Genomic DNA, 114,234 nt, shown 5'->3' with positions numbered 1-114,234 from the left:
TGTTTGGAGCCTGGAGCCTCTGGGATGAACCCAGATCCTGAAGCAGGCGGTTCATTTCCCCACTTCCCAGCATCAGCATTTTGGTCAGGGTGACGGTGTTGTACGCTGCAGCCACCTGGCGGTAATCAAAGCGGGTGGGGTTTGAGGGGTTGGGCATGCCGTTCTCGTCGATGTGCAGCTCCTGACGGTTGAAGGCGTCAATGGTGATGGGGTTGGGTCCAGTCGCCATCACCTGATCGAAATACAGCTCAGGGTTGGTGACGTATTTCTTGAGGTCATCCACAGTCATCCCGATGGCGGCCTGCAGCATGGTGTTCAGGAGGTCCCGTTTCAGGTCATTGATCGCGTCAATGAGGAACTGGGGCACCAGGGCATCCAGAATCTTCTCAATGACCTCCCAGGTGATGCCCACAAAGTCCGGCACACCTGACATGGAAAGCAGGTGCTCTTGCACGTAGGTCTGGGCCAGTTGCTGGGCACGGGCGGTGTCCACACCATTGGGATTGAAGACCAGGGCTTTGGCAAGTTGCTGGCTCAGTTCAGGCCAGGCACGCAGGCCCAGATCGATGTCGTCCACCCAGTATTCCTTGTAGGTCACGATGGGGCCATTGGCAACCCTGAAGGCCGCTTTCTCCAGCTGAATCGCCGCTGCCTCGCCATAAAGGAGGGTGGCACTGCAGGAGAAATCCAGAGCCCTGCAATTTTCTGCCGCACGAACTTTCTCGTCAGACCTCCGATCAAAATCTCGCAGGGCAGCGTAGTAACTGTCGATGTCCCGTTGCAGGCCTGCTCGCATGTTGGAATAGATGTAGGGCACAGAAGCCGTGGTGCCCCCGCCTCCCATGAGCTGGTTCAGCAGCACAGAACCTGGAGTGGCGTTCACCATGTTCTGGTAAATGAACTCCCTGACCCCCTGATCAATGGAAAAACTGTTCTCGGTGACCGGCTGACCATAGATGTCTGTGATGTTCGGGGTTCTCTTGCCAATGTAGCCCTCAAGCACCACATGCCTGACTGCATTTGGACCAATGGAGAAGGGGCCTCCGGTGTAATTGTTCACGAAGGTGTGCCCGAACAGGTCCCCTGCCGAGTGGGTCAGGAAACCCACCGTGAAAGCCCGCACAGGCAGACGGTTTCCGCCCTGCTCTGCATTGCTGCGGTCCCACAGGTACTGCAACCAGCTGTTGGTCCCCCCAGGAGGCTCTGGTTTGTGGGGGAGGCTCTCGTCCGGGTGAATGACCTGCTGTCCGGTCAGGATGTCAGGATAGGCATCCGGCCCGAGCACCCCTGCCCGGAACTGCTGGGGGTAAGAGCGAATGGCCTGCAGAATCTCAGGGTCCACCTGATAATTGCTGCAGTTCTGGGTGATCTCATGGGTCACGAAATTCGTTCTGCAGATGGTGACCTGACCATCTGGAATGGCGTCTTTCATGACCTCCTCTGCGAGGTAGACGTGGGTGTTGGGTTTCCATGCATAAGCACTGCTGAGACCCAGGAAGACCATCAGGGACACCACATGCATTCTTGATCTGGCTCTGGGTTTCTGGGTGGTTGGCGTTCTGAAATCGCGTTGAATCATATTTCACTCCATGACACGAACACCTCTGGAAAAGGTGATCCAGAGGAAAATCAACCGATGTGCTGAAGATGGGCCTGATCTTCATTGTATCGTGCACAATTTTTTTGGAGTCAGGAGGATTGCTGGTCAGAAAGTAGGGGAGATGCCTCTGGCGAGAGACGAGAAAAGTAAAAAGTTCAGGGTTTGAGTGAGCGATGGTTAAGGACACAAAAAACGAGGCAGAGATGTTTCTGCCTCGTGCACCTGCTGGTTCTTACACTTCCAGCGCGTGTTTGTTCACATCATTCTCCAACGGCACTCCCGCTGGATATTTTCCATTGAAGCAGGCAAGGCACAGGCCAGGGCCGCTCACAGCGCTCTTGATGCCATCCTCCGAGATGAAGGCCAGGGTGTCGGCCCCGATCATCTGGCGGATTTCTTCCACAGTGTGGGTGCTGGCCACCAGTTCCTTGCGTGCTGCGGTGTCGATGCCGTAGTAGCAGGGGTGGGTGATGGGTGGACTGGACACCCGGAAGTGCACTTCGGTGGCTCCAGCGTCGCGCAGGAGTTGCACAATCTGGCGGCTGGTGGTGCCACGCACGATGCTGTCATCAATCAGGACCACACGTTTGCCTTTGACGGCAGCGGTGGGGGAGAGCTTCATTTTGACCTTCAGTTCACGGGCTTCCTGGGTGGGCGCAATGAAGCTGCGTCCAGCGTAAGGGTTCTTGTAAAGTCCGTAGTCAAAAGGAATGCCACTCTCACGGGAGTACCCGATGGCTGCACCAATGCCAGAGTCTGGCACAGGAACCACAATGTCAGCCTCGACAGGTTGCTCTTTGGCCAGTTCCTGACCCATGCGGATGCGGGCCTCGTGGGTGCTCACACCATCCACACTGGCGTCTGCACGGGCGAAGTAAATCCACTCGAAGGCGCAGGGGGTGGGCACAGAGGGAATGACTTCCAGGGAGTGCAGACCGTTCTCATCGGCCCACACCAGTTCTCCGGGCTTCACGTCACGGATGAAGGTGGCGTTGACAGCGTACAGGGCAACGGTTTCACTGGCGAACACGTAGGCACCGTCTTCACGCTGCCCGATGCAGAGGGGACGCACCCCGTTGGGGTCACGCAGACCGATCAGCATCTTGCGGTTCATGATCACCACGGCGAACCCGCCACGCATTTCCTGCATGACGCGAGCGGTGGCATCCACCAGGTCTAAATTGGCGTACTTGGCAATCCGGTTGATCATGACCTCGGTGTCGTTGGTGGTCTGGAAGATCACCCCTTCATTGAGCATCAGTTGCCGGATTTCGCGGGCATTCACGAAGTTGCCGTTGTGGGCAATCCCCAGAATCCCCTTGTTGGAACGCACGGTGAGGGGCTGTGCGTTGAAGCGCAGATTTGAGCCAGTGGTGGAGTACCGGACGTGACCAATCGCAATGTTGGCCCCATCGAGGTTCATCTTCTGGAGGCGGGTCTCATCGAAGACCTGTGTGACCAGCCCGAGGTCCTTTTCAACCAGGAAGTCCTCTCCGTTGGAGACGCACATCCCGGCGGCCTCTTGCCCACGGTGTTGCAGGGCAAACATGCCCAGGTAAGAAAGCCACGCGACATTCAGCGGTCTGGGGGAGTAAATGCCGAAAACGCCGCATTCCTCTCTGGGTTTATCGAAATCATCGAATAGCATGGTGTCACCTGAAGTGTACCCCCGTCCCCCTGTCCGTTTTCTTATCGGGGGTTGTAAGGGGATTTTAAAGGGGGAGGGTGGGGGTGGGTGCTGCTGAGATCTGGTTTCCCAAAACCTTGTAGGGGCGAGGCGTGCCTCGCCCTCTCTTCAGGGGTTTAACCGAGAACTGCTCTGATGGGTTCTTCAAACGCCTTGGTCAGCGTCGGGATGTCCAGCGACAGGTGCTGCCCTTGTTTGGACAGACTGATTGCCAGTTTATCACCGCCCACAAAGCCAATGCGGGTGAAGGGAACATTCAGGTCCTTAAGGAGTTTCTCAGCTGCTTCCTCTTTGCCGACAGGGACAGCGGTGATGATGCGGCTCTGGGCTTCTCCGAACAGGATCGCGTCGGACCTCAGGTCGCTGTCGATCTGGATGGTGGCCCCAACCTGTCCAGCAATGACCATTTCTGCCAGAGCAATGGCCAGTCCACCTTCAGAGGTGTCGTGGGCGGTGCGGGTCAGGTCACTGCGGATCAGTTCGATGATGCCCTGCTGAACGCGTTTTTCCAGATCAAGGTTTAGCACAGGCACCTGTCCAGCTTCCAGACCGTGAATGGTTTCCAGGTACTGGCTGGCTCCAATTTCGTCGGTGAGGTTGCCGAGCAGGTAGACGCTCTGGGCCTGGCTCTGGAACTTCATGGTGGCGTTCTTGGTCACGTCTGGCAGCACACCGACCAGCCCGATGGTGGGGGTGGGGTGGATGGCGACAGTGCGGCCTTCCTCGTTGTACTGGTTGTACAGACTGACGTTGCCGCCGGTCACGGGGGTGTTCAGAGCGCGGCAGGCGTCTGCAATGCCCTTGGTGGCCTGAACCAGCTGGAAATACACCTCAGGACGGTGGGGGTTCCCGAAGTTCAGGTTGTCGGTGATCGCCAGGGGGGTTGCGCCCACGCAGGCCACGTTGCGGGCGGCTTCTGCCACGGCACTTGCAGCTCCGACATAAGGATCAAGGTACACAAAGCGGGGGTTGCAGTCGCTGGAGGCGGCCACACCCTTGGAGGTGCCTTTGATGCGCAGCACGGCAGCATCGGCAGCACCAGGGACCACCACGGTGTTGGTCATGACCTGATGGTCGTAACGCTCGAAGATGGCCCGCTTGGAAGCAATGCTGGGGTGAGACAGCAGGGTCAGGAGCACTTCCTCGAGGTTCTCAGGTACAGCAACGCCTGAGAGGTCTTTTTCGCGCTTGGCCTTGATCTCTTCGGATTCGACCCCTTCACGGGTGTATGTGGGGGCCTCGTTGAGCAGGTCCACGGGCAGGTCGCACACCACTTCACCGTGCCAGTACAGGCGGTAGGTGTCGTGTTCGGCCACTTCCCCGATTTCCACCACGTCCAGTTCCCACTTGGAAAGCAGGTCAAAGAGTTCTTGCTCTTTGCCAGGAACGGGAACGAGCACCATGCGTTCCTGGGACTCGGAAAGCACCAGTTCCATGGGAACCATGCCCTCTTCACGGGTGGGAACCTTGTCGAGGTAGATGTTCACGCCGAGTTTGGCCCGGTAGGCCATTTCACAGGTGGAGGAGACCAGACCCGCTGCACCCATGTCCTGCACGCCTGCCACCAGACCCGCATGAATGGCCTCGATGGTGGCTTCCAGGAGCAGTTTCTCCATGAAGGGATCGCCCACCTGTACGGCAGGACGGTCTTCACTGGAAGCGTCAGACAGGTCGGCGGAAGCGAAAACGGCTCCACCCAGACCATCGCGTCCGGTCTTGGACCCGACATAGATGATCTTGTTGCCCACGGCGCCCATGGTGCCCTTGGCGAGGTCCTCGTGCTTCATCAGGCCGAGGGCCATCACGTTGACCAGGGGGTTTTCCTGATAGGAGGGGTGGAAGGTCACTTCGCCCCCCACGGTGGGCACACCAATGGCATTGCCGTAGTGGGAGATCCCCTCAACAACCCCGTGCACCAGGAACTGGGTGCGCTTGCTGTTCAGGTCACCGAAACGCAGGGAGTCCAGCACCGCGAAAGGACGGGCTCCCATGGCGAAGATGTCGCGCAGAATGCCGCCCACACCGGTTGCAGCACCCTGAACGGGTTCCACAGCGGAGGGGTGGTTGTGGGATTCCATCTTGAAGGCCACAGCGTAACCCTCACCGATGTCCACAACACCAGCGTTCTCGCCGGGGCCTTGCAGCACCTGGGGACCGGTGGTGGGGAAAACTTTGAAGAGGGGACGGCTGTTTTTGTAGCCGCAGTGCTCGGACCACATGGCTCCCACGATGGCGGCTTCCAGTGCGTTCACCGGGCGCTTCGTGCGGGATTCCAGGTTGTCAAATTCTTCAACGGTCAGGCCAAAAGTGGCGGCCTGATCGCGCAGGTCTTTCACGAGGGTCATTTCACACCTCCTGCAACGTGCTCCAGCAGGCTTTCAAAGACGGCCAGACCGTCGGTGCTGCCCAGCAGTTTCTCCACGGAGCGTTCGGGGTGAGGCATCATGCCCAGCACGTTGCGCTTCTCGTTCAGGATGCCTGCAATGTTGTTAACGGCCCCGTTGGGGTTGCCTTCCAGCACTTCGTTGCCCTCAGGGGTCACGTAACGGAAAGCCACCAGACCTTCCCCTTCCAGGCGGCTCAGGGTTTCTGCATCGGCGTAGTAGCTGCCTTCGTTGTGGGCGATGGGGATCTTGATGATCTGGCCCTTCTGGTACTGGTTCGTGAAGGGGGAGTTGGTGGTCTCGACGCGCAGGTGCACGTCGTGGCAAAGGAAGTGCAGGCTGTTGTTGCGGCCCAGCGCACCGGGCAAGAGGCCTGCTTCGGTCAGGATCTGGAAGCCGTTGCAGATGCCGATCACGGGCACCCCTTTTTCGGCCAGACGCTTGACTTCCTTCATGACAGGACTGTGGGCCGCAATGGCCCCACTGCGCAGGTGGTCCCCGTAAGAGAAGCCACCGGGCACCAGAATCGCGTCAAAGCCCTCAAGGTGGGTCTCGGTGTGCCAGACGGGAACGGCCTGCTGTCCAATCACGGTTCCTGCAGCATGAACGGCGTCCATGTCGCAGTTGGAACCGGGGAATTGAATCACTGCAGTCTTCATCTTCAGTGAACCTGCTCGGCCTGCTCGACCTGCTCGAGATCCCAGTGCACGCTCTCCATCACAGGGTTGGAGAGGATGTTTTCGGCGATGTCTTTCAGTTCGGTCTCGATCTTCGAACGTTCCCCTTCAAAGGTCAGTTCGATGTATTTGCCCACGCGGGCATTCAGAACGCTGGCGTAACCCTGGTTGTGCAGGGAACGCTCCACGGTGCGACCCTGGGGGTCGAGGATGGATTTTTTCAGGGTGACGTAAACTTTCGCGAGGTACTTCATTGGGCCTCCACACGGCGCAGCATTTCGAGGTAAGCTTCTTCCACATTGCCAAGGTCGCGACGGAAACGGTCTTTGTCCATTTTCTCGTTGGTCCTGGCATCCCAGAAACGGCAGGTGTCCGGTGAGATCTCATCTGCCAGCACGATTTCGCCACTTGAGAGTTTCCCGAACTCCAGCTTGAAGTCGATCAGCTTGATGCCGCGCTTCAGGAAGAAGTCTTTCAGGAATTGATTGACCTTCAGGGCGTAATCCTTGATGGTGCTCAGGTCATCGAGCGTGGCCCAGCCCAGTGCAACAGCGGTGTCCGTGTTGATCAGGGGGTCACCCAGTGCATCCGACTTGTAGTAGTACTCCACAATCGGCTGAGAGAGCAGGGTGCCTTCATCGATGCCCAGTCTCTTGGAGAAGCTTCCGGCTGCAACGTTGCGCACCACGACCTCAACAGGCACGATGGTGACGGCTTTGACGAGTTGCTCCCGGTCGGAAAGTTTTTCCACGAAGTGGGTGGGCACCCCGTGGTCGGCAATCTGGGGAAACAGAATGGCGGTGATGGCGTTGTTGACCACACCCTTCTGCCCGATGGTGCCGCGTTTCTGTGCGTTGAAAGCGGTTGCGTCATCTTTGTACTCGACAACAAAGAGATCCTTGTCCTCGGTGGCGTAGACGCGCTTGGCTTTCCCTTCGTACCTCATGTCCAGTTTCTGCATGGCTCTCCTCACGACAAAGCGAGGCACTCACGTGTGCCTCGCAATCACTCTATTTGTGTGATGTGCCGGAAATGTAATGCCTCAGGCGCGGGGTAGTCTTCACCCCTTTGGTGTATGCCAGTCGGGGGCGCTTGAGACTCACTGACTCAGATTAACATGTCCGACCCTTCTGTTGGCAAGAGGGGTATGAACAACCTGATTCAGACGCCCACCAGAGTTGCAAGACCCCTGAAAGCAGCATAAATCAGCTTGCCCAGAGGGTTCCCGAGCACGTAATAGTTCAGCATCAGGGCGATCAGCAGCAGAAAGGTGTTGTTGTAGGAGTACATCGCCTGCCTCCACTGGAACTGCATGTTTCTGGGAAGCAGGTTCAGCAGAATGTGGCTGCCGTCCAGGGGAGGAATGGGAATGGCATTGAAGATGGCCAGACTGACATTCATGTAAGCAATCATGGTCAGCGCCTGCACCAGAGTCTGCATGAATTCCCCACCCACACCAGAGCTGAGCACAATGCGCAGCAGAATCAGGCAGATCAGGGCCAGGATCAGGTTCATGATGATCCCGGCACTCGACACAAACAGATCACCCCATTTGTGTTTGTAACGGCTGGGGTTGGTGATGACCGGTTTCGCCCAGCCAAAGCCCACCAGCAGAATCAGCAGAAATCCGAAAGGATCAATGTGTTTCGCCGGGTTGAGGGTGAGGCGACCATCAAAACGCGGGGTTTGGTCCCCTTCCAGAACGGCTGCGTAGGCATGCCCCCACTCGTGAATGATAAACGACATCATGATGGCAGCCACCACCAGGATGAAAGCCACATATTCGCCCTGGGCGAGCAAAGATAGAATTCCGCCAGTAAACATGGCTTGTATTCTACAGGGGCCAGAGATGAAGATTGGTAATTTGCATCTGTCCCTGGAACCTGACTGGATTGGGTTTCACAAAGGCAGCAGGTTGACCCATCCCCTCAGCAGACCATAGACAGGAGCAGCAAGCTGGTTGGTGGCCCCAAAATAAACAAAAAGAAAAAACATCAGGTAGGTGAAAAGCACCCCGAGACGCCACATGCGGATCAGAAACTGCCTGAACCTTCCCCGGGTCACGGACAGCAGGGCACGTCCACCATCGAGTTCTGGAAGGGGCATCAGGAAAATGATGGCATGCACCACCAGGCCCAGACTGGCCAGAGCAAGCCCGTGTCCTGCAGGGTCCAGTGCGGGGGCAAGCACCTGTTGAAGCCGGATCAACAACAGCAAAAACAGGGCCACCAGAAGCAGAACCACAGGACCGGACAGCCAGATCCAGATTTCATGGCGGTGTTTTTCGTGGTGCTCTCCAAGAGGGATGCCACGTGGGGTACACAGACCCAGAAGCAGATACAGCACCAGTGAAAACAGATTCAGATGGATGAAAGGATCAAAAGTCAGAAATGCTTTTGGGGTGTGGTTTCCCAGTTTCACGGCAAGCCTGGCCTGAACATAATTGTGGGTGACCAGTCCCAGGCAGATGCCCAGAACCAGCATCACAAATTGCAGGGCGTCTGTGGCAAGGAGGCTCAGGGGACCGAACATGCCTCTTCACTATACCGATTTGGTTTCAGAACGGCCTCCGTTGCATGAAAACAGACCACCCTCTGGAGGGAGGGCAGTCCGTTGACGTTGTGATTTACTGCTGGGTGTCTTCAAAGGTGGAAAGGGTGACATCCACATTGATGGTCTTGCCATCGCGCAGCACGCCCAATTGAACTTTGTCCCCATTTTGTTTGCTGAAGAGTTCATTGGCAATGTCCAGACTGGATTCCACTTTCTTGCCATTGACGGTGGTGATCACGTCCCCCCCGAGCACAATGGTGGGCACCTGAGGTATCCCAGTTCTGAAGGATCTGGTTCCTGCCTTGATGCCAGCTTTGTCGGCTGGAGATCCTTTGGTGACTTCCTGCACCAGCACACCCTGTTTGGGCAGCTTGTACTGGTCGATCAGGTCCTGGCGGAGCTGGTTGAGGGGGTATCCGGCCAGTGGCAGACCACTGATGCCAATGCGCGGTCCACTGACAGTTTTTCCAGCTTTCAGCTGAGGAAGGATGTTTTTTGCCACATTGATGGGAATGGCAAAACCAATCCCGGCGTTCTGGCCTCCAGATGGAGAAAGGATCTGGGTGTTGATGCCGATCACCTCACCACTGGAGTTCAGCAGCGGTCCTCCCGAGTTGCCAGGGTTGATGGCCGCATCGGTCTGGATGGCTTTCTGGGGAATTCCTCGCTGACCGGTGGGAATCACGCGCCCCACGTTGGAGATGATTCCTTCGGTCACGGTGAAGTCCAGATCAAAGGGGGCCCCCATCGCAATGGCTTTCTGGCCCACCGCGAGGTTGTCACTGTTGCCCAGTTTCATTGGAACAGCAAGGTTCTGGTCCAGGTTGTCGACCTTGAGCAGTGCCAGATCGTAATCAGGGGCCTTGCCCACCACAGTGGCGTCATACTCTTTGTCACTGCGGTGCAGTCGGACGCGAATCTTTGAAGAGTCTGCCACCACGTGGTAATTGGTCAGGATGTAACCGTCTTTGTCGAGCAGGAAACCACTGCCCACCCCACTTTGCTCGGGCTCATTGTTCTGATTGCGGGGCTGTGGGGTCTGCTGGGGGTTGCCAAAGAAGTATTCAAAGGGGTCCATGTTGCCGCCAAAGGGACTGCCAGACAGGGCGTTTTCCTCAGGCTGTGCGTACACCCCGACATAAACCACACCGTCCTGGTAGTTCTTGACGATGTCCATGGTGTTCTGTTCGTTCTGCAGTCTGGCCTGACCCTCATTCAGGCTGATCTGGGGAGCACTTTGCGCCTGGACGGTGCTGGTGGGCAGGTTGTCGCGCAGCAGGGTAGAGCCCAGAACCAGACCTGTGACCAGAGAAAGAATCGCAATGTTTCGTTTCACACGTGCCTCCTTGGTGATGCTTCTGCTCTCATGATGAGGGATAAAATTAATGCCTTCTTGAAGACAGGATGAAAATTTTGAGTGCGATTGACGCAGATCATACCTTCTGAAGGGACTCAACTCCCGGATGAGAGCATTTTCAGCTCTGGAAATAAGAAATTTGGCTTACGTCCCAACACAAATGTGGGGGTTATGATGGCCCAATGCGCACCGCCCCACCCCTCCTTGCCCCCAGTGCTGTGATCATTGCCGTGGCTGCCACCCTCGGCCACTTCTTTACGGACGCTTTCACAACCTTGCTGGGTCCGCTTGGGCCTGACCTGCAGAAGATCTTTGGCCTGACCCTCACCCAGGTGGCCTTTCTTTCCAGCGTGATGTCCCTGACCAGCAGTGTGCTGCAACCCGTGCTGGGCGTTGCCACAGAACGCTTTGACCGCAGATTGATGCTGGCTTTGGGGCCCACCCTGGCAGGGGTGGGCCTGTGCCTGATGCCTTACATGCCTTCCTTTGCCCTTCTTGTGGCTCTTGTGGCGATTTCTGGCATTGGCAGTGGGATTTTGCATCCTTCTGGTTCAGCTTACGTGTCCGATTACAGCCCCTCACATCAGCGGGGCCTCTGGGCAAGTCTTTTCAGTGCAGGAGGAACCGCAGGAATGGCCCTCGGGCCTGTGCTGGTGGTGGTGCTTGGGCTGCAGGGACTTCCTTACATGATTCCGGTGATCCTGTTGATTGGGATTGGGATTTACTTCAGTGTGCCTTCCATCCACACCCAGAAAAAGAAAGCCACCGTAAAGGAATACTTAAGTGTGTTTAAAGGCCCGGTGCAGAAACTCTGGGGAATGGCTGTGCTGCGCTCCCTCACTTCCATCGGGTACAACGGTCTGCTGCCATTCCTGCTGGCCAGCAGGGGCTTTGGCAAAAACGAGGTGGCACTGTCCCTGGGCGTGTATGCCATTGCCAGTGCCATTGGAGGCATTGTGGGTGGGCGGCTTTCTGACAAATACGGGCGTGTGAAGGTCCTGCGCAGCAGTCTGCTGGGCCTGATTCCCCTCTACATTCTGCTCTTTTACAGCACGCCTGCTGACCTGTGGTATTACCCCCTTACCTTCATTGTGGGAGGCCTGACCAATGCCACCATTCCGGTGGGTGTGGTTGCAGCACAGGAATATGCCCCGAACCATGTCGCTCTGGCAAGCAGCATCATGATGGGCTTCTCCTGGGGGGTTTCAGGACTCCTGTTCACCGGTATTGGTGGAATCGCAGATCACTTTGGCATCATGCCTGCCCTGTGGGTCAGTGTGTTCATGCTGATTCCCTCAATGTTTCTGGTGTACAACCTTCCTGAACCCATGAAACTCGCCCAGAAGGGGTAAAAGTCGAGATGATGGCGGGCTTCAAGGGCGAACCATCGGTTCGCCCCTACTTTACTGGGCACTCGCTTCTGAGATCACCCGCACCAGTTCCTCTTCAATGCCGCGTTTCTGCCAGGTGGTTGAAACGAATGCTTCGGCAGGCTGGGACACCGCAAAACCAATCACCTGACCTCCTGCAGAGGCAACACTGCCCGCAACCTCTGGAATTTTTCTCAGGTCATCGGCACGTTCACTCAATTGTTTCAGGACACGCAAAACGCTGTCGCTGGGGCAGTTTTTCAGTTTGCTCACTCGAACTCTGGCAGGCAGTGGCATTTTGACCTCCTCGCAATTTCTCGCGAATACCATACAATATTCGCGTGGTTTTCCTCGCTTACCTGTTCACTGTGATCTTTTCCCTGCTGGCCCTGGCCACGCTTCCGCTCAGCCTTGCAGCCTTTGCCAGCCTGAATCCCGGAGCACCCAATCTGGTGCTTCTGCTCGAAGTGGTGGAGGGGCAGGTGGCGAGGTATGTGGGACTGGCGGCCTTCGGGGCATTCACCCGGGGCATGATTTATGTGATGGCTGGCGTGCTCCTCACGGCACTGGCCGCATGGATCAAGCCACGCCGCTGAAAGACTGCAAAACCAGAGTGCTGTGCAGCAGTGCTGGGTCTGTGTGGTTTGAAGGCACAGCACATAGATCGGGGTGCTAAAACCCCTCATCTTTTTGCGTATGATGGTAGACAGTGCGTTTGAAAGCGGTCCACCATGACCTGACTTTCGCAAGGCCTGCTTTTTTCAGGCCAGGACGTTGTCTGGCAAGTCCAAAGGTGCTCTCAGGCATTAAAAGACATGGGACGGTCTTTCAGGCGCTGGAGCGTTTCAAGGGGGAACGAGTTGAGGTTTTCAGAAGACATCGGAATTGACCTGGGTACAGCCACCTTCCTGATTTACACCAAATCCAGGGGGCTCGTGCTGCAGGAACCCAGTGTGATCGCAATGGCCCGCGACACCAAAGAAGTGATGGCCGTCGGTGAAGAGGCTTACCGCATGCTGGGCCGCACGCCCGGCAACATTGTGGCTGTGCGTCCCATCAAAGACGGCGTGATTGCCGATGACGCCCTCACCGAAAAAATGATTTCCATGTTCTTGCGCAAGGTGAATGGTGGGCGCAAGTTTCTCAATATTTTCAGCCCGCAACTGATGGTCGGGATTCCCTCGGGAGTCACCGAGGTGGAAAAACGTGCGGTGCTGCGTGCGGCCCACAACTCCGGGGCGAGGCGTGCCTACCTGATTGAAGAACCTCTGGCTGCGGCCATTGGTGCAGGTCTGCAGATCGCAGAACCCATCGGCAACATGGTGGTGGACATCGGGGGTGGATCTTCCGATGTTGCTGTGATCTCGCTCGGGGGCATCGTGGTCTCTGAATCCCTGCGGGTGGCCGGAAACGAATTTGACGAGTCCATCATGCGTTATGTGCGCCGCAAGGAAAACCTGATGATCGGGGACCGCACTGCGGAAGCCATCAAGGTGAAAATCGGAGCGGCAATGGTGGTCAACAAGTCCGATGTGCTCACCGCAGAAGTGCGCGGACGTGACCTGATCAATGGCCTTCCCAAAACCATCAAGCTGAACACCGAAGACATCGTGGAAGCCCTGCAAGAACCCATCGTGAAAATCGTGGAGGGCGTGAAGCGTGTGCTGGAAAACACCCCTCCCGAACTGGTCTCGGACATCATTGACCGTGGCATTGTGATCACGGGTGGGGGAGGGCTCCTGCGCAACTTTGATGAACTGCTGCGTCAGGCCACCGGTATCCCTGTGGCTGTGGCCGAGAATGCCACCCAGTGTGTGGCCATCGGGACCGGACAGGCCCTGGAGATGATCCCGGTGCTCAGGCACGCTCTGGTTTCCAGCGACACCTACCTCAAGCGTTGATTCATGTGAACGTCCGGGGTGCCCTGCACCCCACTTTTTGTGCCCCAATTCCTTTTTTGCGAGGTTCTGATGAAGACCATTCAAGACATCCTGCTGGCCTTACCCCACCGTTATCCCTTTTTGCTGATTGATCGGGTGCTGGAATTCGGCAACGGTAAGGTCCATGCCCTGAAGAACGTGACCATCAACGAGCCCTTTTTCAATGGTCACTTTCCCCAGTACCCGGTGATGCCCGGAGTGCTGCTCATCGAGGCGATGGCCCAGGCCGGGGTGTTCCTGCTGGAAGAGGGACGTGAACCTGGACAGATTGCTTTTCTGGCAGGAGTGGATGAAGCCCGCTTCAAACGTCAGGTCATCCCAGGGGATCAGTTGCACATCCATGCAGAACTGGAGTTTTTCAGGCGCGGCATCGGCAAGATGAAAGCCGAAATTCGCGTGGACAATGAACTGGCTGCCAGCGCGATCATCACTTTTGCACTGGCCAGGTAAGGTGTGCTGGTTCCCTGGCAGCAGCCCCTCCGCATTCTCCCGTTGATCCTGGCCCTGGGTTTCAGTGAACTGGTGCGCTCCGGGTTCTTCATTGCTTACTATCCCCATGCTGCATCGCAGATGGGTCTGAGCACCGCTCAGCTTGGACTGGTGATCTCGGCGCACTATCTTGTCGATGCAGCTGCCAAGGTTTTTGTGCTGAAGTATTACGGCAAATTCGGTACCGGGAAAATGCTTGTCCTGGCCGGGATTCTGGGTTTTCTGAACATTCTTTTCTTGCCCACGCTGGGGATGCTGGGAGGCATCCTGCTGACGGCCGTCTGGGGGCTGCTGGTGGCTCCCATGTGGCCCCTGGTGATGACCACCAGCAGCCTGCAAGCAAAAGAGGGGCAGGAAAATCTGGCGGCCAATTGCGGCAACATGATGATTGGTATGGGAACAGCCCTGGGCATGCTCGGGGGCGGATTTCTGGTTCAGACCCATCCCTCCTGGCTTGTTCCTTCCCTTCTGGTGACCCAGGGGCTTTTTCTGCTCAGTGCCCTGCTCAACTGGAACCTGAAAACCGCTGCCCTGGACAAAGTGATTCGGGAACGCTCTTACCTGCGCAGGGTCACCACCAACACCCTGAAGTTCTGGACAAAAGCAGAACCAGCAGATGCTTTTCCTTATGGGGCACTTCGCCAGCTGATTCCAGCTGCCTTCATTCAGATGCTGATCCCAGCCCTCTTTTCCAGCGTCTGGCAGAAATTTGTCGATCTGGCAGGCATCAAAAGCTGGTCTCCTGTCTTGCTTCTGGGGCTGATTGTTGCTGCGGTGGTGATGTTTGTCGCCGGAATGTACGGCACGGCATATGCCACGCGCCACAAGGCCAGACTGATCACAGCGATGGTGGTGGGGCTCGCCCTGATGTGTGGGGCTTTCATTGCGCTGCCGCTGCTCATTCAGCATGCCTACATCTGGTTGCTGGTCGCGGTGGTTGCACTGGCTGCAGGTTACGGGACCTACCTCTCCAGCTGGAATGGTGTGGTGATCGAACTGCTCCCTGCAGATTACCGTGCAGTGGGCTGGTCTGTTTTGATGACTTTTGAAGCCCTGGGATTTGCAGTGGGTCCTGCCCTTGGAGGTCTGGCCTGGGCCATCTTGCCGGGTTCTGGCACCTTTTTCCTGGCTGCCCTTTTTCTGGGCCTGACCATGGTGTACTATCGCGTCGTGCTCAATGGACGCGCCCTGTCTCAATCCCGCTCCCGAGGTCCACATGCCGGATGAACGCCAGGACCGTCGCCTTCAGACCCTCATTGCTCTGGTGCCAGTGGTCATACCCCTGTATCTGGCTGCCTTTTCGGGACTGAAGCACCTCTCAGGTCTGGACCGCTCCCTGCGCTGGATTCTGGGGGTGTTCTGGGGCACGCAGATCATCGCAGCCCTGTTCACCCCGATTCCCTGGCTTTCCGCCATTCTGGCTGCAGTGCGTGCCCTGTGGATCACAGCCTTCTTTGTTTCGGGGTACACCCTCAAAGGCAGCCGCTATCTGAAGCCCCTGCTGATCGGTGAGGCGATCACCCTGCTGATTGCCTTCATCACCACCTGGCTCAGACATCCCCAGGACCCGCTGAACTTCCGTCTGGAACACCCCATCTATTACTCGGTGTCGCTGGGAATTGTGGCGATGCTGGCCATTCTGATTGTGCTCAGCATGCGCCGGATGCTGTGGTTGCGCCTCGGCATGCTGGTTTTTCTGGGGGCTGCCCTGATGGCCACCGGAAGCCGGGGAGCCATCATTGCCACCCTGGCAGGCATCCTGGTGATGGGACTGCGCAACCTCAAAGGCCGTGCCCTGAGGTGGACAGAAATCACCGGGATTGGGGTAGGCCTGGTGATTTTCATGTTGCCCTTCACGCGTTACAGCAATGTGCTTCAGCGGGTGGACTTTGCCAGTGGCCGTGAGGACATCTGGCGGGACGCCTGGACCACCTTCCTCGGCCACTTCATGGGCGGAGTGGGACCCTATCAGCTGGGACCTTACATCCAGAAGAGCCTGATGGAACACTGGACCAGCAAATGTGCCCTTTTCCCGCCAGTGGAGCCTTTTGGACCCTGTCCCGACTGGATGCAGCCCTTGTGGAGCGCAGGATTCATTGCCCACAATCTGGTTTTGCACGCACTGGGCGAGACGGGTTTCATCGGGACCCTGGGCATCCTCATGCTGACTGCTTATACTGCATATGCCAGCTGGAAAAGCAAAGACAGCCTGCTGGCAGGTCTGTGTGCTGCCTACCTGACCCTCAGTCTGGTGGACCTGCCCACAGGTGTTCCGGGTCCCCATTTCGGAGAAGTGTACCACTTTGCCATGGGAATTGCGGTCAGCAAGATGCAGGAGCGTTTTCGCAAAGACAGGGAGGAACCACAAGCACCAGTAACATGAGCATTCTGCTACAGTGGTTTCATTTGTCTCTGCTGTTCACAAAGAGACCCTATGTATACTAGCTAGATGGAAGGAATGAGGACCCCGTCACACCACCAATGAAGATCAGTGTCATCGTACCCGCCTACAACGAAGAGAAATTGCTGGGAAATCTACTGACGGCTCTCAAACAACAAACACAGGAGCCGGATGAAGTCATCATTGTAGACAACAACAGCACAGACCACACTGCTGCCATTGCCCGCAGTTACGGGGTGAGTGTGGTGCGTTGTGTCCGCGCTGGGGTGGGCAGTGCCAGACAGGCCGGGCTGGAAGCTGCCACCGGAGACGTGGTTCTCACCACAGATGCAGATTGCCTTCCCCAGAGCACATGGGTAAAACACATGGCAGATGCCCTGCAGGAGGCCATCGCTGTGTACGGACCGCTGAGGTTCTATGGGGTTCCTGAAGCGGACGCCTGGTTCAGTGAGTACGGCTATAAAGCATTTTTGCAGCTTTCTCGCATGGCAGGACGCCCCAATCTTGCAGGAAGCAACATGGGATTTCACCGCAAGCCCGCTCTTGAAGTGGGAGGGTATCCCCTCAGTTACACCCGTGAAGATGTGATTCTGGGGTACAAACTGATGCGGCGAGGCAGTGTCAGATATGTTCCCGAGGCCCTGATGCACACCTCAGGGCGGCGTCTCCAGGATGGGTGGTCCAGGCTGCTCTTCAAGAACTTCAGTGATCTCTTCAACAAGAACCCCAAAGCTTACAGGTAGGTACCCCAAACATGCGTCTCAGGAAATACATCTATGCAGAGATTCTGCCCCCACTCATGCTGGGGATCGTGCTGTACACCGCAGTGATCCTGTTCGGTTACTTTTTTGTGGGGTCCCAGTACCTCGATGGCGTTCCACTGATCAAAATCTTCATCTGGCTGGGCATGCAGGTTCCGGACAGTTTTGTGAAGGTGGCCCCGATGGCCGTGGTGCTGATGACCGTGCTGGCGTTTGGCCGCATGAACACCGAACGGGAAATCATTGCGATGCAAAGCGGTGGCATCTCTTTTGCATGGATTTCAAAACCGGTGGTCCTGGTGGCCACCCTCGTGTCCCTCACCAGTCTGGTGGTCAGTGAGTATGTGGCTCCCAGGGCCAACCTGGAGGCCCGCACCATGTGGTATGAGGACCTTCCTTCCACCCCACAGGGCCTGAGTCGCCTGAAAGGCACCACCCTGGCCCTGGGCAACGGACTGGAAGTGTATTTTGCAGATTACAACTCTGCCACCGACACCATGCTGGATCTGCGTCTGGTCTCCTGGGCAGGCAAGGAAGCCCGGGTGTACTTCGCAGAGAGCGGCAGGTTTGATGGGTTCAACCTCTCTTTGAAGGGTTTTGAAGGCTATGCTGTGGACTTTCCTGCCATCCAGCAACTGCAGGATGTGACGCCTGAACAGCTTGCCCAGAGGGTCGGTGATGTCTTCAGCAGCAACATTCCAGAGCAAAAAGATGCACTCCTGACCATCAAGACTGGCATTTCCCGCAATGAGACCATTGCCCGTTTCGCAGATGGATTTGCTGCCGAAACCACCTCGATCAGTGACCTGTGGAACACCGCCTATGGTGCCCATGTTCCAGGAGACAGAGGCAAGGTCATCACGGCTGCCGATCGTTATGCTGCACGCATGGAACTGCACGGAAAGCTGGCCATTCCCTTTGCCAACCTTGTGCTGGCCCTCATCAGCATGCCACTGGCCATCCGGTACGGCAGGGGCACCGGAGTGTCCCTAGGGGTTTCCGTTCTGATCGTGGTAGTGTACTACCTAACGTTACTGCTCGGGCGGGCATTTGCCAGTGCTGGTTTGATTCCCCCTGAGATTGGCCTGTGGTTTGCAAATGTCTTTTTTACCCTCGTAGGCTGGCGCCTGATCAGGAGAGTCTCGTGAAACGGAAGCAACCTGTACTGCTCACTTCATTGTTTTTTCTGGCCGCATGGATTGGCGTTCCCATGCTCCTCAAACGCACATTCAACCACCATGTGCTCAGAGAAGGAGACAGTGCAGTTCCAGAAGTGGCCCTCACTTTTGATGATGGACCTGACCCAGAAACCACCCCCCGGGTGCTGGACATCCTGCGCGAAAGGGGAATCAAGGCCACCTTTTTCATGCTGGGCAGCCAGATGGAAAAGCACCCTGAACTGGCCCGCAGGGTGCTGGAAGAAGGGCATGAAGTTGGGCTTCACGGCCACCACCATGTGAACCACCTGATGCTTTCGCCCTGGCAGGTGAAAGCAGATCTGAAGAGATCCATGCAGGTGTATGAACGTGTGCTGGGCATCAAACCCCACATTTTCAGACCTCCCCATGGCGTTTACGGCTGGGGCACCATCTGGGCCGAAAAAGAACTGGGTCTCAAACCCGTCCACTGGACCATTGCTGCCGGAGAATGGTTGCAGCAGGTCAGCAGTGAACAGGTCCGTGAACGCATCCTCACTGAACTGGATTTTGGTGCGGTGGTGCTGTTGCACGATGCCCGTTGGGGTTCCGAAAAAGTCATTGAGATGCTGCCTGCTCTTTTGCAGGACCTCAAAACCTTCGGTTACAGCTGCAAGCCGCTCTCTGGCCTGCAAGGGCTGCGCACCGGAACCATCAAGAGCACCTGGGAAAGGCTGCTGGCGTGGTATGACCGCATGTATGACCGCAATCACGGCATCGATGCCCTGACCCGTCCTGCACATGGTCTGTACCGGATCGGTCTGGCCCCTTTCCCTGGAGAGAGCATCATGCTGTCAAGTGGCGAGATCGTGGAAAACAACTCCATACAGGGTGAACTTCACCTGCACAACCGCCGCATGGTGAAAGTGGCCCGCCACAATAAATTCTCCGCCCTGAAGATGGTGCGCCGCTCCATGCAGGATCTGGCCAGAGAGATTGACGGCAACCCCAAATACCGCAACATCCAGGTGTTTTTTGGCCTGAGCCTGATGGACAAGATCGGTGAGGAACTCGGTTTCCAGTATGCCGATCTGCCCCGGAGCAAAGGCAACCCCTTTCTGTACTTCGGGTTCAACCTGATCCGCTTTGTGTACACCGGGCAGTGGAAAAACAACACCGCACGCCTGATTTACATTGACCGGGACACCCTGCTTGAACGGTACGGCAAGAAAACCAAAAAACGCGAACAGCAAACCGTTTAAGCATGGACTACACCCCACTGGCAGACCTTTACCAGCAGCAATACGCTGGTTATTACGACGACATCCACCATTACGCCAGAATGGCCGACCGCATCCATGGAAAGGTGCTGGAACTTGGGGCGGGAGGTGGCCGGGTGACCATTCCCCTGGCCCGCAGAGGCCATGCTGTCACGGCTCTGGAACTCAGTTCAGGAATGCTGGATTATGCCCGCTTTTACGCCCAGCAAGAAGGGGTGGAGGTCCAGTGGGTGCAGGGAGACATGCGGGACTTTGACCTGTCAGACACCTTTGACCTGATCATTGCTCCCTTCAATGCCCTGATGCACCTTTATACCCCAAAGGACCAGAAAAAAGCCCTGGATTCGATTGTGAAGCACCTTGCGCCGGGGGGCACCCTGGCTTTTGATGTGTATGTGCCCAATTTTGGGTTGCAGGGTGTCCTGAGGCATGAAGGAGAGACCTTCATCACCCCGGAATTCCGTCGGGACGTCTTCGTGATGCAGCGCATTGACCCTGTCAAACAACTGGCGACCACCCAGTATTTTGTGGACACCACCGATCAGGCAGGCACCCTCAGGAGAGAGCACCACAGCCTGATTCAGCGTTACTACACCCGTTATGAACTGGAATGGATGTTGCTCTCGGTGGGTCTTCAAGCCCAGTTCTCCGGGTCTTTTTCGGGAGATCCTTTTACTGCAGAGAGCCATGTGATGGTGGTGCAGGCGTCAAGGATTTGAGCCAGTCCAGTGCGTGCTGTCTGGAGCGAAGCTGTGCACCACGCTCTGGAGGGAACCAGTCCAGCACAGGCTGAATGTTCCTGAGGTCTCCTGTGAGCACCTTATGGTCCTGATCTATCAGATGAAGGAGGCCGGAGATTTCGATGGGACCAGCCCAGCCCACAGGCAGGGGTTCATCCAGCCAGATCACATCAACTTCTGCACCATCGGCAGGGTTCATGAGGGCAGGAATGCAGCCATAGTTGCAGGGGGCAGGGCGGGCATCTTCCCGATAAAAAACCACTTGCCCCCCTTCAAACCGGAAACGCTTTCGGGTCCCTTTTTCCCACTCCACCAGGGCCACAACTTCAGGGTGCATTTTCACCAGGGACTCCAGGATCGGTGGGCTGGTCTGTGCCCGGACCTGCAGGAGCATCACCGGGTTCGCTGGGCTCTGCCCCTCCGGGTCCAGCAGGATTCTCCTCCCCAGGACCAGGGTTTGTGGGTTGCTCCTCGGATGGCGGTTCCCCGGTTGCCGGTGGATCTGTCGGTGGATCTCCAGGGGGAGTGGACGGTGTGCCTGCACCTTCCTCTCCTTTGTCTTTTGGCACATCGGGACCAGATGCAGGTTTTTCAGGCTCTTCCACTTTCGGAGGCGTGTATTCGTATTGTCTGATGATTTTCTTCTGGTACAGCAGCACCACACGGTGTGGCCGGGCAGGGTCCACCGTCTGTTTGAAGGTGACCTCAGGCAGTTTCTCATCGATGTAGATGCTCTCCCGGCCAAGTTCCCTGTCCTGCTGGTACCAGATGACCCCCACAAAGCCTTCCCCTGAAGGAATGGAGACTTTCAGGCTCAGGGTCTTGTCCTGAAGGATGAGCCCTTCGCTTTTGGGAACCACCGGAAGTTCCACAGACACAGGATCAGGAATCACTGGAAAGGAAATAAACGTGCAGCTTGTGAGCAGAACACCTGTCACCATCATCAGCATCCATCGCATGTCAGACCCCTGTGCTGACCACAGCACCCAGCAGGGCCACCGGAGCCGTCTCTGCCCGGAGAATCCGTTTGCCAAGGGTGACAGGTGTGAAATTTTTCTGTTTCAAAAGCTCGACCTCGCTGGCACTGAAGCCCCCTTCAGGACCAGTCGCGAACCACACCTGACCGTCCCAGGACAGCTTTGAAAGCACCGTGTCCTGGGTGCCAGGATGGGCCACAAAACCCAGAGGCACAGAGGGCAATTGTTTCAGTGAGATGGGTGCAAGCACTTCTGGCACCACAGCCCGTCTGGACTGCTTGCTGGCCTCCTCAGCGATGCGGCGCAGGCGCACCAGTTTGTTGTCGCCCAGATCGGGCACATCGGCGTACTGGGTTTTGATCAATTGAAAACGGCTCACCCCAAGTTCTGTGCAGGCCCGGACCACATCGGCAAGCTTGTCTCCTTTCAGGAGGGCCAGGGCCAGGGTGACGGGTTGTGGCAACTCCAGATCGTTCTGGAACCTTTCCAGCACGATCATGGTGACGGTGAAGGCATCCAGATCTTCAATGCGGGCACGGGCTTCCCAGCCTGTTCCATCAAAGAGGTGAATTTCATCTCCTGCTTTCAGCCTGAGGACCCGCATGTGCTGGACTTCAGGACCGTCCATTTCGATGGTGTCCGTAAGGGCTTCCACCCTGAATCGCTTCTCAAAGACTTTCATGATGGACTTCTGGCCAGGATGAGTGCCCATTCTCCCTCGGTCTCACTGCTGACCAGGGTGAAACCTTCGCGTTCCAGTGCGTTTTCAACAAGGTGCATGCGGTCCACCAGGATGCCGGTCATGATCAGGTCACCTCCGGGCACCAGGGCTTCCAGATACTCACCCATCAGGGCATCATGCAGTTCCGCGAAAAGGTTGCAGACCAGCACATCCCACGGTCCCTGATCCAGCACATCCGAAAGGACCCCCTGGTAAAAGGGCACATTCAGGCCGTTGATCTGGGCGTTCTCCCGGGCAATCGGAACGGTGATGGGGTCGAGGTCCACGCCACTGGCATGGGCGCCGAGTTTGCCTGCCACCAGGGCCAGCAATCCTGTGCCTGCACCCACATCGAGCACCTTCTTTCCAGGGAGATCCAGACGCTGCAGGGCGTCCATGGCGAACTGGGTGGTGGTGTGGTGCCCGGTTCCAAAAGCCATGCCAGGGTCAATGATCAGGGGGATGCTGTCCACTGGAGCTTCACCCTGCAACCAGGTGGGAACCACAGTGATGCGTCCCACGGTCACTGGCTTCAGGTCGGCTTTCCATTTTTCGAGCCAGTCGGTGTCATCTGCAACCACCCATTCACCCGTGAGAGGAACTTCCACCCGGGTCTCAAAATAAGCTTGAACGGTTCCGTTCACTTCCTGCATTCCGGTGCAACCAGCGTCCCACAGGGCCGGAAGCTGGGCATCGAGGTCATCCAAAGTGCCTTGAATCTGGTAAATCAGCATGGACAACATTCTATAGGAGGTTTTGCTTAGAAAGTTTGCGGGGAGTTGAGGACACCGTTGAAATGGGACATGGGTCTGGAGGTGGACAGACAATGCTCGTCATCAGCTGTCAGCAAAAGAGGAGAATCAAGCTCAAAGCTCAAGGTGCCTGCTTGATCAGCGGGTAGAAACAACACAGACCCAGACGCCACTCTGGGTGTATTTTTTTGCTTTTTCCTTCGGATACTCTTCCAAGGTATATTTAAGCATAGATTTTGTGGAATGGCAAATTTATTTTCTTTGAACTCAATTTAGTCCCTGTATAGATCAAAAAGTCATACGTTCTGCAAAGGAAAAAAGTGTGCGATATATGTGATGTTTCGATAAAATTTGCTGTTTCAGAAAAAATTTGTTGACAAGATTACGGAAGCCTCCCTATACTGCAGGCGTAGACAGAAGTCTGCATAATATCGCACCAGGGGGTTGGTACATGCATTTTTTCGCAAAACAAAGCCGGGGATTGCTGCATAAAGTTGCTGGGTCTGCCATCATCAGTCTCAGTGTGGGTCTGCTCGCAGGAGCCCAGGCAGAAGACGTGAAAGTGGGTGTGCTCCACTCCCTCACCGGAACCATGGCGATCAGTGAGATCACCGTGAAGAACGCCACCCTGCTTGCCATTGAGGAGATCAACAAAAAGGGCGGCGTGATGGGCAAGAAGATTGCTTCCGTTATCGAAGACGGGGCCAGTGAGCCTGCCACCTTCGCACAGAAGGCCCAGAAGCTGATTGAGCAGGACAAGGTCTCCACCGTGTTCGGGGGCTGGACCAGTGCCTCCCGCAAGGCCATGCTTCCAGTGTTTGAGCGCCTCGACAACCTGCTGTGGTACCCCGTACAGTTCGAGGGCAACGAGTGCAGCCCCAACATCATGTACTCCGGTGCACAGCCCAACCAGCAGATTCTGCCTGCCTTCGACTGGGCCGTGGAAAAAGGGTACAAGAAGTACTTCCTGGTCGGCTCTGACTATGTGTTCCCCAGAACCGCCAACCTGATTGTCAAAAAGCACATCGAGAATGACAAACTCACCCTGACCGGTGAAGAATACGTGCCCCTCGGCGGAACGGACTTCTCCAGCGTGATCAACAAGATCAAGGCGGGCGGACCGGCCATCATCTTCAACACCATCAACGGGGATTCCAACGTGGCCTTCTTCAAGCAACTCGCCGCTGCAGGACTCACCGCCAAGGACTACCCTGTGATGAGTTTCTCCATCGCAGAGCAGGAAGCCAAGGCCATCGGTCCGAAGCTGCTCGAAGGCAGTTACGCTGCCTGGAATTACTTCATGAGCCTCCCCAATGCCAGCAACAAGGCCTTCATCAAGGCTTACGCTGCCAAGTACGGCAAGGACCAGCTCATCACCGATCCCATGATTCACGGTTACGTGGACGTGTACGTCTGGAAAGCTGCTGTAGAAAAAGCCAGGAGCTTTGAGCCCGACAAGGTCCGCAAAGCTGCGGTGACCCTCAAAGAAATCAACACCCCCATGGGCAAGATCAAGTTCGATGCGAACCAGAGCCTCTACCAGACCGCCTACGTGGGCCAGCTCAAAGCAGACGGTCAGTTCAAGATCCTCTGGGACAGCAAGAAGAACCTGAAACCCGAGCCTTACGACGCACTGGCCTTCCCTGGCAAGACCTGCAAACCCTGACTTTCAAGGGGCCTTGCCCCTCAGGTTTTCACCCGTCCAGGTGCCTGCAAAGCACCGGGCGGGTAAAACGCTAGAAGCCCCTGACCTTCTAAGGAGTTCTTATGGGAGACACCGCACTTTTTCTGGGACAGCTTTTCAATGGGGTGAGCGTCGGCTCGATCCTGTTGATTGCGGCCCTCGGTCTGGCGCTCAGTTTCGGGCTGATGCGCGTGATCAACATGGCACACGGCGAATTCATCATGATCGGTGGATACCTCGCTTTTCTGGCCCACCAGATCATCCCCAGTGGAGCCTCCCTCTGGCTTGCCCTGCCTCTGGCTTTTGTGGGGACTTTCCTGCTGGGAGCACTTCTGGAAAGCACCCTGATTCGCAGGCTTTACGGCAGACCCCTGGACACCTTGCTGGCCACCTGGGGGCTCAGCCTCATTCTGCAACAGGCAGCACGCCAGATCTTTGGCCCAACCGGTGTGGAAGTGACCGCCCCTGCATGGCTGAGTGGGGCGATCAACTTTTCCGGTGCCCTTTCTGGCCTGACCATCCCCCACGTGCGGATTTTTGTGATTGTGCTGGCCCTGCTGATTCTGGGTGGCCTGCTGCTCCTCATCAACAAAACCAGACTGGGCATGCTGGTGCGGGCCGTCAACCAGAACCGTGAAGTGGCCTCCACCCTGGGGGTCAACACCCGCCTGATTGACATGACCGTGTTCGCCATTGGCGCAGGCCTCGCCGGGCTGGGGGGAGCCGCACTGGCCCTGATTTCACCAGTGACCCCCACCGTTGGGCAGAGTTACATTGTGGACGCCTTCCTGGTGGTGATTCTGGGCGGTCTGGGCAGTCTGGCGGGAACCACCATCGCCTCATTCGTGGTGGGCCTGTTCTCTGCAGGGCTGCAGACCTTCACCAGTGTCTCTTTTGCCAAGGTGCTGCTGCTTGCTGGGGTGGTGGCCTTCCTGCAATGGAAACCCAAAGGCATTGTGGTGATGAAATCCCGTGCCCTGGAGGAGGCGTAACATGAAAAAGTTCACTTTGCCCTTCATGGCTGCACTGTTTCTGGTGCTGGCTGCCGCTCCAGCGATACTGGATGGCTACAATCTTTCTCTGCTTGGACGGTTTCTCGCCCTGGCCCTGGTCACCCTCGGTCTGGTGTGGTGCTGGGGAAAAGGCGGAGTGCTTTCTCTGGGCCAGGGGGTGTTCTTTGGACTGGGTGGATACGCCATCGCCATGCACCTGAAACTAATGGGCCTCCCTGCAGGTGAAATCCCCGATTTCATGATGTGGAACGGCATGAGTGACCTGCCTGCATGGTGGGCTCCTTTCAAGAGCCCTATCTTTGCAGTGGCGATGGTTTTTGTGATTCCAGGCATTGCCAGTTTCATCATGGCAAACCTGCTGTTCAGAAGGCGCATCACGGGCGTCTACGTGTCCCTGATCACCCAGGCGGTGGCCCTGGCGTTTGCCACCCTCCTGACCAGTCAGCAAGGGGTGACGGGTGGGTTCAACGGTCTGACCAACTTCACCACCCTGTTCGGGGCAAACTACGGCACCCCTGAAATGCAGAAAACCCTTTACTGGGTGACGGTTGGCTTTGTGGCCCTGACTTTTGTGGTGGGCATCCTGCTGGAACGCACCTATTTTGGCAAAACCCTGCTCGCCATTCGTGACGGTGAGAACCGCTCCCGTTACCTCGGGTATGACCCTGTGCCTTACAAAGTGTTCGCTTTCACCCTGGCCGGGATTCTGGCAGGTGTGGCAGGCGCCCTCTTCACCCTGCATGTGGGCGTGATCAGTCCAGCCATGGTGGGTGTGGTGCCCAGCATCGAGATGGTGGTCTGGGCCGCCATCGGAGGGCGGGAAAGCCTGATGGGAGCCATCCTGGGAACGGTCCTGATCAACTTCGCCAAGGACCGCATCTCCACCGCACTGCCCGATGCCTGGCTTTACATCATGGGGGTGCTCTTCATGCTGGTGGTGCTGTTCCCACCCCAGAGCTGGAAGCTGCCCAGACTTTTTAAAGCCAGCAAAAAACCCACCTTCAAGGAGGTTCACGGTGACTGAGGCACTGCTGGAAATCAAAGGGGTCACCGTCTCTTTTGACGGCTTTGTGGCCCTGAACAACGTGAATTTCTCGGTGAAACCCGGAGAAGTGCGCATCCTGATGGGTCCCAACGGTGCAGGCAAAAGCACCCTGATGGACACCGTGATCGGCAAGGTGCGGGCAGACCAGGGACAGATTTTCTTTCAGGGGAAAGACATCTCCAGAACGCCGGAGTACCGCATCACCGGACTGGGGATCTGCCGCAAATTTCAGACCCCGGGTGTGCTGGAGAACCTCACTGTGAAAGAGAACCTGGAACTCTCTGCCAGAAAGAGCAAAGGGTTCTGGGGCAGCCTGAAAACCCGCCTGTCGAAAGAAGAAACAGACCGGGTTTCAGAAGTGCTGAAAAAAGTGCGGCTGCAAGAAAAAGCAGTCATGCAGGCCCGCCACCTCGCCCACGGTGAAAAACAGTGGCTGGAGATTGGCATGGTGCTTGCAGCCAACCCACCCCTGATCATGCTGGACGAACCCACTGCAGGCATGACCGTACAGGAAACCGCCCTGACCGCTGCACTGATCCAGGAACTCGCAAAAGAGCACACCATCATCGTGATTGACCACGACATGACCTTCATTGAACTCTTGCAGGCCGATGTGAGCGTGCTGCACATGGGCAAAATGCTCTGTGAGGGAACCCTGAACACTGTTCGAAACAACGAGGAAGTGCAGTCCGTGTACCTGGGCCGCCACAAGGAGGAAGCCCATGCTTAAAGTCGAAGGCCTGAATGCCAGTTACGGCGAATCCCGCGTGCTCTGGAACGTCAACCTGGAGGTGAAACCCGGTGAGGGTGTGGCGCTTCTGGGCCGCAACGGGGTGGGAAAGACCACCATGCTCCGGGTGCTGGCCGGACTGCATGGGGTGCAGGATGGGAAACTCCTGTTTGATGGATCGGACATCACCCGCCACGCCCCACACAAACGGGCCAGAGGCGGCCTGGCTTATGTGCCCCAGGGAAGGGGCATCCTGCCCCACCTGACCGTCGAGGAAAACCTCCTGATGGGCCTCAATGCCACCCAGGAAAAGGGCATCCCTGATTTCATCTATGACCTGTTCCCGGTCTTGAAAGAGATGCTGCACCGCAAAGGAGGCAACCTCTCCGGGGGGCAGCAGCAACAACTGGCCATTGGCCGTGCCCTCACCATGCGCCCCAAAATGCTCCTGCTCGATGAACCCACCGAGGGCATTCAGCCCAACGTGGTGCAGCAGATTGGGGAAGCCCTCAAGGTCGTGCGCAACGAACTGAAGGTTTCTGTGCTTCTGGTTGAGCAGTATCTGGATTTTGCCTGGAACTTTGCCGAACGCTATTACGTGCTGCAACGTGGGGTGATCACCCACACTGGAGAAACCCACACCGACGATGTGGACACCGTCAGCAGGTTCATCACGGTTTGAGGCCTGATCCAGCGTTTCTGGACAGATGTGCAAAAAAACGGTGACACCCTGAAGATTGAAGTGAAATCTTTAGGGTGTTTATCTGATATTTATGCAACTTGTTCACAAAAATCCGAACAAACTGTAAGATCTAAAACAGAAGTGTGGAAAACGAGCCCCAAAAGGAGCAGAGTGTGCGACTGACTGAACGCGAAACCGAAAAACTCCTGATTCACCTGGCGGCAGAGCTGGCCCGCAAGCGGCAATCCAGAGGCCTGAAACTCAATTACCCCGAAGCCAGTGCCATCATCACCGCCGAAATTCTGGAATGGATTCGGGATGGTCGCACCGTGGCCGAGATCATGTCTCTGGGCACCACCGTACTGACCCGCGAGGATGTCATGGAAGGCATCCCAGAAATGTTGCATGAAATCCAGGTGGAAGGAACTTTCCCGGATGGCACAAAGCTGGTGACGGTGCATGATCCGATTCGCTGACCCCAACCGATTCGCTCCTCCCCTGCAAGGAGAGGCCGGGCCGAGAGCCAAGGGCCAAGAGCATACAGTGCAAAGGCTTTGGCAAAGTCTGTCATCCATACAGCTGCAGCAAAAGCATTTTCTGGCCCTCGGCTCTCGGCAGCACCGGAGGTGCATCAATGATTCCAGGTGAATCCTTACTGCAAGACGGTGAAATTGAATTGAACGCTGGCAAGTCCATCACCACCCTGAAGGTGTCCCACACTGGTGACCGTCCGGTGCAGGTGGGCAGCCACACACACTTTTTTGAGGTGAACCGTGCCCTGAGGTTTGATCGGGCAGAGGCTTATGGCAAACGTCTGAACCTGCCTGCGGGAACGGCAGTGCGTTTTGAGCCGGGCATCAGCACTGAGGTCGAACTCATTCCTTATGGTGGAAAACGTGTGGTGCACAGCATGAATGGGCTGGTGGCTGGACCTCTGGACGAGAAACAGACAGAAGCGCTCGTGATGCTTGAGGAGTGGCAATGAAACTGAAACGCTCAGATTACGCGCGTCTGTATGGACCCACCAGAGGGGACCGCATCCGTCTGGCAGACACCGAACTGCTTCTCCAGATTGAGGAGGATTACACCACTTACGGGGAAGAAGTGGTCTTTGGTGGAGGCAAGGTCATCCGGGATGGGCTGGGACAGGGCCAGAACACCCGCGCTTCGGGCAGCCCTGATCTGGTGATCACCAATGCCATCTTGCTGGACTGGTGGGGCATCGTGAAGGCCGATGTGGGGGTCCGGGAGGGTCGGATCGTGGCCATCGGCAAGGCTGGAAACCCCGACATTCAGGATGGCGTCACGCCCGGGCTGGAGATCGGTCCGGGCACGGAAATCATTGCCGGAGAGCGCAAGATTCTGACAGCCGGGGGCATTGACACCCACATTCACTTCATTGCCCCGCAGCAAGCCTGGGAAGCCCTGTATTCAGGCGTGACCACCATGATTGGTGGAGGAACTGGGCCTGCAGAGGGCACCAAGGCCACCACCTGCACGCCTGGTCAGTGGAACCTCCACCGCATGCTGGAAAGCCTTGAGGCTTTCCCACTGAATTTCGGTCTGCTGGGCAAGGGGAACGCGAGCCTTCCTGAAGCCCTGGAAGAACAGGTTTTGGCTGGAGCCATTGGTCTGAAACTTCATGAGGACTGGGGAACCACCCCTTCTGCCATTGACACCTGCCTGAGCGTGGCAGAGAAATACGACGTGCAGGTGGCGATCCACACCGATACCCTCAATGAGAGTGGGTATGTCGAGGACACCCTGAAGGCCTTCAAGGACCGGGTCATCCACACCTACCACTCTGAAGGGGCAGGGGGAGGTCATGCTCCAGACATCTTAAAGGTGCTTGCTTTTGACAACGTGCTTCCAAGCAGCACCAATCCCACCATGCCTTACACCATCAATACGCTTGAAGAACACCTCGACATGCTGATGGTCTGTCACCACCTCTCCCCGCAGGTCCCGGAAGATGTGGCTTTCGCAGAATCCCGCATCCGGCCTGAGACCATGGGAGCAGAGGATGTGCTGCACGACCTCGGGGCGATCAGCATGATGTCCAGTGACTCCCAGGCCATGGGTCGTGTGGGAGAGGTGATCCTGCGCACCTGGCAGACCGCCCACAAGATGAAACTGGAGCGGGGCGCGCTGGAGGGAGACGGTGATGCCGACAATGCCCGCATCAAGCGGTACGTCTCCAAATACACCATCAACCCTGCTCTGGCCCACGGGATTGCAGACCATGTGGGCAGCATTGAGGTGGGCAAACTTGCCGATCTGGTGCTCTGGAATCCTGCCTTTTTTGGCATCAAGCCCGAACTGGTCATCAAAGGGGGTTTCATTGCTGCGTCTTTGATGGGAGATCCCAATGCCAGCATCCCCACCCCTGAACCGGTGCGTTACCGTCCGATGTTCGGGGCTTTTGGAAAGGCCACCTCAAAAACCAGTGTGCATTTCGTGTCTCAGGTTTCGCTGGACCAGGGGAACCTGCCTGAACTGTCCCGCACCTGCCTCCCGGTCAAGGGTTGCCGCTCGGTGAAGAAGTCTGACCTGAAGCACAATGGTCTGCTTCCCAACATCATGGTGAACCCTGAAACCTACGAGGTGACCATTGACGGTGAACGCATTCACTCGGAAGCAGCAAAAGAACTGCCGATGGCCCAGCGGTACTTCCTCTTCTGAACCCAGAGAACGGAGCCCAAGTTGTTCAACCTGAAAACCACTCCTCAGATCAGGGAACTGCCCCCGCAGGACACCACTGGCCTGCAGATGACAGAGATCCCCATGACCTGCTGGGACCGCCAGAAAGTCCGGCGCAGGCTGAAAGCACCAGATGGTGTGGAGTTGCTGCTGGCCCTGCCCACCGGGACGGTGCTTCAACCTGGAACTGTGCTGGACATTCAGAAGGGCCGGGCGTATCAGGTGGTGGCTGCCCTGGAAGAGGTGCTGGTGTACCAGCCTGAGAACCTGACAGAGGCAATGAAATTTGCCCACTTCATCGGGAACCAGCACAGAGACATCGATTTTACGCCAGAGGGCATTCTGGTGCTCTCTGATGTGGGGCTGGAAGCCCGCTTGAAGAAACTGGGCTTTCAGGTTTTTGCAGACCACAGACCTTACAGTGCCCGTCCGATCAGTGAGTACGCCCATGGCTGATGGGAGGGAGCAGGCCCTGAAAACCCGTCTGTTGTTGCAGCAGATGTTTGATTCCCAGTTCCCACTGGGAGGATTTGCCCACTCAGGAGGGCTGGAGGCTTACACGGCAGATCCCCTGAGCCCCGAGCGACTTGTGCGCCTGCTGGGGAACCACATCCGTCTGGGAGCGCTCAGGCTGGAAACCAGTGCGATGGTTCTGGTTTATCAGGGCACGGACCCTGAAGAACTTGCTCTGGAACTGACCGCCTGGAAATCCACCCCCACCACCCTGCATGCCAGCACGGCCCTGGGGAAGCGTCTGGTCAAACTGGCCCGACGGTTGTGGAAGGTGGACCTGCCTGTACTTTCTGAGCAACATTTCGCCCTCCAGTGTGCCCTGCTTGGGCAACACCTGCAGCTTCCCCTTGAAGACCTGTGTCTGGCCTACAGTCAGGCCCAGATCACCAGCATGCTCTCGGCCTGCACGCGCTGCATGCCCCTGAGCCCTGAACAGGCCCAGGAAATCCTGCTTGATTTGCAGGACACCCTGCTCACCGAAATCCCCAGACGCATCCAGCAGCCTGAACTTTGCAGTGCCATGCCTGCGCTGGATCTGCGCTCACATCAACAGGCGTTTTTATACACGAGGCTGTTTCAGTCATGAGGAAGTGCAAAGAGAAGCTGCCTTGCAGTTGGATGAGGAACAACAACCCCTTCGTCAAGGGGTCGCTTGCAAGTGAAACGAGCAACAGGGGATCTTGCCTCTCGGCTCTTGAGGAGAACACATGACCGTCAAAATTGGAGTGGGAGGCCCCGTCGGCAGTGGCAAAACGGCCCTGCTGGAAAAACTCTGCAAGAAAATGCGCGACGAATACAGCATTGCGGTGATCACCAACGACATCTACTGCCATGAGGATGCGGAGATTCTGGCCCGTGCCCAGGCGCTTCCGCTGCACCGCATCAAGGGGGTGCAGACCGGAGGGTGTCCGCACACCGCCATCCGCGAAGACCCCAGCATCAACCAGGAGGCGGTGGATGAAATGCTGGAGGCCCTTCCGGACCTGGACATCCTGTTCATTGAGTCTGGAGGGGACAACCTCGCATCTTCCTTCAGCCCGGAACTGGTGGATGTGTTCATTTTTGTGCTGGATGTCAGTGGGGGAGAGAAGGTGCCCCGAAAAGGCGGACCTGGCATTGTGCGTTCAGACCTGCTGGTGATCAACAAGATTGATCTTGCGCCTCTGGTGGGGGCCAGTCTGGAAGTGATGGAGCGGGACACCCTGGTGCAGCGCGGGAGCCGCCCCCATGTCTTCACCAGCCTGAAAAACGAAGAGGGCCTGAACCGGGTGATCCAGTGGATCAAGCAGGATGTGCTCTTTGAAGACTCCACCTTCTCGCTGGAGGAACCCTGATGCTCACCCTGATGGTGCTCGGGATCTTGCTGGGCATGAAACATGCCCTGGAACCCGACCATCTGGTGGCGGTCAGCACCATGCTGCACAAAGAAAGGAGGTTGACCCCTGCCCTGAGGGTGGGGGCAACCTGGGGTCTGGGGCACACCACCACACTGGCCCTGGGGGTGCTGTTCCTGTTCCTGCTGAAGGTCCCACTTCAGGAAGACCGCCTGATCTATTTTGAAGCGCCGGTGGCCCTGATGTTGCTCCTGCTGGGTATAAAGGCCATTTATGACCTTTTTACGGCCGGTCGGGAGATCTATTTTCACGCCCATGATGGCCTGACCCATGCGCACACCTTCCGGCTTTTTGACCCGGAGCAAAGGCATTTTCGCAGCTATTTCATTGGACTGGTTCACGGTCTGGCTGGGAGTGGAGCCATGATGCTGCTGCTGGCAGGTGAATTCCCCTCAATCTGGGAAGCCCTGATCTACACGGTGCTGTTTGGGGTTGGGAGTGTGGTGGGCATGACCCTGGTGTCTTGTGGAATTGCACTGCCCTTCATTGCCAGCCAGCAGAAACCCCGTCTGTACCAGGGACTCACCCTCCTTTCAGCCTGTGCCAGCCTGTTTCTGGGAGGCCAGATCGTGTGGGAGATTGTGCATGCATAGTGTGCTCCGGCTGGAGTTCGCCCTGCATCGGGGCCGGACCCTTTTGAAGCAGCAGTATGCTTCCGGGGCCATGAAGGTGATTCGCCCTTTTGAGGTGGGAGAATACGCCCTGCTGCAGATTGCCAGTGTGACACCGGGCATTCACAACGGGGACCATTATGAACTTGTGGTGCAGGTGCGGGGGGGGGCGAAAGTCATCCTGCTCAACCAGTCGGCCACCAAGCTGCATGGGAAGCGTGCTGGAAAGGCTGTGCATGACATTGAACTTCATGTGGAGCCTGACGCCCATCTGGAGTATTATCCGGGCCTGACCATCCCGTTTGCAGATGCCTGTTACCAGCAGCAGACCCAGGTTCGGCTCTCAGCAGGGGCCAGATTTGGGGTGCTGGAAAGCTGGAGTGCGGGTCGGCTGGAAAGGGGGGAGAAGTGGGCTTTTCAGGGGCTGTCCAGCAAGATTCATGTTCAACTGGAGAATCGGCCCCTGTTCCGGGATGCTTTCGAGCTCTCAGAAAGCCCTCTGGAGGGCCTGACCGACCAGCACACCCTGTGGGCCAGTGGATTCTGGCATGGCCTTCCTGCCCTTCCTGCAGCATTCCAGAACGGGCCTCAGCTGTCAGGCTGGGGGAGCACAAAAGCTGGAAGCCAGTATTTCAGGTTGCTCTCTTCAGACACCCTGGAATTTCAGCGTGAGATGACGGCTTACATACAGCAACGCTGGCACACCATTTCAGGGATGCAGGTGCCCTGGAGCCGGTATGCCAGCGGGGTTTTTCTCTGAGGTGCAGTTCAGATTTTCTGCCAGGGCAGGGACTTCATGTATTTCTGCAGGCTGACGGGATCATTCTGGGCGGCGAGGGCCAGCAGGGCAGGGGTGGGGCGGGCTTCCACCATGTAGCGGCTCCCATCGGGCTCGACCTTGCCGATCCGCAGAACGCTGCCAATTCTGGGTTTGAGCTTCTCGGGGTCCATGTACTGCACTTTTGCACCAATCACAATGGCCTGCGGGGGCAGTTCACGGGTCAGTTCGCTGGTGAAGGGTTTTCCGGTGTGGCTGTGGAATTCGATGGCAAACCGGGTGTAACGCCCGGAGCTGCCTGCACCTTCAAAGAGCACCGTTTCGAGCTGGTAGCCGTTTCTGAGGTGGGCATTCAGGCCAGGAATGGGCAGGTGGTCCAGCTGAGGAGCAGGTGCAGTCTGTGCAGGACGGGCTGGAAGAACGGGCTGGTTCAGGATCTCTTTGAGGGTTTGCAGGAACGGGGTGCGGGTTCGGGTGGGCGCAGTGGGGTTCATCATGGTTCTCTCCTTCCGCGCTCTCGCACTTTCCGTAATACGTATGACGCGGTTCTAGAACGCATTATGGGGCTTTGCAAATGCATGGCGTGTGCCCATTCCCACTTGACAAAAGCAAGATATTCACTTCGGACTGGCCTACTCCCCATGCTTAGAGGTTCTGTGCATCTGGCGTATCGGCAGGACCCGGTACAATGTCAAGGACACTTGACATTCCCGCAAAAATCCCTAAGATGAGTTCAAGCCAGAACGAGGTGAGGCCACACATGGAACGGGACAAACGCATCAAGGAAACCATGCAGAAAGGCGCCCGGGCCGCCATCGTGATTGCTGTGCTGGCCATGGCAGCACTCTTTCTGGCCGAGCACCTGCAATCTTCCAGCATCCTCAAAGGCTTTGGGATCGGACTCATGGTGGTTCTCCCTGTCTCCCTGATCCTCATGACTTACCGGGGCTACCAGAGCATGGACGAGTACGGCAAAACCATGACCCTGAAAGCTGTGGCGGTGGGTTTCATGGTGGTCATGGGCCTCAGCATGATCTATTTTCCGCTGGAGGCCGCCTTCAAACTGCCCCCGTTGCCCTTGTGGGTCATCTGGGTGGTGGGCTCCACCTCTTACGGCATTGCCATGGGTGTGCAGTCCAGAACGGGGGCAGAATGAACCGTGACCAGCGCGTCAAGAAAGTCTTCCGTTCCCTGACCGTGTCAGGATTCATTCTTGCAGGACTCACCATCTTGATTTCACTCTTGCAGGAGAACTGGGCCAGCGAACCGGACACCCGCGATTTCCTGTGGGGCGTGACCGTGGGCATCCGCACGGCTTTTCCCTTCATGCTGTTTTTTCTGGTGTACCGGGGATACCTGACCATGGATGAGTATGGTCGCCTGAAAATGCTCAAGGCCGCTGCACTGGCTTTCGTGGCCGTCATGGCTTTCAGCATGGCCTACTACCCGCTGCAGGCCGCCGGGAAGATTCCTGTGCTGCCTGTCTGGATCAACTGGGTCCTCGGATTTCTGACCTTCAGCGTCAGCATGGGGGTGCAGTCCAGAACATGAAAAACCGCATCAAGGTTCTGAGGGCCGAACGCAACCTCACCCAGGCCGACCTTGCGCTGATGCTGGACACCTCCAGACAGACCATCAACGCGCTCGAAACCGGCAAATACGATCCCAGCCTGCCTCTGGCCTTCAAGATTGCCCGGGCCTTCAACCTCACCATTGAAGACATCTTCCAGTACGAAGAATGACCCCTCACCGGGGCAGTCGGGATGTCCGCACCTGCTCCAGAACCACCATCAGCACCAGGGCGAGCGTGAAGGTGCTGAGTTGAACCATCTCAGGCAGGTGGGAGGCCACCCAGCCCAGAACTGGCATCAGCAGGGCAAACCCCAGGCGGAACGTTTGCAGCCCGATGCTCAGCCAGATGCGAAAAAACACATCTGACAGCAGATACACACAAAGGCCCCAGGCAAGCAGCCACTCTGGGGGAAAGCCCTCCTGTTCAGAAGGGTGGACCATGAAGCCCTGAATGCTGGAAGCCAGCAGCACAATCCCCACAATCATCCCCAGATGGGCGTAACCGTACCCAGCGAGGGCCATCTTGCTGCGGTTCTGGGTCTGGGCATGCTCCAGGGCCCGCTCTGCCGCCTGGGATTCTCCAGCAAAATAACTCCACCACAGGGCAGAGGTCAGCACCAGACCCATCAGGGCCTTCATGATCAGGGGCATGACCAGGGGCTCTTCGGTGGTGGTGGTCCCGATGGCCACCACGGCCTCACCCAGGGCAATGATCATCACCAGACCGTGACGCTCCACAAAATGCCTGGGTTGCACCCGAAACCCTCGGGTGCGGGTGAGCAGGGGAGACAGGAACTGGATGCTGAACGCTCCACCCAGCAAAATCCAGTCCATCTGTCCGCTGGTGAATCCGGCACCCAGGGCCAGCACAGCGGCCAGCAGATGATAGGGGGCCATCCTCAGGCTGGCCATGATCGGGGCCTTGCTGTCAGCACGGGTGAAGAGCACCGTGTGCACCAGCACCACCAGCATGAACCCCACCCCGAACAGCATCCCACCCTCGGTGAACACATGGGGCACCGACACCCCGATCATCAGAAAACCTGCCATGCCCAGCAGAATCCACAGTCGGTGGGCTGGATGTGAAGTGCTGACATGATTGGTCAGCCAGGCGTAACCCCCATACATCCACCAGGTGATCCCCAGAACCAGCATGCCCTTCATGACATCCAGGGGGCCGTGCGCGTGTTCCACCATGTGGGTCACCTGCGTGACAATGAACACGAACACCAGATCAAAGTACAGCTCCAGTGTGGAAACCTTCTCGGTTTCCGGAGGTTGGGCCGGAGGGGGGGTGGGCTCAGCAGACACCTTTCAGCTTCCACTGTCTGCAAGGACGGTGAAGCAGCAATTCTGACAGAGTTCAGCCCCAGGTCCCCTCACCTGCGTCATGTGGCCCACCCGTGCCCTGATGCCTGCTGTATAAAATGGGCGACATGGTTCTCATTCCTGGCACAGTCCGGCCCGATTATGCTGGTGGAGGCATTCTCAATTTGATCAGCAGCATTCAAAGCCATTTTGGACTCAAGAGCAAACATGATCCTCTGCACGCCCCCATTCCTTTTCAGAAAAAAGCAGTGCTCTTGATTGTGGATGGTCTGGGTTTTGAGCAACTCGAACGCCACCGCCAGCAGGGAGATCTGGGTGCAGCAGACCATTTTCAAGAGGTTCGCAGGCTGACCAGCGTGTTTCCCAGCACCACCATGGCAGCCCTCACCACCCTGCACATGGGGGCTCCACCCGCAGAAACCGGATGGCTCTCCGGGTGCCTGTGGCTGCAGGAACTCGGGACCATCGTCAACCTGATCCGCAACAAGGATGAATTCACCCGGCAAGGGGTGGATCTGGGGTTCATGCGAAAGACCCGTTCCATTTACAGCAGGCTGGATGAGGCAAGGGTTCGCAGCACCATCATCTTCCCAGAAGCTTTTGAGGGGTCTTTTTTGAGCAACTGGCACCATGAAGGCTCACACCAACAGGGCTATGCCTTCACGCCGAGCACCATTCCAACCCTGGTGCAGAATGCGCTGCAGCACTCTGATTATGTGGTGATCTACTACCCCCATTACGATGACATGTGCCACAGGTACGGCCCTGAAAGCCAGGAGGCCCGGGATGAGGCAAGGCTTCTGAACACCATCCTGGGGGGTGTGATGCATCGTCTCCCTCCTCACACCACATTGATGCTCACTGCAGACCACGGCCACAAAACCATTTCCGGGAACATCTGGCTGGATGGGCATCTGGACCTCCATCCCCACCTCCTGAGGCCCGTGTCAGGAGACAAGGTGTCACGGTACGTGGATGTGAAACCTGGCCATGAAGCGGAGGTGCAGGCTTACCTCTCCAGATGGGCGGATGTGGTTTCCAGCCATCAGCTCTGGGAAGAGGGTTATTTCGGGGGAGACCCCGCAGATCTCCAGTTCCTGACCCGCACAGGCACCCTGATGGCCCATGCCAGAGACGATATGGAATTGAACTGGTCCTACCACCCCGAGGTTCTCCAGATCAAGGGCTGGAAAGGGAACCACGGTGGACTCTCCAGCACAGAAATGTGGGTGCCCCTCGGCATTTTCAACAGTTGACCTCAGACCCTGAACGCCTCCAGAATGTCCTGCACCACGACCAGATCCTTGATGTCTTCTCCGAGATACTCGGTGATGCTTGCACCCTGAATGTGAAAATCAGTTTTGATCCTGTGAATGAGGTCCAACAGATCCTGCAGGAGCAGACCCTCTGGAGCAGGCCAGCCAATGGAGGAAATCTGTGAAGGGTCCAGCACATCCAGATCCACATGCACATAAAGGTGCTCAAACCCTTTCTGGTGGGCCGCTTCCAGCAGCATGCCAGGATCTGCTCTCAGGGTCTTTGCATCGAGCAACGTGATGTCCTGCTCCCGAATGTACGCCTCTTCTGCTGTATCAAGCTCCCTGACCCCTGCCAGCACCACCTGCTCTGGCCTCAGAAAAGAGGGGGTGAGGGCCAGAAATTCAGGATCACCCTCGCCCAGCAGGGTCCTCAGCACCATCCCATGAAAAGTGTGGCTGTAAGAGGTCTCAGGGGTGTTCAGGTCGGCATGACCATCCAGCCAGACCACCAGCAGGTTTCCCCTGCACAGTTCATTGAGGTGGGAAATCAGGGCCCACTCAATGGCACAGTCCCCTCCCAGTGTGATGTACTGCTGCAGGTTTCTGCCCTTCAGTTGCCGTTGTGCTTCCAGAAAGTGCTGGATCAGGGTGCGTCTGCCCCAGATGTTCTGCTCCACCTGTGTGGCCTGTGTGGAAACGGTTAGCAGGGGTTCTGCACCAAAAGTTGAGGCCAGCAACTGTGCACCAGAGTGGAGCTCCGTTCTGCCATCTGAGCCCTGCCACTGCGGAAAGGAAAGAAGAGAGAAATCCATGCTCCAGCATAAAAAAACAGCAGGCAGGTCGCAACGGCCATGTGGCTGATCTGGATTTTTTGCTTGACAGGGGCAGGAAAATGTGGATTCCTGAAAGCAGGAGATGCCCATGATTGAACCTGCCACCCTGCTCATTTTTATCGTGTCCGCACTGGCCTTGCTCGCCATTCCTGGCCCCTCGGTGCTGTACATCGTTGCCCGCAGTGTGCAACAGGGCAGACAGGCCGGACTGGTCTCTGCACTCGGGGTCGGGGTGGGCAGTCTGGTTCACATTTTTGCTGCTGCAGCAGGGCTTTCTGCATTGCTGCTGTCCTCAGCTCTGGCTTTCACCGTGGTGAAGGTGCTTGGAGCGGCCTACCTGGTGTATCTGGGCATCCGCACCATGCTGGAAAGGGCAAACCCCCAGGACGACACCCAGGTGCCCCCTCAGGCCCTGGCAAAAGTCTTCACCCAGGGGATCATTGTGAACGCCCTGAACCCCAAAACAGCCCTGTTTTTCCTGGCGTTCCTGCCCCAGTTCGTGCATCCGCAGGCTGGGCCGGTCCTGATCCAGATCCTGCTGCTCGGAGCGGTTTTCGTGGTTCTGGGAGTCCTGAGTGACAGCATGTACGCCCTGCTCGGAGGATGGCTGGCCAGACGCCTCAGGCAAAACCAGACCTTCATGCGCCGCCAGAAGTACCTGACCGGAGGGGTGTATCTGGCCCTTGGAGCAGTCACGGTGGGCATTCGGGAAAGCCACTGATAACTCAGGCTTTTCAGATTTTGCAGATTATTGTCTTTTCTTTACACGTTTCCGAATGTTCTGGCCTAAAATAAGCATCAAACGTTCATATGTCATGTGCCCCATTTGTCATGCTCAGAGGATGGTAAAAATATGCAAACTTTGCTCGCAGCTTTGAAATTGCCCTTCCAGATCACGAAACAAGCCAAAGTGCTTTTTCAGACCCCGATACAGCAGTATGGGCTGGTGTTGATGGTCACCGTATTGATCCAGCTGGCTTTGGCCTGGCTGTCACCAGATTTCAAATGGCAGGAAGGGGTGCAGGGCTGGCTGGGTGCTGCTTTGAGCCTCTACCTCACCACCCTGACTCTGGGCTGGATCGGGCTGCGCGTCTCCTGGGTGGACCTGTTGAAGTTTTCCCTGGCCAGTGGGTTGGTGTTCAGTGTGTTGATTCAGGGGCTTTTGATCCTGTCTGATCCCACCAATCCTGAGCTGTCCTTCCTGATCTGGCTGTTCTCACTGGGAAGTCTGGGGGCAATCATCTGGGTCATGTGTGTGTATTGCAAAGGCATCAGCAGTTTTTATGGAGGCAGCCCATGGGGTGTATTCTGGATGACCGTTCTGGCAGGTCTGATGTCCTCAGGTCTGTTGTTTGTGATTTCGCTCCTGACTGGCTGGTGATTTCAGTCCTCAAACCAGAGAGCACCTGTTGTTTGACAGGTGCTGATACATCTTTTGCTGATTGCTGAAAGCTGATGGCTGACCCCTCATTACAGCCTCGGGTCGATGCCCTCACTTTCCAGTGCCAGCACGCCCAGAATGCACTCGTGGATCTTCCAGAGGGGTTGATGGGTCACGAATCGGTTGAGGGCTTCAAGGCCGAGATGGAATTCACGGGTGGCCCGTTCACGTTTGGCTCCCAGTGCACGGCCCCGCAGGCGGTCCAGATGTCGGGTGTATTCGGGTCCGTAGATGATGCGGAGGTATTCACGGCCCCGGATTTTCAGGCTGGGCTGGGTTCTGCGCTCCGGGATGAACTGCATGGTTTTGACCACCATGCCTTCTTTGCCACTTGCCGTGAGTTTCTCCCACCACGCGGTGGCCTGCTGAATGCTTGTTTCATCTTGCAGGTCCACCACCTGATAAGGGGTCGGAGCCAGCAGGGCGTCAAAAGTGCTGAGGCGTTCCAGGGTTTGCATGTGCCACAGGTGGGTTTTGTCTGTGTGCACCTGCCCTTCGGTGGCAAGCAGGTGGAAAGGGGCAAACTTCAGGTCTTCGATGGACTCCACGGTCTGACAATATGTCCGGTATGCTGCCACATAATCGTTCAGGTTTTCCAGACGTTCACGGGTCTGCTGCAGCAGTTCTGCGGCTCCAGGGTGTTTTTCCAGCGCCTGAACGGCAGTGCCCAGGGCATGGGTGGCTGCGGTCCCAGTGGCAGCATACTGTTCTTTCAGGAGGGAAGTGGCCTTGAAAGACCAGGGGAGAAGTTCCCCGTCCAGGCACACCCAGTCGGTCTGGAATTCCTCCCAGAAGCCTGCACGGTCCAGGGCACCGCGCAGGCGCTCCAGAAAGGCCTGCTCCAGGGTTTGATCGTTGAAGAAGGCCCGACCTGTGCGGGAGTACACCACCCCCAGGCGTTCTTCTGCCGTGCCAAATCGGGTGCGGGCCACTGCAGGGTTTTTGCACACCACCGCCACAGCCCTTGAGCCCATGTGTTTCTCCTCGCAGATCACCTGGGTCAGACCTTGCTTCTGGTAGTACCGGAAGGCGTCTTCAGGATGCTCCAGCAGGTCTGGACGTTCACTGGTGTGGCTTGGAGACACAGTGGGGGGCAGGAAGATCAGCCATCTGGGGTCCAGGGCAAAGCGGCTTGCAGTTTCCAGTGCAGCGATGTTGTTGGCCTCGTGAATGCGGATGGTGCCCACAGCCGTCTCAATGAACTTTTCGCGGGCAAAATCCTGCCAGCGCAGGGTGTGGTCTGCCACGTGCTGGGCATTCAGCACGGTTTTGAGTTTTTTGCCTGGTTCGTAATGCTCCATTTTCGCAGGGATGCTGGTCAGGGTGAGTTCAGGGTACCTGAGAGCGGTCAGTTTGCCACCGAACACACATCCGGTGTCCAGGTCGATGGTGTTGTTGACCCACTGCGCCTCACGCACCGGAACGTGACCGTAAATGACTTTGGCCTTGCCCCGGTAGTTCTTGGCCCAGTCCAGACGGATGGGCAAACCTTCCTCGTCGGTCTCTCCGGTGGTGTCTCCATACAGGCAGAACTCCCGCACCCTTGCGGACGCACGACCCTGGTACCGTTCGATCAGGCCTGCGTGGGCCACCACCACATTGCCCTGGTCCAGCATGTAATGGCTCACCATGTTTTCCAGAAATTTCAGCACTTCCTGCCTGAATTCGGGTGTGGTGTCCTGCAACTGTTCTGCTGTGCGCTCCAGACCGTGGGTCATCTGGACCCGTTTGCCAGAAAGATACTTTTTCAGCTTTTCATCGTGGTTTCCCGGAACACAGAGTGCAGTTCTGTCTTTGACCATGTTCATGACCAGACGCAACACCCTCACACTGTCTGGCCCACGGTCCACCAGGTCGCCCACAAAGACAGCGGTTCTGCCCTCCGGATGGTGGGCATGCAGGTCTTCCGTCAGCTGATAACCCAGTTCCACCAGGAGTTCCCGAAGCTCCTCAAAACAGCCGTGCACGTCTCCAATGAAGTCAAAGGGTCCCGTGAGGTGCTTCAGGTTGTTGTACAGGGGCTTGCGTTCAATGACCAGACCTTCGAGGTCTTCGGGTTTCAGCACATGCACCTGACGGAAGCCCTCACGGTCCAGTGAGCGGATGCTGCTCCTGAGCTGGTACGCGTGCTTGCGAATGACAGAAACTGGGAAGTGCCGGTCAGGGCGCTGATGGTGGCGTTCCATCAGGGTCACTTCTGGGATGTCCAGCACCAGGGCCACGGTCAGCACGTCTGTTTCCTTTGCCGTCCTGAGGATCTGTGCCCGGGCATCTTTCTGCAGGCTGGTGGCATCAATGACGGTCAGCTTTCCTGCCGTCAGGCGCTTTTTTGCCACATGGTGCAGCAGCTCAAAAGCTTCTCTGGTGATCTCCAGATCGTTCTCGTCGTCTGTCAGGAGGGCACGGAAATAATCGCTGGAGAGGACCTCTGTGGGTTTGAAGTGCTGTCGGGCAAAGGTGCTCTTGCCACTGCTGGACGCCCCGATCAGGGCCACCAGGCACAGTTCTGGAATCTCGATCTTCATGCCGTTCTCCTGACCATGCGGGTGAAAATGGCCATCTGGGTGGGAGAGCCATGCACTTCATGCACGTCGCCCACCGTTCTGAATTCGGTGGTGTAACCGTAAGTCTCAGCCACCCTGCCTGCCCACGCCTGGAATTCTGCACGGGTCCACTCAAAACGGTGGTCCCGGTGCCTGAGTCCGGTCATGTCCTCAAAGAGCACGTTGTACTCCACGTTGGGCGTGGTGACCACCACCGTCTGGGGTTTCATGTGCCCGAACACGCTGCGCTCCATGGCCTGAATGCGGTCCGGGTCGAGGTGCTCAATGACCTCCACCAGGGCTGCAGCATCAAATCCAGTCAGGCGGTCATCCAGATAGGTCACAGAGGAATGCAGGAATTCAACGGGTTTCCCCTCAAATTTCTCTTTTGCCAGTTCCAGAGGCCGGATGGAGGCATCCACCGCCACAATCCGCTGAAAACGGTGTTTGACCAGGTGCCTGAGCAGGTTCCCCTCACCACATCCCAGGTCCAGCACGGTTTTTGCCCCGGATGCCACCAGGGCTTCAGAAACGGCCGTCAGGCGCTGCTGGTTCAGGGAGATGCGCTTTTCTTTCTGCTCCGGGGTTTCTGCACCCCCTTCTTCCTCTTCTTCTTCGGTCTCGAAACGCTGCTCGGCCTTGCGAATCAGGTTCTGGCGGTACTTCAGGTAGCGCTTGAGGATCAGTTCCCGCTCTGGATGCTGCTCCAGCCAGCCCTCACCATTTCGCAGCAGTTTCTCGATCTCTGCCACATCAATGAAATAGTGCTTGGCATTGTCCAGAACAGGGAGCAGCACATAGAAATGCCGCAGCAGGTCCTGAAGCCTGGCCTGCACTTTGAAGGTCACATGAAAATAAGGCCCCACGCCCCACGCTGGAAAATGTTCATCCAGAGGAAGCTGCTTCACCTCCAGGCTGTACCCCAGAGGTTCAAAGACCCTGCGGATCAGTTCCTCCCCTGTGTTGCACTTCAGCACTGGGATTTCGATCTCAAAAGACAGGGGTTGTGCAGCCAGATCGGGTCTGCTCTGGCTTTTGCCGTTCATGGCAGTGCGGAAAGCATCTCCCAGAGCCACACTCAGAAAACTGTTGGCGGTGTAGGGTCGATCATTCACATAAGGTTCAAGTGGCCTGCTGGCATCCCCTGAACGCAGACGGGACAGGTACACCGGATCGATGTTGACCATCAGGCAGGCGGTGGCTGTGTGTTCAGAGACCTCAGGGTAGAACACCGTGCTGCTCCCGAAAGGCAGGGAGAAATCCTGCACTTTTTCGGGATGCTTGTGCAGCAGGTACCCCAGATCGCTGGCATTTTCATGGTTCAAACGCAATAAAAACAACATACGAAGCCTATTGTCTCACAGGCTTCGCATGAGGGTATGGGCAAAAACACCTGTCTGGAGCACACCCGCGGTCAGCAACATCTTGTATCGCGAAGATTCAATGGTCGCGAAGGTTCAATTCTTCTGGCAGGCTTCCCTTTTCCACCGTCCGTCTTGTCACGAGAGATTCTCTATGTGAGTCACCGATTTCTGGCCGGGGGTGTGTCCAGCAGGCACGTCCTCACCATACTCCTGAAGGGGAGGTGACATTCAAGCCCCTGAAAAATGTCCCGAAGCTGTTCAGCAGCTCAGGGCCTGTTCTGGACCGGAGCGGTCCGGGCTGTAGAGGGTGCAGGCATGACGCCCTTTCGATTTGCTGTCATACATGGCCTGATCGGCATGGGCCAGGAGCTCCTTGGCGGTGCTCCCGTGGTGGGGATACAGGCTGACCCCGATGCTTGCTGAGGCATGCAAAGCCGTCCCGGTCAAATCAAACCGTTCAGAGAGGCTGGAGATCAGCTTCTCGGCCAGGGTGAGGGCAGACTGATCATCAGTGATGCCTTCCGCAATCACGGCGAATTCATCTCCACTGATGCGGGCCAGCAAATCGGTGCGGCGCAGGTTCTGGGAGAGGCGGCCAGAAATCTGCTGCAAGAGCTCGTCTCCGGCCTGGTGCCCGTAGCGGTCATTCACCTGCTTGAAGTGGTCGAGGTCAATGAACATCAGGGCAAACCCGGTGTGTTTCTCACTGGCATGCTGCAGGGTCTGCTCCAGACGGTGCTGAAACATGCGTCGATTGCTCAGTCCGGTGAGCGTATCAATGAACGCATAACGGGCGGTGGACTCTGCCTGAATGCGGGCCTTAAGTTGCCGTTCCAGAAAGGTGGTGAGGCCATACAATCCCAGAATCTCCACCATGCTGGTGATGTAATGAAGTTTGAGGATCTTGAAGGCCTGAAGTTCAAAGGCAGACAGGGTGTCCAACTGAGGCAGGTAATGCCCCAGGGTCAGTACGAGGGTGGCCAGAAACACCGACAGGCACACAACAGTTCCCCTGAGCACACCCAGGAAGGAAAATGCAGCGATGTAGGCTGCTGGAACAAACAGCACGTATTCCAGCGGATCATAGGTCTTCGGGTGGTCATACAGACCCACAAACACCGTGGAGAGCATGGCAAAGTTGATCACCACCCCCACCACCACTTCAAAGAAGGGCAGGGTTCTGGGCCTCAGGGCAAGCAGCACAGTGACAGCCGTGAGCACCGCAAATGTTCCATTCACAATCCAGTGGATCAGGGGAATGGCATTCAGCACAAAAAGCGAAAACACCCACCCGATCACGTTGATGAAACCCATCACCAGCAGATAGACCGGACGCCGGGAGGCGTTCTGTCTGGCAGTGAAATCGCTGGGGGTGAGATCCGAAAACATGGCCACTTCCTTGGAGGCAGAAAGAGGGGCTGGAGATCATCCAGAAAAGGAATTCTGCTTCTGCTTCAGCATATCGCTGGAGGCATGTCGTGAATCTGACAGAGGGCAGAAGGCAGAAGGCGGAAGGCGGAAGGCGGAAGGCGGAAGGCGGAAGGCGGAAGGCGGAAGGCGGAAGGCGGAAGGGTGCGTGTGCCCGTTTGCTGATTGCTGATCGCTCTGTCCCACTCACTTGCATGCTTTTGCGCTCACCCTGACCTGCACCGCAAGCCCTGATGCAATCGGTTGTGGAAAGGATTACAATAGCAGTTTGTGAGAACCTTTCCAGTCAACATTGGTGGCGTCAGTCGGGAACTTCCCATTGTGGAACTGAAGCCAGGCCTGAGTGTCGCCCTGTTCAACATGCTCGGGGACACCGAGGTGACCGAGGCCGCAGGGATTGCCCTGGCCAGAAAGCTCCCTGCAGAAGTGGACATTCTGGTGACCCCGGAGGTGAAAGCCCTGACCCTGGCCCATGTGGTGAGCCGGGAGTGCGGTAAGCCTTACGTGGTGGTGCGCAAAACCCAGAAGCCGTACATGATCAATCCCGTGGTGCGTGAAGTGCTGTCCATCACCACAGGCAAACCCCAGACCCTGGTCCTCGATGGCCTGGATGTGGAGCACCTGAAAGGCAAGAAAATTGCCATTGTGGATGATGTGGTCTCCACTGGGGGCACCCTCAAGAGCCTCTCGAAGATCATTGAAGAGGTGGGTGGGGAAGTGATCGCTGTGCTGACCGTCTTCACAGAGGGTGATGAGCGGGACGATGTGATCGCGCTGGGTCACCTGCCCCTTTTCAAGGCAGAATAAGCAACACAAGATTCAGAATCCTCTCCCGCTTACAATTGCTCTTCCTCGGAAATGAGCCAGAACTGAAGTTTTGCAAGAGGAATTTTTCACAGGTCCTGTCAAAAGGACCTGTGCGTTTTTTGTTGTCTTCAGTGAGGTTTCAGGCCCATTTTCATGAAAACATCAAGATCACTTTAGAATTTCTGAACCTTTCGCCCAGATTCACAATGGGATCGGTTCCAGATTTGACAGCGTTGAAAGTTAAAACTATCATCAAGATAAGTTAGACAACTGACTTGGCCCCTTTCCCCTCCCTGCACAATCGATTCCCAACGAAAGCACCTGGCAGGGTGTATTCAGCCTTTTACTTCAGGAGGACCTTATGAAAAGAACCAGTACATCCACATGCAGCGCACGCTGGGTTCCAGGAACCTCCAACCGGCTTTACGTGGAGACCCCCGAAGGTCGAAGCGTGGTGAGCCTGGAGCGTTTCGAGCAGGTCTGCGGCAGGCAGGCCACCCATGACCTCTACTTGCGCGGCGCCATCACTGTCGAACTTCCAGAGAACCTGCTTCGCAACCTCGTTGCATAAAACAGGAGCTTCTGCAGACCAGCCTGACATGGTGTCAGGCTGGTTTTTGTTTGCTGCCCCTTCACTGTAAGCAAAACGATTTACCTGCAATCTGACACAGGTAGAATGAGACCGTGACCCTTTTTGAACCTGCCCCTCCACTTGCAGAACGCCTGAGACCGACCACCCTGGATGAGGTGTACGGGCAGAAGCACCTGCTCGCTCCGGGGAAACCCCTCAGGCGCATGCTGGAAGGGGGATTCCTGAGCTCCCTGATCCTGTGGGGTCCTCCCGGGGTGGGGAAAACCACGCTGGCCCGCATGATCTCCAAAACCGCAAAAGCCCACTTCATCCAGCTGTCTGCAGTGACTGCAGGCATCAAAGACGTGCGTGAAGCCGTCGAGGTGGCCCAGAGGAACCGCACCAAAGGGGAGAGGACCGTCCTCTTTCTGGATGAAATTCACCGTTTCAACAAGGCGCAGCAGGATGCCCTGTTGCCCCATGTGGAAAGTGGCCTTTTGACCCTGATCGGGGCCACCACCGAGAATCCCAGTTTTGAGGTGAATCCTGCACTGCGTTCCAGGGCACGGACCCTGGTCCTCAAATCCCTCACCGATGAGGACATCTCTGGGTTGCTGGACCGTGCCCTGACCGATTCCAAAGGGCTGCCCGGAGTGGAACTGACCCAGGAAGGCAGGGAACTGCTGGTTCAGCTTGCAGATGGAGACGCCAGACGTGCTCTGGGGGCACTGGAAGTGGCTTCCAACATTGCCAGTCCCATCACCCCGGAGGCCGTCAAGGAAGCTTTCGGAACCCATGTGCCCAGCATGGACAAACAGGGCGAGGATTTCTACAACCTGATTTCTGCCCTGCACAAGAGCGTGAGGGCCTCCCACGTGGATGGTGCCCTGTACTGGCTTGCCCGCATGGTGGCGGGTGGGGCAGACCCCATCTACATTGCACGCCGCATTGTGCGCATGGCCGCTGAAGACATCGGGCTTGCAGATCCCAATGCCCTGAAACTCGCCATGAGTGCCCAGCAGGCCATGCACCTGCTGGGGAGTCCAGAAGGAGAACTGGCCCTGGCCCAGGTGGTGGTGTATCTGGCCCTGGCCCCCAAATCCAACAGCGTGTACAGCGCCTGGGGTGAGGTCCTGCGCATGGCCGAGGAGGAAAGGCAGCATCCCATCCCTCTGCACCTGCGCAATGCCATCACGGGTCTGATGAAATCCCAGGGATATGGAAAAGGCTACGCTTACTACTTCGATGACCCGGAAGGGTCTTTTGCGCAGACTTACCTGCCGGATGAACTGCTGGGCACAGAATTCTATCAGCCGACCGGAGAAGGATGGGAGTCCAGGGTGAGGGAACGCTGGTCTGCCCTGAAACAGAAGCACCACAAAGAAAAACCCTGAGTCTGACTCAGGGTTTCTGGTTTTCTGCAGGTCAGTGGGTGTTGTTCTGTGGCTCGTTGAACTGCACTTTCTTGCCTTTTCCCTTGCGGGTGCGGATGTTGAGCAGTTCCACCAGCACAGCAAAGCCCATCGCAAAGTAGATGTAGCCCTTGGGCACATGGAACCCGAGGCCTTCTGCGACCAGGGTCATCCCGATCAACAGCAGGAAAGAGAGGGCCAGCATCTTCACGGTGGGGTGGCGGTTCACGAAGGCACTGATGGGACCGGCCGCGAACAGCATGATGATCACTGTGACCACCACCGAGGTGACCATCACCCAGATGTTGTCCACCATGCCCACTGCAGTGATCACACTGTCCAGCGAAAACACGATGTCCACCAGCAGGATCTGCCCGATCACTGCACTGAAATTGGGTGGAGCTTTGGTGACCCCCTCATGGTCTTCCCCTTCCAGCTTCTCGTGAATTTCACGGGTGGCCTTGTACAGCAGAAAGAGGCCCCCGACAATCAGGATCAGGTCCCGACCACTGATTTCCTGTCCGAACACCGAGAAAAGTGGTGCAGTCAGGCGAATGATCCAGGCCAGGGACAGCAGCAGCAGCAGGCGGGTTCCCATCGCCAGCAGCAGACCGACGGTTCTGGCCTTTGCCTGTTGTTCTGCAGGAAGCTTGCCACTGAGGATCGAGATGAAAATGATGTTGTCGATCCCCAGCACAATCTCCAGCAGGGTGAGGGTCGCAAAAGCGATCCACATCTCAGAACTGCTCATCCATTCAAACATTCCAAACCCCCTGAACAATCCTGCCTTCCAGCGATGGTGAGTGAGGCCATCTTGATGCCAGAAGACGTGGTGCAATCCGATGAAGTAACCCACCAAATGACTGTTCCATGAGTCTCATGGGACTCAGGTTCCAACTTTTCAGATGGAACGGTTTTAGAATGCAAATTGAGTCACAATTCGAGGGTCGGACCTGCAGGATCAAGGTCCCATGAACGAACGACAGGCTTCAAACCTGCAGGGCTCTGGCTTCTCTCGGGCTCACCCCGAGCAGCTCACGGTACAGCCTGCGGAAATGGCGGGCATCCTCAAACCCACAGAGCTCAGCAATGCGCTCCACCGTCAGGGTGCGGTTCTGCATCAGCTGCCTTGCCTTTTCCAGACGCAACCTCTGCTGGTATTGCAGTGGAGTAAGCCCCGTGTGCTCCTTGAAAGCACGGGTGAGGTGGCGGGGACTCAGGTGGGCCAGTTCTGCCAGTTGTGCCAGGGGGACCTGCTCATGGGCATGCTCAATCAGAAAGTCCTGCACCCGGTGAACCCCGGAGTGCAGGTGGGCCCGGTACTGCAGGTACAGGCTGTCTTGCAGGTCCATGCCCTGCCTGCGGTGGTAGACCACCATGTCCCGGGCCAGCTTCGCGGCAAAGAGCGCCCCATGCTGCTGTTCAATGAAATGCAGGGCCATGTCCATGCCAGAAGCAATGCCTGCGCTGGTGGTGATGTTCCCATCGGTGACATACAGCCGGTTGTCCTGCACTTTGGCCTTCGGAAACATCTCCTGCAGGTGGGAGGTCAGCAGGTGATGGGTGGTGCACTTTCGACCACTGAGCAACCCTGCATACCCCAGCACCCCTGCCCCTGAACACACCGAGGTGATGCTGATGCCCAGACGGTGGTGCTTCTGCAGCCACTGTAAAACCTCATCCGGAGGGCAGCGCAGAGTCCTGAGGTTGCCTCCGACCCGGCAACCTGCAACCAGAATCAGATCCCCGGGACCGAGGTCTGGCAAAGGGACCAGATCGCTGAGGGTGAGTCCCTGGGCACTTTTCACGGCAGGCTGGGTGGAGCAATGGATCATCTGGTAATCCGCTCCCATTTCGCAGGCCTCCGAAAACACCTGAACGGGACCGGCAAGATCCAGCAGATGAACGGCATCAAGAATCAGAAAGGCAACTCTGGGCATGGTGGTGGCCTCAGTTTAAATCAAAGCAGCACAGGTTGTTTTCCCGACTGCAGCTGTTCCAGCAGGCTGTCCACCGTGTGGATGGTTGCAAAACGTCCGGCCAGGTGGTACTCGGTGGCCCGGGTGATGTCTTCGGCGGAGATGAATTCCTCTTTTTCCCAGTGCTTGATGGGGAAGGTGCGTGTGGCCTCGCTCACAAAGGACACCCGGTATCCCAGATCTCCGGCGACCCTGGTGGTGGTTTCGCAGCATTGCTCGGTCTGAATGCCCGTGACCACCAGATGCTGAATGCCCAGTTGCGTCAGGTGCTGCTGCAAGCCCGTTGAGGTGAAAGAGTTGCGGGTGGTCTTCTCGAAGAGCACCTCGTCCGTTCTGCGCTCCAGGAAGTCCATCAGTTTGTAGGCAGGATGCTCGGGGTGAAAGGGATTGTCGGTGCTGTCGTGTTCCCTGTGCAGAATCCAGATCACAGGCAGGTCCTGCGCCCGGAATTCCTGAATCAGGCGGGTGAGGTTGTGTTCAAATTCAGGATTGTTGCGTTTTTCCCAGCGGGGAAGGACTTTGAAGGAATCCTGAACGTCGATGACAAGCAGTGCGGTTTTCATGGCTCCAGAATATGGTGTTCAGCAAAAGAATTTTAGAGGGAATGTGGCCATCAAGCGGACGGAAATGGACATCTGAAGTGAAACAGGCCAGGTGAAGGAATTGGGCAGATCACTGCGGTCGGGCAGGGTGCAGATTATGCTGTCAAAATGTCACAGCTGCAATGGGCCAGAGAAATCCTCAGTCTTGCACAGGCAGGGCTTGCTTATTCCAACAATGTTTTCGACACTCAGCGTTACCAGCGCTTGCAGGAACTCGCTGCAGAAATGCTTGCCCCGTTCACAGACCGTCCTGCTCAGGAACTCGCTTCTTTTTTGAAGGCAGAGGAAGGTTATCCCACCCCGAAAATTGATGTGCGGGCCATTGTCTTTCAGGACAACCAGATCCTGCTGGTCCGTGAGCGTTCCGATGGAGGATGGACCCCTCCAGGCGGATGGGCCGACATGGGAGAAAGTCCCAGCGAAATGGCGGTCCGGGAGACCCGTGAAGAAGCAGGCTATGAAGTGCGTGCTGTAAAACTGCTGGCCGTGCATGACCGCAACCGCCACAACCACCCACACTCCATCTGGGAAACCTACAAGATTTTCATCCTCTGCGAGCTCACAGGAGGTTCAGCCCAGACCAGCATCGAGACCAGCGACGTGGGATTTTTCGGGGAAGACGAACTGCCTGCCCTGTCCACCGAGCGCATCTCAGAACAACAGATCCGCAGGATGTTTGAACACCTGCGGAATCCCTCCTGGCCTGCTGATTTTGATTAAAGGTTGAAGCTGTAACGGGCCAGTTTCTCAGGGTCCAGCTGCAGGTTTTGCAGGTCACGAAGGTTCAGGTGCCCATCTCTCAACACAGGGTTGGGTCCTGAAACATCATCTCCAAGCTTCAGGAAGAAAGTCAGTTCACTGGGGCAATCCACCCCTTCCAGACTGGCAATCAGGGCACTGTGGCGCATGCTGGTGAGGTTCCCGGCCTGAGAACCGATCATCACCCGTTTCCCTGCAGCCTTTGCCATTTCCAGCATCTTCAGGCTTCCGGTGATGCCACTTCTGGGAGGTTTGATGTTCAGGATGTCGAAGGTGTCGAGGTCCAGTTCCCGTTCCAGATTGCCAATCGTGAAGCAGGAGTCATCTGCGATGATGGGCAGCACCCCAAGCTTTTTCAGTTCCATGCGGGCACGTGTCTGGTGAACAGGAAGGGGCTCTTCCACCCAGAGCAAACCTGCTTCACCCATGGCGGCGAGGATCTGGGGGGCCACATCTGGAGTGAGGGTTTCATTGCTGTCTGCATAAAGGTCCATGTCAGGGAACTCCTGCTTCAGGGCGTGAATCACCTGCAGGTCCTTCTGGTAATCGCGGCCCACCTTGACCTTCAGCACCCGCACCCCTGCTGCGTAAACCTCACGGGCTTCCTGCAGCATGCCTTTAAGGTCGGTGATGCCCAGAATGAAACTCACCCTGAGATCTGTATGGGGACCCTGCAGGGCAGAGAAGAGGTCCTGTCCTTTGCTTCGGAACCTGGCTTCCCACATGGCACTGTCGATGGCTCCCTTGATGGTGTGGTTGTTGGCAATGCTCTGGACGGTTTTCCAGAGGTCCCCTTCATCTTCGATGTCCATTCCAATAAGTCTGGGACGCAGGAGATCTGTGATGCCCTGAAAGCTGTGCAGGGTTTCGCCATAAATGGTGGGACGGGCCAGGGCCTCACCCTCTCCGGTGGTGCCATCTTCCAGGGTGATCCGCACCAGGGCTGCATCTGCAGTACTCATGGCCGAGACCGCACCCCATTTCAGGGCGCTTTTCATGGGCAGGCGGTACAAAGTGAGGTCCAGGTTCTGGATCTTCACAGCCAATCCTTTACGAGCCGGGCCACTTCTGCGGGGTTTGAACGGGTGGTGTCCACATACAGCACCCGCTTGCTGTCTCCCAGACCCGTCAGGTAGGCATTGGCTTCTTTTGGATCGTAATTCTTGCGCTCATCCACCACAATTTTCACCTTGGCAAGGATGTTTTCTGCAGGAGCATCCAGCTGGGAAAGGGCCACAATGTCCTCTTCTGAAAACACCTGATCGATGCCTTTCAGGCTTTTCAGGGACTCCAGGGTGCTCCCGGAGGTTTCCACTTGCACCTGATCAAAGGTGTCCCCACGGCCCAGCAGTCTTGAAGCACGCACCAGATCAGGGGCATCAAGCACAATGAAACGGCTTTGCGAGTTTTGTGCTGCATGCTGCACTTCATCCAGACCCCGCAGACCATCAAAGATCAGGGTGTTTTTGGGGGCTTCCTGCAGGTAAAGTTCGGTCAGCAGCTGCCCCATGCCTCCCGGATGGGTCTCACGGAACTTGGCAGTGCGTTTGAAGCGCTCGCTGCGGTCAGTGATCACCTCACCATCAAAAATGAAATCATCGGTCACTTCCCGACGGTTGGGCAGCAGGGTGAAAGGCACACCCAGGGCCTGAAGTTCATCAAGAGTGGTGCTTTTTCCGACGCCAGTCACACCAACCACAATCAGGATTGGCTGGTCTTTTAAAGGGTAGGGGGTGCTTTCACGGCTCAACATTTGGCCTGATTGTATGGCAGGCCAGGGTGCAGGGGTGAGGGCTTGTCAAATCAAGGGGAGACATGCCGAGAGCTGAGAACCAATGGCCGAGGGCAAAAGACAGCAAAGGCTGATGCATGGAGATTTGGCAGAAGACATGAAAGTTCTTGTGAGTGCTGCAGCTTTCAAGCCAATTTGCTTGACCTGACCTTCCAGATGTAAACACAATGCTCTCGGCTCTCGGCTCTCGGCTCTCGGTTTCCTGCGTCCCACGGACGACCAGAGCGTCGCCCCCACCCCTGTGTGTCCCAGGCTCAGGCATTTCTGACATTTTTCCGTACAATGGTACCGTTATGACTGAACGCAAGTATTTTGGAACCGACGGCGTCCGTGGCGTCGCCGGACAACCCCCTCTCACTGCAGCATGGGTGCTGGAGCTCGGACAGGCCGCTGCAGAAGTTTTGAAGCGCAATTTTGAACGTCCCAGCGTGGTGATTGGCAAGGACACCCGTTACTCTGGCGACATGCTGGAAGCGGCCCTTGCAGCAGGGCTCACGGCCCGTGGGGTCAATGTGATCCATGTGGGTGTGATGCCCACCCCCGGTGTGAGTTTCCTGACCCGTCACCTGAAGGCCAGTGCGGGCGTGGTGATCAGTGCAAGCCACAACCCCTACGATGACAACGGCATCAAATTCTTCGGGTCGAACGGTGAAAAGCTCTCTGACTCTCTTGAACTTGAGATCGAGTCCCTGATTGGTGAGCAGAGCGAATGGCCTTTCGTGACCGGGGCAGGGCTTGGGACGGTCACCAACTACCGGGAAGCAGAGCGCCTGTATACCGATTACCTGGCCAGTCTTGCTCCCCGCATGGACGGTCTGAGAATTGCCCTGGACTGTGCCAACGGTGCGGCCTACCGCATTGCTCCCAAAGTGTTCCAGCGTGCCGGTGCAGATGTCTTTGCGGTGTACACCACGCCCGATGGCCTCAACATCAACCGCAATTGCGGGTCCACCCACATGGAGCATCTGCGTCTGCTGGTCCGGGAAGGGGATTTCGACCTCGGGATTGCTTTTGATGGTGATGCCGACCGTGCCCTGCTGGTGGATTCCAGAGGCAACATCATCCAGGGGGACCACATCCTGTACCTGACCGCCAAGGCCCGGGGTGAGAAACGGGTGGTGACCACCATCATGGCGAACATGGGTCTGGAAGTGAAACTGCGTCAGGAAGGCATCCACCTGGAGCGCACTGCCGTGGGGGACCGCTATGTGCACGAACGCATGGTGGAAAAAGCCCTCACCCTCGGGGGAGAGCAGTCCGGTCACATCCTCTTCACGGACATCAGTCCCACCGGGGACGGCATCCTGACCGCCCTGCAGGTTCTGAAAGCCAGCCAGAAAATGGGCCTCTCACTGGACCAGTTGCATGACGATCTGGTGATGTTCCCCCAGACCCTGCTGAACGTGAAGTGTGCAGACAAGCATGGCATCAGCAAGCGCCCTGAGGTGCAGGCGGCTGTGAAAGAAGCCGAAGGCAAACTCTCGGGCAGAGGCCGCATCAACCTGCGTCCCAGTGGCACCGAGCCCATTGTGCGTGTGATGGTGGAAGGTCCAGACCAGACCGAGATCGAGCAGATCGCTGAAGATGTTGCTGACGTGATTCGCAGCCTGCAGCAGTAAGAACAGGAAAGCCCTTCGCACTGAAGGGCTTTCCTCTCTGTATCAATACAATAAAAAAGTCACAAACATTGTCCAAACCGTTTTGGATTGCACACCAACACCCCATCTCCCCATCCAACTGTGGGTTAGAATCCCTGACATGGAATACAGCACCCAGATTCGCGTCCGCTACGCTGAAACCGACCAGATGGGGGTGGCCCACCACAGCAATTATGCTGTCTGGATGGAACTGGCCCGTGTGGAATTCATGCGGGAACTCAACATGGATTACCGGGAGGTGGAAGCACAGGGCATCTACCTGATGCTCACCCGTCTGGATGTGCGCTACCGAAGGGCGGCACGCTTTGATGATGTTGTGAAGATCACGGTGAAAGTCGCCGAGGTCAAATCCCGCACCATGGCGTTTGATTACCTGCTCACGTCGGAAACAGGAGAGACCATTGCCACCGGAACCACAGAGCATGTGGCAACAGACCGGTCGTACCGGCTGGTGAGGATTCCTGAAAACCTGCTCAAAAGCATGACCTGAAGACTGCCAGCACAGGACAGTCGCAATCCGTACACCTCACCTGTGCTGTTCCCCCTAAACTGCCTGCTATGAACTGGGGAATCATTGGAGCTGCCCGCATTGCAAAATCCGCACTGGTCCCGGCCATCCGTGAAGCCGGAGGAACCGTCCACACGGTGTCTGCCCGCGATCCGAAAAAAGCGGCACAATTTGCACAGGAAAACCACATTCCGAATTCCAGCTCGTACGAAGAGCTGCTGGACCACCCTGACATCGAAGTGGTTTATGTGCCTCTTCCCAACTCTGAGCATCTGGAATGGACCGTAAAAGCCCTGGAAGCTGGAAAGCATGTCCTGTGCGAAAAGCCCCTCACCCTCTCTGCCGATCAGGCCAGGAGGATGATGGATGCCCAGCAGAAATCTGGAAAGCTGGTGTTGGAAGCATTTTCCTACCGTTTTCACCCTCAGGTTCAGCGCATGCTGGACGTTTTGAAGGAAGGCAAGATCGGCGACATTCGCCTGATGCGCTCGGTGTTCACCTTTCCTCTGGACCGCCCGGATGACATCCGCTGGGATGCCCGTCTGGGGGGAGGGGCCTTTTACGATGTGGGCTCCTACTGTGTGGACCTGATGCGTCTGGTGACCCGGGAAGTTCCACAGCAGGTGCATGTGTCTGCCCTCAAGACAGAAGGTGAGGTGGACATCACCCTGGGGGCACTGCTCGAATTTTCATCCTGTCAGGGACAACTGCTGTGTTCCTTTGAGATGCCCTTTCAACAGTCTTTTGAGGTTTTTGGAACGAAAGGCTCCCTGCAACTCGAAGCCCCTTTCGCCATCGACAATTACGAATCCCACCTGACGGTCAATGGTCAGGCAGAGACGTTTGACAAGATCAATGTGTATGCCGAAATGGTGCGGCACTTTCAACAGGCGATCAGGGGAGAAACAGAGCTGCGCTTTCCGATTCAGGACCACTCCCTGCAGCAGATGTTGATTCTGGATCGGGTCCTGAACGCAACGAACCACCCGAGGGTTTAAGTCGGGTGGTTCACTGGAATGTGCATGGGAGATTGCAGGTGTTCAGTAGGCGAAGGCCAGCCATTGCCGCACACTGTCCAGCAGTTCTGCACGCTGGAAGGGCTTCTTGATGACCTGACGGGCCCCAGCTTCGAGGGCTTTTTGCTGCATGTTTTCGCTGTTTTCAGAAGTGACAATCAGGATGGGAGGCAAATGCTGGGAAAGGCTTTTGAGCTGTTCGAGAATCTCAATGCCGTTCAGGCGGGGCATGATCAGGTCAAGCAGCACCAGATCGGGTTTGTCGTGAATGATCCGACTCAAACCGTCTTCTGGACTGCTGGTGGTCACGATGTTGTGGTACTCCCCTGAACGCAACGCTTTTTCGATCAGAATCAGGTTGACATTCTGATCATCAATCACTAGGATTTTGGGGTTGCTTGCCATAGGACCTCTTTCTCTAGTGGGAGTGTAATCGGCCCGGTATCACAAGTGTCTTACATAACGTTCATAAAGTGTAATTGAATGCAACTTCTGAGGATCAGGTCACGTACATTGATTGAAATGCTGCCCATCATCAAACAAGTGCTCGAAAACTTCAAGTTCGATGTTGAACCAAACAAGACACCCGCAGAGAATGCCGAGGATGTCATCAAGGGTGCGGCCACCCTCTCTGCGGTGATCGCTGCCGAACCGATCCCGGTTGCAGACATCTTGCTGATCACGCCTGTGCAGATCAAGATGGTGGTTCATGTCGGTAAAATCTACGGCTTTGAGCTGACCCGCAAACGGGCAAAAGAGATCATGCTGGAACTCGGGGCCTCCTTCGCTTATGGTCTGGTGGCCCGTCAGGCCATGAGACAGGTCGCCAAGGTGGTGGCCCCGGTGCTTGGAGGGGTGATCACTGCGCCCCTGGTGTATGGCTGGACTTTTGCCCTGGGCAAACTGGCAGAGGAATACTTCAAACGCAAAAAATTGGGTCTGGAACTCACTGACCAGGAGCGCAAGGAACTTGCGGCCCGAACCTTTGATGCAGAGTACCGCAAAGCAGAGGACAATCCAGATCTGGTCCGTAAAAAGAACGAAAAATAAGCAATCTCAGAAGCCTCCAGCACTGCTGGAGGTTACTTGCAGGGTGGTTGCATCCACAAGGTCTGAGAGCAGAAAATCCAGCACACTGCTCCGCCAGGTTTCAGGCTGCTCCCGCATCACCCAGTGACCGCTCCTGGGAATGATGATGTGCTTTGCGTTCTTGATTTTTTTGACGGCGAAGTGGGTGCGACTTGCAGGAGTCACCCGGTCATGCTGTGCATGGACCAGCAAGGTCGGCACCTGCAAATTCGGCAGGTCCTCATACATGTTGGTGGTGTAACGGGTCCAGCCAAGTTCGGACTGCAGCCAGCGCAGAAAAGTCTCAGGGTTGTTCATTTCACTTTGCAGTTCTGAGAGCAACTCGCGGGTCACCAGTCTGGGGTTGTGAATGACCAGCAGTTTCAGAATCAGAGCCAGAAAACCGGGGTGTTTTCTGCTCAGATCCCAGAGCCACAGGGCAAATTTTTCTGCCCGGATGCCCAGACGCGGAATCCAGGGAACGTGAATGCGTCCGAAAAGTCCGAAACTGTCCACCAGCACCAGACGTTCAAAACGCTCAGGGTGTCTGAGGGCCACCTGCAGGGCAATGGCACCACCCATCGAAAAAGCCACAACACGGCTTTTTTGCAGATTCAGGGCGTCCAGAAATTCCAGCAGAAATTCAGCAAGTTCCCGGGTCTGGTGTCTCTTCTGGGGGTCAGAGCTCAGACCATACCCTGGAAAGTCTGGAGCAAAGACATGAAAGTGCCTTGCGAAATGGTCCAGATGCCTGCCGTAACTCAACCACGCCGAATCGATGGCAGTGCCATGCAGCAACACCAGGGGTGGTCCCTGGCCTGCTTCCAGCAGGTGGATTTTGCGGTCGCTCACTTCAATGAAACGGGAATATTGCTGGTGCATTGTGGTCCTCTGAGACCACAGTACATCAGTTCAGCAACTGCCTCCGCAACAATCGAGAGGATTCCTGGCTCAGTTGCAGTGCCAGATGGGTGTGACCATTTTTGACAAGGGCCTCCTCCAGCAGCCTGTAGTGTTCAGGGTCAAGACCGGGAATTTGCAGGACAAAGCGGTACAGTTTTTCCACCCCTTCCGGCTGGTGGGCCAGTGTCTGGATGTGAAGTGCAATGACCTGAACCAGCTGCTGTTGTAGGTCCTGTCTTAAAACCTCCACCCACTCACCCGTCAGGTGCGGTGCGATTTCTGCACGTTGCAGGGTGGTCAGTTGCTCAAGGTCCTGAAAGCTCTGAACAGGATTTTGCTGCAGGTCTTTGATGGCATCGAGGTCCAGCACCACTTTGAGCTGTTCACTGATCTGGTATTGACGGTTCTGGAACGGAAGGGGATCGAAAGGCACCTTCAGGGCTTCTTGCAAGGCCGACCTCAATTTGCGCACCACCACCTTGAAATAGTCCACATTTTCCCGTCTGGCTGAGCCTTCCCACAGAGCGTCAATGATGCGGTCCCGGTGGTTTGGCCCATGCACGGCCAGATACAACAGCAATTCCTCTGCCTTGCTGAGGGGCAGATGCACCCGCTGCCCTGACACCTGGACCTCCAATTTGCCAAGGGCACTGATCTTCAATACAGGACGCTGGTCAACAGGATCGGCAACGGCAACACTGAGGTTCAGGGCACGCTGGAAACGCTCTGCATGCCAGTTCAGTTGAATGCAGGTCTGGTACAGGTCTTGCAGCAGATGGCGCTCTGCTTGCAACGGCCCGTCGTGTCCCAGGTCGTCCAGAGCCTGGATCACCTCTTCCACCTGAGTGCGGTTCAGGGTTCCCTTCTGTCGGGCCTGTTCCAGCCTGAGCAGGCCAAGCCGGTGAAGGTGATAGACTTCCAGCTGTGTTTCATCAATGTCATCCAGCAGGGTGGTTTCTGCAATGGATCTCTTTTCGTGCAGGTCAAACATCACCTGGTACAGTTTTAGGGGATCAGCAGGTTGATGGGTGGCGTGGGTCTTGTTGGTGGAATTCAGCAGCCAGAGTTTTGCCTGTTCCAGATTTCCCTGCATGAGGTGGGCTTCACTGAGCAGCAAACTGTAATTGACGGCCTGTCCCGTCCACCCTTTGTTTTCCAGCTCCGGTACAGCCAGAGACAGGTCGTGGACCACCTGATCAAGCTGCTGGTGTTGCAACACGAAAATGTTGCAGCGCAGGGCAATGAAAAGCGCCCTCCAGTTGTGGAAGTTCTCATTCTGCTCTGTGGTGGCTTTCTCGATCAGGTCGAGGGCTTTCTGGTTTTCTCCCCAGTCCACGTAGGTGTAGGCCAGGTTGTAATACAGCTCATTGAGACGTGCTGTGACCCGGTGCTTGTTGTACAGGTACAGGGCACGAAGGTACGCCTGTTCGCATTCCTGACGGTCCAGAGACGTCTGGTGGCAGCTCGCCAGGATCACGTAGGCTTTGGCTTCTGCCAGTGGATTTTGCAGGTTGACACAGAATTGGACCAGTTCCCGGGCCACGGCCTGCTCTTCCTCGTGGTGGCCCAGTGCGCCCAGGGCAATGGAACGGTAGGTCAAAAGTCCAATTTTGAAGGTGTTGCTGGGATGAGACTCCAGGCCCTCAGTGGCAAAATTGAGTTGCTGCTGAAATTCTCCTCGTCGGTAGTGGTAATAGGCCATGGTGCTGTAGTAAACGTCTTTTTTCTCGAAATCCGGATGCTGCTCGAGAAGGGCATCCACCTCAGCAATGCGTCCAAAGTCCAGCAACATCGAAATTTTCTGCAGCAACACCTCTTCCGTCAGGCCACCAGGAAGGGTGGACAGGCGCTCACACAGGTCCAGCACCCACTCCCGGTCCCCACGGGTGATGGCAGCACTGATGTGTTTGCGGGCCAGCTCCATGGCACGGGAAGCATCCTGTGATTTGATGAAGCACTCCAGTGCAGCGAGCTCCTGATGGACCTGCAGGTGATACAGTCCGGCCTGCTGAAACACCTCCCTGTAAGATCCTGTGTGAAAAAGACGGCTCTCCAGGGCTTCCCTCAGCAGGGTGTGTGGACGGTATTTCCCGTCGCCAAGAGGGGTGACAGGCAACCCGCTTTCCATCAGGGAACGAATCCAGTTGTGGGGCAACTCAACATGCAGGGCACGGATGTCCTGTTCGGACCACACATCCAGTGGAGCCAGACGGCTCAGGGCTGCAATCAGGTCTTCGGGAAGCTGCTCAAGCCGCTCGTCCACCAGTTCACGCGCACTGAGGCCCAGAGGCGCACCACTGGCCACCAGGGCCACCCCTGCGGGCCAGCCCTCCATTTTTTCCTTCAAGAGGTGCAGGTCGCGGGTTTCAGCGGTCCATCCAGTGCACTGCAGCATTTCCTCCAGCGTGAACGTCAGATCCCGGGGGCCAAGAATCAGTGCATCACCCCGGGAGGCCCATTGTGCCAGCGGAAGTGGGCTGCTCTCATACCCTGCCAGCAAGAGCTGAACCTGGTCCTTCAACTGGGCATGAAACCGCTGCAGCCACAGGCCGGTCCCTCTGGACAGCAACTCTGTCCGGTCCAGCACCACATACACTTTCTGTCCTGAACTGTTGAGTCCCTGGGCCAGATCTTTCCCCAGGTCTTCTGCAGGGGCGTCTGTGCTTTCTGCGACCAGTTTAAGGCTTGACAGAACCTGCTGCGCTTCTGCGATGAGTGCCCGGGCCAGATATTGCGGGTTGCTGTGGTCGGTGTGAAGGGTCAGCCAGATCACCTTGCGACGGGTGGAACGGGCAAACTGGGCCAGCAGTGTGGTCTTCCCATAACCAGAGGGAGCCATGAGTGCCACAATGGCCTGAGGACTGGTTTGCCGCAACCGCTGGAGCAGGTGGATGCGCTTGATTTCGTTGGGATAAGTTCGGGGAATCTGAGACACAAGATGACCTCTGGCAGGCTGGAGGTGCGGGCAGGCAGAAGAAGTTTGAAGTTTTTCTTCACTGGCCGCCCCAATTTTTGCAGGTTCAGCCAGCAACCTGGATCAGAGACCAGTTTACAGGATCAGTCTGGAGGAGGGCCTGTCTGGAGCAGACCTCCAGGGGTTGCTGCACCAGGTTCAATGTCTGGTGGCCTGGACGGGTCGTAAAGAACTGCGCTGTGGAGCAGGAAAGGCAGAGAGCATGTTCATGTGAACATGCTCTCTGCCCTTCTGGATTTGGATGAATACATTGGCTGAATTTTGAAAAACTCAAAAAGTGGAACGAACAAACAACAAGGTGGTGCACTGGGTGAAGGCCCAACGGTCAGCTCATCATGGCTGAAAAATGGAGAAGGCCATCAGAAACATAAGGCATGAACAGGTTCCAATCGATACGTTCAAGTGTACTTTCAAAGGAAAAAAGTGCAGGGAGTGTGCGAGAGGGCTCTGGTCTTTCAGTCAATCCATAACCTCAACAATGTGCGGCAAAGGTGCAGGCGGACCTCCTGGGCTGAACTGGATGGACGGCTCCATCTGGCATTCATCATGCAAAACCACTGGAGAACAACCGGAGAATACTGGAGGATCTGCAAGTCCTGGAACTGTCGAATGGACTGGGACAAAGCAGTTGCACAGGCAGCCAGGATGTCTGCTTGTTGGTGAGCAGTGTCAGCCTCTGAAGGGGTTCAGGTTCCATGGGTTAGAGGAGATCGTTTCTGGGCCTGACAGAACCTGATGTCTTCCGCAACAAAATCAGTTATCATGAAGCATGCTTTTTTCCCGTCACCTGACCCCCTGTTGCCGCTGATCCCAGCGGAAGGTGACGTCATCCTCAACCTGATCCGCGTGAGTGCTGTCTCGCGCGGTTTTTTTGTGCTTCAGGAATGAAATGCACCTTTCAGGGCTGATTTTTCAGTTTCATCCAGCACGGCCAGGTTTGAAGGAGCATCAAGGCAGCATCACACGTGGAGGAATCATGCCAGACATTTACCTGTACAACACCCTGACGAGACAGAAAGAACCATTCACACCGACCACTCCGGGCCACGTGGGCATGTACGTGTGCGGACCCACCGTGTACAGCGACGCCCACCTCGGGCATGCCAAGGCGCAGGTGTCTTTTGATGTGGTGCGGCGCTACCTCAAACATGCAGGTTACAGGGTGCGTTTTGTTTCCAACGTCACCGATGTGGGTCACCTGACCGACGACAGCGACGATGGGGACGACAAGATCCTGAGGCGGGCTGCGCTCGAAAAGCTGGAGCCCATGGAAATTGCTGACAAATACTACTGGTCGTATTTTGAGGACATGACGGCCCTCAATGTGCTGAAACCAGACATCACCCCCAGGGCCACCGGTCATGTGCCCGAGCAGATCAAACTCACCCAGGAATTGATCGAGAAAGGCCACGCTTATGAGGTGGATGGCAGTGTGTATTTCTCGGTGACCAGCTACGCTCCTTACGGCAAACTTTCGGGTCGCAAAGTGGAGGACCTGGTGTCTGGCACCCGTGAGGACATCCGCGAGGAGAAACATGACCCCAGGGACTTTGCCCTGTGGAAACGGGCAGAGAAGGGTCACATCATGCGCTGGGACTCCCCGTGGGGTGAGGGATTTCCCGGGTGGCACATCGAGTGCTCTGCCATGAGTCTCAAGTACCTGGGCGAGAACTTCGACATTCACGGGGGCGGCATGGACCTCCAGTTCCCGCACCACGAGGCTGAAATTGCCCAGGCCGAGGCTGCGGGTCATCCCTTTGCCCGCTACTGGATTCACAACAACATGGTGACTGTACAGGGCGGTGAGAAGATGAGCAAGAGCAAGGGCAATTTCACCACCCTCAAAGATCTGTTTGAGAAGTACGATCCCATGGTGGTGCGGTTCCTGCTGGTGTCGAGCCACTACCGTTCCATCACCGAGTTCTCGGAGGAGCCTTTGCGTGCTGCCCAGAGTGGTTATGCCCGCCTGAGGGACACCATGCTGGAGGTCAAACGCCGACTGGAGACTGCGCCTGAGGGCCGTCATGCCACCCTGGAAGGTCAATTGAAGCAGCATGTTGACACCTTCAATGAAGCCATGAGTGATGACTTCAACACCCCGGAGGCTGTGGCTGCACTTTTCAACCTGACCCGCGACGTGAACTCTGCCCTGACAGGCTCAGTCGGCAAAGAGACCCTGCAAGCAGTTCTGGACGCCTATCTGGCGCTCGGGGGAGATGTGCTGGGCCTCTTTGCAGACCGCAGCAGTGACACTGGAAATCCCGAGGTGATCCAGACCCTGATGGAGCTGGTGATCGATGCCCGCCAGAACTACCGGGCCACCCGTGAATTCCAGAAGAGCGACGCTCTGCGGGCCAGACTCTCGGCCATTGGTGTGGTGCTTGAGGACACCCCCCAGGGAACCCGCTGGAAAATTCAGTAAAATTTCTGGGTCAAAAAAGAGCAGAGACGCGGTAAGGTCTCTGCTCTTCTTGTTTCTGAATTGTTGATTCACTGCACAATTTTGATGTTGAAATGTGCTTTGCCAAGGCTGCCATAGATGCGGACCCACAGGGCCAGGAACATCTCGGTCCCTCTGGCGGTGGTGATGTCACCGAGGTCAATGATGTCCTGCCAGCCGAAACTTTCCAGAAAGGCACGGGCCTCATTCTTGGCATCCTGGTCGTTTCCACTCAGGAAGATGGTGTGGTCTCCGCCGTTGAGGTTTCCGGGGTTCAGCATCAGGTCTGCGGTGAGGGTGTTGAGGGTCTTGACCACTTTTGCTTCAGGGAAAGCGCGCTGGATCTGTTCTGCCAGGGAGTCCTCATCTTTGACGAAAAGGGTGGGGGGGAAGCCTTTTGAGAAGTCCAGAGGGTTGGAGATGTCAATGACCAGCTTGCCTTTCAGGTTCTCTGCGCCTGCAGATTCCAGGGCTTGCAGCGCGGCCTGTCCAGAGGTGGCATGCAAAACAATTTCTGCATGCTGTGCAGCTTCGGAAGGGCTGGAGATTTTGAGGTTTTCTCCCTGGGTGGCGGCCCATTCTGCCAGTTTGCCCGGGTCGCGGGTGCCGATGACCACATTGTGGCCCTTGTTGACGAGTGCAGTTGCCAGTGCTTTTCCAACCATTCCAGATCCCAGAATTCCGATGTTCATGATCTCTCCTTTGAGGTAGACCTGTCTGTCTACTTGTTGGTATGATAGAGACAGGTCTGTATACTTGTCAAGAGGTGACCATGCGAAACGCCCGAGAAAACATCCTACAAACCGCCAGCCAGCTGTTTTACCAGCATGGCATCCGTGCCGTGGGGATAGACACCATCATTGCGGAGTCCGGGGTCGCCAAGATGACCCTGTACCGACACTTCCCCTCCAAGGACGACCTGATGGTGGCCTTCCTGCAACGCACCCACGAAATCATGATGAACTGGATGCAAGAACAGGAGGCCCCTTTTGAGGGCCGTCCCCGTGAAAAACTGCAAGCCATCTTCGAAGGTGCACAGAAACTCACCAGCAATGTGCACTGTCTGGGATGTGCCTTTTTGAATGCAGCATCTGAGTTTCACGAGCCGGGTCACCCGGCCCACCAGCAGGCCATCCGACACAAAGAAATCCTGCTGGAGCACTTTCAGCAACTGGCCACAGAGGCGAACTTGCAAAGACCTGAGGTGCTTGCAGCCCACCTGCTGCTTTTGCTGGATGGTGCATGGGCAGCAGCCCGCATGTTTGGGCCTGAAAACCACGCTGCCCATGTGGCCGAAGCGGCACGCACCCTGATCGCTGCCCACGCTACTTCCGACTGATCACTTCATACACCAGTTTTCCTGGAATGAATTCACGGCCCAGAGCAGGGTCACGGATGATGTGCGGATCACTTCCCAGGTCAATGGGGCCCGTCGCAGCAATGGCCCCATGCAACTCATGACCAGACCAGTGAACCGCTCCTCCAGACCACACCAATCCCCGCAGGGTTGAAACGGCTTCAACCTTTGCACCCTGACCAGCCACCAGTGCCAGGGAGCCAGTGCCAGACCCACCACTCACCTGCACCTGCGCTTGACCTCCAGACAGCACCGAAACCTGCCCTGCGGGACCAGAGGCCATGTCGAGCCACACATCCCCTGCTGCCATGAGGGTGCTGTCTGTCAACTGTAGACCCCGCAGTGAAATGCCCTCTGCAAGCAAGACAGAGCCCTGAAAGTGCACCGCCGCTGTACCCAGAACCTGCCCTTTCACCTGCAAGCGCACGCCCTGCAGAGATAGGGGTTGGTGAAAGGTGACATTCCCGGCAACACAGATGGTTTTCCCTTTCTGAATCAGCGCCTCTGCCTGCAGCTGCGAATCAATCACCAGTGTGCCCAGCTGAACATCGCACGGCTTCTGGGCCTGTTGTATCTGCAGAACACTCTGTGGCACAGGCACCTGAACCTTTGTGCTTCCCACTCCACCTGCAAAGGGCAACTGCCCGGAAGAACCCACCCGTGCCCCATTGTCCAGCTGCAGTTTTCCCTGATGGGTCACCTGACCCATGGAAACCACCCCTGCAAAAAGCTCAGGATCTGCATGGTACTTCCCCTTCACCAGCAGGGTTGCCTTGACACTGGCACCTCTGGGTGCCTTGCCCGATCCTTCAATGTGCACCAGCAGACCATCCGGTGAAGTCCCAAGGAGGTGCAGCACTGCTGTCCCTCCTGCTTCTGGGTCTGGTGGAGCAGACACCTGCACTCCATCTTGCACATCTTCTTTGCGTGCCCAGGTCTTCAGGACCGCAAGTGCACTTTCTGTGGCAGCACTGGCCGCCTGCGTGGCTCGACCATGTGCAGAAACATTGCCTCCCACCATCACAGCACTCTGGGCCATCAGAGCCATGCCAGAAGCCAGGATCATCACCAGCACCACCAGTGACAGGACCATCACCAGGATGAAGCCACCTTCTCTGTGGGCTTTGCGTGTTTGATTGATTGTTTTGCTCAAAAGATCTCCTCTTCAGGGTCAGAATTGCCAGGAAGTTCAACAGGAAAGCTGTTGATGTGGGAACAGGTCAGTACCACTGTTGACCTCCCAGATGCACAACCTGCATCCCTTCCAGCCTGCGGGCATGGCACGGTGCCGGATCAGAATGAACAGGAATGCCCAGCACAGAAGCTGCTGCGGGGAGCCTCACCTCTCCAGCAGGAAAACGGCCACAAGATCTTCCCGTTTCCTCAGGGGTTTTGAAGCGCAGGTAAAAGCCAATTGCACGCATGTCATCTGCAGAAGGCAGGTTGGCCTGCCATTGCCCATCCCCGTGTAGAAAGAAAACTTCAAAGGCTTCCAGATGCTCCACTGCGGGTTGTACTGTTCCTGCTTCCGGGGTGCAAGAAACTTTTGCAGGGGTGGTTTGCACCTCACAGAGCACACTCCGGTTTGTCCAGACCAGATTTCGGGACCGGGAAAGCCCAAAAGTGATCTGCAGGAATTCCATCCGGTAAACCAGGGCCTGGGCGGTTTTCCAGATGCGGCTCAATCGGGACAGTTCTATCCGATCTCCATCTGGAAGGGCAATGCTCTTCAGCCCGAACTCCCGAATGTGCTCAGCCAACCACTCCAGCAACCCGCTCTGTTCTTCCCGGGTCCAGTCTTTGCCCTGAAAGTCTGCGGGGTCCCCTCCAAGATACCCAGCAGTGGACACCTGCTCCTGGAGCAACATCTGGGAGAGGGTCAGGTCCTGCTGAAGCAGGTCATGTGAAGCTTGCAGGGTGGCTGAATGCCGTGCAGAGACCAGCACACTGGACGTGAGGACCAGAATCAACCCTGTGATGCAAAGGGTGATCAGCAGCTCCAGCAAAGTCACACCACACGACACCTGCGGCCTCATTGGGCAATCACCGTGTGCAGATCCAGAAGATGCTTTTCATTTTTCCAGGCCGAAAACCGCACCTGCAAGGCCTGAGCTGGAAATCCAGGGCAGATCAGGTGAAGCTGCTGGACAGTGCAGGGTTCACTGGTGCACCTGATGGTCAGCGGTGCAGAACTCCAGGGTCTTGAAGCACAGGCCTCAACCACCTGATCAAACTTCAAACCTTTCAGGGAGTGCAGGTGGCTGCTCAGCAACAAAGCTGCCTTCTGAACCTCCGAGGCTTGCCGGGAAGCGCGCAAACTGCTGCTCTGCACAGGCAAGAGGCACAAAAACATGACCCCCAGCAGAGACAGGGCCATCAGGACCTCCATCAGGGTCAGACCGCAGGTTCTGGAAGAGGAACGTTCAGTTGACATCAGAAAGCAGCATAAAGAAAGCCGCCTTTTTTCACTTCAGGAGGATCAGGGACCCTCAATTAAGCGTGACCCTGTTCTCCTGCATACAGGAAATCAGGGCCCAGAGGCAGGTGTTTCCTCTTCAAGCTCCTCTTCAAGGTCGCTGGTGTCCTCCTCGGGCAGAGGGATGCTCAATTTGAATTCTGCACCACCTTCAGGACGGTTGCGCACGGTGAGCTGACCCCCGTGTTGCTCAGCCACCTTACGGGCCACGCTGAGGCCCAGACCATAACTTCCCGAACCAGAATAAAAGGGTTCAAAGAGGTGGGGCAGGTGCTCAGGGGCAATTCCAGGCCCGTTGTCACGGGTGTAAAAAACCGTCTCGTTTCCCTGCATCACCAGTTCACATTCAATGTGGCCTGTGGTTCCCACCACACGCTTCGCATTGGTGAAGAGGTTCCGGAGGGCCTGCGCGAGACGGTCAATGTCTGCCATCAGGTAAGTGGAATTCCAGATCCCGGTGTAATGGACACCCTCCACCAGACGCTCAAGTTTCACCCGCAGTTCACGGGCAGGCACAAAGTGCAAAACCAGTTCCATCTCTGTGCGCCCACGGGCATACTGGATCAGATCATGGGCGGTAAATTGCAGATCCCGCGCCACCCCAATGATCTTCTGCAGATCTGGACTGGGCCGCTGTTCCTGGAGGCGCTCGGCATAGCCCCTCAGGCTGGTCAATGGAGCACCCAGTTCGTGGGCCACCTGACCCACAAATTGCTTCTCGAAGGCCTGCTGCGACCAGGTGCGCTCCAGCAGGCCATTGATGGCACTCACCAGTTGAAACACCTCATCTTTGTGCCCCTGGTAGGGAATCAGCACCTGTTGATCGGGGGTCAGGCTGTTGGCATGTCTGGCCGCACGCTCAAGGGGAATCAGGTTGAGCCTTCCCAGGAACAAACCCACCGAAAAGGTCAGCAGGGCAGAAATCAAAGCCCCCACCGTCACGGTGAGCACGACGGTCTTGCGACCCGAAATCAGGGGTTCTTCAGGGAGGGCCACCCAGATGGAACCGATCACCTGGTCGAAACGCACCCAGTTTCGTTTGACCAGACGGAAGGGTTTCTGCTGCAGAACCAGATGCTCGTTCTGTACAGGGGAGGACAGCAGGGTCAGTGCCCCTGAAGAGGAGACCACCTTGCCTGTGGCATCCTGCACCTGAATCCCGGCTTCACTGTGCACATTGGGCTGACCGAAGGCCTTGGAGGGATCATTGAAGGCCTCACTGATCACATCGGCCTGTTCCTGAAGGCGCGTTTCAAACTGGTTTTCCATCGCCTGCAGGGCGAGGGCAGAACTGATCCCTCCGACAATGAGCACCGTCAGCATGGAGATCAGGGCGTACCACAAGGCCAGCCGTGTTCGCAGCGGAACGCCCACGTCACTCCTCCACAAAGAGGGCGTAACCGGCTTTCCTGAGGGCCCGGATGTTGAGCTGGCTGCCAATCTGGCGCAACTTCTTGCGCAGCACCGACACCCGCACCTCAATGCTGTTGGAGGCTGGAATGTACCACCCATAGACGTACTGTTCCAGCACCTCCCGGCTCACCACCCGGGAGGCATTTTGCATCAGGTACTCCATGATCCGCAGTTCATGGTCGGTCAGCAGGGTGTTCCCTTGCTCGGTCAGCAGGGTGCATTTGTTGATGTCCAGGGTGGTTCCGGCCAGAATCATCACCTGTTCCTGCGGATGCACCCGGCGAAGCAAGGCCTTGATGCGGGCATCGAACTCATCCATTGCAAAGGGCTTGATCAGGTAGTCGTCGGCCCCCTGGTTCAAGCCCTGCACGCGGTCTGGCACAGAGCCCCTGGCGGTGATGATCAGCACGGGCAGGTTTCCAAGGCTCTGAATGGTGGGAATCAGGTCCAGTCCATCCCCATCAGGCAGATTGAGGTCCAGCAGCACCAGATCCGGTGTCCACTGTTCCAGCAGGCTGTAGGCCTCAGTGAGGGTTCGGCAGGACTGCACCTGGTGCCCGGAAGCGTTGAGATGATCCACCAGCAGGTCCCGCAACCCTGGATCATCTTCAAGAAGAAAAATCTGCCATTTGCGCATGTTTATTTATTTTTACCATTCCCGCCACCTTTACCGCCACCATTGCCATTTCCGCCGCCGTTCCCACCGCCGTTCCCACCGCCATTTCCGCCGCCGTTCCCACCGCCGTTCCCACCGCCGTTCCCACCGCCATTTCCGCCGCCGTTCCCACCGCCGTTCCCACCGCCATTTCCGTTTCCGCCACCATTGTTGCCAGAATTGCCGGGGCGGTCATCTTCACCATTGCTGCCAGCATTTGAGGGGGTGGAGTTCAGCTTGGGGGTTTTGACCACACTGAGTTTCAGGTTGATGCCCAGTGCAGTCATGTACTGTTGCAGGGTGGAGGTGCCATTGGAGGTGGTGAGGGTCAGTTGACCGGAGACCATGACCCCCTGGGTGCTGGTGACCTTGTCTCGCAGGAACATGCTGACGACTGGACCGGAATAACTTTCGAGCACTTCGATGTGAATCTGGTTGCCGGATTGTTTGCCATAACCGACCACCCTCTGGAGGCTGCTGTCAAAGACAATCACTTCCAGAGGTGCAGTGGCCATGAGTGTGGTGAACAGAAAAGAGAGCATCATATGATTCTTCTTTCAGTGTACTCCCTTTTTCGGTTTCAGCCTGGGTTCAGTTTTAACTCATCATTCACAAATCACTTAAAATCGCGCACTGAGCCAGTCCCGGATCAACCCGAATGCTTCTTCGGCAACCTGATCATTGAGCAATTCGTGGTATCCGCCTTCAAATTCACGGAAGGTTTTGTCCTCACTGCGAATTTCTGCATAAAAGCGCCTGGAACCCTCAATGTCTGCCAACCCATCCTGGGTCCCATGAAAGATCAATGTTCGGTGCTGCCACTGGGCAGTCCCGTACCAGACGTTTGCACTGGCACGCAGCATTTCTGCCCCTGTACGGGCTTTGACTTTGCCGTGGTACACCAGAGGATCTGTGTCGTAAGCCGTGACCACATGGGCATGTCGGGAGATCTTTTTCGAGTCCAGAGGAAGCACCTGCAGGCCTGGGGAGATCTGGCTCAGCACGGTTGACAGGGTCTTCATGAAGGGCGGGGTGTCGGTCCCGATCAACAGGGCAGGGGAGGAGAGGATCACCCCATCAATGCCCTTGGGGTTGGCTTCCGCACTGCGCACGGCAAGCAAACCTCCCATGCTGTGCCCAAAGAGCACCACAGGAAGATGGGGGTACTGCTCCCTCAAGAAGACACGGAATTCCAGGCTGTCCTGCACATGCCGATCAAAGTCCTCCACCAGACCCGTGGGTGGCGTGGTGGTCTGTCCATGGCCCCTCTGGTCAAACCCGAAGGCATGAAAACCCAGGCTGTTGACCAGATCCACCAGATGCTGGTAGCGGTGCACATGCTCTGCATAGCCGTGGTGCAGGACAAAAACCCCTCTGGGGCTGGGCACCAGAGATGAAAAAGCTTTCACGGGAAGCGAAACATTCAGTTGATCCATGATCAATTATAGCCCTCTCCTCTGCAGTGCAAAAGATCAGGTAAAAGTGACAAGGCAGCCTTGCAGATGCTGAGCAAACAGCCATCAGCTTTCAGCCGTCAGCAACAGATTCCAGTGCCCCATCAACAGGCCAGCTATGTGCTGGTGATGCAGAAAAAATGTGTCTATTTGTTCTGGACAGGGTTCCATCCATCCGTTGTATTTTTCTGACCGCTGAGGGCTGACGGCTGACGGCTTGCTGCAATGACATTGACCTGTCAGAAGGCTGGCACTGGAGACTCAGTACCCCAGCCAGCTTTTTTCCAGCAGTTCGGCCATGACTTCCGGCGTCCACACCTCATGGGTGTACATCGGGAACTGCTTCTTGAAGAGGCCCAGGCGGTCCCACAATTCACGGGATTCGTTGGGCACCACCAGAATCACCCGCACAATGGTTTCGTTGCTGTCGTACACATAGAAGTCGAACAGGACCTCAATCTCGTTGCCGTTGTGCCCCACCACTGGGAAGGGAAAATTGCGGTAACGCCACTGTTTCTTGTTTTTCTGCAGCAGGTGGGCAGCCACCCGCTTGAGGGCAGATTCACTGAAGGTGTAGGACTTGCCATCCCGATCTTTGAACACCTGGTCCGGTTTGATCTGTGGAAGTTCGGGACGGTTGTGGGATTTCTTGACCTGACGGCCCCACTTTTTACCCTGCTGGTTTTTCTGAATGGCTTCCTGCACCTTCTTTGGCAGCTTCTTCTGCTTGGTGCTCGGGCCTTTTTTCGGCTGACTCATGTGGTAACTCCTTTGATGCTCCTGGACAAAGACGCAGAGGATCGTTTTCACGACCCTCTGACGTGTGCAACCTGTATTTTAACCAAATGGGAAGGGAAGGGCAAATGCGCAGCCGAGGGCTGCGTGCCCAGAGCCGAGAGCCCTATCAACAGGACAGTCCTTTTTGACTGGTTGCTCAGCCTTCTGCGGACACCAGGGTTCTCTGGTAGGCCAGGATGGGTTGCAGCCAGCGTTCCACCTCTTCCACCGTCATGCCTTTGCGCTGGGCGTACTCGCGCACCTGGTCTTCGCCAATCCGTCCCACAGCAAAATACTGGCTGTCCGGGTGAGCGAAGTACAGGCCGGAAACACTGCTCGGGGGCCACATGGCGCAGGATTCGGTGAGCTCCAGACCGATCTCGCTGGCTCCAAGCACACTGAAGATGGTGCGTTTCTCGGTGTGGTCAGGGCAGGCCGGATAACCTGGAGCAGGCCGGATGCCCCTGTACCGTTCACGGATCAGGTCGTCGTTGCCCAGGGTTTCATCTGCGGCGTAACCCCAGTGGGTGGTGCGCACATCCCTGTGCAGTTTTTCTGCGAAGGCTTCTGCGAGGCGGTCTGCAATGGCCTGCACCATGATGGCGGAGTAATCGTCGTGATCGGCCTTGAATTCCTGCACGATGTCTTCTGCCCCATGGATGGTGACCGCAAACATGCCCACATGGTCTTTTTCTTCGGCCACAAAGTCTGCAAGGGCAAAATTGTTGCCGATCTGCTGCCTTTGCTGCCTGAGGGTGTGAAGCACAGTCACAGGATTTCCATCCAGACTCAGGTGCAGGTCATCTCCTACCCGAGCGGCCTCATACAATCCGATGACTGCTTTTGCTTCCAGGCGACCTTGAATCTGGTCCAGCAGGCGGTTGGCGTCCTCAAAGAGGCTTCTGGCCTGCTCTCCCACCTTGGGATCATTGAGGATCTTGGGGTAGATGCCCTTGAGTTCCCAGGCAATGAAAAACGGAGTCCAGTCAATGTAATCCCTGAGTTCCTGGATGCTGTAGGTCAGCACCTGACGGCCCGGGGTATTGGGGGTCGGGCGGTCCTCGTATGAGAGCACAGGACGGTTCTGCCTGGCCTCTTCGATGGACACCATGCGGATGTTCTTCTCGGCGTGCTGCTCCCGGATGTCCCTGTAGAGGGTTTTGGTCTGCTGGGCGAAATCCTCTTTGTTCACGGAAAGCAGGCTGCTCAACACCCCGACTGCACGGCTCGCATCCAGCACATGCACCACCGGACTGGCGTACTGGGGGTCAATTTTCACTGCAGTGTGGGCCCGCGAGGTGGTGGCTCCGCCGATGAGGAGGGGCAACTTGAAGCCCTGGCGCTGCATTTCACTGGCCACATGCACCATTTCATCCAGAGAAGGGGTGATCAGACCGGACAGACCGATGGCATCTGCGTTTTTTTCTTTTGCGATCTGCAGGATTTTCTCTGCGGGAACCATCACCCCGAGGTCGATCACCTCGAAGTTGTTGCAGCCCAGCACCACCCCCACGATGTTCTTGCCGATGTCGTGCACGTCTCCCTTGACGGTGGCCATCACGATGGTGCCTGCTTTGGAGCCCTCTTTCTTCTCGGCTTCCAGATAGGGGGTGAGGTAAGCCACGGCTTTTTTCATCACGCGGGCACTTTTCACCACCTGAGGCAGGAACATTTTCCCGGCCCCGAACAGGTCCCCCACCACGTTCATGCCGTCCATCAGGGGGCCTTCGATCACCAGCAAAGGGCTTCCAAGTTGCTGGTACGCTTCCTCTGCATCCTGATCAATGTGATCGGTGAGGCCGTGGATCAGCGCGTGTTTCAGGCGTTCATACACAGGTTGGTTGCGCCAGGAGGCAGCCACAGCTCTGGTTTTCTCAGTGTCCTTGTATTTTTCTGCGAGTTGCAGCAGGGCTTCACCGGCCTCCGGGTGGCGGTTGAGGATCACATCTTCGACTTTTTCGAGCAGCTCAGGCTCAATGTCCTCATACACACCAAGCATCCCGGCATTCACGATGCCCATGTCGAGACCTGCACGGATGGCGTGGTACAGGAACACGCTGTGCATGGCTTCCCGCACGTGGTTGTTCCCCCGGAAGCTGAAAGACACGTTGGAGATGCCTCCCGACACCAGGGCTCCGGGCAGGTTCTGCTTGATCCAGCGGGTGGCCTCAATGAAATCCAGGGCGTAACTGTTGTGCTCTTCGAGGCCTGTGGCCACCGTCAGCACGTTGGGATCAAAAATGATGTCATGGGGCCTGAATCCAACTTCATCCACCAGGATGCGGTAGGCCCGTTCGCAGATCTCGATGCGTCTGGCATAACTGTCTGCCTGCCCCTGTTCATCGAAAGCCATCACCACCACCGCAGCCCCGTACTGGCGCAATTTGCGGGCATGTCTCTTGAATGCTTCCTCGCCTTCTTTCAGGGAGATGGAGTTCACGATGCACTTGCCCTGGAAGCACTTGAGGCCTGCCTCGATGACCTCCCACTTGGAAGAATCGATCATGATGGGCACGCGGGCAATTTCAGGTTCGCTGGCCACCAGGTTGATGAAGCGCTCCATGGCCGCCACCCCATCAAGCATCCCTTCATCCATGTTGATGTCGATGATCTGGGCACCGTTTCTGACCTGCTGGGCAGCAATTTTCAGACCTGCATCGTAATCTCCGGCCAGAATGGCTTTGGAGAATTTGGGGCTTCCGGTGATGTTGGTGCGCTCCCCGACGTTCACAAAGTTGGTTTCTTTTGTGATGTACAGGGCTTCCAGACCGCTGAAGTTGGGCAGGTTGGAAGGCTGGGCAGGCACCCTGGGTTTGATGCCAGCCACAGCATTCACAATGGCGGTGATGTGCTCGGGGGTGCTTCCGCAACATCCACCCACGATGTTCAGGAGGCCCTCTTCGGCAAAGCTTTTCAGCACAGCGGCCATCTGCTCCGGGGTTTCATCGTACTCACCGAAGGCATTGGGCAGACCTGCATTGGGGTAACAGCTGACAAACTCATGGGCCAGTCGGGAGAGGGTCCTCATGTGTGGACGCAGGTCCTCCGCCCCCATGGCGCAGTTGAAGCCAATGGAAAGCAGGTCTGCATGGCCCATGGAAACATAGAAGGCCTCTGCGGTCTGACCACTCAGGGTGCGACCCGAAGCATCCGTGATGGTTCCAGAGACCATCAGGGGAACACGGGCACCTCTTTGCTGGAAGACCTCTTCAATGGCGTACAGGGCAGCTTTGGCATTCAGGGTGTCAAAGGTGGTTTCCACCAGCAGCAAATCCACTTCGGCATCCAGCAGGGCCGTGACCTGTTCGATGTAATCCCGCACCAGTTCATCCCAGGAGTAACCCCGGAATCCCGGGTCCTCCACCTTGGGAGAGATGCTCAGGGTCTTGTTGGTGGGTCCGACGGCCCCGGCCACATAGCGAGGCTTGTCGGGGGTCAGGGCAGTGAACTCGTCTGCAGCCTGTTTTGCCAGACGGGCACCATCATAATTGATCTGGTACACGAAGTTTTCAGTGCCATAATCGCTCTGGGCCACCCGTGTTCCCGTAAAGGTGTTGGTCTCCAGAATGTCTGCCCCGGCCTCCAGATAACGCCTGTGGATCTCCAGGATCACATCCGGGCGGGTGATGTTCAGCAGGTCGCTGTTGCCCTTCAGGTTGCAGCCAATGCCTGCCTGAATGAGCTCTTTGTTCCAGAAGTCCGTCTCGGAGAGTTTGAACTGCTGGATCATGGTGCCCATCGCACCGTCAAGCACAAGGATGCGTTCTCTGAGCAATTCACGTATGGGGGGTTTGGACATTTGTTCCTCCATCTTTCCACCCGACATGTCATCCTTAACCGCTTCTGGGGTGGCTGGAGAGCACCATGCCCGAAATGGGGGGCGGGTTGCTGCGTGCTGCGCCTGCGAAGTTTGAAGTGCAGGATCTCGGGCCAGGTCCCTGACACGCTCTGGATGAAGGTGCGTCTGAAACGCACGCTAGGAAAGTATTCTTTCATTCTCTGGGGCCTGGGTCAAGGGGCGGGCTAGGCATAGTTGATGATGCTGATCAATTATTATTTGCGCCCAGGGCAGGGTGGGTGGAGCACTGCAGGCCAAGTGCTGACCTGCAGTGTCAAAGATCAAAGACCCTCAAGATCAGATCCTGTTCGTCACAAAACAGGACCTGTGTCAGAATACCAGGGTTGATTGCAGGACCTGACGAAAGTGGTGCACAATCAGCTCCAGCTCATCTTTTTCCACCACCAGTGGAGGTGCAATCCTGATCACATTCACATGGGTTTCCTTGCAAAGAATCCCCATCTCCCTTAAAGCTTCACAGTAAGGACGTGCAGGTTCTTTCAGGACCAGACCGATCCACAGGCCTTTGCCTCGAACGAAATCAATCACAGGGCTGTCTATTTTTTCCAGCTCGGATTTCAGGTACTCCCCGAGTTCGCGGGAACGTTCAATCAGGTTTTCTTCCTGCAGGACTTTGAGGGCTTCGCGGGCCACGGCGGCACCCAGAGGATTACCGGCAAAAGTGGAGCCGTGGTCGCCGGGCTTGAAGAGGCCAAGGACGGGCTCATCTGCCACCACTGCAGACACAGGGTAAAAACCACCGGACAGGGCTTTGCCCAGAATCACCATGTCAGGGCGCACCCCCTCATGGTCACAGGCAAAACGGGCACCACTGCGGCCCAGACCGGACTGGATTTCGTCAGCAATGAACAGGATGTTGTGCTCATCGCACAATGCACGCACGGCCTTCAGGTAACCTTCTGGAGGAATGATGACCCCACCTTCGCCCTGAATGGGTTCCAGCAGAATGGCAGCAGTGTCAGGGGTGATGGCGGCTTTCAGGGCCTCAATGTTTCCATATTCGACAGCCAGGAATCCTGGGGTGAACGGTCCAAAGTCTTTCCTGTACTGGTCTTCCGTGGAGAAAGAAACCACAGTGGTGGTCCGCCCGTGGAAGTTGCCATTTGCCACGATGATCTGGGCCCGATTTTCAGCAATTCCCTTGACCTGATAACCCCATTTGCGTGCTGCTTTGATGGCCGTTTCCACGGCTTCCGCTCCGGTGTTCATGGGGAGGGCCATCTCATACCCTGTGAATTCACAGAGTTCTTTCAGGAAAAGTCCCATCTGGTCATTGCGGAAAGCGCGGGAGGTCAGGGTCACCTTGCTGGCCTGCTCGATCATGGATTTCAAAATTCTGGGGTGGCAGTGGCCCTGGTTCACGGCGCTGTAGGCGCTCAGGCAGTCCAGGTATTTTTTTCCTTCCACATCGTAAACCCACACGCCCTCTCCCCGTTCAATCACCACATCAAGGGGGTGGTAGTTGTGGGCACCGTAACTTTCATCGAGCAAAACGTAATCTTGAGTGTTCACCTGAAGCCTCCAAAAAGTCCCCTGAAACCTTCAGGGGACCCGTTTGATGTTGTGTCTGGTATTCTATAGCTGCTTTTTTGCTCTGTACATCGCAAAATAGAGGAAATGCCCATTTCTGGCTTTGAAAACCAAAATTGAAGGAGGTCCATTCTTGGAAAACAAAAGCCTGGATTCCACCGACATGAAAATCCTGCAATTGCTGCAGGAAAACGCCCGCATCACCTATGCGGACCTCGCCAAGCAGGTGGGGCTCACTGCACCTGCTGTGACAGAGCGCATCCGCAAAATGGAACATGCCGAAATCCTCACAGGATACCGGGCCGAAGTGGACCTGCGTCTGCTTGGGTACGATGTCCAGGCGCTGGTCCTCATAGAAGTGGCCTACAAAGACGAACAGTCTTTCATCCGGTATGTGCAGGAGAAAAGAGAAGTGCTGGAGTGTCACCACCTGCTCGGGCAGAGTGCCTTTTCACTCAAAGTCTGTGTGAAACGCATGCTGGACCTTGAAGCATTGATCCGGGAACTGATGAAATTTGGCCAGACCACCACCCACATCCTGCTCTCGGAAGTGGTTCGATGCAGATCATTGGATGGCTGAACCCCCCTGATGCACGACCAGGGGGGTTCAGGAGGAACATCAATCGATCTGGAAAACCTGCAGCCCATCTTTGTAGAAGAGTACCGTGATCAGCAGTCGACCTGAATCATCCTGTACTGATGAGACATGCCGAATCATGCTTGAACCTACGGCCAGGGTTTTCATGATGGTTCCATGGGTTGAATCCATCAGGTGCAGACGAGATTCCATGGGTGTACCTGTGTTGTGAACAGCAACCAGAATGTATTGGGAACGGGGGAGGGTGTACACATTGTCTACAACCCAGAGGCTTCCCAGGGGGTTCATGGTCTCCTGGTTCAGCAAAGTGGTTCTCTCTCCGGTCTGTCTGTCCATGCGGTAGATGTTGTAATCAGAGTTGATAAAAATGCCCTGATCATTGATGGCCTTGATGTGGTTGCCCCAGCCAGAAATGGGATAGGTCCGGTTGACCTGTGATTTCACAAAATCATGGTCCTGATACAGGTAATTGCCATTGGAGTCCTGGCCATTTCGAAGCAGGATGCTGTCTGGTCCCATCCAGCGCGATTGCATGACAACTTCATCGAAGGATTTGTTGAGCAGGATGTTGGAGGTGGCAAGATCATGTACCCGGATGGTCGAGTTGGACCAGCTGAACACCCTTTTCTGATCTGCTGAAGGCAAAATCTGTTGCATGCCCACGGGGTGCAAGCGCATCGAGCGAATCAGGCTGTTTTTGGACAGATCATACAGGTAAAGGTAGCCCGCTCCATCAGAGAAGTAACCAGTGTTTTCCCGGATCGCATGGGTACTGGAAAGGTCTGTGGGATTCAACAGGAAATTCATGTCGTAAAGCACAGAAGTTTTCCCGTTCAGAAGCTTGCGGGCGGTGCGTCCATTTGAAACGTAAACAACTCCAGAGGAACCGATGGTGGCTGTGGTGTCCTGGTCGCAGCCAGCAACGCCGTAAGTGTCTTGCAGTTCCAGACTGCTGTTGAAGCGGTTGAAATCCTGCAGGCTGCAACTGAAGTCCCAGGAAGGTCCTGTTGGAACAAACACAGAGATGTTTTTGACCTGTTGATCGGTGGACATCTGGGTGTAACGTTGATCGAAGCTCACGGGCAGACGGACTTTTTTGGTGTCCTGGCGGGGTGAAAGGGTGTGACTGATCAGCTGATTGACGTTGTCGAGATGGATGATCCTGTCTGCAGCTGGCACAGCAAAGTTCACAGTTCCCATGTTGGTGAAAGGGTAAGCGCTGAGTTTCTTTTCGTTGACGTCATAAGTCAAGAGCTTGGCAGTGTTGCCATAATATTCCATCACGTTGGCAAACACCGTGGTTCCTGCGGGGTCCCATTGTACCTGGACATTGAAACCAGAGCGGAACTCACTCACCTCGGCAGAGAGATCGATGTCTTGAAGCACTTTGAAATCGCTGGTGTTGTAGATCACCAGATTGTTCAGAAGGTTTCCATTGTTGGTGAACTCCGTACGGAAACCTGCCATCTGCTGCCCATCTGGACTGAACGTCAGGTGATTGACGTGGCTGAGGGTGATCAACTTCTTTCCATCCAGGCCGTAAATGATGGAGGCAAGGCCACTACCATTGACCAGCTGCCCAGAAATGGCAATCTGGTCTTTGGACAGGTTGGCTTTCATGGAGAAGACATTTTCCGCTGCAAAATCATGACTCCATGCATGGAGTGATTTGTTGGTTGTGGTGTCCCAGACCTGCACGGCATCTCTGGCATTGATCACCAGACGGGTGTCGCTGAGCCAGGAGAACTTGCCAGGGATGCTGGCGAGGTTGCTGGTTTTTCCAATCTTTTGCAGGCTGTTGTTCAGCAGCAAAGCACCATCGGTGTAGTTGTTGTCTGCAACCGCCAGAAGGGTCCCAGAGGGGTTCCATGCAGCAGCAGCCACCGACAGGTTGTTGGGTTTGCTCCACAGTTCTTTCACCGAGACGGGCTTGAAGCACTTCACATACACATCAAAATCAATGGTGTTGCGACTGGCGTCGTTGGTTTTCAGTCGAACTTTCCCTGCAAGGGTGCCTTCAGTGTTGCCGCAGGTGAGGGTGATGGGCAAGTTTTGATTGGCATAAGAACTGATGGAAGTTACACCTGCAGGAACAGAGATGAATTCCTTGCCGCTCAGGACTTCCATGCTGTACTGCAAACCCTGCCAGCCAGAGCGAATCCAGCCATTGACCGTTGTTGAGGTGTTGAGGGCAGCACCTGCTGTGAGTGGAGTGTCGAGATAACTGAAACCATCGAGTGTTCCGGGCTGGATGCAACTGACGGAGAGTGGAATCTTGATGTTGCTTTTTGAAGGGTCGTTGGTGAGCAGGGTCAACTCTCCTTCAAAAAGGCCAGTGGAACTTCCGCAAGTGGCACCAACAGAAATGGAAGTGCTGGCAGAAGGCCCCAGACTGCCATTGTTGCCGATCACGGTGAAATGGTCACTGCCTGCAGTGATGGTGGATGTGAAGTCAAGGCCTGCTGCTCCAGCATTCAGCTGTACGGACTGGTGGGGGATTGAGGCATTGATGCTGCCAGAAAAGTCCAGGTAAGTCGGGCTGTAAGAGGCCAGGGAACCAGCGGGTTTGTTGAGGGTCACTTTGGTGATCTGGGCCGAGACATTGGGGCTTCCCAATGGAACTGCTTTGGTGGTGTTGGGCAGGGTGATGTCATAGCCATAGGCCAGCAGCAGAATGCTGTAAGTCTGGCCTACAGCAAGCTCAGAAGTGAAATTGGTTTTCAGAGAAGTGGTTGTTGCGGGGAAGCGCCAGTTCTGCAGCGTCTGATTGTTGGAATTGACCACCTGCAGAAGGTAGCTTTTTGCTCCAGGAACGGCAGTCCAGACAGTTTCAATGCCCTTGCTGCTGAGGTTGGCTTTCTGGATCACAGGGATGGGCAAGAAATTCTTCTTGTTGAGGGTGCGGCGCACTTTGTTCTGCTTTCCTCCGTAGAAAACAGTCAATTCCAGTTCTTTGGAGTTGTCCGCCACCTCCAAGAATGGATCAAACCAGTACATTCCTGCATTGAGCCAGGTCTGTTTAAATCCATTCAGGTTGTTCTGCACTTCAACAGGTCCTTCAACCTTTTTTCCATTCACTGTGAGCTGGAAAAGGCTGGTGATGATTGTGTTGCTGACCACCTGAGGGGTAATCCTCATCTCCTGTTGTTTCAGGGAGCTGTCCAGGCTTTTCAACAGTTGTTGTTGGAGCTGAAGATTGATTGTCTGTTTGTTGTTTTCTTGAGGGACATTAAAAGTGCCCAGTTCGAATTCAATGTCCCAGTTGTTGGTGATGGGTGGGGTGGTGGGTCCTGTTGAAGTGTTACAGCCGACCAGCAGAGCGAGGGAAACACTGACGCCAAGACCATACATTGATTTTTTTGAGGCTATTCTCATAAGACGTTCAGATTCTAGCACAATTGTTGGATGCTCAGCGGTGTCATCTGTTCAAGATGAATACAAAATAGAAAAGCCAGTCAAACGATCAAATGACAGGATGTTTTGAAAAACGGGTTTAATATGCAAACATCGAAAGTAGATCGAGTTGCATTTCTTTCGGTATTTGAGAGTCTGGATTCTGAAAAATCAAACCAGCTCAGGATTTTTAGAGATCTGCGAGCATTGAGTCGATACCGGTGAGGCTTGTATTTTAAAACATAAAAAAATCCCGGAGTGCCCCGGGATTCTAAAGGATCAACCGTCAATTGAACAGGTGAATCACCTTAAAGCACAGCCACCCCAGCACAACGCAGGTGGGCAGGGTGATGATCCAGGCCGACACAATGCGCCCGGCCACACCCCAGTTGACCTTCTTGGCACCTTTGCTCATGCCGACCCCCATGATGCTGGTGGAGATCACGTGGGTGGTGGACACCGGAATGCCCAGACGGCTTGCGGTTTCGATGATGGTGGCAGCGCTGAGTTCGGCAATGAAACCGTCCACAGGTTTCAGGTCCACGACCTTGTGCCCCATGGTTTTGATGATGCGCCATCCGCCCATGGCGGTTCCCAGGCCCATGGCGGCAGCAGCAGAAAGCACCACCCAGAGGGGCACATTCCATTCACTGCCAGTCCAGCCCAGGTAGGCCGCGAGGGCCATGGTGATGATCCCCATGGTTTTCTGGGCGTCGTTGCTGCCGTGGCTGAAAGCCATGAAAGCAGCAGAAAGGATTTGCAGACGGGCAAACACCCTGCTGACGGTTTTGGGACGCCAGCGGGCAATCACCCACAACAGGACGGCCATCAGGACCAGGGGGATGAGGAAGCCCAGTGCGGGGGAGGTCACCAGACCGGTGAGGGTCTTTTTCACACCAGCAAAGGTGATGGAACCCCATCCTCCAGAAGCCACACCTGCACCCACAATGGAGAACACCAGGGCGTGGCTGGAACTGCTGGGAATGCCCTTCCACCAGGTGAGCAGGTTCCAGATGATGGCAGAGAGCAGGGCTGCTCCCACCAGTTCCAGGGTCACCAGTTCAGGGCGCACGATGTCCTTGCCCACGGTTTTGGCCACTGCAGTGCCTGTGAGTGCGCCCACCACGTTCAGGACCCCGGCCATCAAGACCGCCTGTCCGGGGGAGAGCACACGGGTGGCCACACTGGTGGCAATGGCATTGGCCGTGTCATGGAAGCCGTTGATGAAATCAAAAGCCAGAGCGAGCACCACAATGGCAATCAGACCGAGCAGGGCAGTCTCAGGCATTTTTCAGCAGGATTCCTTCGATGGTGTAGGCCACATCCTGGGCACGGTCGGTGGCGTCTTCCAGATACTGGTACAGTTCCCCCCAGCGGATGGAACTGATCACCCCTTTGATGTCATTGACCCCATCGTAGAGTTTGGAGAGGACCTCATCCAGGATTTTGTCTCCATCGTCTTCCAGGGAGGTCACGGTGCGCACCACCTGGCGCAACTGGTCGCTGTGACGGGCATCGATCAGCATGTGCATGGTGTCGGCCATGGCTGCGGTCTGACCCTGGATGATGTGGGCGAGCTTTTTGGCTTCCGGGGTGGGGGCAGGCATGCGGTACAGCCACATGCGGCGGGCCGCTTCCTCAATGGAATCCACCAGGTCATCGAGGCGACTGGCCAGCAGCATGATGTCGTCCCGGTCGAAGGGGGTCACGAAGGTGGTGGTGAGCGCGTTGGTCAGATCGTGGGTGATCTTGTCCCCGGCGTGCTCAAGGTCGCGGATCTTGCGGACCTTGGTCTCCACATCGGTGTAATTGTCCATCAGGTCTGCCAGTGCCTTTGCCGTTTCATGGGCATTTTTGGCGGATTGTGCAAACATCTGAATGAACTCAGGGTTCTTGGGCAGAAAACGTGAAAAAACCATGACATTACTATATACACTATTTGGCCTACCACATGTCCCAAATGAAACAAATCCACCCCCGCAAGCCGTGCGGGGGTGTGTCAGCTGTGTGTCAGCTGAGGAATTTACTCGAACAGGGAAGAGACGGACTCTCCGGTGTGAATGCGCTGGATCGCCTCAGCGAACAGCGGTGCCACGGTCAGGACTTTGAGCTTCTTGCCCTGCTCCAGTTTCCATTCGGGCACTTCCACGGTGTTGGTGCTGCAGACCTCCACGGCATCCAGAGCAGCAATGCGTTCAACGGCAGGCCCCACGTAAACCCCGTGGGTCACGGCCACATACACATCGGTGGCTCCAGCGGCTTTGGCCACATGCACAGCTTCCACCAGAGAGCCTGCAGTGGAGATCTCATCATCAACCACGAAGACCTTGCGGTCTTTCACATCACCGATCAGGCCACGGGCCTGCACGTTGGTGTCGGACAGCCTGCGCTTGTCGATGAAAGCCAGGTTGGCATTCAGGCGGCGGGCCAGGGCAGAGGCCCGCTTGATGTCACCTGCGTCGGTGGCGAGCACCACGCCATCTTGCACGTTGTCGATGTGGGTGATCAGGTGGTTGGCAATGACCACTTCGGAAGACAGGTGATCCACGGGGACCTTGAAGAAACCGTGCACCTGTGGGCTGTGCAGGGTCATGGTCAGCACGCGGTCTGCGCCTGCCGTCTGAATCAGGTCGGCCACCAGACGGGCAGAAATGGAGATGCGGGGCTCGTCCTTCTTGTCGCTTCTGGCGTAAGAGTAGTAAGGAATCACGGCGGTGACCCGGTGCGCAGAAGCACTCTTGGCGGCATCAATCATCAAGAGCAGTTCCATCAGGTTGTCGCTGGTGGGGGTGCTGAGGGCCTGCACAATGAAGACATCCGCTTCACGCAGGGACTCCTGGTACCGCACGATGATGTTGTCGTTGTTGAATTTCTGGGTTTCGCTGTTGCCAAGCGTGATGCCCAGATTGTCACAGATTTCCTGGGCGAGTGCTCTATTGCTTTGACCTGAAAACACTTTCAGGGGACGTTGATTCAGAAACACCTTGAAAACCTCCGGGGTTGTGGGCTTCAGTTCACAAAAGACCGTCAAGTAGCATAAAGCATTTGGATGAAGGGTGCTAGTGCAGGTCTGCACGTTGTCTTTCAACTTTTTCATTCTGGTGGGGATCAGGCAAACCCGGCAGAACTGCCTTGCTGTCCTTCAAGAGGGAAACCTGGGCCCTGGATCAGAAGAAGCGAGCGATGCACCAGAACACAACGTTTCAAGGACTCTTGCTGTGCTGAAAAGGGCATGTGGTCACAATCCAGGCTTTATCATGGAACAGAGGAGGAAAACCATGAATTTACCTCGGATCACCCTGCTGCTGGGGTTCATGCTGGTGGCCCAGGCCAGTGCCCAGACCCGTGTGCAGCTCATTCTGGACGCCTCAGGCAGCATGTACAACAAGATGCCGGATGGCCAGACCCGCATTCAGGTGGCAAAAGACGTGCTCACTGGCTTTGTAGCCAGCCTGCCAGACGATCCCCAGCTCAACGTGGGATTGCGCCTTTATGGCGCAAAGACCATGGCTGTGGCACAGGGGGCCTGCCAGGACAGTGAACTGGTGCTGCCCATGCAGGGGCTGAACAGGGCAGCTTTGCAGGACACTGTTCGCAAAACGACGCCCAAAGGGGCCACCCCGATTGCGTATTCCCTGCTGAAAGCTGCAGAGGACTTTCCCAACGATGCCAGCAAGAAACTTGTCGTGCTGGTCACCGATGGGCAGGAATCTTGCAGGGGAGACCTCAAAGCTGCAATGGAACTGTTCAACAAGAGGGGCATCGAACTGAAGATCATCGGCATTGATCTGGATGACCGTGCCCAGCGCAGTTTCAATGGCATTGGCAGTTTCCAGAACACCACCAGTGCCAATCAGCTGGCCTCTGCACTGGGCACGGCTGTTCAGCAGGTTGCACCTCCTGTGCAGAAAACGGTTCCGGTGAATGTCCAGCTCACCATCGACGGAAAACCCTCCACAGGTGGAAACACCGTCACACTGCTGAATGTTCTGGATGGAAAACCACTGCCCATGACTGTCCAGAACAGTGAAGGTCAATTCCGGCTGGATGTTCCGGTGGGCACGTACACTGCTCAGGTGAACACTTCGACCGGAGTGAGGACATTCACCGGCCTGACAGTCAATGCCACCTCTGAAAACCGCTTTGCTTTTGAAGTGGGAGAGCTCAGAGCCCAGGTGGACCTCACCTTCAGCCCACAAACCCCCAGCATGGGCAGCACCGTGAAGTTGCAATTCAAAAACGTTCCTGAGGTCACCGGAGACACCCACATCTTTCTGGCAGAAAAAGACGATGCGGACAACAGTTATGTCAACTACACAGCTGTACAGGGCAAGGAAGGGGAGGCAGAAATGCGCATCCCTGAAATTGCCCGCCCCATGGAATTCCGTTTTGTGCTGACCCGCCCAGATGGTTCTGTGCAGGTGCTGGGACGCAGCGCTGCGTTCACGCCACAGGAAGTGGCCGCCACCGTGCAGGTGCCTGCAGAAATCACCGCAGGAGACCTGCTCAGGGTGCTCTGGACAGGTCCTGCCAACTCTGATGATTACATCACTGTGGTTCCAGAAGGCACCACAGATGGGGGTTATGGCGTTTACGGTTATGTTTCTGGAACCACCTCACCTCTGGAAATCCGAACCCATCCCGTGGCTGGAAACTTTGAAGTGCGTTACATGAGTGGAGAGGGACGGGTGCTTGCCCGTCAGGCCTTCAGAATGATCAAGGCCCAGTACAGCATCAGTGCTCCCCAGAAAGCCAATGTCGGGCAGGAGATCAAGGTGTCCTGGAAAGGCCCAGGGCAACCTGGAGATTACATCACGATTGTCGAGAAAGACGCACCTGAAGGGACTTACACCCATTACTTCTATGCAGACACACCAGAGGGCACAGGCACCCTGAATGCCCCTCAGAAAGCCGGAGCGTACCAGGTTCGTTATGCCACCGACAATGGTGGAACAGTCATGACCGCTGTGGACATCACCATTGAAGGACTTGACTACAGCCTGACTGCACCAGCAAGTGTGGTGGCAGGCAACACCGTGTCCATCCAGTGGAAAGGAGCGGATGCGCAGGGAGACTACCTGACCCTTGTCCCAAAAGACGCTGAAGATGGAGTGTATGCCGAATACGTGTACACCAGGGCAGGCAACCCTGTGGAGCTCAGGGCTCCCCAGACCCCTGGAGACTACGAAATCCGTTACCAGAGTGAAGGACTCGGCAATGCTGTGCTGGCCCGCACCCCCATCAAGGTGACAGGTGCCCAGTACAACTTCAGGTTTCCCAGGTCGGTCATGGCAGGCACGGCCCTCAATGTGGATTACGATGCTCCTGGAAATGCAGGAGAATTCCTGGTGGTGGTTCCAAAAGGCACACCGGATGGAGACTACCAGAGCTTCTACTACACCTCAGACGGGACCCGTGTGGTGATCAACACCCCATCCCTCCCGGGTGAGTATGAGGTGCGCTACATGTTCAACAGCCAGGTGCTGCACCGACAGCCTCTGACCCTGACCCAGCCAAAAGCCACCATTCAGGCACCTGCCTCGGGACCTTCAGGGGGCATCATGCAGATCAGTTGGACTGGCCCGGCCAACCCTGAAGACCGCATTGTGATTGCCCGCAAAGGCATGCCGATCACAGAATGGATCGATGAGCATGGACTCGGAGAAGACCGCACGTTTGACATCAACCTTCCAGAGGAACCTGGAGATTACGAACTGCGCTACCTGACCCAGGCAGGCACGGTACTGGTGACGGTGCCGTTTAAAGTTCAGTAAAGCATGGGCGAACAGAAACCGGAGGGGATTTCCCCTCCGGTTTCTGTTGATGCTGTTCTGGTGGTTTACTCGCCCCTGAAAGCTTTCCCGAGTTTCTCGAAAAACCCTTCCTTGTGGTCATCAGGGTGTTCTCCGACCACCTTGGCGTAGGCTTCCAGGTGGGTGCGGGCTTCCTTGCTGAGTTTTGCAGCACTTGGGATGTTGATTTTGAAGTGCACGCAGAGGTCGCCGTTGCCGCCCCCTTGCAGTCTGGGCATGCCCATCGAGCGCAGGCGGGTGTACTCCCCGTGCTGGGTGCCGGGTTTGACTTCGACTTCTTTGTCCCCGTCCAGGGTGGGCACCCTGATCTTGCCACCAAAAATGGCCTCGGTGATGCCAAGCTCTGCCACGTAATGCAGGTGCTCTTCTTCCCGCTTGAGGTGGGGGTGGGGCTTCATGGTCAGGTGGACGTACAGGTCCCCTGCGCCACCCGGTCCGTCGTTGCCCTGCCCCGTGACCCGCAGGCGGTAACCGCCATCGATGCCCTTGGGCAGTTTGACCTTGATTTTTTCGGTGTTGATGATGCGACCGCGACCTTTGCACTTCTTGCAGGGATCGGTGATCAGGACCCCCTCGCCACGGCAGGTCTGGCAGGGCTGCTCGGTGACGAAAGAACCCAGAATGGTGCGCTGCTGGTGCCGCACGTAGCCCGAGCCACTGCAGGTGGTGCAGGTCTTGGGGGTGCTGCCGGGTTCGCTGCGGGACCCTTCGCAGACATCGCAGGTGGTGAGGCGGTCCACATCCACTTCGATTTCTGCCCCGTCCCGGGCTTCTTCCAGGGTGATTTCTGCATCGACCTGCAGGTCCTCGCCTCTGGGTTTGACGTTCCCCCGGCGGCCTCCCTGGCCTCCGAAGAAGGCGTCTCCAAAGAACTGGGAGAACAGGTCTTCAACACTGAACCCCCCAGCGCCACCTCCAGGCATGCCTCCGGTCTGGGGTTCGCTGCCGAAGCGGTCATAATGGGCACGCTTTTCGGGGTCAGAGAGGGTGGCGTAGGCGTTGTTGATCTGGGCGAATTTTTCCTGTGCGCCTTCCTCCTTGTTCCGGTCCGGGTGGTACTTGAGGGCCAGAGCACGGTAGGCGCGCTTGATTTCTTCTTGTGAGGCGTCTTTCTCTACACCAAGGATTTGGTAGTAATCCATACCTGTACTTTACAATAACACACTCAAGCTTTATGAGGCGAAGCATGTGCACTTTTGGAGCAGGGTGGGTGCAAGATCACTGGGAGTGGGTGTCGCTGATGAAAGCTGTCAGCCATCAGCGGTCAGCACCAGAACACAGGGGTGCTTTCACTTCTGCCAGAGAAAACAGACGCTTGCACCTCCAGCACAGGCCAAACTTTTCTTTGGCCTGTGGCAGAAGCATCCAGTCATCCTTTGCTGACCGCTGATGGCTGACGGCTGACGGCAACAGCTTGCATTTGAGCATAAACTTCATTTTCCGGGTCCTGCACACCTTATAGTGAGGCCATGAATTTTCGCAGGGGCCTTGCCCTTCTTGTTTTTCTGGGGATTGCCATGTCCCACGCCACCCCTTATCAGGATGCCCAGACCGCCTACCGCAAACAGGAGTACCAGAAGGCGGTCAATTTGCTGACCCAGCAATTGAAACAGAACCCCTCAAACCAGGATGTGCGAATTCTGCTGGCGTTCTCCTATTACCAGCTTTCAAAATATGACCTGGCCCTCGATGCCCTCAAAGGGGTGGACCTGAAGGACCCGGATGCCGCTTATGCAAAAGCGCTGATTCTCGGCCGCACCGGGAAACCCGATGAGGCCAGGGTCCTGCTGCAAAATGCCCTGAAGGCCTACCCTGGCAGGCAGGATCTGGCGCAGGAATTGAAGAAGTATCCTGCCGTGATCTCGGAGAAGGACCTCCCCCCTTACAAAAGACCTGCACAGCTGAGGCTTCCCTACACCCTGAATGCAAAAGGCTTCCAGACTGCCTCTGGAAAGAGCATTGAGGTCAAAGGGGTGAATTTTGGGGTGGCCCTCCCGGGCAAGTTCCCATCAGAGTTTCCAGAGAAATCCTATTACCAGCAGTGGATCAAACTGGTTGGAGACATGAATGGCAACGTCATCCGCGCATACACCATTCTGCCCCCCAGTTTTTACGAGGCCCTGCTGGAATACAACACGGCCCACAAGGACCGTCCCATCTACCTGATTCACGGGGTCTGGACCGAGCTTCCCGAGAATGACGATTATCAGGGTGCATTTGAGGAGCAGTTCTACCGGGAAGCCACCCACGTGATCAATGTGCTGCATGGCCGGGCAGCGATTCAGCCTGTGCCGGGGCACGCTTCGGGCCTGTACACCAGTGATGTCAGCCCTTATTTGCTTGGGATCATCATTGGTCGGGAGTGGGAGCCTTTTTCGGTGATGGGTTTCAATGAACGGGCACCGAATTTCACCTCCTATCAGGGCACCTACCTGAAGGCTGAAAACGTGCTGCCCATGGAGGCCTGGCTGGCCCGCATCATGGACCGCATCATCAAGTACCAGGTGGACACATACAACCAGCAGACCCCCATTGCTTTCACCAACTGGCCCACCCTGGACCCCATGACCCACATCACCGAGACCACCCGGGATGAGGAAAATGCCATCCGCAGGAAACTTGGAGAGCAGTTTGAAAAACCTCTTGTCAATGAGTTCAACAATGATGAAGTGGGGCTCGATGCCCTGAAAATCGAGGCCACAACCGCGTTCAAGGCTGGACAGTTTGCCTCCTACCATGCCTACCCTTACTATCCTGACTTCATGAACCTTGATGCCGGATACAGTGCCCATCCGGTCTCCAACTACCAGGGGTACCTGGAAGAGCTAAAAAGACACTATGGGAACATGCCCATCCTGATTTCGGAGATTGGGGTCCCAAGCAGCCGCAGTGTGGCCCACTTCCAGAATCAGGGGTACACCCACGGAGGGCACAGCGAGGCAGAACAGGCCCGCATCGATGTGGAACTGTTCAAACAGATCAAGGACACCGGACTGGCCGGAGGCATCCTCTTTGCCCTGCTCGACGAGTGGTTCAAACGCAACTGGCTGTACATGGATTTCGAGCTGCCTGCAGACCACAACCCCCGCTGGCTGAACATCATGGACGCCGAACAGAACTATGGGGTGATCGCCGCTGAAGATGCCCGTGAAGTCCCCCTGTGCGCTGCACCTCCAAAAAACGCTGTGACGCTGGACAATCAGCTTGGCCTCAAAGCCCTGGCGACCTCCACCTACCTGCACTTCTGGCTTCCCACCACCACAGCCACCACCTTTCAGCTGGACACCCACCCGGATGGGGGCTACGAATATCAGGTGAACATCAACCCCACAGGCATCACCGAGGTGAAAGTCAATGCGGCCTATGCCCCTTTCATTGAAGTCCAGGATGGCAGCTACCGCACCCTGATCTTCAACCGCACAGCCCGTCCAAAACAGGGTGCAGAGTATGTCCCCATCGTTTCACAGCCGAACCGCCTGCGTTTTTCCAGGGATGAGAAACTGTACCCCAGAAAACTGGACTTCCCGGGCATCCTGAAACCCGGAGACGAAAGCAAAGGGCGCGATGCCACCAGGGATTACTGTGCCTCGGAGAAGTACACCCATGTGCGGCTGCCCTGGACCCTGATCAACGTCACCGATCCCAGCAGCCGTTTTGTGCTGGACCTCACCCGCGATGAAGGTTACCTGCAGGTCCCGGGCATCAGGATGAACTGGAAAGGCAAAGTCTACAACCTGACCTGGGACACCTGGGAGAACCCCCCCTTCAAACTCAGGGTGAAGCCAGTGTTTGATGCCCTGAAGAACTTCTGGGCAAAACCCTGAGGGTTGCGGAGTCTGGATTGTCCTTGATGATCTTATGGTAACACCCTGAAGTTCGCACATCAGGCCGCTGTATATTCAATAAAAGCCTGCAAAAAAGACGTGTTATATTGGTCCTCCACATCTGGAGGACCCTATGAATTTGCAGCGTTTCAAAGAAAGAAGCCGTCTGTTCTATCGTTCGTATCGTTTGATTTTTCAATCCATGCCCGCAGCTGCAGCGTTGCTGCTGCTCTTGATGGTGTTGCAGGGAAGCCTGCCTGCGGTGGTCACCTACCTGTCCAAAATCACCCTGGATGTGCTGCTGCACCTGTCCGACCAGAGCAGTGCCCAGATCATGCAGGTGATGGTCTTCTGGGGCGCGAGTGTGCTGCTGGGCCAGATTCTGGAGCCCTGGTCCAGCTACCTGATCGCCCACATGAATGAGCACACCACGGCGTTCATCAACCGCAAACTGGTGCAGAAAGCGAATGGTTTTCAGGGCCTTGAGCCTTTCGAAAATGCCCTGTTCTATCAGGACCTGGAAGTGCTGAACAAACTGTCAAGTCACAAGCCCCTCAACTTGCTGGTGGCCACCATCCACTGGGTGCGCCTGCTGACCACCATCCTTGGATTGCTCCTGCTGGTGGGAGCTCTGGTGTGGTGGATGCCCCTGCTGCTGGTTGCCTGCAGCCTGCCCGGAGTGTTCAAAAACAACGCCCTGAGGGCTTCGGGCTGGAAAGGCCTGCTGTCGGTCCGCAAAGAAGCCCTGGAGATCAACTATTTTCGCAGCCTGCTCACCCAGGAGAATTCCGCCAGAGAGATCCGCATCTATGGTCTGGGGCAGCATTTTGAGAACCGCCTGATGGGGGCTTTTGCCACCTTGCAGCAGGTGATGGGCAAAGAACGCCTGAAGCTGGCCCGTGATCCCATTTTCACCCTGCTCCTCAGTGCGGCGGCGGCCATTTTCAGCTTCGGGTACGTGCTGCAGATGGCGGTGCAGAAAAAAGTGTCCGCAGGCAGTCTGGTGATTGTGGTGCAGGCGCTCAGCCAGCTTCAGAACCTGCTGGATGACTTCACCCTTTATTGCAGCCTGCTCACCGAGCACATCCTGTACTTTGAGAAACTCTTTCACTTCATGGACCATGAGGAACCCCTCAGAGTGCCTGTGCAGCCTCAGCCTGTTCCAGAAGTGATGAAAGAAGGCATCCATTTTGACCGGGTGGGTTTCAGTTACCCCGATGGCAGGACTGTGCTGAAGGACGTGACCTTCTCCATCCGTCCCGGTGAAACCATCGCCCTGGTGGGGGAGAACGGGGCAGGAAAGAGCACCCTGATCAAGCTGCTCTGCCGTTTTCATGATCCGACTTCAGGAAGCATCACTGTGGATGGGACGGACCTGAAACAGCTGGACCTCCAGGCATGGCGTGGACGGATGGGGGCAGTCTTCCAGGATTTCGTGAAGTACCACCTTACCGTGCAGGAGAACATCATGCTCGGGGATCTGGGGTGCACCGATGAGGAGATGGCCCGCAAAGCGGCTGAGAACAGTGGCCTGAAAACAGAAATCCTTCCCAGTGGCATGCACACCCTGCTTGGCAAGTCCTTCGGAGGAACCGAACTTTCCGGAGGGCAGTGGCAGAAACTGGCCATTGCCAGGGCATTTTTCCGCAATCCTGACCTGCTCATTCTGGATGAACCCACAGCGGCCATTGACCCCAGAGCTGAACACGACCTCTATGAACAGTTTGCCCGTCTGGCCGACGGAAAAACGGTTGTTCTGGTCACCCACCGTCTGGCCTCCGTGCAGATGGCGGACCGCATTCTGGTGCTCAAGGAAGGCCAGCTGATCGAACAGGGCACCCACGAGGAACTGCTTGCCCTTGGAGGAGAGTATGCCACCATGTTCCGCCTGCAGGCCAGGGCTTACCAGTTCGCCTCGGAGATGGAGGAGGCCATCGGGGCCTGATCCCTCCTGTGCAGGCTAGAGCATGCCCTGCTCCTGCATCCAGGTTTTTGCAGCCTGCATCTCCTCCTCGAAACTGCTGACTTTTTCCTCTTCGCGCAGGTTTTTCAGGTGCTCCAGCAATTGACCGAGCTGGGAACCGGGTTTCATGCCGAGTTCCAGCAGCTCCCTGCCGGTCACCTGCCGGGGAGGGGTGAGGCGCAGCACCTCATACTCCCTGGCCTGTTCTGGATTCAGCAGGCACCAGTACAGGAATTCCCAGTCGTTCATGCGGCCAAAATTCCCAGGTTGAATCAGATCTGCAACCTCACGGGTGCGTTTGGGAATCTGCCATTTCCGGGCCACCTGCTTGCGTTCGGACTCAGGAAAGGAATGCAGCCACAGGGCCATCAGGGTTTCTGTGGGCACATGCTCCCCACGTCTGCGCTCCTCGTCGGCGCGCTTCAGGGCTGTGAGGTCTCCAAACCCGTACAGCTCCTCTGCTCCCCACCCTTTGAGGGTTTCAAACACCGCTCCCGGGGTGCGTTCCTGAAAGACCAGCATCAATTCACTTTTGAGCCTCTTGATGGCAGATGCAGCATGGGGGAGGGCGTCTGGAATGGTGCTGAGGGTGCGTTCCTCCAGCCGGAACCCCAGACGCACGGCAAGTCTGGCCCCCCGGACTATGCGGCTGGGGTCCTCCATGAAACTCAGGGGATGCAGCACCCGCAGGAGGCCTGCACCGAGGTCCGAAAGCCCATCGTGCAGGTCCAGCAGACGCACCTCTGGTGTGAGTTGCAGGGCAAGGGCATTGATGGTGAAATCCCTCCTGGCCAGGTCCTGTTCCAGCGTTCCCTTCATGACGGTGGGAGACGCGCCTGGAAAGGTGTAGTACTCGTCCCTCGCCTGAATCAGGTCCAGATGGTTGCCGTTGGGAAGGGACAGCGTGGCGTTCCCGTATTGTGGGTAGCACTTGAAGTTGAGGCCACTGTGCTCTGCCACCTCGATGACATCTGCACCACTGACCACCACATCCAGATCGGTGGGGTGCTTGCCCAGCAGGGCGTCCCTCACGGCCCCTCCCACCAGCATGATCTTGGCCGCTCCAGGGGCATTTTCCCGCACCGTCTCGATGATCTCCCAGTCCTGCATCTGCAACTGGCTCAGCACCTTCTCGGTCAGGTCAGGTTTGGGAGGGGCTTCACCCAGCAGGTCGGAGCGGGTGAGGATGCCCAGCAGGTGCCCAGCTTTCACCACAGGCAGACGGCCCACCGAGTGCTTGCGGATCAGTTCTGTGGCATGGCCCAGAGGTGCGTCGGGTTCGATGGAAATCACCCGTTTGGACATCACACTGCGCACCGGAGCATTCTGCAATCCATGCCGCATGGCCCGGTCCAGGTCCCGTCTGGACACCATCCCCACCAGTTTCCCTTCATGCAGCACCGGAGCTCCGTTGTGCCCGATGCGCACGAGTTCCACAATGGCATCGCTGACCTTCAGGTGGTCGGAGAGGGTTCGCACATCGCGGGTCATGCGGTCACACACCAGCACAGGTTTTTCCTGCCATGCGGTGCAGGCCAGCACCTTCTGCAGGGCCTCTTCTGGAGACATCTCCACGCGGGCACTTGCAGCCTGCTTGTGCCCCCCGCCCCCAATCTCCTGCAGAATCCGGGACACGTTGGGGCCGCGCTGTCTGGCCCTGGCCACCACATCCGTGCGGTCTCCATCCTGCAGGAACAGAAACACTGCATCTGCTCCGGTCAGGCTGATCAGGCGCATGGCAAGGCCTGCCCCGGGAATGCGTTCCTGGGGACGCAAAACTTTCAGAATCACCCTGAAAGCCCCGATGTCCTGCCAGCCGGGATCTTTGAGGAGTTCGGCCAGGATGCCCAGGGCCCCGGGGTCAAAGAACTGCCGGGTGATTTCCCGCACCACCCGCAGGTCTGCAAACTGCGAGAGGTACGCCGCCGCCTGGAAGTCCTCTCTGGTGGTGTTCCCATTCTGAAAGAAATCTGTGTCGGCCTCCAGGCCAGCCAGGGCAAGGGTGGCCTCCGGATTGGTCAGTTCGATGCCTTCCTGCTGGATTCTGCGGGTGAGCAGCGTGGCACAGGACCCCACCAGCTGGTAATGCCCTGGAGGCACATCCCCTTCAGTGGGATGGTGGTCATAGACCAGCACAGGCACCTTGCGGGCCACCTCTGCAAACTCCCCGAGGCGGCCCAGGTGGTGGGTGTCCACCACGATCAGCGATTCGATCTCCTCATCTGGCAGGTCCTCGGGGGTCAGGATGCCCAGGCTGTCCTTGAAGAGGATGAAAGCGGTTCTTTCACTGCCGTCCAGGCCCCCATGCAGCACCGGGATGGCATCCGGGTGAAGTTTGCGGGCCAGGGCAAGGCTGGCAATGGCATCCAGATCGGCGTTGTCGTGGGCAAGAATCAGACGCATTGCCCTGAGCATATCCGGTCTCAGGGCAATCTGTCAGGGGGATGGCTTCCAGTGGGATCAGGGGGTGCTGAGCTGGATGGCGATGGCTTTCAGAACCACGCCGGTTTTCGATTTGAAGGTGGTCATGCCTGACGTGAGGTTCACGGTGTACAGGCTGTCTCCATTGACCAGCAGCGCGGTGTCTGTACCCAGCTGCCCTCCGGTGGTGGTGATGTCGAAGCCCACATTGCTCCCCAGGGTGATGCCCAGAGGCCCAACAGGTCGCAGGGTCGAGAAGTTCCCTGCAGGTGTGCTGCCAGGAGCAGATTCATGGCGAACAAGCTGGTTGTTGCTGCGATCCACACTGAAAAGACGGGTGGCAGGTTCGCCCCCTTCAATGGCAACCGGAGGGGTGCCTCCATTCTGGTAGCTGTTGTCATAGGCCGCTCCCGCGAGGTCAGGGTTGGCATCTGGCATTTCTGCATACTTCAGGAGGCCGTCAGCGGTGGGGGTGAAGGTGGTGGTGGTCTGATTGACACGGAAATTCTGGTCGTTCATGGCAAACACCCGGGTGCGGTCCACAGCTGGATTGAAATCCATGCTGGTGGGCATCAGGGTCACGCCATCTGCAGGGGCACTCACCAGGGTGGCTGCGCCAGAGGTGGCATCAATGCGGTATAGGCTGCCTGCTGAGGTGATGCCATAGAGTTTGCCGTCCATTGGACGCACATCCAGGTCCACCAGGGAGGCGCCGCCTGGCAGCCCACTGATGGCCCGGGTGGTCACGCTGGCACTGGCATTGTCGCTTCCAAAAGTGGCCAGTCTTCCATCGGTCGTCAGCCCGTAAACCACCATTCCCTGTGGGGCAACGGGCATCTGGGGGGTCATGGTGCAGGCACCCAGCAAGAGCGTGAAAGGGATGAGCATTGCAGATCTGTTCATGTGTCCTCCTGATCGAATGTGACTCGGAAGCTGATCTGCACTGGAGGCTCACCTGGATGCACAACAAAAAGCACAGATGATTGAAAGAGGGTTTTTCAATCATCTGTGCCTGCAGATTCCTCAATCCGAAGGAATCCAGTAGGTGACCCCATCAATCACCACCTGGTCCTTCTTGTTGCTGGGAAAGAAAAACAGTTTGCGCACGGTTTTGCCACTGCGGGTCTTGAGCACCAGCGTGTACCCATCGAGGGTGTAGGTTCCGGCAAGATCTGGGTTTCCAGTCTGGTTTTCCGAACCTCCTCCTGCAAAGCCATTGGGTGTGCCTGCAGCAAAAGAGCTTGAACTGCCTGAACTGTCGGTGTAGGTGGTGCTTGATCCGCTGTAACCGGGCATTCCGGAGGCGTACAGGCTGGATGTGGAGCTGATCGCATAGCCCCCTTTGCGGTCAAAGTGAAAGTACTCCTTGTAGACCGATCCACCCGTGACCATGTTGCTGTTGTTGGCCAGAAACAGGAAACTGCCCTGGATTTTTTCTCCCGGTTTGGCGGGGATCACCTTTGTGCCCTCAAGTTTGCGCCATTCACCATCATCCAGGTACACAATGTCCTCGCCCTGGCGTTTCCATTTGAACCAGTTTTTCGGTTCATTCTTGCGGCTGGCTTTCACATCAAGATCAGCAGGGGTGACGACCAGATTGCCGTACATCCAGCCGTCTTTGAGCAGCAAGTTGTACTCCTCAACGTAGTCATAAAGCATGCTGTAGGAATTGTATTGAGAGCGGTAATGCAGATAGATGCCTTCGATGTCTTTGAACTGCAGCCCTTTGCCGGGGGCGGTATACCACTTGAAGCGTCTGGCTTCGGCTTCCTGGGCTTCTTTCTCGGCTTTTTTCTTTGCTTCCTCTTCGGGAGATGGCTGCTGGGTTTTTCCGGCATACGCGCAGGTGATGGGGGTCAGGGACACATTCGAATAAATGGAGGGTTTGTTGTTTATGTCCCGGTAGTACACTGTCACCTTGTCCGGGTCGTAATTGGAGTTGTACAGGTTCAGGAGCACACTGATGTCAATCTGGCCTGTTCTGGGATTGTACCCCACCTTGCCGTTTTTGTCCCCGATGCGCCATTCGCCGTTGTCATACAGGCTCAGGGAGAACTTTCCAGGCTCAATTGTGGTGAAGTGTTGGGTGCAAGTGTAAAGTCCACCCTGAATTTTGCCTCCCACCTTCGCCCCTGCTGGCAGATCTGCACTGGCAAGGGCGCTGGACTGGACCTGATAGAGGGCCACCACACTTCCCAGGATGTCTCCAGCCACCGGAGCATACTTGCTGGTCAATTCCTGATCCTGGCTGGTCATCACCAGGGCCACCTGCCCCCGGCCCGCTCCAGCTTCAAAGGCACTGTAAAACAGCACCAGGGTGTTGCCCTGGGACTGAACCGCCACAGAGGCTGTCAAAAATTGCCCCTGGGCTTCGATCCCACCCTGTTGCAGCACTTTCCCATGTTCTGGGCCATTCTGCGCCAGGAACTGTTTGAAGTACGTTTGCAGGTCTTTTTCCTGCAGATCCACATCCCGGAACACCACAAGCTTGAAGACCTGACCGGATTTCAGGCCTGATGGGCGCAAAACCCACTGGTTGCCTTCCTGGGTGGCCTGCCATCCATCTGGGACTTTGATGCTTCCTGCGGCGAGGGCTGCAGACCACAGCACAACACCGAAGCAGAGGATTCTTGAGACGAGCGTGGGGGGGTGAATATTGAACATGTCACTCCTGATCCTTGCTGGGAGGAAAATAGGTCGCGTTTTCGATGAAGATCTCATCTTTCTTGCTGCTGGTGAAGAAAAACAATTTGCGCTGGACCTCGCCGTTTTTCAGGCGCAGCTCCAGGGTGTACCCCTTCAGGGTGTAGGTGCCGTACCGCTCCGGATCACGCCCAGCGTGATCTGTGCTGTAAGAAATCCCTGCGCTGGTGCTGACCGCCCCACTTGCTCCGTCACGCGTTTGCTGGGAATGCCCCATCACCTGTGCACCAGAATTCATCGAAGCAAATTCAGAAGCCGAAGAGACCTCAAATGCTCCATTGGGGCTGAACAGGTAATGTTCCTCGTAAATGCTGCCCCCGTAATACACATTGGAGTTGTTCTCCAAGTACTCAAAATCCCCACCCAGTTTCTCTCCTGTCTTTGCCGGAAGCACCTTGCGAAACTTCAGCTCCTCCCACTTCTGGTTTTTGCCATTCAGCATCAGGAGTTTCTGTCCACTGGACTTCCACTTTGTCCACTGCTCTGGCTCGTTCTTGCGCGAAGCTTTGACATCAAGGTCTTCAGGGGGAACCCGCAACCCAAGGTAGGCGGTTCCGTCTTTGAGCAACAAGGCCAGTTGCTCTTTGTACTCATAAAACAGGGTCAGGGCGTTGAATTTCGGCACGTAAGCCAGATAAACCCCCTGAATGTCACCTGCCTGAACCCCTTTTCCTGGTTTTGTGATCCACTTGAAAGGGGCATCCTGTGCTTCTTCAGACGTGGAGGGGGTGCTCTGGGAGGGTGCGGATGGAGCAGGCTGATCTGCCAGATCCTCAATCAGACCAGAGAGGAGGTCGGCGGTGTCACTGTTGTAATGTCCTCCCACAGCCTGATCTTTCGCAGTCTGCACCAGCATGGCCTGGCCCAGACCGTTGTTGGCCTGGAAGGCAAAATACAGCAGATAAAGTTGCTTTTTCTGGCTCTGGACTTCAAGGGTGCCGATCTGAATGCCGTTCTGCTCGCGGATGCCCTCATTCTGGGTGATCTTGCCCCGTTTTGCGGCGTCTTTTGCAATCACTGCTTTCAGCCAGGCATCCAGGGCCTGTCCTTTCAGGGGTGTGACTGGAAACACCGTCACCTGATAGGTGGCTCCTGCTTTGAGGTTTCTGGGCTGCAAGACCCAGGTGTTCCCTTGAGCCTGCCGTGTCCAGCCATCAGGGGTGCTGGGGGGTGCGGCCTGTGCCACGAGGCCGATGAGGAACAGGCCCACCGTCCAGGTTTTCAGTGTTTGGTGAAAGACCATCAGACCTTTGCCTCCAGCCTCAGTCGTAGCGGTTCGAGGGGTAGAAAGATGAATCCTCGATCCAGAAGTCTTCTTTTTTCTTGTCGAAGAAGAAGAACAGTTTGCGGACCACTTTGCCATCCCCCTGTTTGAGTTGCAGGGTGTACCCACTGAGCGTGTACGTCCCTGCCTTCTCAGGGTTGGGGTTTTTGTCGGATTTCTGCACGCTGGTCACCACAGCAGGACCATTGCCATTGGTGTTCCCTCCGGCATACCCTGTGCTGCCCGAATTTCCCTCTTTGTCGCTGTAAGAAGCTGAACTGAGGGATTCCCCATTGTTGGCTTGCAGGTTTCCGGTGGAATACAGGCTGGAACTGCTGCGTTCAAAATTTCCTTTTGCATCGAAGGTGTAGTACTCGGTGAAGGTGCTTCCCCCCAGAACAAAATTGTAGGAACTGTCGATGTGCTTGAATTCCCCTTTGATCTTCTCTCCTTTGCTGGCAGGCAACACGGGATCTGCCGGGAAAGCTTTCCAGCTGTTTTTCTCCAGCAGCATCAGAGATTTGCCCTTGCCTTTCCATTTGGTCCACAGGTTGGGTTCGTATTTTCTGGAGGCTTTGATGTCCAGGTCTTCGGGAGGGACCCTCAGGCCCAGATAGGCTGTGCCGTCTTTCAAAAGCAAGGCCAGGTAAGGGGTGGGAAGGGTCAGCATGGTTGCCGCGTCATACTCTTTCTTGTAGTGCACCACCAGGGCCTCGATCTGGTTCATCTGCACGCCCTTGCCCGGGGCTGTCACGTACTTGAAGCGGTCTTTTTCTTCCTGCTGCTGCTTTTTCTGTGCTGCCTCGGCTTTGGGGGAAGGCAAGGTGTTCTTTCCGGCATACAGGCAGGTGGTCTTCCAGACCCCCAGACCATAGTCGTTTTCGGCGTAGATCACGGGCTTGTTGTTTTTGTCCCGGTAGAACACCGAGAAATCCTCTTCCTCATACTTTGAGTTGTAGAGGTCATAGGAGACGTCAATGTTGATGCGCCCGGATTTTCCATCAAAAGTAAAATCTCCAGTGTCATCCTTGCCCACCCGATACTCTCCACTTTCATAGAGGTTGAGGGTGTATTTGCGCTTTTCACCATCGGACAGGAGTTTGCTGCACTGGTAGGCACCATAAGTCAGTTTTCCACCCAGTTTTGCGCCAGAAGGAAGACCAGAGACTTCTCCCCCTGCAGTGTTTTCAGGAGAATTCTGAGGCGCATTCTGAGCTGTACTTGATGATCCCTGCTGCTTCATGGCATGGGCAATCAGGTCTGACATGGCGCTCCCATATGTTTCCGTCAGTGCTGCATCTGGACTGGAGGCCATCAGGAGGATCTGCCCCTGGTTTTTTCCAGCAGGGACAGCCCCAAAAACCAGCACCACGGGCTGGTTCTGGATCATCACGCCCAGTGAGCCCACCAGAAACCCTTCCTGCTGCTGGTATTTCACGGGCTCAATGATCTTGCCCATGGCGGCACTGGCCTGCTGGATGAAACTCTTTGCCCACACCTCCAGCGATTTGCCCTGCAGGGAAGTGGCTGGAGGCACCTGCATGAAGAACACCTGGCCCTGTTTGAGACCGGGAGGGACCAGGGTCCACACTTCATTTTTCTGGGAGGCAGACCAGCCCTGTGGAACCTGGGGTTTTGGGGCGGCGAGTGCGGAGCCCACCAGCAGGGTGCAGGTGAGCAGGGTGTGCAGCAGAGGTCTGTGCATGGGCTTCACTCCTTTCGGGTTGAATGAAAGAGGCTGTCTTCGATCCACACTTCTTCTTTTTTGCTGTCAAAAAAGAAGAAGAGTTTGCGGATCACCTTGCCATTGCTGGTCTTCATTTGCAGGGTGTAACCACTGAGGGTGTAGGTCCCTGCTTTCTCGGGGTTTCCCTGATTGCTGTTGTTCTGGGAGGTCACCACCACTGCAGGTCCATTGCCGAAACTGTCTCCTCCGCCTGCTGTGCCAACAGTGGATCGGGTGCCTTCTTTGTCGGAAGTGGTGCTGGCCGAACTGCTGAAACCATTGCTGGCGGCCATTCCTCCTGTGCTGGACAGGGAATGGTCACTGACTTCAAAGCGGTTCTTGCTGTCAAAGCTGTAATAGGTGGTGAAAGTGGTGCCTCCAAGCCCGAAAGAGTAGGAACTCGCCATGTGTTTGAAGTTGCCAGAGATCTTCTCACCTTTTGTGGCAGGCACGACTTTCAGGCTCCCAATGTCATTCCATTTCTGTCCTTCCTGCATCAGGTAGGTCTTGCCGTTCTTTTTCCATTTCGTCCATTTGTCGGGTTCAAATTTTCTGGAGGCCTTGATGTCGAGGTCCTCAGGCGGAACCCTCAGGCCCGTGTAAGCCGTACCATCTTTCAGCAGAAGAGCGAGTTCGGGCATCTGCATGACCATGCCGTTCAGGCCATTGACCTGCAGTTCGTAATGCAGCACCAGACCTTCCATCTGGTTCATCTGCACCCCTTTGCCTGGAGCGGTCACGTATTTGAAGCGCCGCTCTTCTTCGCGCTTTTTCTGATCGGCGGCTTCCTGGGCACTCGGGGAGAGGTCCTTGACCTTGCCTGCAAAGAGGCACAGTGTCGGATCACCATCATCTTCGGCATAAATCAGGGGTTTGTTGTTTTTGTCCCGGTAGAACAGTGAAAATGTGTCGTTGTTGTAACTGGAGTTGTAAAGGTCGGCGGTCACGCTGATGTCGATTTCACCGGTTTTGGGGTTGTACTGCCACTTTCCGGTGCTGTCGTTGGTCAGGCGGTATTCGCCATTGTCGTACAGGCTCACATCGAACTGGATGACCTGGTTCTGGTATCCGGGGGTCTGGCAGGTGTATTTGCCTGTTTCCAGCTTGCCCCCCTTTTTTGCCCCTGCAGGCAAAGCAAACTTGCCAGTGCCTGAACTTTGTGAGGCACTGGGGTGGTACTCCTGGTAGGCCCGCGCCACCATGCTGGAAAACCTGGGACCGTAAGTTTCACTGAGCGTTTTGTTCAGGCTGGATTCCAGAAGAAACATCTGCCCGTGGCCTTCCTGTGCATCAATGGCGGCATAGAGCAGCACCCTTTGTTCCCCTGCGGTTTCGATGCCCAGGGCTCCGACGAGCATGTTGCCCTCTTCCTGCAAGTTGTTCAGTGGGGAGATGATTTTTCCGCGCTTGGTGCTGTCCTTCTGAATGAAGGCCTTCATCCAGCTTTCCAGCGTCTGGTTTTTCAGGGCGGTGACAGGGAAAGCGGTCATCCTGAAGGTGAGGCCCTGTGGAAGCTGTTTCGGGGTGAGCGTCCAGGTGTCTCCCTGCCTGCTCACATTCCAGTCAGAAGTGTCCTCCTGCTGGGCCAGAGCAGGGGTAAGGAGCAGCAGAGCAACGGTAAATGCAGTCTTGAAAGGCTGAAAAGAAACAGTCAAAACAACCTCCTGTGGGAGCAATTGTTCTGACCGTATCACGGGGTTTTGCAGATTGTGGTATCAGATTTGTAAGGAAAATGAAAAGATTTTCAGTGGCAGGCTCATTTTGCTGATTCAATGCTTCTTAAGATCCCTAAAGCCTGTTGTTGACAGGGAAGAAATCCGGGCAGGGCCTTCAGGTTTCTCATCGCTCAGGGATTGCCCTGGGTTCCCATTCGGAATGTCACAGGTGCACGCCAAAAGCGATCAAAGCCACCCGAAGGTCTTCAAAAAAAGCATTCAGACCGTCTCTGACCTCGACTTCGCTGAAATGGCCCTCCAGAACCCGGTAATCCTGATCGTGCTGATGGGCCATCAGCCGCCACCCTCGCTCCTGCGGTGCGTAAAGCAGACCCACCACAAAAGGCAGGCGGTGATGCTCATCGGTCATCAGGAAGTGCTTTTGATAGAAAAAATCACTGATCAGCCAGTTGCGCAGGTCGTACACGCATTCCAGATTCAGGCGCTCCACCGACACCAGCAGCCGGTCCCCCTGGTGAAAGTGCAGGCTCAGGGTCACTGGATACCTGGAGGTTCCTGGAATGTAAAAGGGCCTCTGGGTGATGTTGAACTCAATCCTGAGCATGCAAACCTCTTTTGTGCAGGTCGTGAGAGGAGAAGTTCTGCCAACGGACAGAGGCCCGGTCTTCTGTTGAATTGGGTTGGAAAGGGTTCAGGGAATGCATTTGATTCGCCTCAGATCGCGGTCCAGAGCGTCAAGGAATTTTTCGAAAGCATGGGCAACTGCCCTGTCATCAAGTGATAGAGCCAACATGTGGTAGTGTTCGTTTTCGTCAGGAACCAGGAGCTTCCATATGGAACCTTGCAAATGAACCATAACGAGGAGCAGAGGAGGATGATGGTCGTCTGCCACCATCGCACAGGGTTTCTGGAAAGCAAAATCATTGATGTACCACTGCCTCAGTTGCAGGGCAGTGTGCAAGTACAGTCGGTCCCATGAGATGATCACCTGGTCGTTTTCCAGAATTTTGAGGTCAATGTCCATAAAAGAGGCTTCTTCATGGTCCTCGTAAAGCATGTATTCAATCCTGAGCATGTTCGCGCCAGATGTTGATCAGGCCCTTGATGGTCACATCGTCGTCGTACACGTCAATGTTGCGGCACAGGCCCATCAAGGTGCGTGCGAAACCTCCAGTGGCGATCACCACGGGTTTTTCGGGCATCTCCTCGGAGAGCCTGCGGATCATGCCGTCCACCATCTCGACATAGCCATAGACCAGACCGGATTGAATGGCCTCCGGGGTCGTGCGTCCAATGGCAGAGGGCGGTGCGATCAGGGGCACCCGGGGGAGTTTCGCCGTCTTGTTGAAAAGGGCATCTGCGGCTGTGGATGGGCCAGGGGCAATCACCCCACCCATGAAGCGCCTGGGGGCCTGGATGACATCGAACGTGCTGGCCGTCCCAAAATCCACGATGATGGCGTACTTGCCCTCCTTGACATGCTCCCAGACCCCAAACATGTTCACCAGACGGTCTGCACCCACGGTGGTGGGGTCTTTCAGGTCGATCTGCACATTCAGGTTGTGGTGCCCCACCTCGTACACCGGAATGCCCCAGTACGCCTGCAGGGCCAGCATGATGTTCTGTCCCACAGGGGGGGCAACGCTCGAAATGATGGCACTGTGGGGCTCGGGGGTTTTCGCCAGATCCAGCAGGCTGCGGATCATCAGGGCATAATTGTCAGGCAGGGCATCCCGGTCGGTGCGGATTCTGAAACTGCGGATGGGGGTTCCATCGGATTGCAGCAGACCCAGCACGGTGCTGGTGTTCCCCACATCAATGGCGAGCAAGGGAATGTTCACGGGGGTCATTTTACAGCAGGGGGAGGGCACAGGTGATCCAGGGTTGATGTTGCTGAAAGCCGTCAGCCGTCAGCTTTCAGCGGTCAGCCTTGAGCGCTTTGCCTTTCTGAAATGAAGTCTCAGATGCGAGGTTCACTTCATTCAACCCTTTTGCTGGTCTAGAGCAAGAGCACCCTGTGAGTCTTTGCAAATGGCTGAGAGCTGAACGCTGAATGCTTTTTTCCACCCGTAAAGCCTGAATTTGCTCTTCAATTCAGATTTCGGTACCTGCTGGCCTGCATGCCCCATTGCATCAATTTGCCCAGACCTTCGGACAGCAGAGACAGTTCCTCTGGTGTGATGGGATGCTTCCCGAGCAGCAGGGCATCCAGAAAGATCATCTTCAGGGTTTCTTCCACAACGGCAATGTCCTGAAGTTGCAACAGCTGCTGCACCACCGGACTGTCGAAATTCAGGTAGAGCCGGGCCATCGGGGTCTGGTCCTGTTCAATCAATTGCTCGATGACATCGGTCCACAGGGCGCTCTGGTGGGTCTGGGTTTTCTGAAAATGTCTGTGGTGTTTGTAGACTTCACTTGCCACCAGCAGGGCAGGAACGGTTTCTGGTCTGAAGCGGCGGAAATCCACCTGCACCTGAAAATGTTCAAGCACCTGCTGGGCCATTTCCTGGAAAGGTTCCAGACTGGGGTGTTCGATTTTTTCCAGGTGACTGGCGTAACCCACGGCGTCCATCAGTTCCACACTGGAATCCGGGTATAGCCTGGCGTAGGCCGTCAGGAGTTCCGCATCCCGGGAATACGAGGCCTGAATGATGAATTGTCCCTGTGATGCAGCAATGCGGTGGATCTGGGCGTACTGGTCTGCATGGGGAATGAAGCGCACATACCCGGTGTGCCGCAGGTATTCTTCCAGCGTCAGGTTCCCCTGGGTGGTCTCGAAAACAAAATGATGCACCAGAAGCCGGAACAGGTCTTCGTTCTCCAGGGCAAGGGTTTTCAGTCCGGTGTCATGAAGTTGCAGCAACTCCTGAAAACGCTCAGGTTCCTGCTGGCTCAGGTGATGCAGGTAAGTCCAGATCTGCTTTTCGATGCTCTGGGGCTCGATGGCGTCACACAGCACGATGTGGGTGAAGAAACTGTACTCGGGCAGCAGGGCAGGGGCGTGCAACACCCGTGACCCGGGATACATGCTGTAAGGCAGCAGGTACACCACGCCCGTGGCTTCATTCATGGCGTTTTTCAATTCGAAGTGGTCAAAGGGCAACATCCCAAGCAGATGTTCCCCGTAGAGCATCAGGGCATCTTTGCGGTGCTGGGTGCTGAGGTATTCACGAAAAAGCAAGGTTGACAGTTCATGCTGCCCTTGAGAAGGGTCCATGCCCACAGCGTACAGGAATTCCAGGCAGGATGGAGACAAAAAAGAAGCACCTCACTTGCGAGGTGCGTTCCTGGCAGTTGCGCGGGTCAGGCAACGCTTCTGGGGGTCTGGCGAGGACCACTGGTGCAGGTGAGCATGAACCAGCCACTCTGCTGGTGCTCGCTGACCATGGCGGTGATGTATCCGTGCTCGCACTGGACTTCGACAAAGGGATCATGGCTGGAACCGAAGAAAGCATCTTTGAGCGTGACCACATCGCTGGTGGGCAGTTCGCTTTCCCGGATGAAAATCACCTGACGTGGGGGTGTGAGGGCACCAACATTTACGGCTTTTTTCAGGACCTTCATCGCATCCTCCTTCAGATCAGAAGTGGAGTTGGGTTGTGGGGGAAGTAGCAGCCTTCTAAAACTGTAGTTTCATTGTAGCCCAAAAAATCAAAAAAAGATGAATAAATTTTCATGTACCCGGTACAGCCCGATTCTGGATTTTGTGCACCTGCAGGGCATTTGTCCTGCCAAAAAACAATCTTTTGTTTGCTCAAGATTCAGGAGGGTTTCAGCTAAAAATACAAAAGCCTTACTTTCTGGACTGGACACGAGACCAGTTTCCTCGGGTTGATGGTTTCATTTTACGGGATCAAAGATTGACGTAAGCGCTTACGAAAACAGCAACAGAAAAAGCCCGGAGAAGAGAGATCCCCGGGCGAGGCCAGAACATGCTGTGCTTTCACAGCTTTTGCTCGCAGACCATCAGGCCTTTCATTTTTCAGCCCAGAATGGCAAAAAACTGGCGTTGGGTTGCTGCCCGGTCCATCCACTGTTCGATCAGTTGCCGGAAGCGGTCTGTGCCATTTCGTGTGTCGTACTGCTGTGCCAATTCCTGTGCCTCTTTCAGCAGCAAGGCAGAGAGGGCAGTGGGGTCATATTCTCCTGACAGGGAATACCCCTGAAAGAAACCTGGAAAGATGAGGTGCAGAGAGGACCGTTTTTCAGCAAGCACCTGAAACAGCGCGGCTCCGGCCAGCACAAAATCAAAACGGTCCAGGGGGTCACGGGTGGTGTAACCCAGCTGAAAATGGTCCATCCACAACCTGAGGGCGGCATCCAGGTTTTCCGTCAGCACCAGAAACTGCACATGTTCTGCAATGGTGGGAATGAAGTTGCGGTCTCCTCGGGCTTTGGTGACCCCCTCCAGGTGGTACTGTCTGGCCTCATCCAGACGGCCCAGTTTGAAGAGGGGATAGAGCAGGCTGCCATAGGTCACGGTCGGCACGTTGTGGCATTTGCGGTCACTCCTGAGGATCTCCTCACCCAGACGAACGCTGCTCAGGTAATCCTCGCGGGCCTCGTAGTATCCCATCACCTTGTTCTTTTCACAGACCTCACAGTCACTCAGGTCATCGCGGGGAATTCTGCGCCACGCCAGAAACGCCTGCTCTGCGGCCTTCAGGTCCCCAATGTGCAGGGCAAGCCTGAGGGACTGGTACGCATGGTAATGGGAGCCTGAACCCAGCTGGCGGGTGCGCCTTTCGAAATCCTCCTGCAACTGATAGGCCCGTTGCAAAGAGAAATTCGGGTAGGAAAAGATGGAATGCAAAATCCACTTGTACGCCCACATCAGGTACATTTCACGGTGCTTGAAGAGTTCCCGGTTCTTGTCAAAAGTGCCAATCAACCACGCGAAATGCACCAGAGCTTTGTTGGGATGCCCTGAAAAGGTCGCTGCGTGCACCAGTTCGGTGCGGGTGCGAAACCCTGCCTCGATGTCCCGCTGGGTGTCTGCCAGCCGCACCGCACGCTCCCAGAAAGGCAGGCTTTCTTCTTCGCTGCCCTGGGCTTCTGCAAGTTGAATCAATTCTTCCATGGTTTCCATGTTCACTCCATTTGTTCAGGGCCATCAATTCAGCATCCGGTCTGCACGCAGACCCCAGTACATCATCTCCTGCAGACCCTCGGTGAGCAGGGCCAGTTCTTCTTGCCGCATGGGATGGTGCCCGAGCAGGTGGGCCTGCACGTACAGCATCTGCACCAGTCTGCGCACCACTTTCGGGTTCTCGGCGTGCATCATGCTCTGCACCAGACTGTTGTTGAAGTTCAGGTGCAAATGGGCCACCCGCATGCTGCGCAACTCCGAGGCGTAATCCTCCAGCACATCCGACCACAGGTCATCGCTGACCTCCTGGGCCTGCTCGATGTCACTGAGCTCCTGGTGCACCTCGCTCACAATGAACAGTGCGGGCAGGGTGTCAGGGATGAATTTCTTCACCGTGACCTGACACTCCAGGCTGGAAAGGGCATCCTGGGCCAGCAGCAGAAAATCCTTCAGGCCCTCTGACTGCACATCTTCCAGGGTGTGGGCATAAGTGGTGGCATCAATTTCCTCTGTTGGGACACCAAACATCGAAGTGTACTTGCGCAGGATCGGAATGTCGTAGGTGTACACCGCATTGATCACGCTGTGTCCGTAGGCAGATGCCACCTGTGAGATCTGCCTGAACTGGTCCAGGTTGGTGACATAACGGATCACCGAATTGGACTTCAGGTAATCTCCAAGCGTCATGTGCCCCGTGCTGGTTTCGAAGGAAAAGCTATGGACCAGCAGTTGGTAGAATTCATCGTTGTCCACCGCCAGAGCACGCATGGGCAGGTAATGCAGTTGCAGCAGTCGCCTCAGGCCCTCCTGGTCGTGCTGGGTGAGGTGCCTGATCCACGCCTGCATCTGCTGGTTGAGTTCCGTGCGGGCCTGGGTCAGGAGTTCATCTTCGTAGAAAGACTCCCTGGAAGCAGTGGGATGCAATCCCTGCACATTCAGGAAGCAACGCACGAAAAACGCCCATTCAGGCAGCAGGTTGTCGATCTGTGAGCTGAGCAGCATGTTCTTCAGGTACACCCGATGCCACTGTCTGGAATTCGACTGGGTGCTGTATGGCAGCACAAAAGCCACACCGCTCACCCCTCCAGCCTGGGTCTTCAGAGGGAAGCAGTCCAGGGCTTCCAGCCCCAGACGCTCCCTGGCGTAGGCCAGCACCTGCTCTTTCTGGGCAGGATCGCCGGTTTCGGCATAAGTCACCCAGGGCACAGCCACTGCATTCACATGGGCGTATTCATCACCGCTGGACAGGTGGATGGGGTAGGGCAGAATCTCACCATACCCGAACAGGTCCTCCTGCAGGTTTTCGAAATCAAACAGGTAGTCGAAGTCCTCTCTGGCCTCCAGAATCACCCGGGTGCCCACCTCTGGAGCCTCATTGGTCTGGGAGATTTCGTAAGTTCCGTCTGGTTGGGCAATCCAGCAGGCGGCAGTTCCCCCTTTGCTGGACTGGGTGTACACACGGATTTCCTTTGAAACCATGAAGCAGGACAGCAGGCCAATCCCGAACTGCCCGAGGTACGATTCACGGGCTTCGGAGATGCGTTTGCTGGAGCGGCCAATGGTGGCCAGAAATTCGTGAATTTCATCTTCAGTGAGGCCAATGCCGTTGTCCTCGAAAACCAGGCGCTTTGTTTCGCCTTCGGACTCCACGGTGACCTGGATGTTCGGATCAAAACGGTCCCCGGCATTTTTGCGGGCGGTGATGGCGTCTACAGCGTTTTGCAGGAGTTCGCGGACAAACACGCTGGGATCGGAATACAGGTGATTGGAGAGCAGGTCAATGATGCCCTTCAGGTCAATCTTAAAACTATGAACCATAACGTCCATTTTAGCTGTAAACAGAAGAAAACCCCATAGTGCAGTTTGCGGGGAGGAAACCCCTGGACCGAGGCAAATTGGCCTAGGGAAAGTCCACAGTTTCCAGTTCACTGTTGACAGCGAGAACTTGATTCCCGGGCTGCAATGGGAGATCAAACATCTTTTGTGAGAAACCAGGACAGCCCTCTTCTGTGAACGGTTTCCAGAACCTCCAGTCAGGACTGTAGACCCGGATTTACACTCCCTCAGGGCATGTTCAGCCTGCGTGAGAGTCTGGAAAGGGTTCAGGACATAGAATCAAAAGACTGTGCACAATTTGCTCACGGAAAGGACACCCATGCCCAGATTTCAACGGTCCATCATCCTGCTCAGCCTTGCCCTGCTGGGAAGTGCCTCGGCGCAGGTCACCTCCCAGGTCACCGGAATCACCGTCGGAGGGCCTGGTGCGGCCATTCCAGTTCAGAAACTCACCGATGCCGCCCTCATCCAACAGACCGCCGATGGCCTCAACAACCTCAAAGCGGGCACCTGCACGCCCCAGAACACGGAACTGCTGTACTGGAGTGGAGGAAACTTCAACCCCAATTCCAGCGAAGGCATCATGGGTGGGATTGTGGACAAACTGCAGGCCCAGAAATTCACCCTCACCCAGCTTGGCACCGACGAGGACGAAGAGCACAGTTACCTCTTTTTCTCTGGTGAGAATGGCAGCAGCTCCATTCTGGGATACTTCGTGGCAGGCCTGGACGGTTTTCTGGTGGGCTGGTGCGGAAACAAGGTGACCGCCACCAAACCCCCCAAATTGCAGCTCCCTGGCACCCAGACGCAGCAACCCACTCAGCCTCAACAGACAACACAACCCCAGCAACCCACCCAGCAAACGACCACCCCCACCCAGCCTGCGTCCGTCCAGAGCAAACCGGGTTACATCAGTGGTCGGGTGCTTGACACACAGGGCAGACCCCTCAAAGGGGCCAAGGTCTACATCTCCGGGACCACCTTCGCCCAGGGCCAGAAAACCAACTTTGAGACCACCACCGGAGCAGACGGGACGTACAGCCTGCGGGTTCCCGATGGCCGCTACAGCGGAAAAGCCACCCACACCAGCGTCTTCAACGGGGTGACTTTCGGGTACATCCTCTTCCCACTGTCAGGCGACCCTGGCACTGAGGTGGATTCCACCGAAGGAGGCACACTGAACTTCCAGTGGAAACTCACCGGGCGCACCGCCTATTCCGCTGCGGGAGCAGACAGTCCTTCGAGCTTTTATGGGGTCAGCATCGACCTGAGTTACTGTGGTCTCCCTGCCCGCGCCTACTGCGACTACAAATACACCGAACTGGTCAAAGCTGTGGGAGAGGGCACCGTGGAATTCACCCTCACACCTACAGGTCCTCTCGCAGATGGCACTCCGGGGAAACCCATCAAAGTGACGTATCCTCTGTCCCCCCTCAGAACCGACTACCCCAATGGCGCAGGAGGCGGAAGGCTGGTGCTCGGCCAGAGCTGGGAGTACCACGGCATCGACTGGAACGACATCCCTCTGGGCAGTTACACCCTCACGGCCACCATTCTCACACCAGATGGCAAAACGGTTCCCCTCAAACTGGGCCTCAAGGATTCCGATGTGGAGCACACTTCTGTGCCGATCACCTGGAAGCCCTGGGACAACTTCAACCCCGGTTCCTACATTGGGGGAGGGGTCAACCAGCTCAAAGTCTTCATTCGGGACTGAGGTCACACAAAACAGGCGAGGCTGCAAAATGGCCTCGCCAGTCTTCTGTAAAGGTCAGTCGATCAGCTTCAGCAGATTGACCGTTTCAATGGCGGCCAGAATCGCCTCGGCCCCCTTGTTGCCTGCCTTGGTTCCGGCCCGTTCAATGGCCTGCTCGATGCTCTCGGTGGTCAGCACCCCGAAAGCCACCGGAACTCCAGATTCCAGCGCTGCAGCAGCAATCCCTGAAGTTGCAGATCCTGCCACATGGTCATAGTGGTCCGTGGAGCCCTTGATCACCGCACCCAGGCACACCACAGCATCATATTTGCCACTCTGGGCCAGTTTTTTCGCTACCAGAGGCACCTCAAAAGAGCCAGGAGCAGTGAACAGGGTCAGGTCCTCTTCGTTCCCTCCATGCTGTTTGAAGGCCGTCACAGCCCCCTCCACCAGACGATCCACAATAAAATGGTTCCAGCGGGTGTTCACGATGGCAATCTTCAGACCGTTTGCAAGGAGATTCGCTTCAACTTTACGCATGTCACACAACCTTTCGAAAGGGGAGATCCCCATGAATGAAAAAATCGACTTTTCAGACCTGGCCGCACAGGCAAAAGACCTCTACACCAACGTGCTCACCACACAAACCAACAACCACAGTGTTCGCATGTCCGTCTTCTCTGGACAGTACCCCTGGCACCACCACCCCGACAGCGACGAAACCTTCATCTGCCTTCAGGGCGTCCTGACCCTCGAATTCAGGGATCAAGGACCTGTGGTCCTGACCCCAGGACAGGCTTACACCGTTCCGAAAGGCACCTCTCACAGGTCCCACGGCTCGGGTCGCACGGTGAACCTCTCCATCGGGGTGGAGGGGAGAGCAACGGTGATGGAGGAGTGATGCCCCTAGAAGATCGCATCGAGTCATTTTATGAATCCAATGATCGACTGTATTGCAGCAAATGCCATCAGGAGCTTCAGATCGATGATGAAGGTTCCTCCATCCTGTACCTTTGCCCCAGCCACGGTTTGTTGCTTCTTGGCATGAGTGGAGGTAAAGCGGATCGCGGACGCATCAGGAAGAATCCTGAATTCATTGCTGATACCCAAAACTACATCCTGACCCTTCTTGAAATGCCAGAAGGAAAACTCAGAACTATTGCCACCATTGCAGGTCTGACCCGCAAACCGAGCTGGCTTCTGCGGGAGCAGTACCTTGATGGACAGTGGTCTTTCCCTGAAACTTTTACTGCGCAGGGCATTCTGGACATCATTCCTGCACTGAAACAAAGAGGTCTTCCTTTCAGAATTGAGCCTGGGTTTCCCTGGCTGGATGAGGTTCCTGATCCAGAAACTCCACCACCCGCTTGATCACCCGGGGGTCTTTCATCATTGCGCCGTGCCGCCAGACTTTGACTTCATAATTCTCGGCGTGGGGCAGAATGCAGTGCTGGGCCGGGAAGATCGTGACATCGTAGGGCGTCCAGACGGTCAGGCAGGGCTTGTTTCCGAGCAGGTCCACATCGGTGTTCAGTTCCTTCAGGAGGTTGCTTCCTACAGCCATGTCCCGGACACCCGGCAGGGGATAAACATGCCCCCAGATGGTGCCCTGGTGCGGACTGGAGATCAGGATGATGCGTTTCACCCTTTCCAGCCCTCCCAGGCGTTGCAGGTAGTACCGGCTGATGATGCCTCCCATTGAGAAGGCGATCAGGTCGAACTCTCCTTCTGGAATCTTCAGGTTGATGTAGTCCCTTAAGGACTCTGCCATTTTCTTGATGCCGTGCCTGCCGTCGTTGGGCTTCAGGTCAGGTGCATACACCTGATGCCCGTGGTGCTCCAGAACCTGCCGCATGGTGCGCAGTCCTGCGCTGGAGTCGTTGATGCCGTGGACCATCACAACGGGTTCCCGTTTCATGTGACTGATTCTGCTCCCAGAAATGGGGCACTTCTGTCATTTCTCACAGCAAATGGTCGAGTTTCTCCTTTTTGGTGTTCAGGTAATGTTCATTGAACTTGTTGCGGCCCACCTGCAAGGGCACACGTTCCACGATTTCCAGTCCGAATCCAGAGAGGGAATGCAGTTTTCGGGGATTGTTGGTCAGAAGCCGGATGCGTTTCACACCAAGACCGTGCAGAATCTGTGCCCCAATGCCAAAGTCCCGCAGGTCTGCTGCGAAGCCCAGTTTCTGGTTGGCTTCCACGGTGTCTGCCCCCTCATCTTGGAGGGCGTAGGCTTTGATCTTGTTGAGGAGACCAATCCCGCGTCCTTCCTGACGCAGGTACACCAGCACACCCCTGCCAGCCTCAGAAATGGCTTTGAGTGCAGCGTCTCTCTGTGCGCCACAATCGCAGCGCAGGGAGTGCAGGCCATCTCCGGTGAGGCATTCGCTGTGCATGCGAACCAGCACAGGCTCATCGGTGATGTCTCCCATGACCAGGGCCACATGTTCCTTGCCAGAGAGGGTGTCCTCAAAG

Annotated in this window: 107 protein-coding genes (2 of these 107 only partly in view); 46 read left to right on the top strand and 61 right to left on the bottom strand. The window is 56.2% G+C overall.

Annotated features, from left to right (window positions below; genetic code table 11):
- The 9 genes from DC3_RS03290 to DC3_RS03250 form a co-directional block, all read right to left on the bottom strand.
- On the bottom strand, positions 1-1,579 hold the 5' portion of the coding sequence (locus DC3_RS03290) for a hypothetical protein (RefSeq protein ID WP_146882294.1). It extends 149 nt beyond the left edge of the window; the window shows 1,579 of its 1,728 coding nt (coding positions 1-1,579); the start codon lies at positions 1,577-1,579; its stop codon lies beyond the left edge, outside the window.
- 253 nt (positions 1,580-1,832) lie between these two features.
- On the bottom strand, positions 1,833-3,248 hold the full coding sequence (gene purF, locus DC3_RS03285) for an amidophosphoribosyltransferase (RefSeq protein ID WP_146882292.1): 1,416 nt from the start codon (positions 3,246-3,248) through the stop codon (positions 1,833-1,835).
- A gap of 155 nt (positions 3,249-3,403) precedes the next feature.
- Positions 3,404-5,632 (bottom strand): phosphoribosylformylglycinamidine synthase subunit PurL, encoded by a 2,229-nt coding sequence (purL, locus tag DC3_RS03280; protein ID WP_146882290.1) that lies wholly within the window; start codon positions 5,630-5,632, stop codon positions 3,404-3,406.
- Positions 5,629-6,330 (bottom strand): phosphoribosylformylglycinamidine synthase subunit PurQ, encoded by a 702-nt coding sequence (gene purQ, locus DC3_RS03275; protein ID WP_146882288.1) that lies wholly within the window; start codon positions 6,328-6,330, stop codon positions 5,629-5,631. Before purQ ends, purL begins: the two co-directional genes overlap by 4 nt.
- 2 nt (positions 6,331-6,332) lie before the next feature.
- Positions 6,333-6,602 (bottom strand): phosphoribosylformylglycinamidine synthase subunit PurS, encoded by a 270-nt coding sequence (gene purS / locus DC3_RS03270; RefSeq protein WP_146882286.1) that lies wholly within the window; start codon positions 6,600-6,602, stop codon positions 6,333-6,335.
- Entirely contained in the window at positions 6,599-7,309 is a 711-nt protein-coding gene (gene purC, locus DC3_RS03265; protein WP_146882285.1) for a phosphoribosylaminoimidazolesuccinocarboxamide synthase, read from the bottom strand. The genes purS and purC overlap by 4 nt, the downstream gene beginning before the upstream one ends.
- 200 nt (positions 7,310-7,509) lie before the next feature.
- Positions 7,510-8,172 (bottom strand): site-2 protease family protein, encoded by a 663-nt coding sequence (locus DC3_RS29675; RefSeq protein WP_146882283.1) that lies wholly within the window; start codon positions 8,170-8,172, stop codon positions 7,510-7,512.
- 75 nt (positions 8,173-8,247) lie between these two features.
- Positions 8,248-8,880 carry a hypothetical protein gene (locus DC3_RS03255; RefSeq protein WP_146882281.1) on the bottom strand — a complete coding sequence of 211 codons (633 nt, stop codon included), beginning with the start codon at positions 8,878-8,880 and terminating at the stop codon, positions 8,248-8,250.
- A 94-nt stretch (positions 8,881-8,974) separates the two neighbouring features.
- On the bottom strand, positions 8,975-10,237 hold the full coding sequence (locus tag DC3_RS03250) for a S1C family serine protease (RefSeq protein ID WP_146882280.1): 1,263 nt from the start codon (positions 10,235-10,237) through the stop codon (positions 8,975-8,977).
- Positions 10,238-10,440: 203 nt separating this feature from the next.
- Between DC3_RS03250 and DC3_RS03245 the strand changes: the two genes are divergently transcribed.
- On the top strand, positions 10,441-11,610 hold the full coding sequence (locus DC3_RS03245; protein WP_146882279.1) for an MFS transporter: 1,170 nt from the start codon (positions 10,441-10,443) through the stop codon (positions 11,608-11,610).
- A gap of 51 nt (positions 11,611-11,661) precedes the next feature.
- Here the strand turns inward: DC3_RS03245 and DC3_RS03240 are convergent, their stop codons facing one another.
- Positions 11,662-11,925 carry a hypothetical protein gene (locus DC3_RS03240; RefSeq protein WP_146882277.1) on the bottom strand — a complete coding sequence of 88 codons (264 nt, stop codon included), beginning with the start codon at positions 11,923-11,925 and terminating at the stop codon, positions 11,662-11,664.
- 44 nt (positions 11,926-11,969) lie between these two features.
- On the opposite strand from DC3_RS03240, the gene DC3_RS03235 reads away from it, so the two are divergent.
- From DC3_RS03235 to DC3_RS03195, 9 genes are all read left to right on the top strand, one after another.
- The gene (locus DC3_RS03235) at positions 11,970-12,224 is read left to right on the top strand and encodes a hypothetical protein (protein WP_146882275.1); all 255 of its coding nucleotides are present in this window, start codon (positions 11,970-11,972) and stop codon (positions 12,222-12,224) included.
- A 264-nt stretch (positions 12,225-12,488) separates the two neighbouring features.
- Positions 12,489-13,529, top strand: coding sequence for a rod shape-determining protein (locus DC3_RS03230; RefSeq protein ID WP_034335005.1), 1,041 nt, complete (start codon positions 12,489-12,491; stop codon positions 13,527-13,529).
- Between the two features lie 69 nt (positions 13,530-13,598).
- Positions 13,599-14,018 (top strand): 3-hydroxyacyl-ACP dehydratase FabZ, encoded by a 420-nt coding sequence (gene fabZ, locus DC3_RS03225; protein ID WP_146882271.1) that lies wholly within the window; start codon positions 13,599-13,601, stop codon positions 14,016-14,018.
- Positions 14,019-14,021: 3 nt separating this feature from the next.
- Positions 14,022-15,284, top strand: a complete 1,263-nt coding sequence (locus DC3_RS03220; RefSeq protein ID WP_146882269.1) for an MFS transporter — start codon at positions 14,022-14,024, stop codon at positions 15,282-15,284.
- A complete protein-coding gene (locus DC3_RS03215) occupies positions 15,274-16,440 on the top strand; it encodes an O-antigen ligase family protein (protein ID WP_186815792.1) in 1,167 nt (388 codons plus the stop codon). Before DC3_RS03220 ends, DC3_RS03215 begins: the two co-directional genes overlap by 11 nt.
- A gap of 98 nt (positions 16,441-16,538) precedes the next feature.
- On the top strand, positions 16,539-17,201 hold the full coding sequence (locus DC3_RS03210; protein ID WP_146882265.1) for a glycosyltransferase family 2 protein: 663 nt from the start codon (positions 16,539-16,541) through the stop codon (positions 17,199-17,201).
- Between the two features lie 11 nt (positions 17,202-17,212).
- Complete coding sequence (locus DC3_RS03205; protein ID WP_146882263.1) at positions 17,213-18,367, top strand: LptF/LptG family permease; 1,155 nt, start codon at positions 17,213-17,215, stop codon at positions 18,365-18,367.
- Complete coding sequence (locus DC3_RS03200; protein WP_146882262.1) at positions 18,364-19,617, top strand: polysaccharide deacetylase family protein; 1,254 nt, start codon at positions 18,364-18,366, stop codon at positions 19,615-19,617. The genes DC3_RS03205 and DC3_RS03200 overlap by 4 nt, the downstream gene beginning before the upstream one ends.
- A gap of 2 nt (positions 19,618-19,619) precedes the next feature.
- Positions 19,620-20,354 carry a class I SAM-dependent methyltransferase gene (locus DC3_RS03195; RefSeq protein WP_146882260.1) on the top strand — a complete coding sequence of 245 codons (735 nt, stop codon included), beginning with the start codon at positions 19,620-19,622 and terminating at the stop codon, positions 20,352-20,354.
- Here DC3_RS03195 and DC3_RS03190 read toward each other — a convergent pair.
- Genes DC3_RS03190 through DC3_RS03175 form a run of 4 tightly spaced genes read right to left on the bottom strand, consistent with a single transcriptional unit; the run spans position 20,308 to position 22,807 of the window.
- A complete protein-coding gene (locus DC3_RS03190; RefSeq protein WP_146882489.1) occupies positions 20,308-20,712 on the bottom strand; it encodes an inorganic diphosphatase in 405 nt (134 codons plus the stop codon). The two genes, DC3_RS03195 and DC3_RS03190, sit on opposite strands and share 47 nt — an antisense overlap.
- Entirely contained in the window at positions 20,702-21,334 is a 633-nt protein-coding gene (locus DC3_RS03185) for a hypothetical protein (RefSeq protein WP_146882258.1), read from the bottom strand. Before DC3_RS03185 ends, DC3_RS03190 begins: the two co-directional genes overlap by 11 nt.
- A 1-nt stretch (position 21,335) precedes the next feature.
- Positions 21,336-22,034, bottom strand: a complete 699-nt coding sequence (locus DC3_RS03180) for a 16S rRNA (uracil(1498)-N(3))-methyltransferase (protein ID WP_146882256.1) — start codon at positions 22,032-22,034, stop codon at positions 21,336-21,338.
- The gene (locus DC3_RS03175) at positions 22,031-22,807 is read right to left on the bottom strand and encodes a 50S ribosomal protein L11 methyltransferase (protein WP_146882254.1); all 777 of its coding nucleotides are present in this window, start codon (positions 22,805-22,807) and stop codon (positions 22,031-22,033) included. The genes DC3_RS03180 and DC3_RS03175 overlap by 4 nt, the downstream gene beginning before the upstream one ends.
- Positions 22,808-23,276: 469 nt before the next feature.
- Here DC3_RS03175 and urtA point away from each other — a divergent pair, with 469 nt between their 5' ends.
- From urtA to DC3_RS03110, 13 genes are all read left to right on the top strand, one after another.
- Positions 23,277-24,491, top strand: coding sequence for an urea ABC transporter substrate-binding protein (urtA, locus tag DC3_RS03170; RefSeq protein ID WP_146882252.1), 1,215 nt, complete (start codon positions 23,277-23,279; stop codon positions 24,489-24,491).
- 101 nt (positions 24,492-24,592) lie between these two features.
- A complete protein-coding gene (gene urtB / locus DC3_RS03165) occupies positions 24,593-25,501 on the top strand; it encodes an urea ABC transporter permease subunit UrtB (RefSeq protein ID WP_146882250.1) in 909 nt (302 codons plus the stop codon).
- A gap of 1 nt (position 25,502) precedes the next feature.
- Entirely contained in the window at positions 25,503-26,546 is a 1,044-nt protein-coding gene (urtC, locus tag DC3_RS29670; RefSeq protein ID WP_146882248.1) for an urea ABC transporter permease subunit UrtC, read from the top strand.
- On the top strand, positions 26,539-27,297 hold the full coding sequence (urtD, locus tag DC3_RS03155; RefSeq protein WP_146882246.1) for an urea ABC transporter ATP-binding protein UrtD: 759 nt from the start codon (positions 26,539-26,541) through the stop codon (positions 27,295-27,297). Before urtC ends, urtD begins: the two co-directional genes overlap by 8 nt.
- Positions 27,290-27,979: an urea ABC transporter ATP-binding subunit UrtE gene (gene urtE / locus DC3_RS03150; RefSeq protein WP_146882244.1), complete on the top strand. Its 690-nt coding sequence runs from the start codon at positions 27,290-27,292 to the stop codon at positions 27,977-27,979. Before urtD ends, urtE begins: the two co-directional genes overlap by 8 nt.
- 173 nt (positions 27,980-28,152) lie before the next feature.
- Complete coding sequence (locus tag DC3_RS03145; RefSeq protein ID WP_146882242.1) at positions 28,153-28,455, top strand: urease subunit gamma; 303 nt, start codon at positions 28,153-28,155, stop codon at positions 28,453-28,455.
- 158 nt (positions 28,456-28,613) lie between these two features.
- Complete coding sequence (locus DC3_RS03140; RefSeq protein ID WP_146882240.1) at positions 28,614-28,964, top strand: urease subunit beta; 351 nt, start codon at positions 28,614-28,616, stop codon at positions 28,962-28,964.
- On the top strand, positions 28,961-30,661 hold the full coding sequence (locus DC3_RS03135) for an urease subunit alpha (protein ID WP_146882239.1): 1,701 nt from the start codon (positions 28,961-28,963) through the stop codon (positions 30,659-30,661). Before DC3_RS03140 ends, DC3_RS03135 begins: the two co-directional genes overlap by 4 nt.
- Before the next feature lie 21 nt (positions 30,662-30,682).
- Positions 30,683-31,135 carry an urease accessory protein UreE gene (locus DC3_RS03130; protein ID WP_146882238.1) on the top strand — a complete coding sequence of 151 codons (453 nt, stop codon included), beginning with the start codon at positions 30,683-30,685 and terminating at the stop codon, positions 31,133-31,135.
- Entirely contained in the window at positions 31,128-31,778 is a 651-nt protein-coding gene (locus DC3_RS03125; RefSeq protein ID WP_146882236.1) for an urease accessory protein UreF, read from the top strand. The genes DC3_RS03130 and DC3_RS03125 overlap by 8 nt, the downstream gene beginning before the upstream one ends.
- Positions 31,779-31,899: 121 nt before the next feature.
- Positions 31,900-32,526, top strand: coding sequence for an urease accessory protein UreG (ureG, locus tag DC3_RS03120; protein ID WP_146882234.1), 627 nt, complete (start codon positions 31,900-31,902; stop codon positions 32,524-32,526).
- A complete protein-coding gene (locus DC3_RS03115; protein ID WP_146882233.1) occupies positions 32,526-33,179 on the top strand; it encodes a hypothetical protein in 654 nt (217 codons plus the stop codon). Before ureG ends, DC3_RS03115 begins: the two co-directional genes overlap by 1 nt.
- Positions 33,172-33,957 carry an urease accessory protein UreD gene (locus DC3_RS03110; protein ID WP_146882231.1) on the top strand — a complete coding sequence of 262 codons (786 nt, stop codon included), beginning with the start codon at positions 33,172-33,174 and terminating at the stop codon, positions 33,955-33,957. The genes DC3_RS03115 and DC3_RS03110 overlap by 8 nt, the downstream gene beginning before the upstream one ends.
- Before the next feature lie 8 nt (positions 33,958-33,965).
- Here the strand turns inward: DC3_RS03110 and DC3_RS03105 are convergent, their stop codons facing one another.
- Positions 33,966-34,472, bottom strand: a complete 507-nt coding sequence (locus DC3_RS03105) for a hypothetical protein (protein WP_146882229.1) — start codon at positions 34,470-34,472, stop codon at positions 33,966-33,968.
- A 263-nt stretch (positions 34,473-34,735) separates the two neighbouring features.
- On the opposite strand from DC3_RS03105, the gene DC3_RS03100 reads away from it, so the two are divergent.
- Genes DC3_RS03100 through DC3_RS03090 form a run of 3 tightly spaced genes read left to right on the top strand, consistent with a single transcriptional unit; the run spans position 34,736 to position 35,717 of the window.
- Complete coding sequence (locus DC3_RS03100; RefSeq protein ID WP_146882227.1) at positions 34,736-35,131, top strand: hypothetical protein; 396 nt, start codon at positions 34,736-34,738, stop codon at positions 35,129-35,131.
- Complete coding sequence (locus DC3_RS03095; protein ID WP_146882225.1) at positions 35,128-35,526, top strand: hypothetical protein; 399 nt, start codon at positions 35,128-35,130, stop codon at positions 35,524-35,526. The genes DC3_RS03100 and DC3_RS03095 overlap by 4 nt, the downstream gene beginning before the upstream one ends.
- Positions 35,523-35,717 carry a helix-turn-helix transcriptional regulator gene (locus tag DC3_RS03090; RefSeq protein WP_146882223.1) on the top strand — a complete coding sequence of 65 codons (195 nt, stop codon included), beginning with the start codon at positions 35,523-35,525 and terminating at the stop codon, positions 35,715-35,717. The genes DC3_RS03095 and DC3_RS03090 overlap by 4 nt, the downstream gene beginning before the upstream one ends.
- A 4-nt stretch (positions 35,718-35,721) precedes the next feature.
- On the opposite strand, the gene DC3_RS03085 is transcribed toward DC3_RS03090, so the two are convergent.
- On the bottom strand, positions 35,722-36,858 hold the full coding sequence (locus tag DC3_RS03085; protein WP_146882221.1) for a low temperature requirement protein A: 1,137 nt from the start codon (positions 36,856-36,858) through the stop codon (positions 35,722-35,724).
- Between the two features lie 125 nt (positions 36,859-36,983).
- Between DC3_RS03085 and DC3_RS03080 the strand changes: the two genes are divergently transcribed.
- Positions 36,984-38,132, top strand: a complete 1,149-nt coding sequence (locus DC3_RS03080; RefSeq protein WP_186815791.1) for an alkaline phosphatase family protein — start codon at positions 36,984-36,986, stop codon at positions 38,130-38,132.
- 2 nt (positions 38,133-38,134) lie between these two features.
- Here the strand turns inward: DC3_RS03080 and DC3_RS03075 are convergent, their stop codons facing one another.
- Complete coding sequence (locus DC3_RS03075; protein WP_186815790.1) at positions 38,135-38,947, bottom strand: arginase family protein; 813 nt, start codon at positions 38,945-38,947, stop codon at positions 38,135-38,137.
- Between the two features lie 109 nt (positions 38,948-39,056).
- Between DC3_RS03075 and DC3_RS03070 the strand changes: the two genes are divergently transcribed.
- Positions 39,057-39,689 (top strand): LysE family translocator, encoded by a 633-nt coding sequence (locus DC3_RS03070; protein ID WP_146882215.1) that lies wholly within the window; start codon positions 39,057-39,059, stop codon positions 39,687-39,689.
- Between the two features lie 132 nt (positions 39,690-39,821).
- Positions 39,822-40,349, top strand: a complete 528-nt coding sequence (locus DC3_RS03065; protein ID WP_146882213.1) for a hypothetical protein — start codon at positions 39,822-39,824, stop codon at positions 40,347-40,349.
- 89 nt (positions 40,350-40,438) lie between these two features.
- Here the strand turns inward: DC3_RS03065 and DC3_RS03060 are convergent, their stop codons facing one another.
- The 3 genes from DC3_RS03060 to DC3_RS03050 all read right to left on the bottom strand — a co-directional run bounded on the left by DC3_RS03060 (position 40,439) and on the right by DC3_RS03050 (position 45,705).
- Positions 40,439-42,934, bottom strand: coding sequence for a polynucleotide kinase-phosphatase (locus tag DC3_RS03060; RefSeq protein WP_146882211.1), 2,496 nt, complete (start codon positions 42,932-42,934; stop codon positions 40,439-40,441).
- Entirely contained in the window at positions 42,931-44,295 is a 1,365-nt protein-coding gene (locus DC3_RS03055; RefSeq protein ID WP_146882209.1) for a 3' terminal RNA ribose 2'-O-methyltransferase Hen1, read from the bottom strand. Before DC3_RS03055 ends, DC3_RS03060 begins: the two co-directional genes overlap by 4 nt.
- A 279-nt stretch (positions 44,296-44,574) precedes the next feature.
- Positions 44,575-45,705 (bottom strand): GGDEF domain-containing protein, encoded by a 1,131-nt coding sequence (locus tag DC3_RS03050; RefSeq protein WP_146882207.1) that lies wholly within the window; start codon positions 45,703-45,705, stop codon positions 44,575-44,577.
- Between the two features lie 309 nt (positions 45,706-46,014).
- Here DC3_RS03050 and DC3_RS03045 point away from each other — a divergent pair, with 309 nt between their 5' ends.
- The 3 genes from DC3_RS03045 (at position 46,015) to DC3_RS03035 (ending at position 48,516) form a co-directional block, all read left to right on the top strand.
- A complete protein-coding gene (locus tag DC3_RS03045) occupies positions 46,015-46,551 on the top strand; it encodes a phosphoribosyltransferase family protein (RefSeq protein WP_146882205.1) in 537 nt (178 codons plus the stop codon).
- Positions 46,552-46,912: 361 nt separating this feature from the next.
- Complete coding sequence (locus tag DC3_RS03040; protein ID WP_146882203.1) at positions 46,913-47,122, top strand: hypothetical protein; 210 nt, start codon at positions 46,913-46,915, stop codon at positions 47,120-47,122.
- 113 nt (positions 47,123-47,235) lie between these two features.
- A complete protein-coding gene (locus tag DC3_RS03035; RefSeq protein WP_146882201.1) occupies positions 47,236-48,516 on the top strand; it encodes a replication-associated recombination protein A in 1,281 nt (426 codons plus the stop codon).
- Positions 48,517-48,547: 31 nt separating this feature from the next.
- Here the strand turns inward: DC3_RS03035 and DC3_RS03030 are convergent, their stop codons facing one another.
- The 3 genes from DC3_RS03030 to DC3_RS03020 all read right to left on the bottom strand — a co-directional run bounded on the left by DC3_RS03030 (position 48,548) and on the right by DC3_RS03020 (position 51,076).
- The gene (locus DC3_RS03030; protein WP_146882199.1) at positions 48,548-49,297 is read right to left on the bottom strand and encodes a TerC family protein; all 750 of its coding nucleotides are present in this window, start codon (positions 49,295-49,297) and stop codon (positions 48,548-48,550) included.
- A 226-nt stretch (positions 49,298-49,523) separates the two neighbouring features.
- Entirely contained in the window at positions 49,524-50,474 is a 951-nt protein-coding gene (locus DC3_RS03025; RefSeq protein WP_146882197.1) for a GlxA family transcriptional regulator, read from the bottom strand.
- Between the two features lie 20 nt (positions 50,475-50,494).
- On the bottom strand, positions 50,495-51,076 hold the full coding sequence (locus DC3_RS03020) for a cysteine hydrolase family protein (protein WP_146882196.1): 582 nt from the start codon (positions 51,074-51,076) through the stop codon (positions 50,495-50,497).
- Between the two features lie 147 nt (positions 51,077-51,223).
- On the opposite strand from DC3_RS03020, the gene DC3_RS03015 reads away from it, so the two are divergent.
- A complete protein-coding gene (locus DC3_RS03015; RefSeq protein ID WP_146882194.1) occupies positions 51,224-51,835 on the top strand; it encodes an NUDIX hydrolase in 612 nt (203 codons plus the stop codon).
- Here DC3_RS03015 and DC3_RS03010 read toward each other — a convergent pair.
- Both DC3_RS03010 and DC3_RS03005 read right to left on the bottom strand, forming a co-directional pair.
- Positions 51,832-52,914, bottom strand: coding sequence for a mandelate racemase/muconate lactonizing enzyme family protein (locus DC3_RS03010; RefSeq protein ID WP_307724732.1), 1,083 nt, complete (start codon positions 52,912-52,914; stop codon positions 51,832-51,834). The two genes, DC3_RS03015 and DC3_RS03010, sit on opposite strands and share 4 nt — an antisense overlap.
- Positions 52,911-53,627: an ATP-binding protein gene (locus DC3_RS03005; RefSeq protein WP_146882192.1), complete on the bottom strand. Its 717-nt coding sequence runs from the start codon at positions 53,625-53,627 to the stop codon at positions 52,911-52,913. Before DC3_RS03005 ends, DC3_RS03010 begins: the two co-directional genes overlap by 4 nt.
- Positions 53,628-53,959: 332 nt before the next feature.
- Between DC3_RS03005 and glmM the strand changes: the two genes are divergently transcribed.
- The 3 genes from glmM to DC3_RS02990 all read left to right on the top strand — a co-directional run bounded on the left by glmM (position 53,960) and on the right by DC3_RS02990 (position 56,830).
- Positions 53,960-55,285 carry a phosphoglucosamine mutase gene (gene glmM / locus DC3_RS03000; protein ID WP_146882190.1) on the top strand — a complete coding sequence of 442 codons (1,326 nt, stop codon included), beginning with the start codon at positions 53,960-53,962 and terminating at the stop codon, positions 55,283-55,285.
- A gap of 139 nt (positions 55,286-55,424) precedes the next feature.
- Positions 55,425-55,814, top strand: coding sequence for an acyl-CoA thioesterase (locus DC3_RS02995; RefSeq protein WP_146882188.1), 390 nt, complete (start codon positions 55,425-55,427; stop codon positions 55,812-55,814).
- A 68-nt stretch (positions 55,815-55,882) separates the two neighbouring features.
- Positions 55,883-56,830, top strand: a complete 948-nt coding sequence (locus tag DC3_RS02990) for a Gfo/Idh/MocA family protein (RefSeq protein ID WP_146882186.1) — start codon at positions 55,883-55,885, stop codon at positions 56,828-56,830.
- A gap of 42 nt (positions 56,831-56,872) precedes the next feature.
- On the opposite strand, the gene DC3_RS02985 is transcribed toward DC3_RS02990, so the two are convergent.
- On the bottom strand, positions 56,873-57,253 hold the full coding sequence (locus tag DC3_RS02985) for a response regulator (protein WP_146882184.1): 381 nt from the start codon (positions 57,251-57,253) through the stop codon (positions 56,873-56,875).
- A 117-nt stretch (positions 57,254-57,370) separates the two neighbouring features.
- On the opposite strand from DC3_RS02985, the gene DC3_RS02980 reads away from it, so the two are divergent.
- Complete coding sequence (locus tag DC3_RS02980; protein ID WP_146882182.1) at positions 57,371-57,898, top strand: YcjF family protein; 528 nt, start codon at positions 57,371-57,373, stop codon at positions 57,896-57,898.
- Between the two features lie 6 nt (positions 57,899-57,904).
- On the opposite strand, the gene DC3_RS02975 is transcribed toward DC3_RS02980, so the two are convergent.
- Together DC3_RS02975 and DC3_RS02970 are read right to left on the bottom strand one after the other, a co-directional pair.
- The gene (locus tag DC3_RS02975) at positions 57,905-58,798 is read right to left on the bottom strand and encodes an alpha/beta fold hydrolase (protein ID WP_146882180.1); all 894 of its coding nucleotides are present in this window, start codon (positions 58,796-58,798) and stop codon (positions 57,905-57,907) included.
- Between the two features lie 25 nt (positions 58,799-58,823).
- Complete coding sequence (locus tag DC3_RS02970) at positions 58,824-61,754, bottom strand: AAA family ATPase (RefSeq protein WP_146882179.1); 2,931 nt, start codon at positions 61,752-61,754, stop codon at positions 58,824-58,826.
- Between the two features lie 801 nt (positions 61,755-62,555).
- On the opposite strand from DC3_RS02970, the gene DC3_RS29925 reads away from it, so the two are divergent.
- Both DC3_RS29925 and cysS read left to right on the top strand, forming a co-directional pair.
- On the top strand, positions 62,556-62,681 hold the full coding sequence (locus DC3_RS29925; protein ID WP_281292432.1) for a hypothetical protein: 126 nt from the start codon (positions 62,556-62,558) through the stop codon (positions 62,679-62,681).
- Positions 62,682-62,769: 88 nt separating this feature from the next.
- A complete protein-coding gene (gene cysS / locus DC3_RS02965) occupies positions 62,770-64,215 on the top strand; it encodes a cysteine--tRNA ligase (protein WP_146882177.1) in 1,446 nt (481 codons plus the stop codon).
- A 68-nt stretch (positions 64,216-64,283) separates the two neighbouring features.
- Here the strand turns inward: cysS and DC3_RS02960 are convergent, their stop codons facing one another.
- The gene (locus tag DC3_RS02960; RefSeq protein WP_146882175.1) at positions 64,284-64,925 is read right to left on the bottom strand and encodes an NADPH-dependent F420 reductase; all 642 of its coding nucleotides are present in this window, start codon (positions 64,923-64,925) and stop codon (positions 64,284-64,286) included.
- A gap of 80 nt (positions 64,926-65,005) precedes the next feature.
- On the opposite strand from DC3_RS02960, the gene DC3_RS02955 reads away from it, so the two are divergent.
- Complete coding sequence (locus tag DC3_RS02955; protein WP_186815789.1) at positions 65,006-65,572, top strand: TetR/AcrR family transcriptional regulator; 567 nt, start codon at positions 65,006-65,008, stop codon at positions 65,570-65,572.
- Here the strand turns inward: DC3_RS02955 and DC3_RS02950 are convergent.
- The 10 genes from DC3_RS02950 to rocD form a co-directional block, all read right to left on the bottom strand.
- Positions 65,559-66,743 carry a hypothetical protein gene (locus tag DC3_RS02950; RefSeq protein WP_146882171.1) on the bottom strand — a complete coding sequence of 395 codons (1,185 nt, stop codon included), beginning with the start codon at positions 66,741-66,743 and terminating at the stop codon, positions 65,559-65,561. The two genes, DC3_RS02955 and DC3_RS02950, sit on opposite strands and share 14 nt — an antisense overlap.
- 67 nt (positions 66,744-66,810) lie before the next feature.
- Positions 66,811-67,602: a PilW family protein gene (locus tag DC3_RS02945; protein WP_146882169.1), complete on the bottom strand. Its 792-nt coding sequence runs from the start codon at positions 67,600-67,602 to the stop codon at positions 66,811-66,813.
- Positions 67,603-67,622: 20 nt separating this feature from the next.
- Complete coding sequence (locus tag DC3_RS02940) at positions 67,623-68,024, bottom strand: type IV pilus modification PilV family protein (RefSeq protein WP_146882167.1); 402 nt, start codon at positions 68,022-68,024, stop codon at positions 67,623-67,625.
- 93 nt (positions 68,025-68,117) lie between these two features.
- Entirely contained in the window at positions 68,118-69,440 is a 1,323-nt protein-coding gene (locus tag DC3_RS02935) for a sensor histidine kinase (protein ID WP_146882165.1), read from the bottom strand.
- A 1-nt stretch (position 69,441) separates the two neighbouring features.
- A complete protein-coding gene (locus DC3_RS02930; protein WP_146882163.1) occupies positions 69,442-70,116 on the bottom strand; it encodes a response regulator transcription factor in 675 nt (224 codons plus the stop codon).
- A gap of 2 nt (positions 70,117-70,118) precedes the next feature.
- A complete protein-coding gene (locus DC3_RS28915; protein ID WP_186815788.1) occupies positions 70,119-70,679 on the bottom strand; it encodes a hypothetical protein in 561 nt (186 codons plus the stop codon).
- A gap of 75 nt (positions 70,680-70,754) precedes the next feature.
- Positions 70,755-71,570, bottom strand: coding sequence for an alpha/beta hydrolase (locus DC3_RS02920; RefSeq protein WP_146882161.1), 816 nt, complete (start codon positions 71,568-71,570; stop codon positions 70,755-70,757).
- 279 nt (positions 71,571-71,849) lie between these two features.
- A complete protein-coding gene (locus tag DC3_RS02915; RefSeq protein WP_146882159.1) occupies positions 71,850-72,347 on the bottom strand; it encodes a hypothetical protein in 498 nt (165 codons plus the stop codon).
- A gap of 175 nt (positions 72,348-72,522) precedes the next feature.
- Positions 72,523-76,164 carry a methionine synthase gene (gene metH / locus DC3_RS02910; protein WP_146882158.1) on the bottom strand — a complete coding sequence of 1,214 codons (3,642 nt, stop codon included), beginning with the start codon at positions 76,162-76,164 and terminating at the stop codon, positions 72,523-72,525.
- A gap of 369 nt (positions 76,165-76,533) precedes the next feature.
- Positions 76,534-77,736, bottom strand: a complete 1,203-nt coding sequence (gene rocD, locus DC3_RS02905; RefSeq protein ID WP_146882156.1) for an ornithine--oxo-acid transaminase — start codon at positions 77,734-77,736, stop codon at positions 76,534-76,536.
- A gap of 151 nt (positions 77,737-77,887) precedes the next feature.
- On the opposite strand from rocD, the gene DC3_RS02900 reads away from it, so the two are divergent.
- On the top strand, positions 77,888-78,334 hold the full coding sequence (locus tag DC3_RS02900) for an Lrp/AsnC family transcriptional regulator (RefSeq protein ID WP_146882154.1): 447 nt from the start codon (positions 77,888-77,890) through the stop codon (positions 78,332-78,334).
- Between the two features lie 39 nt (positions 78,335-78,373).
- Here DC3_RS02900 and DC3_RS02895 read toward each other — a convergent pair whose 3' ends face one another.
- The 4 genes from DC3_RS02895 to DC3_RS02880 form a co-directional block, all read right to left on the bottom strand.
- The gene (locus tag DC3_RS02895) at positions 78,374-81,490 is read right to left on the bottom strand and encodes a hypothetical protein (RefSeq protein WP_146882152.1); all 3,117 of its coding nucleotides are present in this window, start codon (positions 81,488-81,490) and stop codon (positions 78,374-78,376) included.
- Between the two features lie 541 nt (positions 81,491-82,031).
- Entirely contained in the window at positions 82,032-83,033 is a 1,002-nt protein-coding gene (locus DC3_RS02890) for an inorganic phosphate transporter (protein WP_146882149.1), read from the bottom strand.
- On the bottom strand, positions 83,026-83,664 hold the full coding sequence (locus DC3_RS02885) for a DUF47 domain-containing protein (RefSeq protein WP_146882147.1): 639 nt from the start codon (positions 83,662-83,664) through the stop codon (positions 83,026-83,028). The genes DC3_RS02890 and DC3_RS02885 overlap by 8 nt, the downstream gene beginning before the upstream one ends.
- 104 nt (positions 83,665-83,768) lie before the next feature.
- Positions 83,769-84,728: a ribose-phosphate diphosphokinase gene (locus DC3_RS02880; RefSeq protein ID WP_246130519.1), complete on the bottom strand. Its 960-nt coding sequence runs from the start codon at positions 84,726-84,728 to the stop codon at positions 83,769-83,771.
- A 295-nt stretch (positions 84,729-85,023) separates the two neighbouring features.
- Between DC3_RS02880 and DC3_RS02875 the strand changes: the two genes are divergently transcribed.
- Positions 85,024-87,519, top strand: coding sequence for a VWA domain-containing protein (locus DC3_RS02875; RefSeq protein WP_186815787.1), 2,496 nt, complete (start codon positions 85,024-85,026; stop codon positions 87,517-87,519).
- Between the two features lie 65 nt (positions 87,520-87,584).
- Here the strand turns inward: DC3_RS02875 and dnaJ are convergent, their stop codons facing one another.
- A complete protein-coding gene (gene dnaJ / locus DC3_RS02870) occupies positions 87,585-88,700 on the bottom strand; it encodes a molecular chaperone DnaJ (protein ID WP_146882141.1) in 1,116 nt (371 codons plus the stop codon).
- 327 nt (positions 88,701-89,027) lie between these two features.
- Between dnaJ and DC3_RS02865 the strand changes: the two genes are divergently transcribed.
- A complete protein-coding gene (locus tag DC3_RS02865) occupies positions 89,028-91,382 on the top strand; it encodes a tetratricopeptide repeat protein (RefSeq protein ID WP_146882139.1) in 2,355 nt (784 codons plus the stop codon).
- 133 nt (positions 91,383-91,515) lie between these two features.
- Positions 91,516-93,327 (top strand): ABC transporter ATP-binding protein, encoded by a 1,812-nt coding sequence (locus tag DC3_RS02860; protein ID WP_146882138.1) that lies wholly within the window; start codon positions 91,516-91,518, stop codon positions 93,325-93,327.
- Positions 93,328-93,342: 15 nt separating this feature from the next.
- On the opposite strand, the gene DC3_RS02855 is transcribed toward DC3_RS02860, so the two are convergent.
- From DC3_RS02855 to DC3_RS02795, 13 genes are all read right to left on the bottom strand, one after another.
- Positions 93,343-95,748, bottom strand: coding sequence for a CBS domain-containing protein (locus DC3_RS02855; RefSeq protein ID WP_186815786.1), 2,406 nt, complete (start codon positions 95,746-95,748; stop codon positions 93,343-93,345).
- 57 nt (positions 95,749-95,805) lie between these two features.
- Complete coding sequence (locus DC3_RS02850) at positions 95,806-96,669, bottom strand: DUF4394 domain-containing protein (RefSeq protein ID WP_146882133.1); 864 nt, start codon at positions 96,667-96,669, stop codon at positions 95,806-95,808.
- A 120-nt stretch (positions 96,670-96,789) separates the two neighbouring features.
- Positions 96,790-98,430, bottom strand: a complete 1,641-nt coding sequence (locus DC3_RS02845) for a hypothetical protein (protein ID WP_146882132.1) — start codon at positions 98,428-98,430, stop codon at positions 96,790-96,792.
- Position 98,431: 1 nt separating this feature from the next.
- Positions 98,432-99,712 (bottom strand): hypothetical protein, encoded by a 1,281-nt coding sequence (locus DC3_RS02840; protein ID WP_146882131.1) that lies wholly within the window; start codon positions 99,710-99,712, stop codon positions 98,432-98,434.
- A 19-nt stretch (positions 99,713-99,731) separates the two neighbouring features.
- A complete protein-coding gene (locus DC3_RS02835; RefSeq protein WP_146882129.1) occupies positions 99,732-101,438 on the bottom strand; it encodes a hypothetical protein in 1,707 nt (568 codons plus the stop codon).
- Positions 101,439-101,443: 5 nt separating this feature from the next.
- A complete protein-coding gene (locus DC3_RS02830) occupies positions 101,444-103,114 on the bottom strand; it encodes a hypothetical protein (RefSeq protein WP_146882128.1) in 1,671 nt (556 codons plus the stop codon).
- A 223-nt stretch (positions 103,115-103,337) separates the two neighbouring features.
- Positions 103,338-103,739 (bottom strand): hypothetical protein, encoded by a 402-nt coding sequence (locus DC3_RS02825; protein ID WP_146882126.1) that lies wholly within the window; start codon positions 103,737-103,739, stop codon positions 103,338-103,340.
- Positions 103,740-103,826: 87 nt separating this feature from the next.
- The gene (locus DC3_RS02820) at positions 103,827-104,210 is read right to left on the bottom strand and encodes a hypothetical protein (RefSeq protein ID WP_146882124.1); all 384 of its coding nucleotides are present in this window, start codon (positions 104,208-104,210) and stop codon (positions 103,827-103,829) included.
- Positions 104,197-104,985, bottom strand: a complete 789-nt coding sequence (locus DC3_RS02815) for a type III pantothenate kinase (protein ID WP_146882122.1) — start codon at positions 104,983-104,985, stop codon at positions 104,197-104,199. Before DC3_RS02815 ends, DC3_RS02820 begins: the two co-directional genes overlap by 14 nt.
- A gap of 239 nt (positions 104,986-105,224) precedes the next feature.
- The gene (locus DC3_RS02810) at positions 105,225-106,352 is read right to left on the bottom strand and encodes an HSP90 family protein (RefSeq protein ID WP_146882120.1); all 1,128 of its coding nucleotides are present in this window, start codon (positions 106,350-106,352) and stop codon (positions 105,225-105,227) included.
- Positions 106,353-106,438: 86 nt separating this feature from the next.
- Positions 106,439-106,699, bottom strand: a complete 261-nt coding sequence (locus DC3_RS02805) for a hypothetical protein (protein ID WP_146882119.1) — start codon at positions 106,697-106,699, stop codon at positions 106,439-106,441.
- A gap of 418 nt (positions 106,700-107,117) precedes the next feature.
- Entirely contained in the window at positions 107,118-108,224 is a 1,107-nt protein-coding gene (locus DC3_RS02800) for a hypothetical protein (RefSeq protein ID WP_146882117.1), read from the bottom strand.
- 24 nt (positions 108,225-108,248) lie between these two features.
- The gene (locus tag DC3_RS02795) at positions 108,249-110,042 is read right to left on the bottom strand and encodes an HSP90 family protein (protein ID WP_186815785.1); all 1,794 of its coding nucleotides are present in this window, start codon (positions 110,040-110,042) and stop codon (positions 108,249-108,251) included.
- Between the two features lie 337 nt (positions 110,043-110,379).
- On the opposite strand from DC3_RS02795, the gene DC3_RS02790 reads away from it, so the two are divergent.
- Positions 110,380-111,777 (top strand): carboxypeptidase-like regulatory domain-containing protein, encoded by a 1,398-nt coding sequence (locus tag DC3_RS02790; RefSeq protein WP_146882113.1) that lies wholly within the window; start codon positions 110,380-110,382, stop codon positions 111,775-111,777.
- A gap of 54 nt (positions 111,778-111,831) precedes the next feature.
- On the opposite strand, the gene ribH is transcribed toward DC3_RS02790, so the two are convergent.
- On the bottom strand, positions 111,832-112,296 hold the full coding sequence (gene ribH / locus DC3_RS02785) for a 6,7-dimethyl-8-ribityllumazine synthase (RefSeq protein ID WP_146882111.1): 465 nt from the start codon (positions 112,294-112,296) through the stop codon (positions 111,832-111,834).
- Between the two features lie 31 nt (positions 112,297-112,327).
- Here ribH and DC3_RS02780 point away from each other — a divergent pair, with 31 nt between their 5' ends.
- Positions 112,328-112,657: a cupin domain-containing protein gene (locus DC3_RS02780; RefSeq protein WP_186815784.1), complete on the top strand. Its 330-nt coding sequence runs from the start codon at positions 112,328-112,330 to the stop codon at positions 112,655-112,657.
- Positions 112,658-112,680: 23 nt separating this feature from the next.
- On the opposite strand, the gene DC3_RS02775 is transcribed toward DC3_RS02780, so the two are convergent.
- The 3 genes in view from DC3_RS02775 to DC3_RS02765 are tightly spaced (at most 43 nt apart) and all read right to left on the bottom strand, a layout consistent with a single transcriptional unit that may run on beyond the window.
- A complete protein-coding gene (locus DC3_RS02775; protein WP_146882107.1) occupies positions 112,681-113,046 on the bottom strand; it encodes a hypothetical protein in 366 nt (121 codons plus the stop codon).
- Between the two features lie 13 nt (positions 113,047-113,059).
- Entirely contained in the window at positions 113,060-113,674 is a 615-nt protein-coding gene (locus DC3_RS02770) for an esterase/lipase family protein (protein ID WP_146882105.1), read from the bottom strand.
- Between the two features lie 43 nt (positions 113,675-113,717).
- A protein-coding gene (locus tag DC3_RS02765; RefSeq protein WP_146882103.1) for a bifunctional 3,4-dihydroxy-2-butanone-4-phosphate synthase/GTP cyclohydrolase II crosses the window boundary here: on the bottom strand, positions 113,718-114,234 show its 3' end. The gene runs 668 nt beyond the window's last position; the window shows 517 of its 1,185 coding nt (coding positions 669-1,185); its start codon lies beyond the right edge, outside the window — the gene reads right to left on this strand; the stop codon is at positions 113,718-113,720.

Source organism: Deinococcus cellulosilyticus NBRC 106333 = KACC 11606, from assembly GCF_007990775.1.
In the GTDB taxonomy this organism is placed as follows: domain Bacteria; phylum Deinococcota; class Deinococci; order Deinococcales; family Deinococcaceae; genus Deinococcus_C; species Deinococcus_C cellulosilyticus.
This window is presented reverse-complemented; position numbering and strand designations above follow the sequence as displayed.

Excerpts from the sequence above, each read along its gene's own strand:
- purF (WP_146882292.1), bottom strand. The coding sequence starts at position 3,248 with ATGCTATTCGATGATTTCGATAAACCCAGAGAGGAATGCGGCGTTTTC.
- purL (WP_146882290.1), bottom strand. The coding sequence starts at position 5,632 with ATGACCCTCGTGAAAGACCTGCGCGATCAGGCCGCCACTTTTGGCCTG.
- purQ (WP_146882288.1), bottom strand. The coding sequence starts at position 6,330 with ATGAAGACTGCAGTGATTCAATTCCCCGGTTCCAACTGCGACATGGAC.
- purS (WP_146882286.1), bottom strand. The coding sequence starts at position 6,602 with ATGAAGTACCTCGCGAAAGTTTACGTCACCCTGAAAAAATCCATCCTC.
- purC (WP_146882285.1), bottom strand. The coding sequence starts at position 7,309 with ATGCAGAAACTGGACATGAGGTACGAAGGGAAAGCCAAGCGCGTCTAC.
- DC3_RS29675 (WP_146882283.1), bottom strand. The coding sequence starts at position 8,172 with ATGTTTACTGGCGGAATTCTATCTTTGCTCGCCCAGGGCGAATATGTG.
- DC3_RS03255 (WP_146882281.1), bottom strand. The coding sequence starts at position 8,880 with ATGTTCGGTCCCCTGAGCCTCCTTGCCACAGACGCCCTGCAATTTGTG.
- DC3_RS03245 (WP_146882279.1), top strand. The coding sequence starts at position 10,441 with ATGCGCACCGCCCCACCCCTCCTTGCCCCCAGTGCTGTGATCATTGCC.
- DC3_RS03240 (WP_146882277.1), bottom strand. The coding sequence starts at position 11,925 with ATGCCACTGCCTGCCAGAGTTCGAGTGAGCAAACTGAAAAACTGCCCC.
- fabZ (WP_146882271.1), top strand. The coding sequence starts at position 13,599 with ATGAAGACCATTCAAGACATCCTGCTGGCCTTACCCCACCGTTATCCC.
- DC3_RS03215 (WP_186815792.1), top strand. The coding sequence starts at position 15,274 with ATGCCGGATGAACGCCAGGACCGTCGCCTTCAGACCCTCATTGCTCTG.
- DC3_RS03210 (WP_146882265.1), top strand. The coding sequence starts at position 16,539 with ATGAAGATCAGTGTCATCGTACCCGCCTACAACGAAGAGAAATTGCTG.
- DC3_RS03205 (WP_146882263.1), top strand. The coding sequence starts at position 17,213 with ATGCGTCTCAGGAAATACATCTATGCAGAGATTCTGCCCCCACTCATG.
- DC3_RS03195 (WP_146882260.1), top strand. The coding sequence starts at position 19,620 with ATGGACTACACCCCACTGGCAGACCTTTACCAGCAGCAATACGCTGGT.
- DC3_RS03190 (WP_146882489.1), bottom strand. The coding sequence starts at position 20,712 with ATGCACCCTGAAGTTGTGGCCCTGGTGGAGTGGGAAAAAGGGACCCGA.
- DC3_RS03185 (WP_146882258.1), bottom strand. The coding sequence starts at position 21,334 with ATGCGATGGATGCTGATGATGGTGACAGGTGTTCTGCTCACAAGCTGC.
- DC3_RS03180 (WP_146882256.1), bottom strand. The coding sequence starts at position 22,034 with ATGAAAGTCTTTGAGAAGCGATTCAGGGTGGAAGCCCTTACGGACACC.
- DC3_RS03175 (WP_146882254.1), bottom strand. The coding sequence starts at position 22,807 with ATGCTGATTTACCAGATTCAAGGCACTTTGGATGACCTCGATGCCCAG.
- urtA (WP_146882252.1), top strand. The coding sequence starts at position 23,277 with ATGCATTTTTTCGCAAAACAAAGCCGGGGATTGCTGCATAAAGTTGCT.
- urtB (WP_146882250.1), top strand. The coding sequence starts at position 24,593 with ATGGGAGACACCGCACTTTTTCTGGGACAGCTTTTCAATGGGGTGAGC.
- urtC (WP_146882248.1), top strand. The coding sequence starts at position 25,503 with ATGAAAAAGTTCACTTTGCCCTTCATGGCTGCACTGTTTCTGGTGCTG.
- urtE (WP_146882244.1), top strand. The coding sequence starts at position 27,290 with ATGCTTAAAGTCGAAGGCCTGAATGCCAGTTACGGCGAATCCCGCGTG.
- DC3_RS03140 (WP_146882240.1), top strand. The coding sequence starts at position 28,614 with ATGATTCCAGGTGAATCCTTACTGCAAGACGGTGAAATTGAATTGAAC.
- DC3_RS03135 (WP_146882239.1), top strand. The coding sequence starts at position 28,961 with ATGAAACTGAAACGCTCAGATTACGCGCGTCTGTATGGACCCACCAGA.
- DC3_RS03125 (WP_146882236.1), top strand. The coding sequence starts at position 31,128 with ATGGCTGATGGGAGGGAGCAGGCCCTGAAAACCCGTCTGTTGTTGCAG.
- ureG (WP_146882234.1), top strand. The coding sequence starts at position 31,900 with ATGACCGTCAAAATTGGAGTGGGAGGCCCCGTCGGCAGTGGCAAAACG.
- DC3_RS03115 (WP_146882233.1), top strand. The coding sequence starts at position 32,526 with ATGCTCACCCTGATGGTGCTCGGGATCTTGCTGGGCATGAAACATGCC.
- DC3_RS03110 (WP_146882231.1), top strand. The coding sequence starts at position 33,172 with ATGCATAGTGTGCTCCGGCTGGAGTTCGCCCTGCATCGGGGCCGGACC.
- DC3_RS03105 (WP_146882229.1), bottom strand. The coding sequence starts at position 34,472 with ATGATGAACCCCACTGCGCCCACCCGAACCCGCACCCCGTTCCTGCAA.
- DC3_RS03100 (WP_146882227.1), top strand. The coding sequence starts at position 34,736 with ATGGAACGGGACAAACGCATCAAGGAAACCATGCAGAAAGGCGCCCGG.
- DC3_RS03095 (WP_146882225.1), top strand. The coding sequence starts at position 35,128 with ATGAACCGTGACCAGCGCGTCAAGAAAGTCTTCCGTTCCCTGACCGTG.
- DC3_RS03090 (WP_146882223.1), top strand. The coding sequence starts at position 35,523 with ATGAAAAACCGCATCAAGGTTCTGAGGGCCGAACGCAACCTCACCCAG.
- DC3_RS03080 (WP_186815791.1), top strand. The coding sequence starts at position 36,984 with ATGGTTCTCATTCCTGGCACAGTCCGGCCCGATTATGCTGGTGGAGGC.
- DC3_RS03075 (WP_186815790.1), bottom strand. The coding sequence starts at position 38,947 with ATGGATTTCTCTCTTCTTTCCTTTCCGCAGTGGCAGGGCTCAGATGGC.
- DC3_RS03070 (WP_146882215.1), top strand. The coding sequence starts at position 39,057 with ATGATTGAACCTGCCACCCTGCTCATTTTTATCGTGTCCGCACTGGCC.
- DC3_RS03065 (WP_146882213.1), top strand. The coding sequence starts at position 39,822 with ATGCAAACTTTGCTCGCAGCTTTGAAATTGCCCTTCCAGATCACGAAA.
- DC3_RS03060 (WP_146882211.1), bottom strand. The coding sequence starts at position 42,934 with ATGAAGATCGAGATTCCAGAACTGTGCCTGGTGGCCCTGATCGGGGCG.
- DC3_RS03055 (WP_146882209.1), bottom strand. The coding sequence starts at position 44,295 with ATGTTGTTTTTATTGCGTTTGAACCATGAAAATGCCAGCGATCTGGGG.
- DC3_RS03050 (WP_146882207.1), bottom strand. The coding sequence starts at position 45,705 with ATGTTTTCGGATCTCACCCCCAGCGATTTCACTGCCAGACAGAACGCC.
- DC3_RS03040 (WP_146882203.1), top strand. The coding sequence starts at position 46,913 with ATGAAAAGAACCAGTACATCCACATGCAGCGCACGCTGGGTTCCAGGA.
- DC3_RS03030 (WP_146882199.1), bottom strand. The coding sequence starts at position 49,297 with ATGTTTGAATGGATGAGCAGTTCTGAGATGTGGATCGCTTTTGCGACC.
- DC3_RS03025 (WP_146882197.1), bottom strand. The coding sequence starts at position 50,474 with ATGCCCAGAGTTGCCTTTCTGATTCTTGATGCCGTTCATCTGCTGGAT.
- DC3_RS03020 (WP_146882196.1), bottom strand. The coding sequence starts at position 51,076 with ATGAAAACCGCACTGCTTGTCATCGACGTTCAGGATTCCTTCAAAGTC.
- DC3_RS03015 (WP_146882194.1), top strand. The coding sequence starts at position 51,224 with ATGTCACAGCTGCAATGGGCCAGAGAAATCCTCAGTCTTGCACAGGCA.
- DC3_RS03005 (WP_146882192.1), bottom strand. The coding sequence starts at position 53,627 with ATGTTGAGCCGTGAAAGCACCCCCTACCCTTTAAAAGACCAGCCAATC.
- glmM (WP_146882190.1), top strand. The coding sequence starts at position 53,960 with ATGACTGAACGCAAGTATTTTGGAACCGACGGCGTCCGTGGCGTCGCC.
- DC3_RS02995 (WP_146882188.1), top strand. The coding sequence starts at position 55,425 with ATGGAATACAGCACCCAGATTCGCGTCCGCTACGCTGAAACCGACCAG.
- DC3_RS02990 (WP_146882186.1), top strand. The coding sequence starts at position 55,883 with ATGAACTGGGGAATCATTGGAGCTGCCCGCATTGCAAAATCCGCACTG.
- DC3_RS02985 (WP_146882184.1), bottom strand. The coding sequence starts at position 57,253 with ATGGCAAGCAACCCCAAAATCCTAGTGATTGATGATCAGAATGTCAAC.
- DC3_RS02980 (WP_146882182.1), top strand. The coding sequence starts at position 57,371 with ATGCTGCCCATCATCAAACAAGTGCTCGAAAACTTCAAGTTCGATGTT.
- DC3_RS02975 (WP_146882180.1), bottom strand. The coding sequence starts at position 58,798 with ATGCACCAGCAATATTCCCGTTTCATTGAAGTGAGCGACCGCAAAATC.
- DC3_RS29925 (WP_281292432.1), top strand. The coding sequence starts at position 62,556 with ATGAAGCATGCTTTTTTCCCGTCACCTGACCCCCTGTTGCCGCTGATC.
- cysS (WP_146882177.1), top strand. The coding sequence starts at position 62,770 with ATGCCAGACATTTACCTGTACAACACCCTGACGAGACAGAAAGAACCA.
- DC3_RS02960 (WP_146882175.1), bottom strand. The coding sequence starts at position 64,925 with ATGAACATCGGAATTCTGGGATCTGGAATGGTTGGAAAAGCACTGGCA.
- DC3_RS02955 (WP_186815789.1), top strand. The coding sequence starts at position 65,006 with ATGCGAAACGCCCGAGAAAACATCCTACAAACCGCCAGCCAGCTGTTT.
- DC3_RS02940 (WP_146882167.1), bottom strand. The coding sequence starts at position 68,024 with ATGTCAACTGAACGTTCCTCTTCCAGAACCTGCGGTCTGACCCTGATG.
- DC3_RS02930 (WP_146882163.1), bottom strand. The coding sequence starts at position 70,116 with ATGCGCAAATGGCAGATTTTTCTTCTTGAAGATGATCCAGGGTTGCGG.
- DC3_RS28915 (WP_186815788.1), bottom strand. The coding sequence starts at position 70,679 with ATGATGCTCTCTTTTCTGTTCACCACACTCATGGCCACTGCACCTCTG.
- DC3_RS02920 (WP_146882161.1), bottom strand. The coding sequence starts at position 71,570 with ATGGATCAACTGAATGTTTCGCTTCCCGTGAAAGCTTTTTCATCTCTG.
- DC3_RS02915 (WP_146882159.1), bottom strand. The coding sequence starts at position 72,347 with ATGAGTCAGCCGAAAAAAGGCCCGAGCACCAAGCAGAAGAAGCTGCCA.
- metH (WP_146882158.1), bottom strand. The coding sequence starts at position 76,164 with ATGTCCAAACCCCCCATACGTGAATTGCTCAGAGAACGCATCCTTGTG.
- DC3_RS02895 (WP_146882152.1), bottom strand. The coding sequence starts at position 81,490 with ATGAGGATTACCCCTCAGGTGGTCAGCAACACAATCATCACCAGCCTT.
- DC3_RS02890 (WP_146882149.1), bottom strand. The coding sequence starts at position 83,033 with ATGCCTGAGACTGCCCTGCTCGGTCTGATTGCCATTGTGGTGCTCGCT.
- DC3_RS02885 (WP_146882147.1), bottom strand. The coding sequence starts at position 83,664 with ATGGTTTTTTCACGTTTTCTGCCCAAGAACCCTGAGTTCATTCAGATG.
- DC3_RS02875 (WP_186815787.1), top strand. The coding sequence starts at position 85,024 with ATGAATTTACCTCGGATCACCCTGCTGCTGGGGTTCATGCTGGTGGCC.
- dnaJ (WP_146882141.1), bottom strand. The coding sequence starts at position 88,700 with ATGGATTACTACCAAATCCTTGGTGTAGAGAAAGACGCCTCACAAGAA.
- DC3_RS02865 (WP_146882139.1), top strand. The coding sequence starts at position 89,028 with ATGAATTTTCGCAGGGGCCTTGCCCTTCTTGTTTTTCTGGGGATTGCC.
- DC3_RS02860 (WP_146882138.1), top strand. The coding sequence starts at position 91,516 with ATGAATTTGCAGCGTTTCAAAGAAAGAAGCCGTCTGTTCTATCGTTCG.
- DC3_RS02855 (WP_186815786.1), bottom strand. The coding sequence starts at position 95,748 with ATGCGTCTGATTCTTGCCCACGACAACGCCGATCTGGATGCCATTGCC.
- DC3_RS02850 (WP_146882133.1), bottom strand. The coding sequence starts at position 96,669 with ATGAACAGATCTGCAATGCTCATCCCTTTCACGCTCTTGCTGGGTGCC.
- DC3_RS02845 (WP_146882132.1), bottom strand. The coding sequence starts at position 98,430 with ATGTTCAATATTCACCCCCCCACGCTCGTCTCAAGAATCCTCTGCTTC.
- DC3_RS02840 (WP_146882131.1), bottom strand. The coding sequence starts at position 99,712 with ATGGTCTTTCACCAAACACTGAAAACCTGGACGGTGGGCCTGTTCCTC.
- DC3_RS02835 (WP_146882129.1), bottom strand. The coding sequence starts at position 101,438 with ATGCACAGACCTCTGCTGCACACCCTGCTCACCTGCACCCTGCTGGTG.
- DC3_RS02825 (WP_146882126.1), bottom strand. The coding sequence starts at position 103,739 with ATGCTCAGGATTGAGTTCAACATCACCCAGAGGCCCTTTTACATTCCA.
- DC3_RS02820 (WP_146882124.1), bottom strand. The coding sequence starts at position 104,210 with ATGCTCAGGATTGAATACATGCTTTACGAGGACCATGAAGAAGCCTCT.
- DC3_RS02815 (WP_146882122.1), bottom strand. The coding sequence starts at position 104,985 with ATGACCCCCGTGAACATTCCCTTGCTCGCCATTGATGTGGGGAACACC.
- DC3_RS02810 (WP_146882120.1), bottom strand. The coding sequence starts at position 106,352 with ATGGACCCTTCTCAAGGGCAGCATGAACTGTCAACCTTGCTTTTTCGT.
- DC3_RS02805 (WP_146882119.1), bottom strand. The coding sequence starts at position 106,699 with ATGAAGGTCCTGAAAAAAGCCGTAAATGTTGGTGCCCTCACACCCCCA.
- DC3_RS02800 (WP_146882117.1), bottom strand. The coding sequence starts at position 108,224 with ATGGAAACCATGGAAGAATTGATTCAACTTGCAGAAGCCCAGGGCAGC.
- DC3_RS02795 (WP_186815785.1), bottom strand. The coding sequence starts at position 110,042 with ATGGTTCATAGTTTTAAGATTGACCTGAAGGGCATCATTGACCTGCTC.
- DC3_RS02790 (WP_146882113.1), top strand. The coding sequence starts at position 110,380 with ATGCCCAGATTTCAACGGTCCATCATCCTGCTCAGCCTTGCCCTGCTG.
- ribH (WP_146882111.1), bottom strand. The coding sequence starts at position 112,296 with ATGCGTAAAGTTGAAGCGAATCTCCTTGCAAACGGTCTGAAGATTGCC.
- DC3_RS02780 (WP_186815784.1), top strand. The coding sequence starts at position 112,328 with ATGAATGAAAAAATCGACTTTTCAGACCTGGCCGCACAGGCAAAAGAC.
- DC3_RS02770 (WP_146882105.1), bottom strand. The coding sequence starts at position 113,674 with ATGAAACGGGAACCCGTTGTGATGGTCCACGGCATCAACGACTCCAGC.